A 115,343-nucleotide genomic window follows, 5' to 3' on the forward strand; every position below is an offset into this window, starting at 1 on the left:
CTTGACATGCGTTTTAGTAACTGTTATATATAAACAAAGGGCGAAAAGCTGATTTTTCAAGCCTTTCGCCCATCATTATCATAGAAGAATCTAATTTACAGACTTTTCTTCATAGTCTCGTTTTTCCTGCGTGAACAACCAGCACTATCGTCCACCGCTTTCATTATAAAAGCGTTCTTTACTTTCATACATTCTCTTATCTGCGGCTTTTGAAACCTCATACACGCTATTCCAATTTCTCTCTGTACTGAAAACCCATCCGTATGAGACACTCATTGAATCCACAAATTCACCGCTCCAATTTGCCACATGAACATCAAAACTATGTCTTATATCTTCAAACTGCTCAGTCTTCTCTGTAATGATAACAACAAACTCATCACCGCCGACTCTGTATACCTTCCCATATTCATTAAAGCTGTTCTTCATGCAATCTGCCGCTGCACATATAAGTTCATCACCTGCCGCATGTCCATAAGAATCATTCGCCCGTTTCAATCCGTTCAAATCCATGGACATATATATCCACGAATCACTAAGCTTAAGCAGATTTATATCATTCTCGTATGCTCGCCTATTAAAACATCTGGTAAGTTCGTCTGTATTTGACGTATATATCAATTTCTCTTTTTCTAATCTTTCTTTTAAAATTTTCGAAAACATATATGTTATACAACATGATGCTAATACCAGATATGCACCTACTATAAAAATTGCCATGATACTTCCTTGCAAATAAAATGCGTCCTCTACTGTTACAACAACAATATATTTATCATCCTGCTGCGCCATACATCTACAACGTTTTCCGTCCACTCTAATATGGGTTGCGCTTGCATCATCAACACAGAGATTATCCAATGACATTCCAATTTCATCCAGATTTTTTCCGATTTTATTGCTGTCTGTTGCACCGTTGATAACCTGAGTATCCTCATCCGCAACAACAATTTCCATACCTTTATATACCGGCATTCCAGCCACTACACTAGAAACTGCATTCTGCTTCATCTCTTTAAGAAGTCGCTTTGGCTCAATCCCAACCTGGATCATCTTCGTCCTATCCTCATTCCAGGTAATTGCATACATCATTTTCTTACCTTCAGAAGTATTCGGAGTAACATCCTGGCACATTGTCAACGATTTATTCTCCAACATCGGCTTAAAATATCCTATCTGTGCTCCGGAATTAAAGCTATAACCGAAATACTTTGGCAGCGAACCGCTATAAATACATCCCTGCTCATTAAACAAATGTATCTCATCAATCGCCATCAACTTTGCAATTTTCTGCAACTCATCAACATCATATTCAACTTCCGGCTTGGCATCGATAATATAAGACACCGCCTCAGCTCTTACAATATAATCATCCTTCAACGATTCGATAAGCTCTGCCTTACTTTTATCATTTTTATCAAGCACAGTAATCACACGATCAAGAAGCACCTTCGATGTTCTATACGCATTCTTATCATTAACATATTTCAAAATATTTTCTTCAAGTAATAACGCAATAACAATTATTGCTATAGATAAAATTACAACTTTTCTCTTCTTCATACTTTCTTTTTTATTGTGTTCTCCATAATGTAATTTTCCTCGCTTTTTCAATTCCATTTTGTAGATTTGATCAGGTATAAAAAAAGTTTCAAAAGGAAATGTATTATTTTTAGTATAAAATAAAAACGCAGAAGAAGTGGTTCCTTTTCGTGAAAGAAGGCTTTTTCTGCGTGAATAAATCGTATGAAATTTTATGAAAGGAAGAAGATATATAATAAGCAATAAGACAAGACCGATTTGTAATAGACTTACTTCAAGAAAAAATGTATAATAAGAGAAAAAGATTCGTTAGCAAATCAGCCGAAAGTCTGAGACACAAAGTATAAGAGTTGCAAAATAGCAGCCAGTTACAACGTTTAGGATGCATTGTCTGAAAAGGCAATGCGTTTTTTGTTTCAGAATATTGATTGGGGACAGGCAGCTAATAATTATAAATTGGGGAAAAGTGATATGAAAGAAAATAGAGATGATATAAAAAGTCAATTGTATTACATGGATGAAATCCTTCATAAGATTTCTTCTATGAGTCAGGCAGAGAATGAAAAACAACTGGACAATATGACATTATCTATGCTGAAGAGCATTGGAAAATATACAGCAGCAGACAGAGCGTATGTTTTTGAATGGAGTTCAGAAAAAAAGGAAAGTTTTAAAAATACATTTGAATGGTGTGCCGCAGGAATCGAACCACAGATACAGAATCTGCAGGAAGTTCCTGTCTGCCTGATGCAGAACTGGGTAGAAACATTTATCCAGAAGAAAAATATCATCATTTATGATCTGGAAGAAATCGCAAAAGAAACTCCACAGGAATATGAAATTTTAAAGCCTCAGAATATTCATTCCCTGATTGCTATGCCGATTTATACAAATCATAAATTTATCGGATTTATCGGATTGGATAACCCGAATCTGAATCAGGATAGGATGTCCATGAATCTGTTATCTGATGTGGGATGCCATCTGGGAAGTGTTCGTGAAAACCTGAGAATGATGAAGGAACTGATGATAAAGAACAGGATTTTGTCAGGACTGAGCCGTGATTATACGACAGCTTTTGTTTTAAATCTGGATACGGATGAGTATGAGTTTGTATTTAATCAGAAGACAAATCATGCCCAGAAACATGAAGAGCTCAGAGCATTTTCAGATTATGTGGATGCATATGCTTCTACATTTGCACTTCCGGAATTTCGTGATGTAATGCGTCGGGAACTGGACCGTAACGAGATTAAAAAGCATTTTGAAACAGAAGACGAATATCATTTCTCTTTTGAGACGTCACCAAATGCAGCAGGGCTGTCCTGTTTTCAGGCACATATTGTAAAAGAGTACGAGGAAGGCAGCCATTTTGCGTTCCTTGGTTTCCGAAGTATAGATGAGATCGTACAGAAAGAGCGTTTTTATAAAGATTCTTTGCAAAAAGTAAATCAGGCACTTAAGCATCAGCTGGACATGATCACATCTGCACTGCCGGGTGGTGTGAAAATCAGCAATGATGATCCGGAATATTCTTTTAAGTATGTTTCAGAGCATTTTGCACAGATGCTGGGATATGATACTCCGGAGGAATTGATGGAAGCTTCTGGAGGGACGATTGTTGACCTGGCGCATCCGGACGATCTGGAACAGGGAATTGCACAGGCGTTGGAGCAGTATAGTAAAGCGGATCATTATGAAATCACATATCGAATGAGATGCAAAAATGGATCTTGGAAATATATTGAGGACAGGGGACACAAAATCCGCAAACCGGATGGAGTAATCGAACACTGGAATCTGATTCTGGATAAAAATGAACTGGTGGAAAAAACCATTGCCCTGGAAAGCGAGAAAAAAGCAAACCAGAGTAAATCGGATTTTCTTTCCAGAATGTCCCATGATATGCGGACACCATTGAATGGAATTATCGGACTTATGGATATCTGCATGAAGCACCCGGAGGACAGAATATTGGTGGATTCCAGTCGTCTTAAGGCAAGAGTAGCGGCAGACCATCTGTTGTCGCTGATCAATGACACGCTGGAACTGAGTAAACTGGAAAATGAAGAGGTAAAACTGGCTAAAGAAGATTTTTATCTGCCGGAGCTGCTTCATGAGGTGGAAACCATTGCACAGATGAGGGCAGATGAAGAGTGTATTACGATTCATTTTATGGATGCTCCTTATTCGATTCCATATCCGAATCTTATCGGAAGTTCCCTGCATGTAAAACAGATATTTTTAAATTTGATCACAAACAGTATTAAATACAACCATAAAAATGGAACTGTGGATTGCTACTTGAAAGAAGAGAAGGAATCCGATGAAAGAGTGCTGGTAGATGTGACTATAAAAGATACGGGAATCGGAATGTCAGAGGATTTCCTGAAGGATATATTTCGTCCATTTGTTCAGGCTGATCAGGGAGCAAGATCGCAGTATAAAGGTACTGGACTAGGCATGGCGATTGTAAAGGAACTGCTTGATCGCATGGGTGGAACCATTCAGATTGACAGTGTGGAAAATCAGGGCACTACCATACATGTGGTCATACCTTTTGAAATAGCAGAAGAACCTGCAGCTGTACAGGAAATGTCTGAGTTACCAAAGGAAAACCTGTCCGGGTGCCGTATTCTATTGGCAGAGGATAACGAGCTCAACAGGGAAATTGCGGCATTCCTTCTGAAAGATGAGGGAATTTCCGTCACAGAGGCGGAAGATGGACAGCAGGCAGTGGAATGTTTCCTAAAAATGCCGGAAGGATATTACGATGCGGTTCTAATGGATATCATGATGCCTGTGATGGACGGATATCAGGCAGCTAGGGCGATTCGTGGCAGTGGAAAGAAAGATGCAGAAATGATTCCAATCGTTGCCATAACAGCCAATGCTTTTGCTGAAGATAAAAGAAAGACGATGGAGGCAGGGATGGATGCGCACTTGTCAAAACCTTTAAATGTACAGGAACTGATGGATACAATCCGAAAATTCTGTGCTGGTAAGCAGATATGTCAGTGACCGAGAAGAGAATAACAGAGGGATAGCAGAATGAAAAAGGACAGCGAACTATATAAAAAGATAAGAGTATATTGCTATATTGTTGGATTGATTGTTTTTCTGACAGCATTGATTGTTGGCGCTTTTCTGCTTCATAATTTGGAAAAGGATGAAAAGACAACCGGAAAATATATGGCACAGATTACTGAGAAAAGAGTCAGGGCAAGACTGGATCAGTATAGCATGCTCTCTGCTCTTTTGGGAAATTATATCAGTGCAGGAGAGAATCTGGATGAGAATACATTTTCTGAACTGGCAGAAAAGATTCCTAATGAAGATGGAGTGATAAAGGCATTTGAACTGGCACCTGAAGGGATTGTTACAGACATTTATCCGAAACAGGGAAATGAGGGGGCTTTTGGACTGGATATGCTGCAGGAACATGAACGGAAAAAGGATGCAATTCTGGCAAGGGATAGCGGGAAATCAACCTCCGACAATTATGATACCTTAATTATATCAGATATATGATTTTACGACCACTTTTTCAGTGGCGTCCTTTAGGTGGTGAGTAATAGCAAATTTGTCTCAGTGGGAGTCCAATCTCCGACTGAGATAAACGCTCCGCGAGGATGCGCAGTGATTCTGATAGGAATATGTCAGCTTCGCTGACCAGAATCACGCGCCAAGTCTCACGGACGTTCGACTTGAATTTTATATTGTGCACAGAAAGGAAAAATTGTAGATGGGAAACGAATTCACAAATAAGATTTTGAAACTTGCTCTGCCCATTACAGCACAACAATTTATGTTAGCACTTGTAAGTGCATGCGATACTTTTATGTTGGGTATTAAGATATGTATTCATAATTTCCATTCTCTTTCTGCTTGCAGCATTCTTTATTCCTGAAACGCTCATGCGACTGTTTACAAACGATACTATACTGATTGATTATGGTATTAAGTATTTGAAAGTGATTGGATTATCCTATAACTTTTCAGGAGTTCTGCAGGTTTTGCAGGGAATCTTGAAAAATTGTGGTTATGCAGGTAGATGTACCATGTGGTGCTTTGCAGTTCCACTGGGATGTATCGCAGCATTTGTATTTAAATTGCCGATAATGATGGTGTATTTTGTCTTAAATCTGGATGAACTGGTAAAACTTCCGGCAGTATTTAAACATTATAAACAATATAAATGGTTAAAAAATTTAACAGAAATGGAGAATTAAATTATGGATATGAAAAAAAGAAGAGATATGCAGCTTGCTTACATTTCAGATGAAGCGGTTATGGAAGAACAGAGGATATGTAGAAAAATTTTGCAAAAACTTAATTTTGCAGATCGGTCGGATTTTGATGGGATTGCAGAAATAGTAAAAGAACTTTTGGGAAAATCGGAAGGTGCATGGATTAACCCACCTTTTTACTGCGATTATGGTTCGCATATAGAAGTAGGTAAAAATTTCTTTGCAAAATATAACAGTTATTAAATTTCTTAAAACAAGTGAAATCTCAATCGGGATTTAAGGAGGTCACATGAGTTTTACGATGTTATTGCTTCTCGCATACATAGTAATGGGTGTGGGAAGTTTTATCGCTTTTAAGCGAAAGCACAAAGCAATTGGTATAGCATTGCTGCTTGTAATAGTGCTTAGTATCTTGATTTTGGGATACATGTGGATTCATTCGCCAATGTAACAACTTCAAGTTTTTAGAAATGATATAGCTTTGATATGAAAGGAAATCCTATGAGTGGTGCAATAAAAAAGGCTTTGGAAAATTTGGAAGAAATAGTGCCGGCTGGTGCTGATGGTTCTTATTATCAGGGACAGAAATTGGCTGAAAAAAGATGTCAGGAAGTAGCTGCATTCCCCGGGATTGATACATTACATAAGTTGTATGCAGTGTTGAGAAAAACGTGGACGGCAGAGACAGCATATCCGTCATGTCAGGCAGAATGGGTTTCGACCGATCCTTCCTATGGGCAATGTGCTATTACAGCAATGCTTGTTTATGATATGTTTGGAGGAAGTATTCATCGTATCAGAGTGAACGGAGGAGGAACACATTATTTCAATAAAATTGATGGATGTTATGTCGATCTTACCCGTGAGCAATTCGATTTATACGATATTCCGATCGTATACGAACCTAATGAGCAAATGAAAAGAGAGTATTGTGGAAAGAATCCTGACACTAAAGGGCGATACCATCAGTTGCAGAAAAATATTATTCGTTATTTAAAGATTGAATGAAATTCAAGTGAACGGAGGCAGTGAAATGGATATATCAAAAGCAGACTGGAAACTTTATCGTGAGCGTGTCTCAGACTGGCAAGAACATTATATGGAAAAACTCACAGCAGAATATGTAAATTACTAACTTCTCCCGGCAACGCATCAGATCATTTTTGGGAACTGGAAAAAAGAATTAAGCAGGATAAGAAACATCCAGGAGTTTTGATTGAACTTCGCAAATCCACAGCTATATGGGATATTGCATATTTTGTAAGAGATAAAGTGATTACAATGGATGAACTGGAAGGATTCAGTGAGGACTTGATTGATGCAGTAAAGTTGATTCTAAGCAGGTAATTATTGACCGGATAATAAAGTCGGAAAGGGATGGTATGAATATGAGCGATACTATAACAGAAAAAAAGACAGCGCACAATCAACAAATTCAGCTGATAACCAGCTAATACTTCAAAGAGAAGGTGTTTTTCTTGTAAGAGAGGACACCTTCTTTTTGTAATTTGCTTAATTCATTAGATAGAGCACTTCGATCTGCATTCAGATAATCTGCCAGCCCTTGCCTATCGTAAGGGATTGTAAATGTGTTAGAGCCGGCATGCATAGATTCGCCAGACAAGTAATTAAGTATCTTGTCACGTAAATTTTTCTTAGAAATATGATCTATTTTGTTCATCAATCTTACATTTTTTCTTGCTATTATCTCTAATAGGTTATGAATCAATCTTGTATGGAAACTGCAAGATGAAGAACAGGTTGTAATAATATGATTTATATTGAAAAGCATGACGGTGAGATTTTCATTGGCAATAACACTGATTTGAGCAGGAACACTGCTGATGCAGGCATAGCTTTCGCCATAGAGCATTCCTGATGACAGCTCTGTAATAATATTGCGATTCCCCCAGACATCATCATTTATTATGAGAGCCTGACCAAATAGAATCATGCCGATAGTTTGTACCTTATCGCCACTTCTTAGCAGGTATTCACCTTTTGAATAATTTTTAATGCTGACAGATAGACATTTAAGCATTGGAAGAATTTCTGCTTCTGAAATTCCTTGAAACAAAGGTGTATTCGTTAAGATGTTCATATATTTTTCCATGAGTTCTATAATCCTTTTTTTCATCTTTTCCATAGTATATCACAAAAATCGAAAACAAAACAAAAATGTTGTCTGGACAACGGAATAATTGTTGTGAGTTTGATATAGTACCATTAAACAACAAGAAATAATGAATAAAGCAATAGATAAGGAGAAAAACATGGAAAATAAAATGTTTTGTTATCAATGTGAACAGACCGCAGGATGTACAGGATGTACCGGAAATGCAGGAGTATGCGGAAAGTCCGCCAATACTGCAAGATTACAGGATGAGCTTACAGGAGCATTAATCGGACTTGCTCGTGCAGTCGAGGGCAATGAGCACCTTGTAAACGAAGAGATGAATCAATTAGTTCTTGAGGGATTGTTTACAACCGTTACAAACGTAAACTTTAATGATGAGACATTAAAAATTTTAATTTATAAGATAGAAAATGAAAAAAAGAAATTAGTACCAAATTGCTTTACATGTTCCGGCTCATGTGGAAGAAACGATAATTTTGATATGAATACTCTCTGGACTACTGATGAAGATGTTCGTTCCTTAAAATCCTTAATACTTTTTGGGATTCGTGGAATGGCTGCATATGCATATCATGCAAGTGTACTTGGATATACCGATGAAACAATCAGCAAATTCTTCTATAAGGCACTTTTTGCAGTCGGAATGAAGGATTGGGGAATGGATGAACTACTTCCTATTGTATTAGAGGTTGGAGAAGTGAATTTAAGATGTATGGAGCTTTTAGATCAGGCAAATACTACAACTTATGGAACTCCTGTACCAACAACAGTACCTCTTACAATTGAAAAAGGACCATTTATTATTATTACCGGTCATGATTTAAAAGATTTACAACTTTTATTAGAGCAGACAAAAGATAAAGGAGTCAATATTTATACACATGGTGAAATGCTCCCGGCGCATGCATATCCAGAATTTAAGAAGTACTCTCATTTAAAGGGGAACTTTGGTACAGCATGGCAGAATCAGCAGAAAGAGTTTGATAATATTCCTGGAGCAATTCTCTACACGACGAACTGTCTTATGCCTGTAAAACCAAGCTATGCAGACAGAGTATTTACAACAGAAGTTGTATCTTATCCGGAAATGGTACACATAGGAGAAGAAAAGGATTTTACACCGGTGATTGAAAAGGCACTCGCCTTAGGTGGATATACCAAAGACCAGCATATGACTGGAATTAATGGTGGAATACAGGTGACAACTGGTTTCTCACATGGAACTGTATTATCTGTAGCAGATCAGGTGATTGAAGCAGTAAAGAATGGAGATATTAAACATTTCTTCCTGGTTGGTGGATGTGATGGAGCCAGAGTAGGAAGAAACTACTACACAGAGTTTGTAAAACAGTCTCCTGCAGACAGCATTATTTTGACGCTTGCATGTGGAAAATATAGGTTCAACGATTTAGATTTAGGAACAATCGGAGGACTTCCGAGAATCATGGACATGGGACAGTGTAATGATGCTTATAGTGCAATCAAGGTCGCAATCGCTTTAGCAGAAGCATTTGAATGTGATGTAAATGAACTTCCGCTATCGATGGTACTTTCATGGTACGAGCAGAAGGCCGTATGTATTTTACTTACACTTTTCTATCTCGGAATCAAGAACATTCACCTCGGACCAACATTACCAGCATTTATTTCGCCAAATGTGCTGAATTTCCTAGTAGAGAATTATGGGATTTCTCCAATTAGTACACCGGAAGAGGATCTAAAAAAGTTATTAAATAAATAATCAGACGGGAACGGAAAGAGACAGATTTACAATTGTGAGATAGATTTTTCTTAAAACAAAATAGGGGAAAGGCGGTAAAATATTATGAGTAAAAAAATTGATTTAAACTGGTCGGTGTATGATATTACGAAAACTTATCCAGAAGTGATTGATATTATGGCAAATCTTGGGTTTGATGAAATTAAGAAGCCGGCTATACTAAACTCCGTTGGACGAATTATGACAATTCCTAAGGGTGCAAAGGCAAAAGGAATTTCGATTCCGGTTGTTATAGCAGAACTGATAAAAAATGGTTTTGAAATTACTGGTAATATGCCAGATATTTCTTCTATGGGGAGCAAACAATTTCAAGCCAAAGAGACTGGCAATACAGTATTACTGAAGGATTATTTAAAGAGACTTGGAAATGGAGAAGATTTAGAAAGTGTTAAAAAAGATTTTGTCCAGAATTTTTCTGATGTAGATGCTTCTGAAATTATGAAGGCAGAGCAGGAACTTATAAAAGAGGGAACGCCTATTACAGAGGTGCAGAAACTGTGTGATGTGCATAGTGCATTGTTTCATGGCTTAACCAAAGAAGAAAAAATAGCAAATGCTGAAAAGGCAGTCGAAGAATCTTTAAAAAAGGAAGAAACATCCGAAATGACAACTATGACGGATGCATATGTCAGAAAACATGAGCTTGCAAAAGCACTCAGAGAAACAAAGGGTCATCCTCTTTATTCTTTTACAGAAGCAAATGAGAAGTTTAGCAAAGAAATAGCAGATATTAGAGGTGCACTGGAAAAGGGCGAAGATGTAAGCAAAAAAATATCAGATTTTAGACAAATAGCAATACACTATGCAAAAAAGGGTGATTTGATTTATCCACTCCTTAAAGTTCGCTATGAAATATCAGGACCATCGTATGTTATGTGGTCTGTTGATGATGAAATCAGAGATGAATTAGCGGCAATAGATAAGGAATGCAATCATGACGAAGAATGGATTAAAAGAGTACAAGCTGTTTTAACAAGAGCGGATGAAATGATTTATAAAGAGACTAATATACTGTTCCCTATCTGCGCAATGAATTTTACAGCCGAAGAATGGTATGAAATCTATGAAGATGCCAAAGACTATGCATTAGTGTATGGCATTGATAATAGATGGGAAGAAGCAGAAAAATATGTGCAGGATAAAAAGAATCGTCATGAGGCGGCTATTTATGAAGGTGAAATAGTAATGGGCGGTGGACATATGAGTGCAGCACAGTTGGAAGCTATGCTTAATACGTTGCCAATAGAGATTACATTTATCGATGATAATAATATAAATCGTTTCTTTAATGAAGGAGCGAAAGTGTTCAAACGCCCTGGCATGGCAATTGACAGAGAAGTATTCTCTTGTCATCCGCCTAAGATAGAACCAATGGTTCGCTCCATTATAGAAAGTTTTAAAAATCATACTCGTGATAGCGTTCCGGTTTGGATGGAAAAGCAGGGAAAACCATTTTTAGTTACTTATTATGCAGTGAGAGACAAAAAAGATAATTATCTTGGAACTGTAGAAGTGGTACAGGATATGCAGTTTGCAAAAGAGCACTTTACAAGTTAAAACGCATAAAACCATAGATTGTAATCGAATAAAAAGGGAAATATTCTATGAGGTGTCGGATAAAACTGACACCTCAATGAGATGAATAAAAAGAATAAAGTAGAAAAAAGCGGTAGAAAGAACAGTATGTTCTGGAAGAGGTGAAAGATTTTCACCAGTATACAGATCACATTGTATTTATAGATTCGTCACCGGATGAGATGAAGTATTACAGTATTTTACCGAATTATCATATGTCGGTAAGAAATCAAAACCTTCCGGATTAGAAGGAACTGGTATCTATTCTTGGTAAAGGAGACAGCGCTGTTGGATATTCTGCACTTGCGAAAATTATTGCAGTGATTTTTGTAATTACTTCTATTATTACTGTTGTATTTGTAAAAGACCGCAGCTGTCAGGAAGCGAAGTCTGGTAAAGAAGCAGAAAGACTTACAATCAAAGACGCGCTTCATGTTATTGGCGGAAATGATCAGCTGAAAGTATTTATCGGAATCGTGCTTTGCTACAACCTTGTTGTACAACTTGCCGGTGGTATTGCAATTTATTACTTCAAATATGTAACCGGAAATGAAGGCTTATATCCGATCTTTACAACTGCAGCACAGTTTGCAGAGATTGCAGCTTTGTTCCTTTTCCCAATCCTTTCTAACTATTTTACAAAGAAACAGGTATTTGCAATTGCCAGTTTCAGCCCTGCAATTGGTCTCGCAGGAGTTGTACTTTGTGGATTCTTTGCACCACAGAACATGGTAATTGTAGCAATCAGCGGTATCTTCTATAAATTGGGTTCTGGTCTTACATTAGGAGCAACAACCGTTATGCTTGCTGACGTCATCGACTATGGGCAGGTAAAATTAGGAAGTAGAAATGAAAGTATTATCGCTTCATTCCAGACACTGCTTGTTAAGACCGCATCTGCAGTATCTGCCTGGCTGATCGGTGTAGGACTTACAATTGTCGGCTATGTAGCAAACGCAGAACAGAGCGCGTCTACAATCATGGGAATGCGAGTATTAATGGGGGTTGTACCTTCTGTAATTACAATCCTTGCATTTGTGATCTACGCAAAAGGCTACAAACTGGAAGGCACTTATCTGGAAGAGATCATGGAAAAAGTAAAAGGTAACAAAACGGAAGAAACAGAAGAATAGAAAATAGGAAAATGGAATCGCAAGTGCCTGTCGGTCATGAAAAATATAATAGAAATATCCGATCAGCACCGCATGGTGTTCATAATCTAATCCCAGATTCATTGCAGCAAAGCACAATACAAAACTATACAAGGTGTCAGGCACCAATGTGGGCATAAAGGTGGAAGCAATAGTTTCCACCTTTTTCCATTGAAAAAGTGTGGGAAATGTCTAGGAAATCAAAATTAAAAACTAATACCAAAAAATGAATAATTTTAAAAAAGTGGGAATAGAATTAAGGTCGAGGACAGACAGTATGATTACGTTAGGGATGTGTATTCAACCATTCTTATCAGAAATTTGGTTGAAAAGTATAAGATAAGAAATAAATCAGAGTTCACCAACATATCTGAATTCATGATGGATAACATCGGTAATTTACTTTCGCCTAATAATATCAGCAAAACTTTAAAAAATGACCAGAGCGAGATAATCAGAAAGACGGTGTCAAAATACATTGGGTATTTGGAAAATGCATTTCTGTTCTATGAGGCAAAACGCTATGATTTAAAAGGGAAAAAATATCTGGCAAATAATAGTAAATATTATCTTTGTGATACATCATTTCGTTATGCAGTCAATGGTACACGAAACATGGACTTTGGAAGAGTTTACGAAAATATTGTTTATCTGGAGTTGCGTAGCAGAGGATATGAGGTATATGTGGGACAACTTTATAAAAAGGGGTGAAGTGTTTGGGAATATTTGAATACTACCTTATTGGGGTTAATATAATTGGATTTTTTCTATGTCTGCTTAATATGTTTTTATATTCGCATACCGAAAATGCACAAATTGATGCTATTTTAACTATCGGGGCATTAATTGGTGGTTCTGCAGGAATATTGTTGGCAATACTGCTATTTGATCGTAAAACTGTCAAAGACAATATGATGTCAAGAGTGTTTATCGTATGTGTATTTGTGATACAAGTTATAATATTATTGATGGTAAAAGGACATCATGCAGATCACATAACACTGGCATTTTGGGAGTTTTTTGCAAAATATAAAATATTACTGATATACTTAGCTGTTATCAATTTTATAGCTTTCGTAGCTTATGCGATGGATAAAGTTAATGCAGCCAAGCATCGTTCAAGAATTAAAATTGTAACATTACTAGGTTTAGCATTTGTTGGTGGTTCGGTTGGCAGTTTATTGGCAATGTATTTATTACGTCATAAAACAAGGAAAGATTATTTCACTGTTGGTGTTCCATTAATAATGGTAATGCAAGTAGTGGTGATTTTTTACGCAATGAATGCAGGATGGTAACAAGGAGTATCTTTTGACGATAGATTAAGCTCTTGCCATGAGGGACACAAAACGTGAGTTTTCTAAACTCATCGGATTATTGGTAGTTGTCTTGATATATAAGACAAAAAGTAAAATATAATTGACATTATGAAAAAGAAGTGTTACTTTATAAATGGAGGTGAACATAAAGTGGCAAAAAATATTGCGATAAAAGTGGCAAGGGCTGAAAAGGATATGACACAAAAGGTCTTATCAGAAGCTGTTGGTGTTTCAAGGCAAACCATAAATGCTATTGAAAAGGGAGAATATAATCCTACAATAAAACTGTGTCGTAAAATTTGTCGTGTATTAGATAAACGTTTGGATGATTTGTTCTGGGAGGATGAAGAGGATGAAAATTAGGAAAATGAAAAGTAATTTAGATGAACGCCAGGAACTAAAACTTCTTAAAATTGAACATAATGGATGTTGGATTGCTTTTTGGGGCTTGCTGATTGTAATGTTAATACAAATGATAGTTGGGAATGACAGTATCAAGAATCTTGCCGGAGAATGGGTTGTATTTATGAGTCTTGCATTATATCTTTCAATTGATTGTGTGCGCAATGGAATTTGGGATAGAAAATTGAAACCGAATCTCAAGACAAATATCATAGCCAGTAGTATTGCGGCAGTGTTGACAGGGATTATATGGTTTAGTGTTTCCTATCGGAATTACCATAAACTTATTGGCTCAATTGCAACTGGAATTATTATGTTTGTGCAGGTGGAAATCTTATGTTTATTAGTATTAATGATATTTTCTAAAATATATAAAAGAAGAGTACAGAAACTTGAGGAAGATGATTGATATATGAAGTAGAAAGTTGTGGAGAAATTTATAGTATGAATGATAAATGCGTAGTATTAAACGCAAAGAAAATGAATTTTATACTGGAGGCAAGGAAGACAGAGAAATTGTATTGATTCTTGCATGTATCGGTATCAACTACCTTGGAAAATTATTTGCTTCCGTATTAAAATCGCCATTGTGGTTAGATTCAATAACATTTAGTTAAGAAAAAATCAACATTATTTTAAATTAATACTTGACAGAATCTCTAAAGTATGAGGCCGCCTTATTGATGAAATATCAATAAGGCGGCCCTTGTAGTTAGAACTATATCTATTTCAACTACAAGGAGAACATTTATGAGAATTATTCCATCAACTATCAAATCAAAATTACTTAAGTTGACCACATTGGAGTCTACCACCCGGAATATCTGTTAGATATTGCAATGTGATAGTTCCAACTTGTACCTGTTGATTTGTTAAAATAATGGGTTTTGTTTGTTTCCGGATAGGGAAAATAGCATATATATCAGGGGGATTTTGAGTGGTTAAAGGAGAATCTATTTTTAGAGGATTTTCTCCATTGGAGTATACTGTATTATATTCTTGTAGTGACAAAAAATCATTATCTGTTGGTTGTGCGGAGTATGTTTTATTATAATTTGGGATTGATAGGTTATCTTGAGAGTTTGTTTCGTGTGCATATGTTGTCATGGAAGATGATAAAAGTAATAAAAATGCGGAAAATAAACATATAACCTTTTTCATATAAATTCTCCTTTCAATAAAAAATTTGATTTGATTTTTCATGACTTCCAATGGAATCACCTATCTTTTAATAATAAAATGTTGATTTGAACAATTAAAAACTGTTTATATACATAATGATACTAGAATTTTCTGTGAATTGTCAATGGGATTTACTACATTGAATATATAGAACCACATTGGTGCCTGGCATAATCTGCGATCTGCAGTAGGAGAATTCATCTTCACACAAACGTAAGCACCGCATCTTTAATTTTCTGATAATGCGATTCATAAATTACTATTTTTCCATGCTCAGTTGCAATCAGTTCCTCTGCGTACAGAGAGTTCATGTTTCCCCGGTTATTGACCTGTCAGATGTGTAGAATAAAACTGAATATGAAACTAAAACACGAGCAGTTAGTCTATGAAAAATAGATTAGCCGCTTTTTATTTTTTAAAGGACAAACAGTATATAACAGTTGACAACAGTGTTGTACTGTTATATACTGTTTACAACAGGAGGGAACATATGAAGATTATAATCAATAATTCATCGATGGTACCAATCTATGAACAAATTATGGAGCAGATCAAAGCACAGATTATCTCCGGAGAATTAAAAGAAAATGATATATTGCCGTCTGTGAGAACGATGGCAAAGGAACTGAAGATCAGTGCACTTACCGTGAAGAAAGCATATGACAATCTGGAAGCAGAGGGCATGACTGTCACAGTTCACGGGAAAGGAACGTATGTAGCGGCATCGAATACACAGCTGATGGAAGAGGAGCGTAGGAAAGAAGTTGAGGCGGATTTGGAAGCAGCAATTCAGAAGGGAAGGCGCTGTGGAATGAAAGAAGAGGAGATTCGTTCCTTGTTTGAACTCATCATGGAGGATGAAAAATTATGTTAGAAATTAAAGGGGTAAAGAAAAGCTACGGCGAATTTCAGTTAGACTGTTCGCTAAATGTGGAAAAAGGAAGGATTACTGGTTTGGTCGGAGAGAATGGGGCCGGGAAGAGTACTTTGTTCAAGGCAATGCTCGGACTTATTTCTTATGATGGCGGCGAGATAAAGATCATGGGAAAAATACCCGAAGAGTTAAATGAAAAAGAGAAAGAAGAACTTGGAGTCGTTCTGGCAGAAGCTGGCTTTAGCGGATATTTGAAAGGGAAAGATGTCGAGGCAGTCCTTGCCAGATTATATCCAAGGTTTGAAGCAGAAAAATTCCATCAGATGTGTGAAAGATATCAGATTCCGTTGAATAAATTTATAAAAGAGTATTCAACAGGGATGAAAGCAAAATTGAATCTGATCGTTGCATTGACACATCAGGCAGAATTTTTAATGCTGGATGTAAAATGAGGTATAGATGGTAGGCGTGTATGGAGTGTATACAGTTTGCTTTTAGAGGAAAATAGGTACATGATACACAGATAATGGAAAAGAATGTGTATTCAGTTGAATATAGAAATAAGTAGTAGGTATGAAAGAATAAGATTCTTCCATGCCTTTTTTTATTATAAAGAAAGGATAGGTTGCACAGTATCCGCCCGGTCATTTTAGTAGATCTGCTGAATAGCTTTCTCCCGGAAGTGTGGTATAGTCTTGTGCTTGGAACAGGGAAACGACACAGAAAGGAGAAAACGATATGTCAGTACAGCCAGATATCATCTGGAACGAGCAATGTCTGGGGATACGGATAGGAGAACAGGTATGTATCTATCTGAAAAAGCATAATGCGGAATACCAGAGACTGCAAAAGAAAATACTGGAACTTATAGAGAAGTATCCAGTGATAGAAACATTTATGGAAGCGGCTCAGTCAATCAGTCTGACAGCAGACGAACATCAGGCACTGCACCAATATTTCCAACTGGAGAACGGAAAGGAAATGATAGAAGAAGAATATCATTTCTATATGGGACAGGCACAGATGATTTCGTATGGTGCCATGCTTGGAAAAATCAAAAAAGCAGTGTCAGGAAAGGACGAAAGTGATACAAAGAAATTACTGGAACTGCTAATGGATACCTGGATTGATGAGGTAGAAAATGAACTGAAAGAAAATGCAGTGTACCAGAAAATGCTCGAAAAAATATCAAAATATGAAGATCAGGTTCAGGCAATGGGACTTGAAAAAGAAAAACGAAAAATGATAGATGCATACGTTACGAAAGTAAATGAGAGATGGATTCTATATGCGGAATCCTTGTATCAGGCTGGTATGCAGAAAATCCTGGAATTACTGAATCTGTAAAAGAGACGGATAAAATGGGGAAGCACGAAAGACACTTCCCCATTTGTCACTTCTATTCATCTTTGCCATCAATGAGAAATATGTATGAAACCTGAAAGATTTCAGCAATGGCTTTTAATTCAAGATCAGTGACATAACGCTTGTTTGTTTCGATTCTGGTGATTACATTTTTATCCATATCGTAACCAGCTAACTGGAGTTTATAGGCAAGATCACGCTGAGACATATTGTGGGTCTTGCGAAGTTCAATCAATCGCTGGCTAATCAGATTCTTCTCACCAGACTGTGTCCTTGGCTTTGGCATCTTAAATCTCTTCCTCTCTGGTAAACAGATGGTTTGTCTCACTTTTTGCACCATCTGTATTGATTTTAACGATTGGACAAGGTAGAATCGGTTGTAAAAGTGAGACAAGGACAGAAGAGAAGGGAGAAATATATGGAGCAGGCAAAAATAGAACAGCTTGCATTTTTATATTTATGCAGCGAGCATGATAAAAGGTTATTGCTGAAAAAAGAAAAAATGCCGTTAGCTGATTTTGACAGGTTGACCTACTTGATTTACCATTTAGGTTTTAAGGAATATCATATAAAAGTATGGATGGAATTTGCTGGGGACTTCCAAAAGGAATGGGATTGCCTGGAAGCACTTCAGGAAACAGGTGGGCGTGTTGGAAACATAGATAGTACAGAATCAGAAGTTAAACTCCATGAGATGTGGATTCAGGATTTTTGCAAAAGCACACCAAAAGAGATCGGAGAGTGGATACAAGACCTAGATTATAAATAAAAAATATGATATCATTAGTGGTAGAAATCGAATTTTGTTAGGAAATGACACAATAATGAGTAGTGATAAAGAAATTGCTCATAGCATTGCGATATATATAAAGCTATAGGGGGATGTTATGACAGAACAGCAGTATAAGGATTTATTGATAGCAACAGCAAAGATGAGTGATTATGAGCATAAAGATGAGGTGGTGGAGGCGCTTAAAGTTGCTTCTGTTTCATTTCAAAAGGAATGGGCTTTTACATATCATTTGCCTGATCATCGTCAAGAGTATATTATTATTAGCGTTGTTCCAGATAAATTAATTGTCTTGAAAGAACATGAAGATTTTGTTGATGATTTGTGCAAACAGGTTTATGAACCAAACGATTATAATGAGTATAGCGGATTGGTATTAAAACCCGGAATACTTAATATTGCACCAGAAGAAGTAAGCCAAGAGATACTTTTTGATGATATACAAAATCGGATAATTGATGAAATTCGAGAAGCAAAGTTCTCAATTTGGATAGCAATGGCATGGTTCACCAATAAAAAAATATTTGATGAATTATTGAAAAAAAGAAATGAAGGGTTAGATGTAAAAATTATTATTGATAATAATCGTGTTAATAAGGAGAAACCTTCGTTCACTTTGGAAGATCACTTTGAGGTTTATCGGGTGGATGTGATGTCAGAGCGGTACAAAAATATAATGCATAGGAAGTTTTGTGTGATCGATTTAGAAGTTGCAATGCACGGTACTTTCAATTGGACAAACGCTGCAAACTATAATAAGGAACATTGGGATGTAGATCATAATAGAGAAACAGCAAAAACATTTGCAGAAGAATTTGTGAAAATGAGAAGAGATGCTGAATTGTCGATGTTGTGGCTTGATTTTTGAATGGAGTATGTTCATGGATTTAAAAGAATTTTATTTTCAAAATATAAAGGAATCCGAATACCATTATCGTTTTCTGGAATCTGTTAAAAAGGTAAATTATACATATAATATTTTTTATGGTGAAGAAGAAACTCAGAATTATCAATTTGAGATTTATGATGTTGAAGAAGCAATAACGAAATTTAAAGAACTGTGTCAGCCAGATGTTGATTTTTCAGGTGAAAATAAATGTTGGTTTTATCTAATAACATATTATCTACATATGCTCGGTTATGAGATAAAAGAGTTTCCTAGAATACTAGCAAGACCCCCTGTTGATCCAACAGACTTTACATATAGAGATATTAGAAATCGAATTATTGCTCTAGGTGGAGATGATAATGGAACTGTTCGTTATGCGACTAGAAGAACCTTTGTAGCAGATCTGACATTTGAGCAAAAGTCTTGTAATATTGAAGTGAACGATTCTATAAATCAGAAATTTATTGAAATTTCTACTAGACAGGCATCTTTCAATAGTATGCATATAGATGAAAAAATTGCTGAGATTGCAAACCTTATTGAAAACCTGTTGAAACAAGATGGAAAATTTATCACACCAGAATATGAAGATGTATGTTGTGGCTTCATTGACGATACGATAGTAAAGAATTATAGAAAGAAAATGCAGTGCTTTAGACATTGCACAGATGAAGCAATAGAGGAAAGAAAGACATACTCCGAAGAACAAAAAAAATTCCTTGTTGATTATGGACTTACAATGGTAAAAGCTATTCATGAATTGGTGAAATAAAGAATAGTAACATAGGCAGCTAGTAGGAACATTTTAAAGCAGTATTTATGTGCTACAAGAACAGAAATAGAGAATCCAAGTTATAAATTAATTAAAAGTGATAGCATACAGTTATGCATATTTGTTTGTAAATATACATAACTGTATTTTTTATTACGGGCAGGGCTCTTCGGGGTTCTGCCCTTTTTCTCTTTTTCCAGACCGAAAGACCACCTGCTGGAAAAGAACAAAGAAAACCAGAAAGGATGTGGTGACTTATCATTATAGGAATTGACCATGGATATTATGCCATCAAAACTCCCCATGTGTGCTTCCCGACAGGATTGACCGGGTATGATTACGAGCCGTACACCATGCAGAATGTCCTGCAGTACAATGGGAAATTTTATGTGTGTGGAACCGGGCGGCAGACGCTGGTGAGAAGCAAGACTTCCAATGACAATTATTATCTTTTGACAATGGCAGCTATTGCTCAGGAAATCCGCTATCGCCGGGGAGAGAGGAAAACAGATGTGGTTCTGGCAGCCGGCCTCCCACTGGCAAGTTTTGGCAGGGAGAAAAAAGGTTTCCGGGAATATCTGTTTCGGAAAGAGCAGCCTCTGCGTTTCCGGTACGAGGATGAGAGCTATGAGATCCGGATTCAGGATGTAAAACTGTTCCCACAGGGATACTCTGCCCTGGCTCTTCACCCGGAATGTGTTCGGGATGAGCCTTCTGTTCTTCTCGCAGATATCGGTGGCTGGACCGTAGACCTGATGCGGCTGGACAACAGTGTTCCAAATGCCGCTACCTGCCGCAGCCTGGAACTTGGTGTGATCCGGTGTGTGGATGAGATCACCGAGCAGGTACGCAGAAATACCGGACTGTCTGTAACGGATATTCAGATCGAACGTGTTCTGAACGGCCAGAGCTGCAGCATGGACCCGGCCGCAAAAGAAATCATTGTCCGGCAGGGAAGACTCTACACGGAGAAAATACTGTCTGCAATTATGGAAGCCGGGTTCGATCTGAAGGCAATTCCGTCCGTGATCATGGGCGGCGGAGCCAGCATTCTGAAACGGCACGTGACACCGCAGGACAGGCTGTGTCGGCAGATTTACCTGACAGACATACACGCCAATGCTTCCGGCTATGAGCGGATTGTGGGGCAGATGTGCGCGAAGTAAAGAGACCCGTTTTCTCGTTCCGCCTGAACCTTGATAACCCAGATCACAAAAAGGCATGGGAGATCCTGCAAAGTGTTCCAGATGGACAGAAGAGCAGCTATCTGGTTCAGGTGATTTTAAAAGATCAGGAAAACAACCAGCTGGAGAAAAGCATCCGGCAGGCAATCCGGGAAGAACTGGCAGGTGTTTCCATTTCTGGCTCCGGGGAGAGGGTTTCAAAAAAGGAAGAAATCCCGTCCCAGATGCTGGATTTTCTCTCCGGGCTTGAGGATGCATTCTGAAAAAGTCAAGTCTTTCCTGGTGATAAAATAGCCAAATTTCAAGCAGTCAAATTAGTATAAATCACGGATTTTTGAAAGGGGTGATGCCTATTGAATGTTATTGGATCTGCATCCTTTGGGAGCTTTTGAGAGCCTCATATTCGTTGGGTATTGTGAATAGCTTTCTGTCATGTTTTAGGGTATGTTGTATGTAGAAAAAAGAAAGGAGAACGAACACAATGGAGATGAAAAACATATGCGGAAAAATTCCGGTAGAGCTGCATGAAAAGCTAAAACTGGAAGTCGAAGAGTTAGGAATCAGCATACCAAAATACCTTGAAATGGTAATCGAAGAACACATGACAAGAAAAGGAGAAAAGACGAACATGGCAGATTTAAGAACAGTAGCAGTACAGGTAACCGAGGATTTATTTTCCAGACTGAAAGCAGTCCTCGCCAGGAATGGCATGAAACAGAAAGACTTCTTAATCGGGCTTATCGAAGATGCAATCGAAAAAGAAGAAGCCAAATGGAAAGCAGAGTCAGAGGAAGCCGAAGAAACAGAAATGGAAGATCCTGAGACTGCGAAATCAGAACCGGATGAAGAGTCAGCAGAACCTGAAGCAGAAGAGCCTGAGACAGAAGCACTGGAAGCTGAAACAGACGGAGAAATGACAGAACCGGACGAAGCTGAAGCAGATGAAGAGCCGACAGAGCCAGAAAACGAAGAGCCAGCGGAAGCAGAGCCAACAGAACTGGAAACCGAAGAAGCAGAAGAATCTGAGCCAGAGGAAGCGGAATCAGAAGAATAGACATCACAAAACAGAAACCAAGAGACGGAAACGGTGCAGAGAAATCTGCACTGTTTTTTTCACAGCGAAGGGAGGCTGATAGCCGGAACAATTCGATTTTTTGACCTGTTCAGTGGAATCGGAGGATTCCGAGAAGGGCTGCACAGGGCAGGGGGCTTCACCTGTGTCGGACACTGTGAAGCAGATGCATATGCAGACCACAACTACCGGGTGCTGTTTGATACGGAAGGAGAGTGGTTCTGCAATGACGCAAGAAATATTGAAACAGAACGAATGCCGGACTTTGATCTTTTATGTGCGGGATTTCCTTGCCAGGCATTCTCAATCGCTGGACGAAGGGAAGGATTTGCCGATGCAAGAGGAACCCTTTTCTTTGAAGTTGCCAGACTGGTTGCAGACAAACGACCTGCGTATTTTCTCCTTGAAAACGTACCCGGTCTGCTTTCGCATGACAAAGGGCGGACGTTTCACACCATCCTCAGTACGCTATCTGAACTGGGGTATCATGTCGAATGGAAAGTGCTTAACAGCAAGGATTTCGGAGTCCCCCAGTCAAGGAAGCGGGTGTATATTGTCGGATATCTTGATGGAAGATGTGCCGGAAAAATATTACCTTTCCCAAAAGCAAATGGAACAGCTCTTATACAAGTCCATGCTGGCAAACAGGGAGAAAGAGTCTACGCAGAAGAAGGACTGAGCTGCACGCTGACCAGCGGGGCTGGTGGTATGGGCGGCAAGACCGGATTATACGAAGTCGGTATCCCAATCAAGGAAAACACCCGAAAAGGATACAAGATGGCCTACGAGGGGGACAGCATCGATCTCGGATATCCGGGAATCAACAGCCGCAGGGGAAGAGTCGGGCATGAGATCGCCCATACCCTGACGACCGGAAACCAGCAGGGAACACTGCATTTTGTAGATATCTCCCCTCTGCCGCTGGTGACAGACGTTGCAAGATGTCTGAATACCAGACAGGATTCCAGCATCCATAACCACAGGGGCGAAAGTTCCGGGGTGCTGGTGGAAGAACCGCCAAGGGCAGTGCTGACACCGGCCAGGGAAAAAGTCCGCCAGAATGGAAGAAGGATGAAAGAACCGGAAGAGCCAATGTTCACCATTACGGCAACTGACCGTCATGGAGTGATTTACCACGGCAGAATCCGCAGGCTGACGCCAAGGGAGTGTCTGCGGCTGCAGGGATACCGGGATGGTCAGATTTCCAAGATGGAAAAAGAAACATCGGATAACCAGCTTTACAAGCAGGCCGGTAATGGTGTCACTGTCAATGTCATTGAAGCAATAGGCAGAAATTTGAAAGCAGTAGATGAAGAGATCCAAAGCGGCTCACCTGTTCCAGAAGCGAAGGGTGGGTGAAGCAGATCGACCTAAAAGACCAGTATTTTGGTACAGAGATTGAGATGACAGGTATCAGCCGCTATGATGCGGCTGTTGCGATTGGAAGAATGTTCGGAACAGAGCCATATCATATCCGTTCTTACGATTCCTGGTGTGTAAAAGATTCAGATGGAAAAACGTGGAAATTTTCAAGGGACAGCAGTATCGACTGTGAAAGGCTGGCAAATGGTACTGTAATAGATGCCGATGGAGATTATTCGACAGAAATGGTATCCCCGAAATTGGAATATTCGGAAATGGGGAAACTCCAGGAAGTGGTGCGGTGTGTCAAAAACGCAGGTGCTTTTGTCAATTCATCCTGTGGCATGCATGTCCATGTGGACGCATCCAATCATACACCAAGGAGTCTGAAAAATGCACTGACGATCATGTACTGCAAAGAGGATATTCTGTTCAAAGCCTTAAATGTACAGACGAGAAGGGAAGATGAGTATTGTCAGAAAGTCCGTCCTATGGTAGTGGAGAAGATCCGCCGGATGCCAAACAGCACCATCACGATGGAAAAATTCAAAAGGGCATGGTATGAGGGAAATGACGGAAGCTCCGAGCATTACAACTGGACAAGGTATTATGCCTTAAACCTACATGCTGTTTTTTCCAAGGGAACACTGGAATGGCGTTGTTTTGAAAGCACCCTCCATGCAGGAAAAGTCCGGTCAAACATTACGCTGGCACTTGCCATATCCGCACAGGCGGTCAACCAGTCCTGTACCCATGCCAAAAAGACGGAGATCGGGGATAACCCGGCATTTACATTCCGTACCTTTTTGCTCCGTCTCGGACTAATCGGGGACGAATACAAAAATGTGCGGAAGCATCTGCTTGCTAACCTCGACGGCGATAAAGCATGGCGGTATGACAAAAGCACATATGCCTGTCTGCAGAAGCCAGGACGGACAGAGGACGCAAGATAACAGAATAATGAGAACAGACAGGCCGGGTGGGAACATCCGGCTGTTCTTATGAGAAATGAAGAAAAATAAGAAAGAGGTAGAAAACATGAAGAGCAAATATCGATTCAGGCGGATCCTTTCAGGGGTGATGGCGGCAGTCACCATCTTATCCACGGTCATTTCACCGTTGACCGTTTATGCTTCGGAAGAGCCGAAAACGGCAGAACCGCCAGCTTATGAATCCGTAAAGGATCTGCTGGATGAAGAGGAAGTGGTAAAAGCCAACGATCTGGAGCTGGAAGTCGGACAGGAGTTTGATGTTTCCAGTGACCGCACGAATCTGGAAATTAAGGACGAAAGCAAAGTCAAAGTGATATTCCAGAAAGCAGAGAATGACGCCGGGGAGAACTTCAGCACCAGCCATGCAGACACTTACCATGCCGTTTATTATGTGGAGCCAGTCAACCAGAACCACCCGGTTTATCAGATTGGGAGAAATCTGATCGTAAAAGAGCCTGTGACAGCAGCTCAGAGTGAACCGCAGACAGAACAGGCAGTTACCGAAGAGGATACAGGTTCTGATGATGAGGAAGCTGCCTCGCAGGAAGAAACTGAGACAGTGCCTGTAGAGACAGAAATTGTTGAGCCGGAGACAGCTGAATCTGAAACAGAGGAAGCGGAGACAGAAGAACCGGAAGAAACAGAATCCGAATTTCAGGATGGACTTTCTGAATCCGAGTTTGATGCCGCATTAGAGGAATCCGAAACGGAAAATACAACCGATGCAGAATCCGGGCTGACACTCAGCGATGTTCTGGAGCAGGCAGGGGAACAGGATATTGACCTGATAGCAATGGAAGATGGGGAAACCGTTTCATTCACCGCAGTCAATACCAGTACAAGAGCAACCCAGGACGTGAATGTGACAAGAGGGACTGCATACTATTATGCAGACTACGGTTTGGGCTCCTATGTAACCTATAAATATACCGTTAAATTTGGAAATGTGTCTGCAACTGCCTACTGTGTGCAGCCATCCAAAGCGGGACCTGGGGATGGTGTTTACAAGATCACCAAACTGGGTGACAGCAAAGCACTGGCAAAAGTGTGCTACTACGGTACCAAAGCATCCGGTGAAAATGGATTTTTTTCTGAGAAACATCCTGATTTTTCAGCCGGAAAACAGTTTATCATTGTCCATCTGGCAGCATCCTATGCAAATAACAGCGGTGACGCTTTTTCTGGTACGAATGCAACCGGACAGGCTCTGGCAATGGAACTCTACAATTACTGCATGAGCCAGCCGGAGATCCCGGAAGTGGACATGAGTTTCTCCAATGCAGATGTTACCGCATATATCAGTGGCAACAGCCAGAGAACAGAAGAGATCACCTTCAAGGCATCCGAACTGCAGACCATCACCATGAAACTGCCGTCCGGTGTCAGACTGCATAATGTGACAACCGGAAAGACCAGCAGTGTAGGTGCATCCGTGGAAATCTGCGGCGGTACCAAATTTTATTTATCCGCACCGCTGACACAGGCTGTGGATGTCAAAGGGGAATGGTCTTCCACCATGAAAGGAAGCATCATCAAAGACTACTCCGCTTATAAGATCACCACCGGAAGCGAGACACAGGACCTTGCCCTGGTATTTGGCGAGGGCGTGACCGATGAGAAATATGTGGATTTTAAAGTTTCATGGGTAAAACAGGCAACTCTAGAAATCGTAAAAAAGGACCGCAAGAGCAACAAAGCCATCGCAGGTGCAGTCTATGGCGTTTACAGTGACAAGGACGGAAAGAACCTGATCACGAAGATGCCGGCCACAGATGACAACGGAGCTTCCAGCGTTACGATCACAAAAACACAGGATACCGTATACCTGAAAGAGATCTCCGTACCAAACGGATACCTGCTGGACACTAAGGCTTACGATGTGAACCTGGTCATCGGCGGCACTGTAAAACAGACCGTTACTGATGCTGAACAGATGGCAAGCCTGACTGTTTATAAATTAGGGGAAGTTCTGACTGGGGCAAAGGTAACTGATGATGGTGTTTCCTTTGTTTATACCGAGCAGAAACAGAAAGGTGCGGTTTATAACGTTTATGCCGCGTCGGACATTGTATCCGCAGACGGAACAGTAGTCTACAAAAAAGGCGCATTAGTCAAAGCCGGACTTACCACCGGAGATGACGGAAGTGCCACACTGGATAATCTATATCTGGGGAAATATGTAGTAAAAGAAATGCAGGCACCACAAAATCTGGTATGCACAGGCGAAAGCCAGGAGATCACCCTTTCCTATGCTGGAAGCAACGTAGAAAAGGTCATGGGAAGCGTGACATTCAAAAATGACCGCCAGAAAGCAAGCGTAAGTGTATACAAGCAGGATAAGGAAACCAGGAAATACCTTCCGGGCGGCACTTATGGTCTGTATGCCGGAAATGACATCAAAGCAGCGGACGGAACCATTGTGGTCAAGAAAGATACTCTCATTGAGAAAGCAGTGACCGGAATAGACGGAAAAGCCGTATATCAGGCAGACCTGCCGATAGCCAACAGCTACTACATGAAAGAGCTGGGTGCACCAGCTGGATATGTGAGAAACGGCGAGGATGTGTACTCCTTTACCTTCCAGTACACAACAGACAAAGAGGCAACGGTTTCTTTCAACCATACGTTCCAGAATGAGCGGATCAATGCGAAGATCAAACTGGTAAAAGAGGATTCCGAAACCGGAAAGACCGCACAGGGAGATGCAACCCTTGAGGGTGCTGTTTACGGATTGTATGCCCGTGAAGATATCGTACATCCAGATGGACAGACAGGTGTTCTTTACCCGGCAGGAACACAGATTGCAACCCTGACTACGGATACAGAGGGAAATGCAGAAGTCGCAGACCTCTATCTCGGAAAGTATTACGTTAAAGAACTGACTCCGCCTGTCGGATATCTGGCAGACCCGGGAGAACATGATCTGGAGTGTAATGACGAGGGAGATCTGGTTCAGACGGTAGAACGTACCGTAACTTCTCTGGAAGATGTGATCAAACAGCCGTTTCAGGTCATCAAAGCCGCCAACAACGGAAAGACCGATGCCGATCTGTTAAAAGGTGTGGGATTCAGTGCATATCTGGAGAGCAGCCTGAAGAAAAATAAGGACGGTTCCTATGATTTTACATCCGCTACTCCGGTCGTGCTGACTGCAGACGGACAGACAGAAATGTTCACGGATGAGCGTGGATATGCATGCTCCATTCCGCTTGCATACGGGACTTACATTGTAAGAGAAACCACCACACCGCACAACTTCAAACCAGTTGATGATTTCAAAGTTGTGATTTCAGAGAACAATCCAGAGAAACCGCAGGTATGGCGTGTGCTTCTGGACGAAGAGTTTGAAGCAAAATTAAAAATCGTCAAAAAAGATGACGAGACAAAGAAATCTGTTCTGGTTCCGAATACTGAATTTAAAGTATACGATCTGGATAACAAGAAATATGTAGAACAAGTGACTACTTATCCATCCACTACGGTACATAAATCCTATTTTACGGATGAAAACGGATACCTGATCCTGCCACAGAATCTGGCTTGTGGAAATTACCGCATCGAAGAAGTGACTGCACCAGATGGATATACCCACAGCACCAATACCGTGGAAATCAAGGTAGACAGTGATACCGCATACCAGGAAGATCCGGTCAGCGGTGACCTAATCATCGAGGTGGATTTTGAGAACCACCCAGCTAAGGGCAGACTGACCATCCGCAAAGAAGGCGAAGTAGTCAAAGGTTTTGATAAAGACTTTACTTATGAGGAAGCCAGCCTTGCAGGAGCCGTGTTTGAAGTTTACGCCTCCGAGGATATCTATACCGCAGACCATCAGACAGATGAGAACGGCAACCGTTATCTGGAATATGCCAAGGACACACTGGTGGCAACGGTAACGACCGATGAAACCGGAAGTGCCGTAATCGAGAATCTTCCGCTCGGAAAATACCGTGTAGAAGAGAAAAAAGCACCGGAAGGATACACCTGGAATGCCAAAGGAGAAAAGGTAACCTTTACCTATGCCGGACAGGATACCCCGGTTGTAGACGAAGAAGTGACATTTACCAATGAACGCCAGAAGGTAAGCATCACCGTGGAAAAACAGGATGCAGAAACCGGAAGCGTGGTAGCTGGAGCCGTCTTTGGTCTTTATAATAAGAATGAGATCAAATCCGGTGACAATGTAATCGTGAAAGCGGACACCTTATTACAGGAGATTACAAGCGATGAAAAGGGACAGGCACACTTCACCCTGGACCTGCCGCTTGGAACTTATTATGTAAAAGAAATTTCTGCACCGGACGGTTTTGTATCCTCTGATGAGGTACTGGAATTTGATGCCACCTATCAGGGACAAGACATCCAGACCATTAAACTGAAATCGATTAAGAAGAACCAGCCGACGACCATCGAGGTGACAAAATCCGATCTGACAACAGGCGTGGAGTTGAACGGAGCATCCCTTTCTGTTCTGGATGAGGATGGAAACGTGATCGACAGCTGGACTTCCGTAAAGGATGAGCCTCATGTGATCAAATATCTGACTGTTGGAAAAACCTATATCCTCCGTGAATCCCTTGCACCGCTTGGTTATTTAAAGACTACGGATGTGAAATTCACCATCGAGGATACCGCAGAAATACAGAAAGTGGAAATGCAGGACCATGTACCGAAAGCACTGCTGATCGTAAACAAGAAGGGCGAATTTCTCGATAAGATCACCCTGCTGGATAACGTCAAAGGTGTTGTGGAACATTTCTTTGAGTACATTACAGGAAGCCTGACAGACGTTACCTTCGAAATCCGTGCTGCCGAAGATATCAAAGCAGCTGATGGCGTAAGCCCGGACTATTATTCCAAGGACGAACTGGTAGCAACTGTAACTACCGATGCAAACGGTGTTGCAGAAGTATCTGACCTTCCGGTTGGAAAATATTATGTCAAAGAGGTAGGCACAGCATATGGTTATATCCTGGATGAAGAACCACGATATGTAGATCTTTCCTACCGCGATCAGGATACCCCGGTTGTCGTATACGATGAGGACTGGCAGAACAACCGCCAGAAGGTGAAAGTGAACGTCCTGAAGAAAGAAAAGGATACCGACCGTGTATTAAAAGGCGGCATCTTTGGATTGTACACTAGGAACGACATCCTGTCCGCATCTGGAAAGGTGCTGATGGAAGCAGATACCCTGATCGAGTTAAAAACAACAGATGTAGATGGAAAGATTTCCTTTATTGCAGACCTGCCGATTGACGGAACCTATTATGTGAAGGAGCTGTATGCACCGGATGGATTTGTTACCACCGGAGAAGAACAGGAATTTGTTTTTGAGTACCAGGGAGACAAAGAAGCAGAAGTGTCCTATGAGTTCGTATTTGAAGATGAGCCGACAACCGTGGAACTTTCCAAAACCGATCTGACCACAGGCGAGGAACTGCCGGGAGCCAGATTACAGCTGACGGATGAAAACGGGGCTGTTGTTGAGGAATGGACATCCACCAAGGAGCCGCACATCATCAAAGAATTGGTTGTAGGAAAATCGTACACCCTGACAGAAACCAAGCCGGCCGATGGATATGCCACTGCGGAAAGCATCACATTCACCGTGGAGAATACTGTAGAGATCCAGAAACAGGTAATGGAAGATGATGTGACCAAAGTGGAGATCAGCAAAACGGATATTACCGGAGATAATGAGATCGAAGGAGCCAAACTGACCATCACAGATGAAAATGGCAATATCGTAGAAACCTGGACTTCCGGTAAAGAGCCGCATTATATCGAAAAACTTCCAATCGGTAAATACACCCTGAAAGAAGAGCAGGCTCCAAACGGTTATGTCGTTTCGGAAGAGATCACCTTCGAGGTGGCAGACACCGCAGAGATCCAGAAGGTAGCCATGAAAGATGATACCGCAAAGGGACGTCTGATCATTGAGAAAACGGACAAGGATACCGGAGCTGCACTGAAAGGTGCGGAATTTGAATTGAGGGATGCCGATGGCAAAGTGGTAGAAACCCTGACCACTGATGAAAACGGTCATGCAACCAGCGGACTGCTTGCAATCGGAACTTATAAGGATGGCAAATTTGATAAGGTAGCCATTTATTATCTGGTTGAGACCAAAGCACCGGAAGGATATCAGATGGATGAGACCAAGCATGAAGTGACATTTACTTATGTAGATGACAAAACCCCAGTGATTGAAGTCATCCAGAAAGTGACGAACGAGAAGCTGCCGGAGGACACCCCGTCTGTAAGTAACCCGAAAACAGGCGATGACACCAACCTCTGGTTTCCGGCCCTGTGCCTAATCCTTTCCACAGGCGGTCTGATCGGCATGGGTGTGGCATCCAGAAGAAAGAAGAAAAAAGGGGGCAGATAGGCTGAAACAATTATATTTTGCGTATGGAAGCAACATGGATCTGGACCAGATGGCATATCGGTGTCCACAGGCGGAGATGGTAGAAACCGTCCGCCTGGAGGGGTATCGGCTGACCTTTGCAGCCGCAGGAAGCGGTCTTGCCACCATCTTCCCGGAAGAGGGAAGCCATGTGGACGGCGTCCTCTGGTCACTGACCGGGGACTGCGAAAAGAGCCTAGATCTTTATGAAGGCTATCCTGATTTTTACGACAAACAGGAAATCACCGTCAAGAATAAAGGCGGAAGAGAGATCAAAGCCATTGTCTATATCATGACAAAAGATTACATGCAGAACTTTAATCCGCCCGGACGGTCGTACCTGACCGGAATCTTAAAGGGCTGCAGACAGAACCAGATTCCGACAGAGCCGATCCTGAAAGCAGCCAGAAAACCGCCTGTGCCGGGACAGACGCAGAAAAGCCAGCCAAAGAAGCAGAGGAAAGCCGGACAGGAACGATGAAAATCGCGAAAAAACTTTTTCAAACGGTATGCCTTGCAGCACTTTTCTTAAGTGCCGGGTTCCTGCTTTACCATATGGTATATCTCCCAATGGAGAACAAAAAGCTGGTGGCAGAGCTGAAAGGGAATTTCCCGGAGCCGGAAGCTCCGGGAGCCTCAGGATCTGAAAAGAAAGACCAACCAGCTGGGAGAAAATGCCCGGTGGCTGCGGTAGACCTTGTTTCTCTCCAGGAACAATACCCGGATGTGCAGGGATGGCTGACCATACCGGATACCGGGATTGATTACCCGGTGCTTCAGTCCGAACAGGAGAATGGGGAGTTTTACCTGAAACGGAATTACAAAAAGGAATATGACATCAACGGAAGCCTGTTTTTACAGGCAGACTGTAAAGTGTCCGAAAGCAGGAATCTCATCATTTACGGTCACAACATGAACAGCGGGGCGATGTTCGGAAACCTGGACTTATATGCAGGGGAAGATTATTATAACGCCCATCGTTTTGCTTATCTTCAGACAGAGGACGGCATTCAGGAGTATAAGATTGTCACGGTACTGAAAGCAGACCGGAATCTGTTCCCATTCCAGCAGAAACTTCCAGATGTGGTGGCCGTGCAAGAGTACCTAAAAGTAGCCAAGCGGAGGGAAGTGTTCGAAACCGGAGATGATTACCTGAAGTGTATATACGATAAGGTTTTGACGCTCGTCACGTGTTCATATGAATGGAGCGGTGCCAGGAATATCGTCCTGGCGGTGCCGGTTTCCGGGGCAGTGTGGAGTCAGAAGTGTTCGTAAGTACCCGAAAAGTGCAGAAAATGAGACAAATAATGACCGCATGGACAGGGATGTGTTCAAAACAGGGGAGTATATAAAGGGTGTATGCCAGGTATATTCAGATGGAAAATGTGTTCAAAAGTGGAAACTTTGGTAAATACTCTACGGAATATCAGCGAATGCTCTAACAAAAAGTGTCTGAAAGCCCCCAAAAAGTGTAGAAAATGAGACAAATGATGACCGCACAGACTGGGAAGTGTTCAAAACAGGGGGATTATGTAAGGGTGTGTGTTGGTAGTATTCAGGTGGAAAAAAGTGTCTGAACGTACTAGAAAAGTGCAGAATGTGAGACAGCTCATAATCCAGATCCGGCAGGAAGTGTTCCAAAAAGGAGTGCTTTCTGCTGGATCTATTTAGTTTATAACGAGCAGCGAGTTTTGACTCGTTGGAAAGGATGGTAATAATTATGAAACGATTTTATACAGCAGAATCCGTAACGGAAGGACATCCGGATAAGCTCTGCGACTTAATTGCAGACAGTATTCTGGATGCGTGTCTGAAAGAGGACGAAAATTCCAAGGTGGCCTGCGAAGTGCTGGCTACTAAAGGGAACATCATTGTGGCAGGAGAGATCACCAGCCGATATGAGCCACAGGTGTTTGAAATCGTCAGAAAGGTGTTGGAGAGTGCAGGCTATGAAGCAGATGGAATCCATATGGATGCCCTCATCCACAAACAGAGTCCGGATATCGCCGGGGCAGTGGAACGTTCCAGAGAACGCAGGACAGGAACTGTTTCTGTTCAGAGCGGACTTGCCAATGGAGCCGGGGATCAGGGAATCATGGTGGGATACGCCTGCGATGATACGCCGCAGCTTATGCCGATGCCAGTGGTTCTGGCGAACCGCATTGTAAGAGAACTGTCTGCAAGCCGTAGAAGCGGATATATCATGGGAATCCTGCCGGACGGAAAAGCACAGGTGACCGTGGAATACGAAGATGACAGACCTGTCCGTCTGGATACGGTCGTTGTGTCCTGTCAGCATGAAAAGGAAAAATCCCTTCGGAAGCTGGAGCATGAGATCCGGGAGAAAGTGCTGCGCCCGGCACTCCGCATGCTGCCGCCGGATGAGGATACCAAGATCCTGATTAATCCATCGGGCAGATTTGTGTGCGGAGGTCTGGATGCAGACACCGGACTGACCGGAAGGAAGCTGATGGTGGATACCTACGGTGGTCTGGTACCGCATGGCGGCGGTGCATTTTCCGGGAAGGACTGTTCCAAAGTTGACCGATCCGGGGCGTATATGGCTCGTTACATCGCCAAAAACATGGTGGCTGCCGGACTTGCCAGCCGATGTCAGGTGTCCCTTGCCTATGCCATCGGGGTTGCCCAGCCAGTCATGGTGCAGGTGGATACCTTTGGAACCGGAAAGATTTGTGCGGATGACTGCCTCGCCGCTGCGATTCCTCTGGTGTTTGGGCTTACCCCAAGCCAGATTAGTGACACCCTGCACCTGAAGCGGCCGATCTACCGACAGAGTGCCGTGTTCGGGCATTTTGGAAGAAAGGAATTCCCGTGGGAGAAAACGGATAAGGCAGAGCAGCTCCGGGATACCGTGATGTAATGCCGTGGATTCCGGAAGAAGAGATCAAACGGGCAAGGGAAATCACCGCCATTGAGTACCTGAAGAAATACCAGCCGAACCGCCTGAAAAAATCTTCAGCCAGAAATGAATGGGAGCTGACAGACCACGATAGCTTTAAAATCAACGAGCTCACCAGCCAGTGGCACTGGAAATCCAGAGATATCGGGGGAACCAGTGCCTTAAATTTCCTGATCCATGTAGATGGGTGTTCCTTTCTGGAGGCAGTGCAAATGCTGAAAGATGAGTATCCCACCTACATCCCTCCGCCTGTGGAGACAAAGCCCAAAAAGCTGTTTGTCCTGCCGCCAGTCAGCCCGGACTGCCGCAGGGTGTTCCGATATCTGAAAGAGCGCGGAATCAGTGGAGAGGTCTTACAGCAGTGTGTTCATCTGGGAATCCTCTATGAGAGCCTGCCCTATCACAATGCTGTGTTCGTAGGCCGGGACGAAAATCAGGTGGCAAGATATGCTTTCCTGCGTGGGATTTACGATGCCAGCGGAAAGGCTTTTAAGATGGAACAGGCTGGAAGCGAAAAGGCATACGCTTTTTGTGTTCCGGCACAAACAGGATGCAGACGGGTTGCCGTTTATGAAGCCTGTGTGGATGTGCTGGCGCACATGACACTGGAACAGGGAAGCCGGGATAAGTACCGTCTGGAGCTTGGCGGGATCAGTGCACCAAAAGAAGGGCAGAGCCAGCGGAGTATGAAAAAGCCGCAGGCACTGGAACATTTTCTGTCCCAGCACCCGGAGATTACCGAGATTGAAGTATGTACCGACAATGACTTTGCCGGACGGTGGGCGTGTGAACATATCCGAAAAGCCTACGAGGGAAACTATCGGATCATCGAGAACCTGCCGGAGATCGAAGGGGCAGACTGGGCAGATATGGCAAAGATGGCTGCCCGAACACCGGAGAAACGGCAGAGAAAGGAAGTGAGGTGATGCCTATCAAAGAAAAAATAGAAGTGGAAATGCTGTCCCCTCTGATGGCAGAGTTTATCCCGGACTATTCAGATATTGTGGATCTGGATGATGCGGAACCATTGGAAGGACCTGACCTGGTGCAGTATCAGCCATCTATAGCAGAAAAGGTTGACGAGATCAACCGGCTCGGTATGCCTGACAACCAGCCATGCAACCTGATTGATTATTTTGACCGAAATAAGGACATTAAGGAAAAAGTGGAACGCATTACAATGGCGGTAAAAGAACAGGATGGTGTTTTATATGGCTGTGCAAACTTGACACTCCGGGAGAATCTGACACCAGAGGAATACCGTGTGGTGGGGCAGTATCTGAGAGGCCAGTACAGCGATGGCTGGGGAGAAAGTCTGGAACAACGGGAGATCAAGGTAGACGGCGGTGAATTATACTTACATTTCTATGTCGGTGCCGGCTCGGATTTCCAGATACAGGTGAAAGCACCAGAAAACGAGATGCAGGAACAGCAGCCGAAACCAAATCCGTCCCGTCCGAAGCTGAAGCTCTTAGGGCATGACGGAAATATTTTCTCAATCCTTGGGGATGCCTCAAGATTGCTCAGATGTGCCGGGATGTCCGAACAGGCCAACGAGATGGCAGACCGTGTCCACAAGAGTGGCAATTATTATGAAGCACTGGGAATCATCAGCGAATATGTGGAAACCGAACTGTCGGATCACCGTGAACAGCGCAGAACAACGAGAAAAGAAGTACCAAAAAAAGAGGATACCTGCCGATGAGCAGTTCCATAGATAGAAGCACTTCCAGAGAAATCTGGGAAATAAGCAAGAGGAAGGATGATGCCTATGGGAAATACCCTGAAACTGGAAGATCTTTTAAAACCGGACTGTCTGCCGGATGAGTCTGCCGGAGGGGAGAACTGGCGTATCTTGCATGGGGATACCTTAAAGCTGGTAAAAGGATTCCAGCCGGGGATTTTTGATGCAGTCGTGACCGATCCGCCCTATGCGTCCGGGGGAACCAAGCAGAATGAACGCAACCGCACCACCAACCAGAAGTATAGCAGCATGAAAGCAGAGAATGCCCTTCCGGACTTTGATGGGGATAACAAGGATCAGCGTTCCTGGACCCACTGGATGGCAGAATGGCTGTACGATGTGAGGAAAGCCTGCAAGAGAGGGGCTCCGATCTGCCTTTTTATTGACTGGAGACAGTACCCGTCTATCACCGATGCCCTTCAGTGGGCAGGCTGGATCTGGAGAGGAACTGCAGTCTGGGACAAAGGAAATTCCCGTCCGCAAAAAGGCAGGTTTCGCCAGCAGGCAGAATACATCGTGTGGGGAAGCAACGGTCCGATGCCAATCAACCGCCCGGTGTCCTGTCTTCCGGGTGTGTTCCGTTATGGGAATCCCCAGAACCGCATCCATGTGACAGAAAAGCCGCTCCAGCTGATGAAGGATGTCATCCAGATCTGCGAGCCGGGCGGCCTGATCTTAGACCCGTTTGCCGGAGCTGGCACGACCATCCTTGCGGCGACAGAGTCGGGCTATCAGGCAGTCGGCATCGAAGTGACGGATGCATATTATAAGCTGGGAAGCGACCGTGTCCGTATCGCACTGGAAGCCGGGGCAGAAGCAGAGAATAAAGAACCACAGTAACCGGATGTCTGCCAGACATCTGAAAAAAGGAAGAAAAGAATCCAGATGTCCACAAGACATCCACAGAGCCGGAATGCTTTGTGGGTGTTTCTTTTTGGAAAAACGCCGGGCAGAGGAAACTTGTCTGGTCAGGAAAGGAGATGGTCGTATTGGAACAGGCACTTGCTTATGTCTGCTGCTCTGCAGAAGAGGGAAAGACCAAAGTACAGCGGTACTGCCGGAAGATCTACGAACTGGGATATGTGCCGATCTGTCCGCAGTACAGCTTTTCCCCATTCCTTGATGATGGGGATGCGGAGGATATGCAGGCTATGCGGAGAATGTCCCATCAGATCTTAAGACGGTGCAGGATGGTGGTCGTCTGCGGAAAAGAGACCACCGGGACGATGAACACGGAGATCAGCATGGCTGACAGACTCCATATCATCTGTACCACGCTGGATGGGTTAAGCAAAATCAAAGAAAACGAATAATTCCGAAAAACGATAGGTTCAGAGGGGACGAAGCAAAATGCGACTGGTTTTGCAAGCATAGCGTTTGGATATCCAAACGCACTTTGGGGAGAACCCCAATCCCCCATATCGAGCCGTAAACAGACGAAAGGAGAACGAAGAAATGTTAGGATTTATACTTGGCACAATGACCGGAGGGGCAATGGGCGTGTTTGCAATGTGTTTACTGATCTCAGGAAAACGGGAGGATGAGGCACTGGAGCGGTGCCGGATGAAACCAAAGGAGATCATTGACCACGGCGTGTGCATCTGTTTTGTAAACAGTCAGGGACAGGAACTGTTCCGGCTTTCAGACGGGGAGAGCCTTGTGCAGAATGCCCCAAATGGAGAGCGGAACGTATCCACCTGCCATTATCTGGATGCAGAATCTGCCATGATCGATGGGAAGAAATGGAACCTTCTGGAATTTGCGAAAGAGATGGAGAAAAGAGGAATCATGCTTGCCCCGATGGAACTGTGCCGGGTACCGAAAAGGGGGTGAGGCCTATATGAAGAAAAAGATTATTGCTGCAGCCGTAGCCATTGGCGTGCTGACAGGATTCCTGATCTGGAAAAACCGTGAAATGTAAGGAAACGATCAATAACCCGTTGGAAAGCAGGTGAAGAGATGAGAAAAAGAAACCATGTGATACCAGTCCGCCTCAATACAAAGGAGCTGCGTTTTCTGGAAGAGCAGGTAGAAAAAAGCGGCCTGTCCCGTGAGGAATACATCCGTTCCATTGTCATGGGCGGCGAAGTCCGGGCAAGACCCTGTGAACATCATACCGAACTTTTAAGGAAAGTATCCGGTCTGTGCAACAATGCCAATCAGCTTGCCCATGTAGCCAATGGATGTGGGATGGCAGGGGAAGAGAATATTCGGGAAATGCTCCGCATGACGAAAGAGACATGGAGGCTGGTCAAAGAGGAATGGTAGCCGATGGCATACACCAGTATCATCCCGGTCAGCCGTCTGGACAATTCCATTACTTACATTCGAAACAAGGATAAGACCACAAAGAAAGGACAAAGTGCCGGCTCTCTGGAAGAAGCTATTCAATATGCAATGAACCGGGACAAGACGGAGCGTTCCATTTTTGAGAATGCCATTGGCTGTGTCTGTGAGACTGCTTATCAAGATATGGTAGATACAAAGAAACGATACAACAAGATGGACGGGGTGCAGGGCTTCCATCTGGTGCAGAGCTTTGCCAAAGGGGAAGTCACCCCGGAACTTGCCCACCAGATTGGCATGGAGCTGGCAGAAAGACTCCTTCAGGGAAAATATGAAGCTGTCATCACCACTCATTTGAACACGGAGCATTACCACAACCATATCGTGTTTAATTCCGTGAGCATGAAAGATGGGAAAAAGTACCATAGTAACAGCAGGAGCTACTACGAGGATGTGCGGAAAACTTCGGATGCCTTATGCCTGAAATACGGCTTATCAGTTATCGAACCGAAAAATGGCAAAGGGAAATCTTATGCCCAGTGGATGGCAGAACAGGACGGAAAGCCAACCTGGAGAACCTCGATCCGTCTGGATATCCGTGATGCGGTGGCAGAAAGCTTCACATGGAAACAATTTCTGGACCAGATGAAGCAGAGAGGATATCAGTGGAAGCTGAATCGGAAGTACATCGCATTGAAAGCACCGGGGATGGAACGGTATATCCGTCTGCGGAGCCTTGGGAAGAATTACTCAGAAGAGAGCATCCGGCAGTGGATCTTACAGCCCAAGAGCAGGACAACTGCTGGAAAAGAAGGAGCTTCCCAGCCCCCGAAAAAGAAGTTAAAAGGGATACAGGCCCTGTACTATTCCTATTTGTATCAGATGGGTGTTCTAAAGCAGAAGCCGAAAAGAATCTCCCCAGTGCTCCGGGCAGATATCCGAAAACTGGATGCCAGGATCGAGCAGATGGAATTTCTTCAGAAGTATCAGATTACCACCCGTGAAGAACTGATGGCATACCGAACCCCGTTGGAAGAACAGGTGCAGGCACTCACAAAAGAACGGAAGCGGCTCTACCGGAGCGAACCGGACAGTGTTAGGATCGGTCAGATCACCGAAAAACTGAGGCCGCTTCGGAAGGATATCCGTCTTTGCATCCGGATCGAACAGCAGTCTAAAGAGATGGAAGAAAAGATGCGTCTGGCAGAGCAGATCCAGAGACAGGCAGAACAGACGGAGAAAAACAGACAACCGAGAACAGAAAGCAGGTGAACAGTATGAATTATGGAGGCGATGCGGCGGATCAGATCGTCCGGTATTCCTTGGACGGCGTGGACCACGGGCTCAGACTTTCGGGTACGCTGGCAAAGCATCTGGCGGTATTTGTTGCCGCCGTATTAAAAGACCAGAAGAAAACGAGGGGCAGAACCCGGATGGTGCGGATGTTAAAGGAGAACAAGCCATTGAAGTTCTTTACTGTGCCGTCTGACCGCTTGCGTGAATTCTGCAGTGAGGGCAGGAAGCGAGGGTTGCTCTATGTGATTATCCGTGATAAAAAGAACCCGGAGATGAGCGAGGTCATGGTCTTTGCGGATGACGCAGCCAAGGTCAACCGGGTTATGGATAAGATGAATCTTGATTTTGTAAGAAGTGAAGTCGGGGAAGCTGTCCATGAGGTAACCGCTGGAATGGAAGCACCGGAAACCGAAACAGTACAGAAAATCGTACAGATGCCAGAGGGCGAGGTGCAGTTTGAGATCAGCGATCTGGACGAAGCATTCCAGGTCGGTGACATGGATTTTTCTCAAGGAGAGAAGAATCAGAATCATCCTGAAAAGGAGTCTTCCGAACCGGAAAATTTTATCCCGGTGCAGGAAGAGGGGGAAGAGAATCTGTCCGGCTTTTCCTTGCACAGCAGAAATATTTCTACCGGGCAGGAAAACGGGACTGATGGAGCAAAGCCAAGGGAACAGGAGCGTCCCAGTGTCCGCCGGGAGCTGGAGAACATCAAACGGGAGAAAGCAGAGGAATCCCAGAAGCGGAGCCGGGAAAAGAACCGTGGACCAAAGAAAACGCAGAAGAAAGCGAGAAATAAACGAAAGGTGAAAGCGAGGTAGAAGATGGACCTGACAAAATTTTTAGGGCAGGACACGCAGGAACCGTCCGCCCAGCGGCTATCGAAAGAGGAATATGCCGCACAGAAAAAGCAGGAGAGGGAAGAAATCTGGGGCATGATCGATGGAAAGGCACAGGAGATCTTCCAGAATGGGGACTCCTTAAAAGGATTCCTTGATTTTATGGGACAGTGTAAGCCACAGAGGACAGACAACCTGTTCCTGCTCTATGCACAGAACCCGGAGATCCGGCAGATTAAGACCTTTGAAAAATGGAAAGAAGAAGGCAAAGTAGTCAAGACCGGAAGCAAGGGATACAACTTCATTGTCGGACAGGAATACGAAAAGGATGGTGTCATCCAGCAGGGATACTCCATCCAGAAAGCCTATGACATCAGCCAGATTCGCACCAAACAGCCGGAAGAGGCGGAGCCAAAACCGATGGACCAGTTGATGGAAGCACTGCTGACCGACAGCGAGGTACGGATTCAGATCGCAGACAACCTGCCGGATAAGGTACAGGCACAGTATATCCCGAATCAGCGGACGATCTATGTCCGAAACGGCATGAGTGAAAATACAACATTCCATTCCATCAGCCGGGAACTGGCGTATGCATCTCTTGACCATCACGATGGAAGCTACAGCCGGGCAGGGGTAGCGGCACAGGCTTATTGTGCGGCGTATGTGACAGCACAGAAATATGGCGTGGATGTCTCCGGCTTTTCCTTTGACAAGGTATGCGAGATGCAGGCATTCGGACAGAAAGATCCGAAAGAACTCCGCTCCTTTATTCAGAATGTAAAGAGCGCAGCCTATTCCATCGGCAAGCAGGTAGACCGCAACCTCGGCAAAAGTGAGCAGGAATTTATGCCCGATGAATTTGCCGTCCCAGAGGAGAAATCAGAGAAACCAGCCAAGAACAAAAAGTCCCCGGAACGCTGATAAAAGGGGTTTTTCCGGCTCTTTTGCAGTAGCTTTCCGGGAGGAAGTGTGGTATGTTGTGGTTGAGAAAAAAGAGGAAAAAAGGAGGCTCGCCTATGACAAGAATGCGATATGTAAAGATGGACCGGATCATGAACCATATGCTGATCCATGCCCTCCGGGAAGTGTTCCGGCAGGAAAAAGAACAGGGGCTTCCGGTGGATACCACACGGGATCTGGTTCTGAAGCTGGCAGAGCAGGAAGAAGGAAAGCTCTACCTGACAGAAGCTGAACACACCAAATCTGTAGAAGCTTTAAACAAGCTCCGGGACACATACCTGAAAAACGGACGCTATTCCGATGGGATCGACAGTGTCCTGTTAAAGATCATGAAATCCAGATACCGCCGCCCATACCGTGGACGGGGAAGATAAAGAAAGGATGTGGTACGAATATACAGAAATATGACACAAGAAAGAATAGAAGCCATGAGGAGAAGATATCCGCCGGGAACAGAGGTCACGCTTAACAGCATGGAGGGGGAGAGTCACATGCCACCCGGCTTAAAAGGTAAGGTGGATATGGTAGACGATGCAGGGCAGATCCACGTAAACTGGGAGAATGGAAGCAGCCTTGCCCTCGTTCCTGGAGTGGACAGCTTCCACATCACGGATCTGCCGAGAGCAGAGAGGCCAAAACAGCAGCCATCCCGGTAACAAACAGCCGGAAGTCAGACTGGGTGATCTGGCTTGCCGGACTGCCTGTCATCTGGTGGGCAGCGATCCTGATTGCGGATGCTATTCAGCCGGGCAGGAATCTTTTTGAGCTGATGGAGGTTCTAACGGAAAAACTGAACCACCCCTTCCAGCTTCATTATACGGAATATACCATCAAGTCGGTGCTGGTCTGCACGTTACTTTACGCAGCCGGGATCGGCATTTTTTATTCCAGCCAGAAGAACTACCGCAGAGGGGAAGAACATGGTTCCGCCAGATGGGGTGATGCCCGGCAGATCTGTAAGAAATACAGCCAGAAGCCGTACTCCCAGAACATCCTGCTGACGCAGAACTTCCGCATCAGCCTGGACACCCACGAGCACCGCAGATGTCTCAACATCCTCGTGGTGGGAGGCTCCGGTGCAGGAAAATCCAGAGGCTTTGCCCTGCCGAACATCATGCAGTGCTGCTGCTCGATGGTCATTACAGACCCCAAAGCCGAGCTGCTCCGAAAGACAGGCGGTCTGCTGGAAAAGAAAGGATATGAGGTGCGTGTCTTTGACCTCATCAATCCCGACACATCTTTTTGCTACAATCCATTCGAGTACGTCCACGATGACAAAGACGTACTCCGTCTCATTTCCAATCTGATACAAAACACCACACCCAAAGGTTCCCAGTCCTCCGATCCGTTCTGGGAGAAGAGCGAGACAGCACTGCTTCAGGCACTGATGCTGTATCTGCTCCATGAAGCTCCGCCGGAAGAACAGAACTTCGCCATGATCATGGAGATGTTAGGCTCGGCACAGGTAAAAGAAGAGGATGAGGACTACGAGTCCCCTCTGGACATTTTGTTTGACCGTCTGGAGATGCGGGACCCGGACAGCATTGCCGTCAAGCAGTACCACATTTACAAGCAGGCGGCAGGAAAGACCGCCAAGTCCATCCTGATCAGTGTTGGTGTCCGTCTGGCAGCCTTCAACCTGCCGCAGATCGCCAAGCTGACCAATACCGATGAACTGGATCTTTCCAGCATGGGCGAAAGAAAAGTTGCCCTTTTCTGCTGTATTCCGGATGCGGACACCTCTTTGAATTATCTGGTAGGTATGATCTACAGCCAGCTTTTCCAGACTCTTTATTATATGGCAGACCGTGTGCATGGCGGTGCCCTCCCGGTTCCGGTCAACTGCATCATGGATGAGTTTCCAAACGTATCCCTGCCAAATGAGTTTGAGAAGATCCTGGCAACCTGCCGTTCCCGTTCCATTTACTGCAGCATCATCATCCAGAACATGAGCCAGCTAAAGGCTCTGTTCAAGGACTCCTGGGAAAGTCTGGTGGGCAACTGCGATGAGTTTTTGTACCTGGGCGGCAATGAAAAAGAGACACACAAATATGTATCAGAATTACTGGGGAAAGAAACCATAGACACCAACACCTACGGGCAGACCAAAGGAAAATCCGGCAGCTACTCCACCAACTTCCAGCAGAGCGGAAGGGAGCTGTTACAGCCGGATGAAGTCCGTATGCTGGATAACCAGAATGCACTTCTGTTTATCCGCGGGGAACGGCCCATACTGGATGCCAAGTATGACCTGATGAAGCATCCCAACATCCGGTATACCGAAGACGGCGGTGCCGGCCCGTTCAACTATGCGAAAGCACCGCTGGCACATGACGATTTTACCTTTGACGAAACAAGATATAACGACTACGAACTGCTTCTGGATGAGGACATCATCGGGGAGCTTTTTTGATTGGAGGAATGCCGATGAATTTACTGAAAAATAAGAAACACACAGAAACCAGGAAAGAGACCGCACCGCTGAAGATGAAGAGAGGGCAGAAGAAACTGTTTGCTCTGTATGCAGTCATGGTACTGTCGATCTGCATTGGGGCGACCTGCGTTTATGCCGCAGGCGATCCGCTGACCGTAGTCAATAACCTGTCCACGTTTATCTTTTCCCTAATCCGTGCCATTGGCCTGATCCTGCTGGGATTTGGTATCGTGCAGGTCGGCCTGTCCTTAAAGAGCCACGATCCGAGCCAGAGGGCAAACGGATTTCTGACACTGGCAGGCGGTATCATCATTACTTTTGCAAAAGAGATCCTGGACCTGATCATGGGATAGGAGAAGAGACCAGAAGGGGAGCCATGCGAAATGCCGGCTCCCTGTTCACTTTTGCAGGATGGGAGGTGAAACTGTTTGAGTAATAACTGGATCGTACAGAATCTAAATTCTGCCTTGCAGACCTGGAGCGATAAGCTGGCTGAGATCTGGACACTGCTGACGCAAAGCCCGGAGAATTTCAAGGGCGGGGCGATCTGGAGCGTGATGACGAACATCAATGGTGGACTGAAAGCCATCGGGTACGGCCTGCTGGTTCTGTTCTTTGCGGCGGGGCTTGTGAAAACCTGTGGGAGCTTCACGGATATGAAAAAGCCGGAACATGTAGTGAAAGCCTTTATCCGTTTTGCACTGGCACAGGGAGCCGTCATGTCCGGCATGGAGCTTCTGACGGCAATTTTTTCCATTGTGCAGGGAATCGTGGCAAATATTATGTCCCATTCCGGGATGGCAGGTGGAACGGTGACGGAACTGCCCTCAGAGATTGTGGACAAGATCGAAGCAGTCGGGATGCTGGAATCCATCCCTTTGTGGATCGTAACCCTGTTAGGCAGCTTGTTAATTACCGTGCTTTCCTTTGTGATGATCCTGACTGTATATGGAAGAATGTTCAAGCTGTATATGTACACAGCCATCGCACCGATCCCGCTGGCAACCTTTGCCGGGGAACCAACCCAGTCTGTAGGGAAGAACTTTATCCGTTCCTACGCCGGGGTATGTCTGGAAGGTGCCATCATCGCACTGGCCTGCATCATCTTTTCGGTGTTTGCGGCGAGTCCGCCGGCCGTCGGGGATACCAGTCTGTCTGCTGTGACGATTGTCTGGAACTACATCGGGGAGCTGGTCTTTAACTTACTGGTACTGGTCGGGGCAGTGAAGGCATCTGACCGGATCGTAAAAGAAATCATGGGATTATAGGAGGCAGAAAGGAATGGAAGAACCAAAGAAATTAATTTATGACAGTGGAGAGCAACCAGAGGAAGTATTCTTACGGGTCAGCGGCTACTTGGACAGAGACCGCCTGTATGTCGGGATTTACCAGACAGAGTATGGCTACCCGGAACTTTTTTCCGACCTTACGGTGAACCTGCACCATGCTCCGCTGAACGGTGTGAACGAAGCCTATATCGACCACAATTTCAGCAAAGAGCATCTGCGTTTTATTCGGAAATACAAGCTGGGCAGGGTACTTCCGGAGACCGCAGTTTCCGGTTACTGCACCTTTCAGAAGGTCGCCTTTGACCTGAAGAAACTGGCAGAATATGATCCGCAGGGAACCAGAGAATTTATGGAAAGCCACGGCATCCAGATTTCGGATGCACCAAAGCAGAAACCAAAGAACAAATCACAGAGAGAAAGGTAGAAAACAACATGGAAGTGAAAATGAATAAAGAAATCCGAGACTATCAGGAGTCAATGTTCTGGGGCTTAAGTTTCCGGCAGTGCTTATTTTCGGTACTGGCGATCCTGGCAGCCCTTGGGATCTATTTCCTCACCCGGAAATATGCCGGGGAACAGGTAACCGGATGGCTGTGTGTGCTTGGGGCGGCTCCCTTTGCAGCCTGCGGTTTTTTCCGTTACCACGGCATGACGGCAGAACAGTTCGCATGGACAGTCATCAAATCCGAACTGCTGTACCCGAAACGGCTGGTATTCAAATCGGAGAACCTGTACTTTTCCTGCATGGAAGAGAGCCTGCGGCTGGGTGAAAAAATGATGGGAAACGGAGCGGAGCTTCTGGAGAAGAAGCGGACGAAACAGAAGAAACCAAAGAAGCCAAGAGGAAGGGGTGATGCCTTTGATTAAAACCCTGAGTCAGACACTGAAACAGGACAAAGAAAAATTTAAAGTACCGAGGTCTGTCCAGCAGGCAATCCCCATCCGCAAGATCTGGCCGGATGGGATTTTTCAGGTAGAGAGTAAATTTTCCCGGACATTCCGGTTTACGGATATCAATTATTCCATTGCCAGTAAAGCGGACAAGATAGAAATGTTCCTGGATTATTCCGAACTTTTAAATGCACTGGATTCCGGCTGTACTGCGAAGATTACCCTGAACAACCGTAAGATCAACAAAGAAGAGTTTGAACAGTCCCTGCTGATCCCAATGAAAGGGGACGGGCTCGATGAATACCGGAAGGAGTACAACGACATGCTCTTGTCCAAGATCTCCGGTACTAACAACAGCATCTACCAGGAACGCTACCTGACCGTCAGTGTCCACAAAAAGAACATCGATGAAGCCAGGACCTATTTCGCCCGTGTGGGAACGGATATCATCACCCATCTGGCCAAGCTGTCCTCCATCGGGGAAGAGCTGGATGCAGAGCAGAGGCTCCAGATCTTCCGGGACTTTTTCAAGGCAGATGTTCTGCAGAGTTTTCCATTTGACATGAAAGCCTTTGCGAAAAAAGGGCACAGCTTCAAAGACTGGATCTGCCCGGACACGATGGAATTCCACAACGATCATTTTAAACTGGGTGAGCAGTACGGAAGAGTCCTTTTCATGGAAGATTACGCCAGCTATGTGAAAGATGAGATGATCTCCGAACTGTGCAGCCTTGGCAGGAACCTGATGCTGTCCATTGACATCATCCCGGTGCCGACAGATGAAGCGGTGCGTGAGATCCAGAATCGACTGCTGGGTGTGGAGACAAACGTGACGAACTGGCAGAGACGCCAGAATGCAAATAATAACTTTTCTGCCGTAGTTCCCTATGACATGGAGCTGCAGAGAAAAGAGACCAAGGAGATGCTGGACGATCTGACCACCAGGGATCAGAGAATGATGTTCGGTATCCTGACAATGGTACATATGGCAGACAGCAAGAAACAGCTGGATTCCGATACGGAAACCCTGTATTCCATTGCAAGAAAACATCTCTGCCAGATGGCAACCCTGAAATGGCAACAAGTCGATGGGCTGAACACCGTCCTGCCGTATGGCCTGCGGAAGATCGATGCGGTGCGTACCCTTACCACAGAGTCCACCGCTGTATTGATTCCATTTCATACGCAGGAGATCATGCAGCCGGGCGGCATCTACTATGGGCAGAATGCAGTCAGCAAAAATATGCTGGTGGCAGACCGCCGGAAGCTGTTAAATGGAAATTCGTTCCGATTGGGAGTCAGCGGTTCCGGAAAGAGCTTCTCGGCAAAAGAAGAGATCGTAGACCTTGCCCTTTCCACGGAAGATGACATCCTCATCCTCGATCCGGAGTCGGAGTTTGCTTCTCTAGTGGAAGCCTTAAACGGAGAGGTCATCCGGATCTCGGCAACCTCGGATACCCATCTGAATGCACTGGATATGGATTCTGCCTATGGCAATGACCGAAATCCTCTGATTGAGAAGTCAGAATTTATCCTTTCCCTGTTTGAGCAGCTCGTAGGAGCCGGAAACCTTTCGGCAAAGGAGAAATCCATCCTTGACCGCTGTACCGCAGATGTGTACCGGGATTATATGAGGGGCGGTTACAAAGGGCAGGTGCCGACCTTAAAGGACCTGTACCGACAACTCATGCTCCAGCCGGAGGAAGAAGCCAGAGGGCTGGCTCTGTCTTCGGAACTGTTTATCAATGGCAGTCTGAACACCTTTGCCCAGGAAACCAATGTCAACACGAAGAGCCGTATCATCGACTATGACATCCGGGAGCTGGGCGAACAGCTGATGCCCCTTGGCATGCTGGTCACACTGGATTCGATTTTTAACCGTGTGATCCAGAACTGGAAGAAGGGAAAAACGACATGGATCTTTGCGGATGAGTTTTATCTGCTGTTCCGCTATGAATACAGTGCGGACTTTTTCTACCGCCTGTACAAGCGTATCCGTAAGTATTCCGGATTTGTAACCGGACTTACCCAGAACGTTGAGGAACTTCTGAAATCCGATACCGCCCGCCTGATGCTGGCGAACAGTGAGTTCCTGATCCTTTTGAATCAGGCTACCACCGACCGGGATGAGCTGGCGGCACTTCTGAATATTTCAGACAACCAGTTATCCTACATCACCAATGTGGGTGCCGGCCATGGTCTGATCCGCTGTTCCGGAAATCTGGTGCCGTTTGAAAATTCGTTTCCAAGAAATACAAAACTGTATCGCCTGATGACGACCAAGCCGGGCGAAGCGTAAGAGCGGGACAAGCCGGGACTGGAGGTGTGAGATGAAGGATATCAAAACCAAAGAAGTTACAACAAAACCAAAGACCAAAAATCCTGCCTCCAGAATCCCGAAGGAGCTGATGCGGACGGCCATACTGGAGAGCAAGGAAAAGTCCCAGACCATCGCAAATGCCAGGGATAATGACATGGAGGAACAGTCCCCATCCGAGTATGCCAGTGGAAAAGTCGCATCCGCAGAGGAATGGGCTGCCAGAAAGTTTGGCAGAACTGTAACCAGCGCCGGAAAGACAGCAGCACAGACTTCCTACGAGAAGATCAAACTGAGAGTTACTGGTAAAAAAGAAGCGCAGAAAGAAGCCGCCAGAGGAACCGGGGACACACAGGCTCCCGATCCGGTCAGTCGGGAAGCACCGAAGCAAAAAAACCGGGAACAGGAGGCATCCCGTGTGAAGGTCAAGGAACGGGAAAACCAGGAAGTCCAGATTCAGAAAGCCAAGCGGCAAAAGGCGATTTCAGATGCCGTCAAAACGAAAGAACAGAAGATCCGGGCAGCTAGGGAGACACCAAGAATCCAGAATGGACAGGAAATGTCGGAAGGTGGATCGCTTTCCATCAAAAGACAAAACCAGAAAAGCAAGGCCGGAGATACCGCAAGGCAGAATGCCATCCGCCAGAAACAGCCGGAAACCATCCGGATCAAGGAAAAGCCACGGAAACAGTTGGAGCCGAAGACCATACAGCGGCGTACTATTAAGACCGCCCCTCCATCTGTGAAGATCAGCATCCAGCCAGAGCAGAAGCTCCGGGTGGCCAGTTCCAACGCCTTGACAGCCCGGATGCAGAAGCAGATGGAACGAAGGGCAGCGAAGCAGGCGGCGAAGAAAGCCGCCTTGCAGACTTCCGATGGAGTCCGCCGGATACAGAAAACGGCAAGGGCAGGGGAGAATACCTTCAAGGCAGCCAAGGCCGCCGTGGAAGCGGCAGCGAAAACCGTACAGTCCATGATAGCTGCACTGGGAGCCGCCGGAGCGGTCATGGTTCTGCTTCTGGTTATCATAGTCGGAATTATTGGCGGTGCCGCATTTTCGGGAAGCTCAGAGAGCAGCGAAGCACTCAGCCAGGAAGTCCTTTCCTACACATCAACCATCCAGAAATACGCCAATCAGTATGGAATCCCCGAATACGTCTCGGTGATACAGGCGATCATGATGCAGGAATCCGGCGGCCGGGGAACCGATCCCATGCAGAGCAGTGAGTGCCCATACAACACCCGGTACTCCAACAGCCCCAATGCCATCCAGGATGTAGACTACTCCATACAGGTGGGAATTCAATATTATGCGGACTGCCTAAGAGAAGCCGGATGCACCAGCCCACAGGATATGGACAAGCTGAAGCTGTCCCTGCAAGGGTATAACTACGGCAACGGATACATAACGTGGGCAATACGAAAATATGGGGGCTACAGTGCAGAAAACGCTTTGCAGTTTTCTAATGAACAGGCGGCTTCACATGGCTGGAGTGCCTATGGGGATCCAGAATATGTCCCTCACGTCCTGCGGTATTATTCCAGCGGCGGATTGTTTGCCGGCCTGTTTGGAGGCAACGGCCAGATTGTATCCGTGGCACTTACCCAGCTTGGAAATGAAGGTGGCCAGAAGTTCTGGTCGTGGTATGGATTTGACAGCCATGTAGCATGGTGTGCCTGCTTTGCCAGCTGGTGTGGAGATCAGGCAGGATTAATCGAAAACGGTAAGATGCCGAAGTTCTCTCTGTGTGATGACGGAATCGCATGGTTTCAGAGCAAGAGAAAATGGAAGAGCCGAGGATACTCGCCAGCGCCCGGAACCCTGATCTTTTTTGACTGGAATGGGGACGGAACCTCAGACCATGTGGGAATCGTGGAGAAAACTGAGGGAAGTACCGTATATACGGTAGAGGGAAACTCCAGCGATGCCGTGAACCAGAGAAGTTATGATATCAATAACGGAACAATCATGGGATATGGCATACTTTGAAAATTAATATGTTGACTCTTAGAGAGTAGTCAATAGTTTAGATTACCTTGACTAAAAAACAAATATAAAGTATTATGTGATTAGCTTTAACTAACTAGAAAAGGAGGGCGCACAATGACAAACCAATATATGACGAAGCTGTATCACGATCTGCTCTCCAACTCTCCGCAGACAGTGACAATAGATATTCCGGCTGATATGGGAACAGGTCAGATTTCGCAAGTTGTTACAAAGCAAGGAGCTGTTGTATCAGACTGGAAAATGAACTATTTTTCAGATATGAATGTGCAGGGTGTAAGCTGCGAAGATTATATTCAACTTTTATTCTGCTTCAATGATGGCGTATCGTGGAATATTGCAGATGCACGTCAAAGTGTCAGCATCCAGAAAGGCGAATCCTGCATTTATCGGGGACATGGTAAAATGGAATATTTGTGTTATTCTGGGAAGAAAGATTTCCTTTTTAAGAATATAAAAATTCCCATGCCATATTTTCACAAAATTTTGAATGACTACTTTGAAGATAGTGAAATAAACGCTTATGAAAAGAAATTACTGACAGGGATTTCAAAAGTGAGCGTTACCCCGTATATGGAGCACATTTTTGCGGAGGTAAAAGATTTTACGCAATACCGAGGTGGTTTAGGGTATTTATTCTTGGAAAGTAAAGTTTTTGAATTGCTGTCTGTATATTTAAGTGAAGTATTGGAACTCAGTATTCTTTCATCGAACCATATTAGCATTTCCAAAAGTGACAGGGATTCGATTACCGAAGCAAAAAGGATTATTGACAGTCAGCTTGCTTTTGCACCAAGCTGCGAGGAATTGGCGCGGCAGGTCAATATCAGCACTTCAAAATTGACGAAGGGCTTTTCCTCCCTGTTCGGAACATCGGTTCATGCGTATGTCATCGACCAGCGGTTAGAAAAGGCGGCAAGCCTGCTGTTAGAAAGTAATTTGAATGTCAGCCAGGTGGCTATACTGGTGGGATATTCAAAAGCGAGCAATTTCGCAGCGGCGTTCAAAAGGAAATACGGAGTGAATCCGAAAAACTATAAAGCAGAAGCTAAGATTGGATAAATGCAAAAATACTGATTTTGGGTAGAATAAAATTGGTTTTGGGTTGGAATCGTGGGCGCAAATTGCTATTATATGTGGTGTGGTTAGAAGAAGCTAACTGCACCACATTTTCATTTTCTCAGAGATAAGGAGGATACTGGTATGAGTTCCCAGAAAAAAAGTTCCCGGCTTGAGGGAAAAGATTTAATTACTATCGGCATCTACACCGTCATCTATGTTGTGATTGTTATGCTGGTGGCGATGCTTGGCTTTATCCCCATTTTTATTCCGCTGATGGCGGTGCTGTGCCCTTTGATTGGCGGCATCCCCTATATGCTGTATGTTACAAAGGCTAAAAAATTCGGGATGACTGCAATCATGGGTTTTCTGATTGGCCTAATCATGGTGTTCTTCGGCAACGGCTATCTTACTATGGTAACTGGTCTCGTTGGCGGCCTGTTGGCCGACGTGATCCTGAAAAAGGCGGACTACAAAAGTGCAAAGAGTACAGTTCTTTCCTGCGGCGTGTTCAGCATCTGGGTGTTTGGCAACTTTGCTCCCATTTTCCTGAACCGTGAAAGCTATATGGTAATGTTGACTGAAGGATACGGCGCTGAATATGCAGCTACCCTTAATACATATATGCCTATGTGGATTGCGCCTATTCTGCTGGTTGCCTGCTTTGTGTTTGGCCTTGTCGGAGGTGTGATTGGGAAAGCTATTTGCAAAAAGCACTTCCAGCGTGCCGGTATTGCATAATGGCGCGGGAAATTCTGCTCAGCAAAAAAACAGAACAAGGGTTACGGCTCGATCCGCGTACAAAACTGTTGCTCATCTTCATCATAAGCATTTTTGTCATGGGTGGAACAGGCGGAGAAGCTATGGGGCTGATCCGCCTTGTTCTTTGTACAGTTCCGGCTATATTGCTGCTTACCTCGAAACAATGTGCAAAAGCTGTGGGCTATATTGCTGTGTTTTCTGCTTTTTATGCTGTTCAAATTTATGTTTTGCCGCACCTTACGGGAATATTGAATTTCCTCGTTCTGTTTACAACAGGATTCTTCTGCCGAATCCTTCCCAGTGTTGCGATTGCTGCCTATGCGGTGAAAACAACAACGGTCAGTGAATTGATTTCCGGCATGGAAAGAATCCATATGCCTAAAGAAGTGACGATCCCCTTAACGGTCATGTTCCGCTTCTTTCCAACTGTCTTTCAGGAGTCAGAAGCAATCAGTGACGCTATGAAAATGCGTGGGATTAAACTTGGAGGGAAAAAATCTTCAAAAATATTGGAGTATAAGCTGATTCCGATGATTACCTGCTCCGTGAAAATCGGTGAGGAACTTTCCGCTGCGGCAATTACCCGTGGCCTCGGTGCTCCTGTCAAACGCACAAACATTTGCCAGCTTAAATTCAATTTTGCCGATGTGGTGCTGATCTTGTTTTGTTGCTTTGTAGTGTTTTGGGCGATTGCTTCCCCGATAATTTCCGCAGGAGGGATTTTGCCATGATAGATTTTCAAAATGTTTCTTTTTCTTATGGTGAAGAATCCAGCGGCGGAGGGATTAGAAATGTCAATCTCACCATAAACACAGGGGAATTTGTTTTACTCACGGGAGAATCCGGCTGTGGGAAAACAACGATTACCCGTTTGGTAAACGGGCTGGTGCCTCATTATTACGAGGGCAATTTAGAGGGTGATGTCCTTCTGGACGGAAAAAGCGTATCAGATACGCCGCTTTATGACTTGGCTGCTATGGTGGGATCTGTATTCCAGAATCCCAAAAGTCAGTTTTTCAACGTGGATACGGATAGTGAATTAGCCTTTGCATGTGAAAATTTAGGCTATCCTCAGGAGGATATCCTGAAAAGGATTGACCGGACAGTTTCCGATTATCATATTGAAGATTTGATGGGGCGAAGCGTGTTTGCTCTGTCCGGGGGCGAAAAGCAAAAAATAGCCTGTGCTTCATCAAGTGTATTGCTGCCGGGAATTATGGTCCTGGACGAACCATCTTCTAATTTGGATATGGCTGCTATTGATGACCTGCGGCAGGTCCTGAGCCTCTGGAAAAAGCAGGGCAAAACAATTCTGATCGCAGAACACCGCCTTTACTACCTTCACGATCTTGCAGATCGTGTGCTGTATGTAAAAGATGGGGAGATTGAACGGGAATACACGCCTGCTGAATTTGACAGCTTATCGGATGGCACTCGAAAAGAAATGGGGCTGCGGCCGTTTTCTCTCTCGAAGTTGAAGCCTGCGAATCAGTATCAGGCGCATACAGCTAAACAGATGGAATTTCAAAATTTCTGCTTTGCGTATAAAAAGCGGGAACCGGAAAGCCTCCATATTCCGAGTGCAGAACTGCCGGTTGGAGAAACGATTGCCATTATCGGTCTGAATGGCGCTGGAAAATCTACTCTGGCCCGCTGTATTTGCGGACTGGAAAAGAAGTGTGGCCTTTTGCAGGTTGACGGGAAAACCCTTGATTGGAAAGCCCGGCTCAAACATTGCTACATGGTAATGCAGGATACCAGCCATCAGCTATTTACCGAAAGCGTGACGGATGAAGTGCTTCTGAGCATTGACAACGAGGATGAAACTGTTGTGGATAAAATCCTTAAACAGTTTGATCTGCTGGAATATAAAGACAGGCACCCGCTTTCTCTTTCCGGCGGGCAAAAACAGCGGGTAGCGATCGCGTCTGCCATTGTGAGTGACCGGGAGATCATTGTGTTTGACGAACCAACCAGCGGGCTTGATCTCAAACATATGCGGGAAGTTGCGCGGAGTTTGAAGTCACTCGCGGATCAGGGCAAAACGCTTCTTGTTATTACGCATGATCCGGAGTTGGTGATGGCGGGATGTTCGTATGTAGTCCATATGGAAAAAGGGCAAATAAAAGAAAGCTATCCATTGGACGAATCCGGCAGTAAAAAGGTTTTGGATTTTTTCCGAATCCGCCAGTGAATTTTAGAAATTATGAATGTCAGGGCCGCCTTGACTGGACAGAAAGATAATGATAAGAGGCCGCTTTACTTTGGCGGCCTCTTGTTTTTGAAGCACAGACAGTACGGCTCAATATAAGGAGGGCTTATGTTCAAAAAAATCTTTGAGTACGCAGGGCCATATAAGAAAAATATGTATGTGGCCACGGTTGTCGTACTGGTCAGCGTTCTTATGGGCGTCCTGCCTTTTGTGCTGGCCTATCAGGTCATTTCGCCATTGGTTATGGGCGATTCTGTTGAAACAGAATTTGTTTTATTGCGTGTTATAGGGGTTTTGATCTGTCTTGTTTTGCAGGCGTTTTTTTATGGATGGGGATTATCAATTTCTCATAAAGCAGCATATAACACATTGTTCCGGCTGCGGGTATCTCTGCAAAAGAAGTTTGAGAAACTTCCCCTTGGCATTGTGGAGGAAAAAGGGACAGGGACAATCAAAAAGCTGTTTGTCGATGATGTGGACAGCTTGGAATTGCTCCTTGCTCATTCAGTCCCGGAGGGTATCGCAAATTTACTGATCCCGCTGGTGATTTATGTTGCTATGTTTTGTGCGGACTGGAAACTGGCTCTTATGTCTTTGGCCTCTATCCCGATCAGCCTGCTCTCCATGGTCATTATGTACTCTGTTGGAATGAAGCGCATGGGTCCCTACTATCAGTCTGCACAGAAAATGAACAACACGATCATTGAGTACATCAATGGTATGGAGGTTGTCAAGGTTTTCAACCGGGAGAGTGAATCTTACGAGAACTTCCGCAAGGATGTAACGGACTATCGGGATTATACCTTGGCATGGTATAAGGCCGCCTGGCCCTGGATGGCGATATACGGAAGTCTACTGCCCTGCACTGTTATTCTGACTTTGCCTCTTGGGGCATGGTTTGTTCTCTGTGGCATAAGCACTTTACCTGATTTGATTTTAGTCCTCTGCCTTTCCCTCAGCATTGGGATTCCTCTCCTGAAAGCACTGGGCTTTATGGAGACGATTCCGAATCTGAATTATAAGATCACGGCACTTGAACAGATGTTAAATACGGCACCGCTGCAAGCTGCTGAGGATGATTTCCACGGACAGGATTTTAACATTTCTTACGATCATGTTTCCTTTGCGTATCAGACGACACAGCCTGGCCCAGATGGGAAACCGATAATAGCGGAAAACGAAGTCCTCCACGATATTACCTTTGTGGCACAAGCAGGACAAAAAACTGCCCTGGTTGGTGAATCCGGTTCTGGCAAGAGCACCCTTGCAAAACTGTTGATCCACTACTATGACCCGCAGAAAGGGAGCATTTCCATTGGCGGGCAGAAACTTTGTGATATGAGCCTGGAGGCATTGAACAGCCGCATTTCCTATGTGGCTCAGGATCAGTACCTGTTTAACACCTCCCTGCTGGAAAATATCCGTCTTGGACGTTTGGATGCTACCGATGAGGAAGTAATGCAGGCGGCGAAGAAAGCCCAGTGTATGGAGTTTCTGGAAAAGCTGCCGCAAGGTATTCACTCCATGGCGGGCGATGCGGGGAAAATGCTTTCCGGGGGGCAGCGCCAGCGAATTTCCCTGGCGCGGGCAATATTGAAGGATGCCCCGATTGTAGTGCTTGACGAGGCCACGGCCTATGCTGATCCAGAAAATGAGGAAAAAATGGAGGCTGCTATTGCGGAGCTGGTGGAGGGAAAAACCTTGGTAGTTATCGCTCACAAACTTCCCGCTATAATGAACGCAGATCAAATATGCGTTATGGATCACGGAAAGATGGTGGCAACCGGAAAACATCAGGAGCTGATTCAAGCTTGCCCAGAATACCAAAAGTTGTGGAAAGCGGCTCAGGACAGCGCCGAGTGGAAAGTATCTACTGCAAAGGAGGGAAGATAAATGTTTGCATTGATTTCAAGAATCCTGAACCTCTCCGGGAGGTATAAAAGCCGTATTCAGGCTGCATTTCTATGTGCATTTGTCGAGTCCATTCTCTCCAAAATGCCGATCTTCATGGCGTTTATTGTCTTGGCCGGGTTTGCTGATAATACGCTGACTGGAAAGACCTGTCTGTTTGTCGGACTTGGATTATTAGCTGTTGTAGTGGTTCAGACAGTGGTTCACTATTTGAGCGACCGTCTGCAAAGTGCCGCTGGATTTATGATCTTTGCTGATAAACGGATGGAGTTGGGAAATCATTTAAGAAAAATGCCGATGGGTTACTTTACATCGGGGAATATTGGCAAAATCAGCTCTGTTCTCAGTACGGATATGGTATTCATTGAGGAAGTTTCTATGAGTACCATTGGCAACATGATGAGCTATATGCTGTCTACTTTTGTTTTATCTGTTTTTATGTTCGTACTGGATTGGAGACTTGGGCTGATTGCGGTAATCATTACCTTGCTGGCATCACTGGTTGCAAAATATATGAATAAGGTTTCCTTCAAGGAGGCTGTCGGGCGTCAAAACCAAAGCGAGAATTTGACGGATGCGGTCTTGTCTTTTGCTGAAGGAATTGGGGTTATCAAAAGTTACAATCTGCTCGGAGAAAAATCTGACGAATTAACGGAAAACTTCAAAAAATCAAGGGATGTCAATACGAAGTTTGAGCAGAAAATGACACCGTGGACCACTGGCTTAAACATTCTCTATGGCGTGGGTATTGCCGCTATCTTCGGTTTATCCGTTTTTTTACATCAGGAAGGCGTACTCTCCCTGGCTTATCTTTTGGGCGTGCTGCTGTTTGTCTTTGATCTCTTTGGACCTCTGAAAGCTCTTTATGGAGAAGCAACCCGACTAACCGTTATGAACGCTGCCCTTGATCGTATTGAAGCGGTATTGGATGAACCGGAACTTTCCGACAACGGCAAGCAGCATATTCCGGCTCAGGCACAGCCGGGACAGCCGGAAGTCCTGTTCAACGATGTTACATTTGCTTATCAGGATAAAGAGGTTCTGCATCATATCAGTTTTGCCATGAAGAAAAATTCTATGACAGCGCTGGTTGGACCGTCCGGTAGCGGTAAGTCCACCATTGCAAACTTGCTGGCGCGACTTTGGGATGTAAAATCCGGCAATGTGACGATAAGGGGCGTGGATATTCGCAATGTACCTCTGTCGGAATTGATGGATCAGATCAGCATGGTATTCCAGCGCGTGTATCTGTTTCAGGACACCATTTACAACAATATCATCATGGGAAAGCCGGATGCCACGGAAGAAGAAGTCTATGAGGCTGCCAGAAAAGCCCGCTGCTATGATTTCATTATGGCTTTGCCCGACGGATTCCAAACGGTGGTTGGTGAGGGCGGTGCAACACTTTCCGGCGGCGAAAAACAGCGTATTTCGATTGCCCGCTGTATTCTGAAAGACGCGCCTATTGTCATTTTGGATGAAGCTACCGCAAGTGTAGATACGGACAATGAAAGCTATATTCAGGAGGCTATTTCCGAATTGGTGAAGGGAAAGACCCTGCTTGTAATCGCTCACCGCCTAAATACCATCCAGAACGCCGATCAGATTTTAGTTATAGACAACGGCCAGATTGCACAGCAAGGAACCCATGAGGAACTTTTGAAACAGTCTGGTATCTATCAGGATTTTGTCAATATCCGAAAGAGTGCGGCTGGCTGGAGTCTTGCTTAATGACGAAAGGAGCTGCCTATGAAACTTCATACTGCCGGAGAGGATTATTTGGAGGCCGTGCTTATACTTCAAAAGAAGCTCGGTATGGTGCGTTCCGTGGATGTTGCTCGGTACATGGAGGTTTCAAAACCCAGCGTATGTTACGCAGTAGGAACTTTGCGAGAGGGCGGTTTTTTGACAATGGATGAAAAGCATTATCTGCACCTGACAGAACTTGGCCGGGATATGGCTGAAAAAATTTACGAACGCCATTGTTTTTTTACTCATCAACTTATATCCGTTGGAGTTAATCCACAAATTGCAGAAGTTGATGCTTGTCGTATGGAACATGCAGTCAGTGATGAAAGTTTTCAAAAACTGAAAGAGCATGCGATGAGAGAGATTGCTTCACAAAAAATTGACAATATATTTGATGATTTTCCTGTGAAGAAGTAGAAAATGTTGCTTTGCTAAAATAGATTAAATATGAAAGACACAAAATACAAGATATTAGCATATTTTGACAATCAATCATATCGAAAACTATTCAATGAGATAAACTCAGATTATGCAGAAAATCTACAAATTTTACTGCATAATTTGAGTTTATTTTCTTATGATGTGCTTATAATAGGAGTGATCCTTTATAAAGAGAACATAAGTAATATTATATCTGCTATTAGAAAGATAACGCAGATACCAATTATTATTTTGACGGATACTTCTTCTTTATTGTGTATGTCATGGAAAAAAGAATTAATATACGCTGGTGCAGACTGTGTAATGGATATAAATAGCACTACAGAAGAAGTAGATCTGCAGATTTTTTCATTGGCACGACGAAATAATAAACAAAAAATAACTCAAAAGCAATCCGAAACGCTGATTAATAAGGGAAAACTTGTAATGAATCATAAGAAACATAAAGTATTTTGGAATAATGTAGCGTTACATTTAACACGACAAGAATATAATTTTTTATATTTATTAGCGGTGACACCGATGAGAGTATACACATTTGAACAGATTTACCAGCTTGTCTGGAAAGATTATCCTGTTGGTGATATTAAAAATATCATCTGGTGTCTGGTAAAGCGACTGAGAAAAAAGCTGAATGTTGTTGAAGATGGTGCTGGGAATTGTATCGTCAGTGTCAGGGATATAGGTTACAAATTTGAATTGAATAAAGAAAACGAACAACAGTAAGGCGAATGATCCGTAAAAAGATTATTCGTCTTATTTTATTTATTCTGGAAAGAAGGTGATAAAAACTGACCGTCAATTGACAGTTTCCTGACCGTTAACTGACAGGTGCATCCGATACACTGTGCCTTTGTAAAGATATGATTACAAAGGAGATCCGTGTTTGCAGGGAGACAGCAGAAATGCCGGACATTCCTGTAGACAGGAAGAACGGACCAGAGCACCGCCACACTCCGATTTGATTTCGCAAAAATTCAGATCGGAGGAAAACATAAGTGGCTTACAATAAAGCAAAAGAAGAATATAGATGGAACCAGTGGAAAGCAGAGGAAGAGAAGATCCTGCGTGAACAGGGCGTGGATGAAGAGACGATCCAGAAGCTTCGGGAGTACGACTGGGACGATTTCAATGCAGAGCGGAGATTCCGGGAACACCAGACCTCGCTTCTGGACTGTATGGAACTGCTCCTGGAAGAAAAAGAAACCAAAGAGTCCCAGCCGGAGAGCGTAGAAGCCCTGCTGGATACCGAAGAATATACAGAGGCGTACTATTAAGACAGCCCCTCCGTCTGCGAAGATCAGCATTCAGCCAGAACAGAAGCTCCGTGTGGCCAGCTCCGACGCCCTGACAGCCCGGATGCAGAAGCAGATGGAACGAAGGGCAGCGAAACAGGCGGCGAAGAAAGCAGCTTTGCAGACTTCCGATGGAGTACGCAGGATACAGAAAACGGCAAGGGCAGGGGAGAATACCTTCAAGGCAGCCAAGGCCGCCGTGGAAGCGGCAGCGAAAACCGTACAGTCCATGATAGCTGCACTGGGAGCCGCCGGAGCGGTCATGGTTCTGCTTCTGGTTATCATAGTCGGAATTATTGGCGGTGCCGCATTTTCGGGAAGCTCAGAGAGCAGCGAAGCACTCAGCCAGGAAGTCCTTTCCTACACATCAACCATCCAGAAATACGCCAATCAGTATGGAATCCCCGAATACGTCTCGGTGATACAGGCGATCATGATGCAGGAATCCGGCGGTCGGGGAACCGATCCCATGCAGAGCAGTGAGTGCCCATACAACACCCGGTACTCCAACAGCCCCAATGCCATCCAGGATGCAGACTACTCCATACAAGTGGGAATCCAATATTATGCGGACTGCCTGAAGGAAGCCGGATGCACTAGTCCCCAGGACATGGACAAGCTGAAACTGTCTCTGCAAGGATATAACTACGGTAACGGATACATAACGTGGGCTCTCCGAAACTATGGGGGCTACAGTGCAGAAAACGCTTTGCAGTTTTCCAATGAACAGGCGGCTTCACATGGCTGGAGTGCCTATGGGGATCCAGAATATGTCCCTCACGTCCTGCGGTATTATTCTAGCGGCGGATTGTTTGCCGGCCTGTTTGGAGGCAACGGCCAGATTGTATCCGTGGCACTTACCCAGCTTGGAAATGAAGGTGGCCAGAAGTTCTGGTCGTGGTATGGATTTGACAGCCATGTAGCATGGTGTGCCTGCTTTGCCAGCTGGTGTGGAGATCAGGCAGGATTAATCGAAAACGGTAAGATGCCGAAGTTCTCTCTGTGTGATGACGGAATCGCATGGTTTCAGAACAAGGGAAAATGGAAGAGCCGAGGATACTCGCCAGAGCCCGGAACCCTAATCTTTTTTGACTGGAACGGAGATGGAACCTCAGACCATGTAGGAATCGTGGAGAAAACCGAGGGCAGTACCGTATACACCGTAGAGGGAAACTCCAGTGATGCCGTGAACCAGAGAAGCTACGATATCAATAACGGAACGATCATGGGATATGGTATACTTTGAAAATTAATATGTTGACTCTTAGAGAGTAGTCAATAGTTTAGATTACCTTGACTAAAAAACAAATTAGAGAATGAGTATGAATTTTACAATAAAAAGAGGTGCAAACTTAGCGCCTCTTTTTTGTGAGTGCGCCTAGCGGCGCACGTTTCTAACGGGTTAAAGTCCCGAATCCGCCCGGTAGTGGGAAGGATATAGCCGAAGGCAAGGGTGTCCATCGTGAGATGGAATCTGAAGGAAGCTGGATGTGAGGAACATACTAACTCATGGGCAAATCTCTGGTCTGACGAACAGAAATCTCATATAAGGTTATGCATGAGGATAAGGCTGCTTACCAAGTCGAAGTCCAATAACTACACGGAATCATGCATGATAAATGAGGCAGATGGATGGAGAGGAAGAAACGTGTGGTACCTAGGGAGGTCTGTGCGGTACGCCTTGAAAGAGGTAACCACTGCATAAAGCAATGCTGAACGCACAGAAGTCAGCAGAGGTCATAGTAGCCGAGAGGTGAAGGACCGAATCAGTAGGAGTCTTGAGTATGACCGAGAAAGGAGGAATGACCATCTATGCCAGAAAACATTGAAAACAATGGCTGTTCGCAAAGAGATAATGCGGAACATGAAGGGTATGTGAAAGCGTCTAGGTCATTCAATCGGATATGGAAAGAAAGAGACAGTGCACAGCCGAGACTTTTAGAAGCGATCCTGTATAAAGATAACTTTAACAGAGCGTATAAGAGAGTTAAGGCAAACAAGGGAGCACCAGGAATTGATGGCATGACCATTGAAGAGGCTCTTCCATATCTAAAGGAGCATCAACAAGAGATAACCGACCGCATTTATCGTGGAAAGTATACTCCGTCTCCAGTAAGACGAGTTGAGATTCCCAAACCAGATGGTGGTGTGCGAAAGCTTGGTATACCAACGGTGATAGACCGTACAATCCAACAGGCAATCACGCAAGAGTTAGTGCCAATCTATGAACCGCTGTTTGCAGATGGTAGCTTTGGCTATCGTCCGGGCAGAAGTGCGAAGGACGCAATACAAAAAGTGAAAGAGTATGCAGAACAAGGATACACATATGCAGTATCCTTAGATTTATCAAAATACTTCGACACACTGAACCATGAAATTCTCCTTAACTTACTCCGTAAGAATGTAAAGGACGAACGGGTGGTGCAGTTGATTAAGCGATATCTGAAAAGCGGGGTAATGGAGAACGGAGTAGTCATGGAAACAGAGGAAGGTTCGCCACAAGGAGGAAATCTATCCCCACTACTGGCGAATATCTATCTCAATGAGTTTGACCAGGAGTTTTTGAAGAGAGGAGTCCCATGCGTCAGATATGCAGATGACATCGTGCTCCTTGCGAAGAGCAAACGGGCATCGGAGAGACTTCTGGAAAGCAGTACGAAATACCTTGAAGAGAAACTGAAACTTACAGTCAACAGAAAGAAAAGCCGTACTGTCAGTGTGTTTGCAATCCGAAATTTTAAGTATCTAGGCTTTGCATTGGGAAGGAATGGAACGGGTATTTATGTTCGCGTTCATCCAAAGTCATGGAGAAAGTTTAAGTCGAGACTGAAAGCGTTGTCTTCCCGTAAACGATGTCAGTCAATCAAGCCAAGCCTTGAGAAAATCAAGATATATGCAAGAGGATGGCTGAACTATTACGGAATAGCAAGCATGAAGAACAACATCGAAGAGATCAACGGATGGCTCTACCACAGAATACGCATGTGTATATGGAAACAGTGGAAACTTCCAAAAACAAAGAAAAGAAATCTGATAAAGATGGGAGTACACGAATACTATGCGAATATGGCGGCAAACTGCCGAAGAGGACACTGGTATTGTGCGAATCTGACAACAGTTAAGAAAGCCATGACAAAAGAGAGACTGATAAACGGTGGCTTCTATGATTTAGCCACAGCCTATCAGTCCGTGCACGTCAACTATTGAAACCGCCGTGTACCGAACGGTACGCACGGTGGTGTGAGAGGACGGCGGTTAGTCACCGCCTCCTACTCGATTAATATAATTAAAAAATTTCTAAAAAAATGGCAAGTGATTCTAATCTTTACGCATATTATAATTATTTTTTCGGTAAATTTCAGGCGATTGATTAAAATAGTTTTTAAAAGCGCTAGAAAATTTACTTGCGTTTTGATACCCTAAATGTTTGGCTATAGATGAAATTGATAATTCATTCTTTTTAAGTAACAGTGAAGCATATTTCATTTTGGATTGTCGAATGTATGTCCCAATAGGAACACCATACATTTTTTTGAATGATTCTCGAAGTTTAGTTTGTCCCATTGCTGCTATTTTGCAAAGCTGCGAGAGTTCTGGTGGGTTTAAAATATTCTGTTCAATAGCCAGACGTACAGATTCCAGCGCCTTTTTCTCTTGTTTGGAAAGAGACTGGTGTTTAGATGCTATCTCCTGTCGCTGTTTATGAAAGTTGCCTGCCACAATAGAAAGCAGTTCACCCACTTTGCTTTCGTAGTAAAGACGGGAGGTTTCGCCAGCAATCAGTTTATCCCGTATCTGCAAAAACAGGGTTCCAATTTCCGGGGTATTATAATCAAAAGCTTTCCAATCATAAACCTCTGCATAGTCAAAATCGTCCGGGGTAAAACGGTCTTGCAGATTTTTCTCTATGTAATCTTCAAACAGCAAAACTGACGCATAGCTGATTGGTATATTGGGTTGATATAATACTCGCCCCTGTGACGGCTTATTTAGATAAAGGTGGATTCCCTCTGTGATGGGTTGGGCTTTCCGCCCATTCTGGATCAGGGTAACACCGCCGGATTCCAAATAATAAATTTTCACCAGCTTTTGATTGATCTCATATTTACGTTCCATTGAGGCGTATGGTATCCAGCTTCCGGTTGACAGGAATAATCCATCTGTCGGTTGAACCTGATAGATATTTCCATAGCCTTGTCTGTTTTGCGGCTGCAAGGTGCAGATTCCATTATGATTATCCTGTCGAAAATGATAATCATGCAGATAAAAAGAAGCATCCCCTAATTCGTGCGCGGCCTGTGTAGAATCGGTCTGCATCCTGCTCACCCCCGTTTCTTATGTAGTCGGAATAATCCGCAGTATCTTTTTTTATGCTCCAAAATGTCGCAAAGGCTGTCAGCAAAACCACAAAAAGCACTGATATATCCGGTTGTTTTTCCACTTTTAACTCCTGTTTTGACCTTTTTTGCCGGATTTGACACAAAAAAAATCACTGAGTAGAATGGCATTACTGGCTGGTTAGCTGACTCTAATCACAGCAATTCTATCACGATTTTGTGCGTAGGTCAATGAGGCTTCTGCCAGCAAATAATAAATAGGAGGACGTTGAAAATGTCTAATTCACAACAAATGAAAAAAGGGCTATCTGTGCGTGATTTGATTACCACCGGCATCCTTGCTGCTTTGTACATGGTATGCGCCATGATTGGCGAAGCTATCTTTGGGTTCTTCCCTGTACTGACTTTCCTTTGCCCGCTGTCTATTGCGCTGCTGTGCGGCCCGGTTTATATGCTGATACTGGCGAAGGTGCCGAAGCATGGCCCAATCATTGTCACCGGTATTTTGGTAGGAGGTGTACTGTTCGTACTCGGTATGTACTGGTCTATGTGTTTGGCATATTGTATTCTCGGCGTTGTGGCCGATCTGCTGGCCGGTTCCGGGAACTTTAGAAACAAAGGGCGTAACCTGTTGTCCTACATGATTTTTGTTCTCAGCCCAGTTTTCTCCTACGGTATGCTTTGGTTTGACCGCGACGCCTATGTGCAATATTTGGTAGAAAAGGGAACAGAACAGACCTATATGGACACAATGGTTTCAACCGCGCAAAACTGGATGCTCCCGGCAATGATTATCGGCGTGTTGATCTGTGCTGCTATCAGCGGTCTTGTAGGCCAGAAACTATTGAAAAAGCATTTTGAAAAGGCCGGAGTAGTGTAATGGAGATGCAACTGCAAACAAAAGACACACTTGCCACATTACATTTAGACCCTCGCACAAAACTATATCTGTTGATCGTCGGAAATGTTGCGTTGTTCCTTGCGCCCTCTTTACTCTATGAGATTGCGCTGGTTGTATGCGTTGTGATTCTCGGCGTCCTTGTAGGAGCAAAGCGGTTTACGGTAAGAATGGCTGCTATCTATGCGGGAATGGTTGTTCTGCATATCATTGGAACAAATTATTTGACAGGGACTTTGCAGATTGCGATTGTAACATTTACCGTATTTATCCGTAAAATCTTTCCTTGTGCCATGCTCGGAGGTATTTTAGTCAGCACGACAAGGGTAAATGAATTTATGGCGACCATGAACCGTATTCATATGCCAAAAGCAATGGTTATTCCTCTGACGGTCATGCTCCGTTATTTTCCTATGGTGCATGAGGACTGGGGCTATATCAGCGATGCCATGCGGATGCGCGATGTAGCTCCAACCGTAAAAAGTCTGCTAACCCATCCGGCCCGAACAGCGGAATGTATCTATGTTCCGATGATGATGTCAGCACTGAAAGTGGCGGATGAATTATCGGCGGCGGCTGTTACAAGGGGGCTGGAAAATCCGAAGCCCCGAACCTGCTTGCAGGAAATCCACTTTAATGTTGCGGATGCTGTATGCTTTATCCTGTTCACTTTGTTTATGTCAGTGTCAATCTGGCTGAAATTGAAAGGGGGTGCAGGCTAATGATCCGTTTTGACAAGGTTTCTTTTACCTATCAGGAATCATTACAAAATGGCGGACTGCGCGATGTTGATTTGACAATCAACAAAGGCGAGTGTGTGCTGTTGTGTGGGCGAAGCGGCTGTGGGAAAACCACATTGACCCGTCTTGTGAATGGACTGATTCCATACTTTTATCCGGGAGAAGTTACCGGCACAACCTATGTTGACGGTAAAGATATACAGGATTATCCCATATACGAAGTGTCCGAGTATGTGGGGTCTGTATTCCAAAATCCACGCTCTCAATTTTTTAATGTAGATACAGACAGTGAAATCTCCTTTGGAATGGAAAATCTGACTTATCCAAGAGAAAAAATGAAAGAACGCATTTCAAAGACAGTTGCGGATTTGGATATAGCCCATCTGACCGGGAGAAGCATATTTGAATTGTCTGGCGGTGAAAAACAAAAGGTGGCGTTTGCGTCCATCTATGCTATGTCTCCGAGTATTTACTTGTTAGATGAACCATCGTCCAATCTGGATATGGATGCTATTGAGGATTTGCGGCGTACACTTGAACTCCTAAAGAAACAAGGCAAGACCATTCTAATTGCAGAACATAGGATTTATTATCTGAGGGAATTAGTTGACCGCATTGCGTATATGGAAAACGGGGCTATATCTGCTGTGTTTTCTCCAAGCCAGTTTCTTTCTATTCCTGAAGAACAGCGGCATAGTATGGGACTTCGCGCTTTAGATTTGTCAAAGGTACAGCCAAGAGCCTTTGCTGAAAATTCTCAAAAGCCGATTTTGGAAGTCAGGAACTTATCCTTGTTCTATAAGAAAAAGCCGGTTCTAGACGATTTGAATTTGAGTGCGGCACCGGGAGAAATCATAGGAATTATCGGCCATAACGGAGCCGGGAAATCTACATTTTCCAGAACACTATGCGGCCTGCACACAAACTGTACGGGACAAATTCTTTGGGATGGTAAAGAACTGAACGCAAAGAGCCGGTTAAAACGCTCCTATATGGTGATGCAGGACGTAAGCTATCAGTTATTTGCCGATACATTGGAAAAGGAATGTGTATTTGGAATTAAGCATCCTGATCTGGATGCAGCAAAACAGGCAATGGAACGGCTGGGTATTTATGAGTACCGTACTCATCATCCCAATACACTTTCCGGGGGGCAGAAGCAGCGTGCAGCCGTGGCGGTCAGTATGGTATGCTGTAAGGATGTTTTAATTTTTGATGAACCAACTAGCGGACTTGATTATGACAGCATGATTCAGGTTGCGGGGTTATTTCAAACGCTTTCCAAAATGGGAAAGGTAATTTTTGTTGTAACCCATGATTACGAATTTTTAGCGGCAGCCTGTACAAGAGTGATTCATTTAGATAACGGAAAACAGCAGGAAGATTACCCACTTTCCCCCGACAATCTGCATCGACTACATGATTTTTTCTTGCGGTCAGAAAGGAGGCAGAACCTTGAGGAGAATGGAAAATGACCTCCTGTTCTTCCATGAGCTGATTGGTAACTGTTCCGTTGAAAAGGATTCAAAGATATATACAATTTCTCCCAAATTTGGGAAAGGCACCATGCAGAGCTTTGAAGTGATGCCTGGTGCTGAAATTGTTTATAGCAATGTTCATATCACAACTCCAATTCAAAAAAATATCCAATGTATAGATCGTTTTATTGAAGTCACCTATTGCTTTCAGGGGCGAGTGAATATGCTGTTCAGCGACCAGCTGGAGATGATTATGAGCGACCATTATATTTCTGTTTTCAATGGTGCAAGCCACCTGAAAAGCTGTGATTTTGGAGAAGAACCTTTTGTTGGTGTTTCAGTGGTGGCTTATCTGCCGCAGATCATAAACAGCCTGAATATCATGCTGGGAACAATCGCGTTTGACGAGGACATGGATTTTCAAGGACTTTTTACAGCGGGCGGATGCTTTATAGCACCCGCAACAAAAAGTGTGGAGCATATTTTTACCGAACTGCTCTTGCTGCCGGAACAGTACCGCAATTACCTTATGCGTATTAAAGTCATGGAACTATTGCTATACCTGGTTGGCAAAATGGAGTATCGGACAGATTTTGGAATTTCACTATTCCGCAAGGAGGAGATGAATTGTAATGAGTGATGTAAAAGCCCTGTTTGGACTAATTGATAAGAAAAATAAGCGCCGCCTGATTGGTGCGGTGATCTGTTGCGTCCTGTCTGTTTTGTGCGGCATCCTGCCCTATTTAGGCGTTTGGGGTATTGTGACCTGTTTCCTGGATGAACGGACAGAGAACCTTTTTCAATATGTGTGCCTGATTGCTGTAGCAATCATTTTGAAACATCTGCTGTTTGGAACCGGCACAAAAATCTCTCACAAGGTAGCCTACCAGACATTGGGGGAAACCCGTAAAAAGCTGTTCCGTAAAATTGCCCGTTTACCAATGGGCTATGTGAAAACAACGGCATCCGGGCAGGTCAAAACGATCATTATGGACAATATGGAACAGTTGGAGACATTTTACGCCCATAACATTCCAGAGATTATTTCTGGTCTCGCTGTACCGCTATGTATGGAAATCCTGCTGGCGATATTGGACATTAGGGTAGCCGGTATCATGCTGATTCCGGTCGTTCTGTTTATTCTTGTCGGTATTCTTATGATTATCGTTCAGATGAAAAAAATGGACGAATTTAATCAGGCGTTTGCCGACGTCAGCGTTAAGACGGTGGAATATGTCAACGGTATGAAAGAACTGAAGATATTTGCCGCCGACGAATCCACTTATGGCCGCCTGTCAGAAAGCATCCGCACTTACAGCACCGTTGTAACAGAGTGGTTTCAAAGCTGCTTGAAATATGTTGCTTTCAATCATGCCGACTTAAACAGCAACCTTGTGTTCTTGTTTCCACTTGCTGGTTTGATGTACCTCTCCGGCAGCGTGACAGCGGCCAGCTATATTATGTATCTGTTTATGGGGCTTGCCATGCTGATTCCGTTGGAAACTGTTTCTAATAACTTTGATTATATCGGCATGAACGCTTCTGTTGCAAAAAAGATAGACGAAATTCTGAAGCTGGATGAAATGGCGGATATGACCTCGAAGGCAGAACTTTCCGACCACACGATTGTGTTTGAACACGTTACATTTTCCTATGGGGAAGGACAGCCGGTATTAAAAGATGTCTCATTTACTGTTCCTGATGGAAAAGTAACTGCGCTCGTCGGTGTTTCCGGCAGCGGTAAAAGTACGGCGGCCAGCCTGATCTGCCGGTTTTGGGATATAACCGAGGGACAGATTTGCCTGGGAGGCGTACCGCTGAACCAGATTCCGCTATCCGATCTGATGTCCCAGATCTCCTTTGTGACCCAGAATACGTTCCTGTTCAAAAAGAGTATCCGGGAAAACATTATGATGGGAAACCAAGAGGCCACGGAGGAAGAAATGATGCAGGCAGCAAAGGATGCCGTATGTCACGACTTTATTATGCGGCTTCCAAAGGACTATGACACAGTGATAGACAAGGAAACCAAGTTGAGCGGTGGCGAAAAACAGAGAATCACATTGGCAAGGGCAATTCTGAAAAATGCGCCGATTGTGATTCTTGACGAGGCAACGGCTTACATTGACGCCGACAATGAAGATTTACTGCAAAAGGCGCTGGCTAAATTATCAGAGGGAAAAACCGTACTCGTAATAGCGCACCGTCTTTCCAGTATCAAGGAAGCTGATTCGATTGTGGTTCTGGAACAAGGCAAAGTGATTGATTGCGGCACACATGATGAATTGATAAGATGTTGCTCCCCGTATCAGGATATGTGGGCGGCCTTTGAGCAATCCGATCAATGGAAAATGGGAGGTGTAAACGCATGATTGCTATGATACGGAAATTCTTAGAACTTGCAGGCGAGCGTAAAAAGCAGCTTTATCTTGCGTGGCTGTTTCAGGCGTTGACCTCAATTTGTGAGGGCGCGATATATTTCATGCTGTTCCTTGCGATAAAAGATATTTTGGGCGGTTCGTTTACAAGGGAAAAACTGATACAGTATAGCCTTATGTTTCTGGTTTATACTGTCCTGCATTTTGTTTTTTATTACTTTACGATTGCAAAACAGCGCCCGGTATCTTATGCCATGATGCGGGATGAACGCCTTTCGATTGCGGCAAAAATCAAACAGTTTCCGCTATACTACTTTACAAAAGACAAGATCAGCCAGCTTACATCTTTGTTTACAACTGATTTAAGTTTTGTGGAAATGAATATCATGGAGATTATTGCCGGTTTCGTTTCCAGCATGATCATGACGGTTGTATTTGCTCTGATGCTGCTTAGTGTGGACTGGCGTATGGCGCTTCTTCTGTTTGTGGGAATCATCCCCGGTTATATCCTCTACCAGCAGTTTCAAAAGAGCATGGTTCAACTGGGAGAGCAGAAGAAAAATGCACAGGTGGCAATGATTGATTCCACGCTGGAATATGTACAGGGTATGGAAACGATCAAGGCATACCGGCTGGAACAAACCGGTAAGCTCGTAGAGAATCAGGTGGACGGATATTGCACAGCTTCTGGCCGTTATGAATCGACGCTGACGAATTGGAGTATGGGTTATAAGATCTGCCTGAATCTGGGGCTGTTTTTGAGTTTGGGTGTTGGCATTACAATGGTTCGTTCTGGTTCATTAGCCTCGGCAACCTATTTGTTTTTTGCAATCATGGGTATTATTTTTTACCGTCCGCTGGAAGCTCTGATGGGTTCCTTTGCAATGATGAATCTTGCAAACGCATCGTTGGATAATATAGCGGAAATTAACAACCTGCCGACTGAAAATGAAAAACAGGGAATTACACAGTTTGCCGATACACAAGCCGATGTACGGTTTGAAAATGTATCGTTTAGCTATGATGGAAAGCGTGAAGCAGTTAGTCATGTAAGTTTTTCAGCTAACCCCGGAACGATCACTGCATTGGTTGGTCCTTCTGGAAGCGGCAAATCTACTCTCCTTAATTTGATTCTGGGATTCGTGACGCCGAAAAACGGGCGGATTCTGTTGAATGGGAAAGATGCGGCAACATTAAAGCATAGTGATCTGGTGCGTCATGTGAGTATCGTTTTTCAGGAAGTATATCTTTTTCAGGATACCATGATGAATAATATTCGGATGGGAAACCAGAGCGCAACGGACGAGCAGGTAATAGAGGCGGCAAAAAAGGCTCACTGTCACGAATTTATAGAAAAACTCCCACAGGGTTATCAAACGGTTATCAGCGAGGGCGGTGCAAGCCTTTCCGGTGGTGAGCGTCAGCGTGTCGCTATTGCGAGGGCAATTTTGAAAGATTCCCCGATCATTCTTTTGGATGAGGCGCTTTCCAGTCTGGATGCTGAAAATGCCGTAGCAATACAAAAGGGCATAGAAGAAATGATTAAGGGGAAAACGGTGTTCCTTGTATCACACACTTTGTCCTATATCCAAAATGCAGATCAAATACTTGTTTTATCTGACGGTGTTTTGCAGGGCTGCGGAAAACATGATGAATTATTGCAATCAGTGCCTCTTTATAAAACTATGTGGGAAAAAGAAAAATCCATTAAAAGTTGGAAATTATAGGGCAATATGAATGCCCCACATTTGTACCTGATCACATGCGAATATCAGAGCATGCGGCAAGAAAGTGTGCTTTGCAAAAAATGACAATGCATTTGATGATTTTCCTGTGAAGAAATAGAAAGTGTTGCTTTTTTAAAATAGAAATATGAAAGACACAAAATACAAAATATTAGCATATTTTGACAATCAATCATATCAAAAACTATTCAATGAGGTAAACTCAGATTATGCAGAAAATCTACAAATTTTATTGCATAATTTGAGTTTATTTTCTTATGATGTGCTTATAATAGGAGTGATCATTTATAAAGAGAACATAAGTAATATTATATCTGCTATTAGAAAGATAACGCAGATACCAATTATTATTTTGACGGATACTTCTTCTTTATTGTGTATGTCATGGAAAAAAGAATTAATATACGCTGGTGCAGACTGTGTAATGGATATAAATAGCACTACAGAAGAAGTAGATCTGCAGATTTTTTCATTGGCACGACGAAATAATAAACAAAAAATAACTCAAAAGCAATCCGAAACGATGATTGATAAAGGAAAACTTGTAATGGATCATAAGAAACATAAAGTATTTTGGAATGATGTAGCGTTACATTTAACACGACAAGAATATAATTTTTTATACTTATTAGCAGCGACACCGATGAGAGTATACACGTTTGAACAGATTTACCAGCTTGTCTGGAAAGATTATCCTGTTGGTGATATTAAAAATATCATATGGTGTCTGGTAAAGCGATTGAGAAAAAAGCTGAATGTCGTTGAAGATGGTGCCGGGAATTGCATCATCAGTGTCAGGGATATAGGTTACAAATTTGAATTGAATAAAGAAAGCGAAAAGAAGTAAGGCGAATGATCCGTAAAAAGATTGTCCGTCTTATTTTTATTTATTCTGGAAAGAAGGTGATAAAAACTGACCGTCAATTGACAGGTTTCTGACCGTTAGCTGACAGGTGCATCCGATACACTGTGCCTTTGTAAAGATATGATGACAAAGGAGATCCGTGTTTGCAGGGAGACAGCAGAGATGCCGGACATTCCTGTAGACAGGAAGAACGAGCCAGGTCACCGCCACACTCCGATTTGATTTCGCAAAAATTCAGATCGGAGGAAAACATAAGTGGCTTACAATAAAGCAAAAGAAGAATATAGATGGAACCAGTGGAAAGCAGAGGAAGAGAAGATTCTGCGTGAACAGGGCGTGGAAGAAGAGACGATCCAGAAGCTCCGGGAGTATGACTGGGAGGATTTCAAGGCAGAGCGGAGATTCCGGGAACACCAGACCTCACTTCTGGACTGCATGGAACTGCTCTTGGAAGAAAAAGAAACGAAAGAGTCCCAGCCAGAGAGCGTGGAAGCCCTGCTGGATACCGTAGAGAATGAAGAACTGCTTCAGATTCTGTTATCAACTGATAAGAAAACCCTTCAGATGATTGTCCTGAAGATGATGGGATATGCACCAAAAGAGATCAGCCATCACATGGAACTGCCGGAGCAGACGGTTTATACAAGACTGCGGAGATTACGGGAAAAAATCAGAAAATCCATGCGGTGTGAATAAAATCCTCCCTTTTGCCCGGCTGATGATTAGAACGAACAGACAGGAGGATTGATACGATGGATGAAAAAGAAGTGTCCGAAATGCAGGAAGAAATGATGACGGTACTGATAGTTGAGCCGATGAAAGCACCTTATGTCAAAAGCATCCCGAATGAGCTGGAGAATCTGCAGCAGGCAGTAGGCGGTGACATTGAAATGACCTATCCGTTTGAAGATGAAGTTGGAATCCTTTTAAACGGTAATGGAAAATTTGAGGGATTGCCACTGAATCGGGCGTTATATGATGACCACGGACAGATTTATGATGCCATAGCCGGAACTTTCCTTGTGGTAGGGCTGACAGAAGATGATTTTACTTCGCTGACACCGGAGCAGATTGAAAAGTTTAAAGAAAAATATCAGTCACCGGAAATTTTTACTCTGTTTAACGGAGAACTCCATGTGATGAAGATGCCGCCGCAGGAACAAAAAGAACAGAAGAAAAGCCAGAAGAACGATGCACAGCAGAAGCATCCGGCAAAGAAGAAAAAAAGATCCGGGGATGCAAGATAAAAAATTTTTCTGTAGGATGAATAAAAATATACACTGCTATCGGCTAGTAAGCAGAGGGACATCCCTCGGCTGTTCTTTGGCAAGTGAATATCGGCACTACAGGTACGTTCCCAACCGTAGAAGCGTGACAGCATGAGCGCCATGATTAAGTATAGGGTAAAGATTCTTAGACTTGGAGCGAGGAAGCATAGCTGTGAATAAGGCGGTGGCAGCCTTTCGCCAGGATCACGGACGGGGGATAATGATACACGTTACCAGCCAAAGAGCGGAAGATGGACTCCGGGTTGTAATCAGAAAGACCCTCAGGACATCTGTGAGCGGCGGCAGGCCAGCCGCCCGCCTGTAGTGTCCCCTTTCCCAGAAGAAATACAGGGATAGTTCCGGGGGTGCGAGGTCAAATGCGGAACAGCAAGATAAAAAAGAAATCAATGAAGAAGTGTGTCGTTGATATCAGATACCATGCGGCTGTGGGAGACTACAGCCGTATTCTTGTGGTATTAACGTCACATCAAGGGGAGAGAACAGATGGAAGAAACAAAAAGAAGTGGAATGAGCAAGGATCAATTCTGGAATCTGATTGAAAAAGCAAAGGAAGTGTGCGGCACCGATCTGGATGCTTCGGCAGTGTGGATCAAGCAGCAGCTCTTCTATATGACACCGGAGGATGTCCTCCAATTCCACAATCTTGTTTACAGTTACCGGGATGCGGCTTATAAGTACGGCTTATGGACAGCGGCAGGTATTATGATGGAAGCAGGGTGCAGTGATGACAGTTTTTCCGATTTTCGGATGTGGCTGATCGCCCAGGGAAAAGAAGTTTATCTGAATGCCTTAAAAGATCCGGATTCCCTTTCCGGCGTGACTCCGTATGGGTACTGTAGTTTTGAAGCGTTGGGATACATCTCATCGCAGGTCTACAGTGCCATGAAAGGGAAAAATATCTATCAGGACAGTACGGCAAGAATGCAGATGGAATGTTATGAGCAGGTGATCCGGGATATTGTGTACCATCCCATGATCGAGTATCCGCTGGAATTACCGGAAGCAATGGTGGTATATCCGAAACTCTGTGAATGCCATTTGTCCGAGCAGGTAAGGAAAGCTCCTCAGAAAGTAAGGACATGGAATGTTTCCCGGACGGATATCCGAAGGATGATGGCAAGAGGGAATGCTGCCATAAAGAAAATGCAGGAACAGGGACAGAATACACCGGAAGCGACCAGACCCGTCCGTAAGGGTACGGTAAGATAAGCTTTCTGGCAAGGAGAAGTAATGTGTTATAAAAATGAATATCAGAAAAGGGCACATGGCGAAGTGGAACAGATCTTTCGGGAGCTTCTCCCGGAAGCCGGGCTTCATGTAAGGGAAGAACAGATCCGTCTCTGCCATGAAATGCTGGATGCCCTTATGAAAAATGAAATCACGCTCTGTGATGCAGGAGTCGGCATCGGAAAGACCTATGCCTATCTGACAGCCTGCATCCTGATGCGGAAATATAGTGTACTGCATTCCGGTTATTCGGGATGTGACAGGCGGTCTGTAGTGGTATCCACTTCCAGTATCGCCTTACAGAAAGCCATCATAGAGGAATATGTTCCTTTCTTATCGGATGTACTGTTAAAAGCAGATCTGCTTCAGGGAGAATTAAAAGCAGTCGTCCGCAAGGGAAAGGAACATTTTGTATGCGATTACAGGCTGGCCCAGAGATTAGAGGCAGTCCGGGACAAGAATAAAAATCAGGCACAGATGGAGGCATTGAAGTCCCTCCGGCATAACTTTGATTTAGATTCCGTACATAACCTGAGCGGTTTTGACCGCAGGCTGGTGTGCGTACCAAAATTCTGCCCTAGGGAGTGTCCGGGAAAAGTAGAATGCCGTTATCAGAAGCATCTGGATAGTTCCAGGAAAGAGGACATTTTTTTACAGATTTGCAATCACAATTATCTTCTGGCAGATGCCATGCACCGGGCAAATGGGTACCGGCCGCTTCTGGCAGATTACAGGGCTCTGGTTGTGGATGAGGCCCATAAACTCCCGGAAGCCGCCAGCCAGATGTATGGAAGAAGCATTGGAAGGGAAGATGTGCAGGAGATTGCTTACTTTTTAGGCAGAGAGCATAAAGGCACGGATGGAAAACGGCTGATGGAAGGGTTTTCTGCACTTCAGGCGGAGATCCGAAAGCATCGGAAAGATGGCACAGAGGACATGGCTGGAAAAGAAAGTTTTTATTTTCCGCCGGGAGCTGGCACAGCCTTAGCCCAGATGCAGGAAAGGCTTCAGCTTATGATCAAAAGGCTTGCCGGGAATATTCCTTACTGGATCTTTCGGCGGATGGAAGAGATGGAAGAGCTGTTCGGATGGTTTTTAAAGAACGACAAGCGATATATTTTGTTTTTACAGCAGGACAGCCGGGGACATTTAACCTTTATGGCAGTCAACCGGGAGATCCCGAAGTATCTGGATGCGACTTTATGGAGCCGGGGATTTCCGGCGATCTTAACCAGCGGCACCTTAAAAGCCGGGAACGGGTTTGCAAGAACCAGACAGATGACCGGGCTGGAAAAAGAAACGGGCGTCCGGGAGTGTGTGGCAGAATCCCCATTCTGTTACAAAGAGAACTGTCTGCTTTACATCCCGGAGCATTTAAGACCTATGAAAAAGGGAAGCAGGGAAGAGGCCGAGCAGCTTGCCGGGCAGATCCGTGATCTGGTGTGTTCCACTTACGGGCATACGCTGGTACTGTTCACATCTTATACCCTGATGGGAAATGTGCATCAGCTTTTGCGGGATCAGATCCCGTTCCCGATGGTGCAGGTATGGAGAAACTCCCAGGAAGAGATTGCACGGTTTAAGAAGATGGAGAATGCAGTGCTGTTCGCAGCCGGCTCCTGCTGGGAAGGTGTGGACTTTCCGGGGGACATGGTATCGTCTCTCATCATCGTAAAACTGCCATTTTCTGTTCCGGACCCCATCCATGAAGCACAAAAGGAGCAGTACCGATCCCTGGAATCCTACATCCAGACCATCGTAGTCCCGGATATGCAGAAGAAGCTGCGGCAGGGATTCGGCCGGGCAATCCGCACGGAGCAGGACACCTGCGTTGTGTCCATTTTGGATCACCGGACAGCAAAGAAAGGCAGGTATCGGAGTGATGTTCTGGAAGCACTGCCAAAGTGCCAAATGGCAGAACGGATCGAAGAAGTAGAAAATTTTATCCGAAGCCGGAAAGTGGAGCGGTACTATAGCTGAGAACATCCGTGGCGTTATTGGTTCTGCCCAGATCCGGGTAGCAGACAGGACAAAAAGTTTAGTGGTATTTCAGGGGCGGTTTGGAGCGAATTGGTGGTATTGGTGATAGCTTTATTGGCATGAGTTGGGTATACTGTGTATAGCGTTAGAGGAAAGGAGGCAGACAACATGAAGCGATATAAAGTGGAAATGCAGCGAGAAGGTTCCGTAAAATATTTCTTTATACGGGATATGGAAACACTGGAAATTGTGTTGCTGCCAAGCAAGTATCTAATGCATCAGGTGCGGGCAAACCGTTCCCCGAATACTATACGGAGAAATGCATTTGCCCTTGCCTACTACTGGGAATATCTGCTGGAAGAAGAACATGAAGCAGAAGATGTCTATGGAATGGATTACGAAACGCAATATGATTTTTTCGCAGAATATCTGAAATGGCTGAAAGCTGGGAAACATACCGACAATTTGGATAAAGAACCGCAGAATAAAACCTGTAACGCTTACTTAAAAGAAGTGTTCAGGTTTTATTCTTTTTTAGAAGTAGTCAGAAATAACGGTTCCTGCCTGTCGGTATTATCCTATAATCAGCCGATCACAAAGGCAAATGCCATCGGGGTCAGAAGAACCATCCGCTCCCGGTCATTTAAAGGATACTTAAAAGAAGAGGAACGAAACGTCCGGGCAGCCGAACGGAACGAAATCGTAACGATTTTAGAAGCCTGTACAAACTGCAGGGATCAGGTGTTGATCTTACTGACATCGGAACTGGGATTCCGCATCGGTGAAATTTTGGGAATTGATTATACCAAAGACATCGATTACGAAAACCATGAGATCCGGGTAGACTTCCGGGATGATAATGAAAACGATGCAAGAGCAAAAAATGCCGAAGAGCGAAGAGGACGGGTGAGCGATGATACCTTTGAATTCCTGCTTTATTATATCGGGGAATACTGGGACATCCTGCAAAAACAGGAATACCTGTTTATTAACATCAAAGGGGATACCATAGGGAAGCCGTTAAGAGTAGACAGCGTCTACGATATGTTTGAACGCATGGAGAAAAAGACTGGGATCAAGATCACACCGCACATGCTTCGAAGATATTATGCAAATACGAGGTGGGAAGCAGACTGGCCGCTGGAAATGATCAGCCAGGCACTGGGACACAAGCATCTCGATACAACCATACGATATCTGAATGTTTTAGATGACAAGCTGAAAACAGCAAGTCAGGAATTTTACCGCCGATATTCCAAACTTTACGGAGTAGAACAGTTTTTGGAAAGCAGGAGGTGAAGATAGATGCCGGCAAGAAGGGTGTTTGCTTGGGAGCCGGAAGAACAATGGACATCAAGTGAAGAACGGGAAAAGAAGATAGAAGAACTGAGCCGGGAATTAGATGAAAGCATGGACAGCAACTCTGGAAAAGGCTGTCTGAAAGCATACTTGGTAAAAAATGAAGTGTGGCATATAGCAGACATCGATTATGAGCTTAGAGTGGATTATCGGAAATATCTGAAAAGCACTTATTCTGATTCAGCAGTACGCAGTTATTTACGTGGAATGGATAAGGCAAAATTATATGCAATCAGAAAGCATGCCAATACGTTAAAAGGAAAGCAGGAGATAGCAAAGAATACAGATTTAATCCGCGAACTGCTCTTTTTACCATATCACCCAAATCCGGCAATCGCAGAAAGATATGACTGCAAAGTTGCCATTGATAAATTAGTTTGGGATTTTCGTGTAAACGGCTCAGAGCTATGCAAGCGTCAGCTTTTAGAAATTATCGAAGATGTCGTACTGCGTGACATAATGCTGAGAGAATGCACAATGCGGTTAAACGGTTTGAAGGTGGTATATCAATTTTGTATGCAGGAACATATTGAGGATTTAAGATATATTACACAGGTACAGGCCGATAAACTTGAAAAATATGCAGATACGGCATATGCAAAAGAGCTTGCAGAAAGAGAACTCCGAGAATGTCAGAAATATCTTTTCTGCCATGCCAAGAATATTTTATGGGATTCAACAGTCTGGTATTTGGAAAGACTGCATCTGGAACAATATAGAGTCAACCCATCCAATCCTGTGAAAAAATTTTCCTTTATGGGCATAGAAAAAAGAGAGAACCGGGAAATTTTGCAGGAATACATGAAATACTGTCTGGGTGTTACACATTTGGCAATGAGTGGCATACAAGCCGAATTCTACAGGATTCTGGCATTTGTCATGTGGATGGAAAAAGAAACCGCGATGGAGCTGAAACTTGCATCAGAAACCGAAATAAAAAAATATTTCCAGATAATTGAGTTAAAAGAAGCTTCTTATTTTAATGATATTGTTATAGCAATCTATCAGCTATATGAATATCTGCAGACGAAAGAAATCATAGACAGGATACCATTTCGTTATGAGTATTATTTGAAAAAAGAAATACATTGTCATAATAACCGAAGCGTAGAGATGGAAATATATGAGAGGATTCTGAGAGAATTAAAAAATTTCCCTGAAATTCCAAGATTGATCCTTTTACATTCTATGCTGATTGGACTAAGGATCAGTGAAGTATGCACCCTGAAAGGGGATGCTTATTCCTGGCAGGGAAGAGATGCGTGGATACAGGTTTATCAGATGAAAATGCGAACATACAAAAGAGTACCGATTCCAGATGTTCTTTATAAGATTATGAAAAGATATTTGGAAAAATATCATATTGGAAGTGAGGATTATGTTTTTCAAAACAAACGGGGAGGGGCATATCAGTATGGTTCGTTTAAGTGGCAAATGAAAGAACTGTTTAATAAGAGGCAGGATATTTTCAAAGGGTATGATTTTAAATCACATGATTTCCGCCATACGATAGCGACTCTGTTATATGATGACGAAGTCCCTCTTCAGAGTATCCGGGACTATCTGGGACATGATTATGAAGAGATGACACAGCAGTATGTGGATTTTATGCCAAAGAAAATTTCAGCAGCGAATCAGGAGTTTTTCAGGAAAGGAGAAAACAGCCTGGCATCAGGAATCAAGAAGTGCAAACGTGGAAAATAAATTTTACATAAAAAAATTGGACTCCTATGAGAAAGCAAGTGAAATTTCAAAAATACGAATGGGAACAGAACCTTCGTATGACCTTGATTTACTGCCGTCTGTACAGATGCAGAAAGAAATGAGGAAGTTCCTGAAATACAGAGGACAACAGCTTGGGGCGGAAAAATTTTATACTGAGAGAAGATTTTACCATCATTTATGTAAAATGCTGCAAACCAGAAGAGACAGACCGGAAAGTTTTTTGGACTGGGACAAAGAAAAATGGAAGCAGCAGATGAAAATATGGCTTTTACAGCAGGGATTGCCCCTGACAGAAATTTCAAAATCCCATTGTGGGAATGAAACGGTATCACAGGCAAAGACATTACACTATATTGACCGATTAATAGATTATTTCCTTGATTTAAGAGATGCTGATGTAGATGAGATGACAAAGGATGTCTGGCAACTTGAAAAACTTGATATGCAAGTGAAACAGGATCTGACGCGCACGACCAGAATTATAAATTTTAAGGAAATCTCCCAACAGGATCTCAGAGAGGAAGTAAAAAAGGCAATTTATTTTCAACTGAAAACAGAAAGCATCGGTACTGTAAAAAAGAAATGACTGCCATTCGAAGGTTTTCAAGATATCTGAAGGAAAACAATAAAGAAGTAGATTCCTGCTCAAAGCTGGACAGGAAAATCATGGAAGAGTATTTGATATACATGAAAACAGAAGATACCGGGACAAAAAGATATCGGGCGGAGCTGACGAGACTGCGGGCATTGCTGAATATGGTAGCTGACGTCTATCAATATCCGCAGGTAAAGGATTTAATTTTGAATCGGGATATTCCACCAGATATAAGGGGAGAAATCAAAATTTATTCCGATCAGGAATTAAAGCGATTTAATGCTTTCCTTACGAAAGTGGATGTGCAGACGGCGAGACTTATGCTTATTCATCAAATGCTTGGAACAAGAATGTCAGATACACTGACACTCAGGACAGACTGCCTGATTGAAAAAGACGGTGAAACCATAATACAGATCCACCAAATGAAAACACATTTTTATGAAAAACCGATTAGTCAGGAACTGGCTGCCTTAATAAAGGAAGCGATTCGATACAGAGAAAAGGAGCACGGAAAAGGTAAATACATTTTTACAAGTTTAAGTGATCCTTCAAAACCAATGAAATATGCTACAGTCCAGCAAAAAATTACAGATAAAATATATCAGGAAAATCTCCGAGATGATAAGGGAGAATATTTTGGATTCGGTTCTCACATGTATCGGCATATTTATGGCATGAAGCTTGCCGAGATGCATGTGGATGACTGGACAATCGCAAGACTACTGGGGCATAGAAGCCTGAGAAATGTAAAGTATTACAGAAAGATGAGCAACAAAATACTGGCAGATGATACACGAAAAACAAGAAACCGATTATCTAAGATGGTACTGGAATGTCTGGAAGGATGGGAGGAAGAATATGAAAAAATACGATTCGATGATAGCCTGCAATAAAAAAGCCAGTGAAGAAAAAGTAAACAGGGCAGTGACAGAAATCAGGCAGATGCTGACAGAACGGGAAAAAGTGACGGTCCCAAAACTGACAAAGAGGACAGGATTGTCCAGAGGATTCTTTTATAAGAATGAAACGGTCAGAAAAGAAATGGATCGTGCTCTGGAGCAGCAGGCAGGAATGATAGACCCCAAAAGATACATAGGTGACATTGTACTGAAGAATCGGATCAATGTATTAGAAGAACAGATCCGGGAGCTGAAACGTGAAAAAGAGCAAATGGAAAAAGAAAATGTAAGATTGAGAAAAGCCTTAAACAAGAAAGACCTGAACGTATTAAAAACTTTATAATCTGAATTAGAAAATAATCTGCAACGACCGGGAAGAATTTCCCGGTTGTTGTGGTTGGAATATAAAAGTGTAGATAACAAAAGGTGTGCATAAATTGTATTTATGATATACTTATCGATAAGTTAAATTCGAAGAAAGAGGATGATAGAAGATGGAAAATCCGTTTGAATTTCATGAAGAAGATACAATTATTGCATGCGTAGGTGACAATGGGGGAACTACCGATGAGGATATAAGAAATGGGTTCAAGCGTACCGTTGAACTTCTGACGGAATCATTGAAAACAGGTTCCGAAGTTGAAGATCTGTTAGTATATCCTATCGTTTATAACGCCAGACACAGTATTGAGCTATCTTTGAAGATTGTCATAAAAATGTTATGGCGAATAGAGGAAAAGAAAGGGATATGTTATTCTGAGGAAGTCTTAAAGGAAAGAAAAAAAGAATTACACACGCATAGTATTGAATGCCTATATAAATTAGCATGTGATAAGAAGAATATTGACAGAAGAATTCCTGCATATTTTGAGAATATAGAAGATATGATTTACTTTTATTATTTCGATGAAGAGGGGGATGCCTTCAAATATGAACTAAATAAAGAAGATGAACCACATATGATAAAAAACAAAATTTCTCATGTAAGTATTGAATTGTTAGAAACAGAATTTAAGGAAGTAATGAAAAAATTTGATGATTTGATATATTTTCTGGATAATTGTATCTTTGAATATTCGCTAGGAACATTTACCAAGAGCTTGTCGAGAGCAGATATATGGGATATTTCGAAGCGGCTTCCTGTATATGAAGAATGGAGAACAGAGAAATTCAAAGAAGTCAAAGATGAGATTAAGCAAGAATATCATCTCGGAAGTAAAGAATTTTCAGATGCTGTAAATCTAATTAAGGAAAATAGAGAGTTTTCGGTAAATATTGGATGCGAGAAAGTATTCGGGTCAATTACAGAAAATGAATTAAAAGAATACGCTTCATTGGTTAGATACTATTCTGAGAAAAGTAAATCTGACAACAAGGGTAAAGAGATAGGGTTCGATTTACGCAAAATACAAAAGAATGGGGAGATTTTGAAAAAATATTTATCCAGCATTTCTATGAATACATTAAATACACTATTATGTTTTAGTGAGATGAGTAATAGTTTCTTAGCGGTTGAACATTTGGAAGAGGTTCATGATGACATAGTCTCTAAGGCGTTTGACGGAACATATCTCATAAGAAAACTAAAACAAAGAAATATATGTTTAAGAATCTTATATGGAATGAAAAAGTGTGGACAGGTGACTTATGCAAAACAGTTGAGTGCTGCACTGGAACAAGAAGGAGTAGAGCTAACGCTTTGAGAACAATAGTGAACACGATACACTCGTGTCTCTGACGTTAAAGCCAGTGTTTTAGAGGGCTGGGAGAGGGATGCCTAATTTTATAGATGAGCCGACAGCAGGACTTGATGTCGGAGCAAGGGAAACGATGCTGGATATTTTAAGAGAATATATGGAAGAAGAGCCGGAGAGAAGCATCCTGATTAGTTCACACATTTCTTCAGATTTAGAACATCTGTGTGATGACATTTATGTGATCCATAAAGGAAAGATTATACTTCATGAAGAGATGGATACGATTCTTGAAAAATATGCGGTGTTGAAAGTCAGTGAGGCGCAATATCAGGAAGTGGATAAAAGATACATTTTGAAAGAGAAAAAAGAGAGCTTTGGAATTTCCTGCCTGACGAACGAGAAGCAGTATTATGTGGAAAATTATCCAGAAATCGTAGTGGAGAGTGGCTCACTTGATCAGGTGATTCTTATGTTGACAGGAGGCGAGAGATAATGAAAGGAATCAGAGGGCTTTTGGAAAAGGACTTTCGGTTGTTTTTCCGGCAAGGCAGCAATCTTTTTCTGGTGTTGGCGCTTGTTACATTATTTTTTATATTAACGGGAAAAACGGGAGTTTCCTTCATTGCAATGTATATTCCATCCGTTATGGCGGTATATTCAGGGAATACGATTAGTTATGATGAAAATGAGCATGGCTACACATATTTATTTTCTTTACCTATAAATAGAAAAATATATGTTAGAGAAAAATATATTTTTTCTTTTATTATGACAGTGTGCGGATGGGGGATGGGAGTAATCTGTGCAGGAATTATGGTACTCATAAAACCGGGAGAATTTTTTGATGTGGAAATGTTGATAATGGAATTAATCACAATCTTTGTGTTTCAGGCGATTGCGGGAATCGTGATTGCAATTCGGTTAAGGTTTGAAGGAGAGAAAGGACGAATGGTGTTGCCAATTGCAATTTTAATCATTTTTGCAGTTTGTTATACAATTGGACATTTTCTTGAGACTAAATTGGGATTAAAAGAAAGCATTTCGTATATGATAGGAGAAATAGGAGATTTTGAAATCGCGATTTCGCTTATTGTTTTAAGCCTATTGGTATGGTTTGCTTCGTATAAGTACAGTATGAGAGTTATGAAAAAGAAAGAATTTTAATAATTATAAGGACTCAGAAGGGAACAATCCCTGCTGGGTCCTTACTGTTCACAGATTTATAGTAAGTATAAAGTAATTGCTTCTTGACACATAATGTACCTCGAATTATAATACATTTAACAATTAAGTTAAATGTTAAATGAAAAGGTGGGATGAATTTTTGGGTATACAAGATACATTAAAAGCATTGGCTGATCCAATACGACGAGAGATTTTGAATTTGTTGAAAAATGGTCGGCTTTCAGCCGGAGAGATATGCGAACATTTTTCAGTAACGGGAGCATCTATATCAAGACATCTGGCAGTATTAAAGGAGGCTGATTTGATTCGAAACCAAAGAGAAGGAAAGTTTATTTATTATGAATTAAACACTTCCGTGTTGGAAGATGTCATGTTATGGATAACAGACTTGAAAGGAGCATCGGACGATGAAGGAAATGATAAAAAATTATAGAGGGACATTAATTAGCTCTGCACTGGTAATTCTTGCAGGGATTCTGGTAGGATTTACGAGTATACAGGGTAAGTGGTTAAATCTATTTTTTATAGTGATGCAATGTGCGCTTGTGACAATCATATTTTATGATAACAGGAACAGACAACAAAGTCGCAAGGTTATAGGGATGACCATATGGATCATACCTGTTATTACATTGATTTATAACGGTATTGCCAGATTGGTCAACATGGGAGCAGATACAGAGAATTTATTTATGGCATTGATTTATTATGGAACAGGTTTAATGTTTATGGTTATAGGAAATTATCTGCCAAAGGTAAAACAGAACAATACGATAGGAATCAGGGTCGTATGGACATTGCAGGATGAAGAAAACTGGAATGCAACGCATAGATTCAGTGGAAAGATATGGGTGGCATCAAGTATTCTGTGCATGCTTTGCGGTCTTTTTGCAGAAAGCATAGCAGCACTCGTTTTGTATATTGTAAGTATTATGGCAGCCGCAATCATCAGTGTTCTTTATTCCTATCTCTTTTATAAGAAAAAGATAGGAACCGGAGAAAAATTAAAAATTCAGTATAACAAAAAAGTAATGGTGGTGTACGGAATCGTAACAATTTTAATGATTATATTTATTATAGTGACTTTGTTTTGGGGAAGCATTGACATTCAGTTCCAAGATAACAATTTTACTATCGAGGCGCAGGGATGGAGCGATTATACAGTAGACTATACGCAGATTGACAGTATCTCATACGAAGAGAATTCATTACAGAACTCGAATGATTATAGAACCAATGGTTTGGGAAATTTTAAATATGCTATGGGAAATTTTAGAAATGATGTTTATGGAAATTATATCCGTTATACACATTCGTCCTGTCATTCATATGTAGTTATGAGTGTAGATGGAAAAACATTAGTTGTAAATGGTGAAAATGATTCGGCGACAGAAGAAATATATCATACTATCAGTGAGAAGATGTCAAAAATTCAAGCTGATTGAAGCCACCTTTTCACCTAAGGAGACAAACCCATGTATCTTATTTCAATTTATTTTGACAAGCAAACAAATAAAACCCTGCAGTGGTATATAGACAAAATTGCTGAGAAAACAAATAATCATTTTATGATTGAGAATCGTGTGCCGCCACATATGACAATAGCTGCGATTGAGGCAAGAAATGTCAATGTTCTAAAACCAGCATTTGAAACTTTGAATGGAAAATTATACTCAGGCAGCATGAAGGTTGTCTCGGTAGGCCAGCTGTTTCCATATGTAATGTATGCAACTCCTGTGTTGAATCAGGAGTTGTTTGAATTGTCTGAGGAAGTATATAGTACATTTTTTGATATTCCAGAGATAAAAATGAGTGAATATTATAAGCCGTTTTCATGGCTGCCACATATAACTTTAGGAAAAACACTGGATAAAGTACAGATGCAGAAGGCGTTTCAGGCAATGCAGGAAAGCTTCGTACCATTCACAGCACAATTTGATGAGATAGGTATGGCGAAAGTAAATCCACATGAAGATGTAGCAAGGTTTAAATTGGTTTAATGGATAGCTATACGTTTCTTACAAAAAATTGATATAAGAATTCTTACTCAGATTCCGTGAGCGGGTGACACATAAGAGCGTAAATTTTTGCTAAAAGCAAATGAATTTGAACTCAAACTTGCTGCTACGCAGCTTCAAACACGTTCGTTCAAATTCATTAACGCAAAAATTTACGCTCTAAGTGTCACCCGCTCACTCCATATTCGCTCGAATTTCTTATATCAATTTTTTGTAAGTAATGTATTGGCACAAGTTCTGAGAGGTGCATCCTCAAGTTATAGAAAGGGCAAGTTGAAGATGCAAAATTTTGATGAGGAGTATCCTCACGTTATCGAAAACGTGGGATGTAGATGCAAAATTTGTAAAGGAAGCATCCTCAGGTTTTAGAAAAGGCAAGATGTAGATGCAATTGTACATGACAGGTAGGCTGAAAAGCATCTGCAAGTTTAAAGAAAAGTAAGTTGCGGATTACATCGGTCTAAAAAAGAGCATCTGCAACAATGAATATCAAGGCAGTGCAGATACATCAGTTGTCAAAAAAGCATCTGCGACAGCAAATAAACCCAGAATATAGATACATCAGACACCAGAAAAGTAAATCCATCATCGCTCCACCTATTTCAATCACGGTACACCACAAAGCAAGAAAAAGACTATGCAATCCAGCGAATTGGAGTCGGGCTTGCCCGACGAAGCTCCCGCAGGAGTGCATAGTCTTTTTCTTGCTTAGAGGTCGTCGTGAACTAAATAGCAAATCAAAAGGAGCTAGAAAAGGGATGAAGAGTTGGAATGATCACCTATTCAACACTTTATTGATTTGTTCTACAGGTAAATTCAATAGTTCAGCCAGTTTGTCAGCATCGGTAATATGCTTAAATAAAGTTCGGATAAATTCTTCGGTCACTTGCTCAGTTACTTGTTTCGTTACTTGCGCGGTTACTTCTTCCGTTACTCGTTTGGTCACAAGTTCTTCCTGTTCTTGAAATTCTTCTGCCATTAATTCTTTTAATGCTTCACACATATTCGTTTTAACCTCCTTTACTGCAACCCAGTTCGCACGGGTGATTACATCCATTGCAGCTTGATATAGTTTTGATGATTTTTTAATTTCATATTCTCTGAGAAGTGTTTCAATTTCTTGGGGATTTGTCATATTCTTACGTAAACTCTGCAACCAAAGATTTTCTTTTGGATCCAACTCTTTTGTTACGAGAAGTTGTATTGGAAAAGCATCCCCGGTTATATAATAAATTCCGGCATCCATAGGAATAGTGTCCAAACCTCGAAAGTCCTTTAGATGTTGAATCATCTTTCTAGGGAAATGGTTGCATATGAAAGTAATAGTTAATTCTTGTGGCGGAATCTCGCAGACTTTGTCTGTGTCGGACTGATAAAAACAGCAATATCCATACACTTTGTAAAAATCGTTAATTGTTAAATTGTCATCCGGACTTTTGTATTCAAGGATATTGTATCTTTTGAAAATCCTGCCGATATTCTTGTGAATCACTTCATTTTCAGCTACTTTGATAATCAACTCATCCATCTGCATGGGCTTTTTCGATAATAAATGCTCTGGCTCAAAGGTGAGTTTTTCGGCTTCTGCTTCAAATTCAATCTGGATTGATGCCTGAAAAGCCGGATGCCATTGAATCGTATCTTTTGTACCTTTCGTCAATTAAAGTCTCCTTTCATTATAAAGTTTTCAGTTACTTAATGCAATGACAAAGAGACAACAAAAAATACACCACTGAAGTGAAAATAATATAGAAATCTCCAATTATCAACTTGTCAAAAGCATTTCTTTTCATATCGGATTATGTTTCGGAATTCGAAACCCGAGATGAGAGCCTTGCGGCTTAGAAAATTCAGAGAAAAGAAGGTCTCTGAAGATGTAGGAATACAATAGCATGAATTTTGTGTTGTGTAAAGGGGGAAGTTGACAGGTGTTGGATGTTGCTTTTTTGAACAGTGCTTATCATGAATACTGTATTCTGGGGATAAAGCCAAGGAATAAATAAGAAAAAAAGTAATTTATTTTGACATTTTTTTTGATAGATGTTAGCATGACTTGAAGATATTACAATATTACAAATTGTCAGGATTAAGGAAGAACGATTTACATGTTAAATAAAAAGGATTTCTTAAAATATGCATCAAAATTAGCATTTCCGATTATGCTTCAAAATCTGATAGGAACATTGGTAAATATTGCTGATACAGTAATGCTTGGATATGTAAGCCAGACTGCTATGTCAGCTTCATCACTTGCTAACCAGTATACTTTTATTCTGTTCTGTTTATATTATGGTATGGCTACAGGTACTTCTGTTTTGTGTGCTCAGTACTGGGGAAAAGGGGATAAAAAAACAGTAGAAAAGATTCTCGGTCTGGCGGAACGGATCTCGCTGATTGTTTCGCTGATATTTTTCGTTGTTTCATTTACCATGCCAACAATGGTTATGAAGTTTTTTACAAATAGTCCCGGTACGATTGCAGCCGGAAGTGAGTATTTGAAGGTAATTTCATTTTCATTTATATTTATGGGATTTTCACAAGTTTTTATGAGTGCTCTTCGAAGTATTGGAAAAATAATGCTGCCTTCTATTACGTACATTGTTTCTTTATGTGTCAATGTGCTTTGTAATGCGACCTTTATCTTTGGCCTGTTTGGATTCCCAAAGCTTGGCGTTACCGGTGTTGCCCTTGGTACTGTTATTGCCCGAATCACAGAAGTAGTGATTTGCCTTATCTACTCATTAAAGAGTTCTGATGTCAGATTCCGGATAAAATACTTCTTTGCAAAATCAGGAATTTTGTTTCAGGACTTTATGAAAATTGCTGCTCCGGCCGTAATAAATGATGTTATTTGGAGTTTTGCTGCTTCAACATTTGCAGCAATTTTTGGTCATATTGGCGATGATATGGTCGCTGCAAATGCCGTTGCTGTTATGGTGGTAAATATTGGTGCTATTGCCTGTCGCGGGTTTGCCAACGCAACTACTATTATTATCAGCCAGGAGTTGGGTAAAGACCGCATTGATACAGCCAGAGAATATGGGAAACGCATGCTCAGAATAACAATTATTGTAAGTCTGATAGGTTGTGTCATTATTCTGGCAATTCGTCCGTTGATATTAGATTTCTATCGGGATAAATTAACAGAGGCTGCCATTTATTATCTGGGCGTTTTTATAATGATGACAACCTGGCGTCTAGTAGGAGAAGGCATTAATACTTGTCTTATATGTGGATGTTTCAGAGGAGGCGGCGATTCTAAATTTGGAATGATTATAGATTTCATATTTATGTGGCTTGTTGCAGTTCCTACTACATTTATTGCAGCGTATGTTTTAAAATTACCGCCCATCTGGGTTTACTTTGTTATGACGTTGGATGAGTTTGAAAAAATGCCTGTGGTGTTTATTCACTATTTCAGAAAGAAATGGCTTACAAATATTACCAGAAATTTTGAGTGAGTATTGTAAATCTATGACATCTGTATTTTAGAAAGAGGAGGAAGATTGTGGAATTAAGCAAAATAACTATTAAAAAAATTCGGGAACTGATTGTATTTACAGCATTTCTTGTGGTTGCCTTGTGGAAGTTTGACGTGGTGCTCGATGTGCTAAAAGCAATGTGGAAGATTATATTTCCATTTGTGCTTGGTGGAGCAATTGCATTTGTGACCAATGTGCCAATGAGTTTTTTAGAAAAGAAAATTTTTAAAAAGCAAAATAAGGCAACTGAAAAACTGGCAAGACCGGTAAGTCTGCTTCTTACAATCGTATTGGTGGTTGGTGTGATTGCAGTGGTGATGTTTGGTGTAATTCCACAGCTTACACGGACAATGGGAACTTTAATGATGAGTATCGCTGATTTTGTCCCGCAGATGCAAAGATGGATTCGGGAATTTTCCCATAATAACCAGGAGATTATGAAGCTGGTAAATCAATTACAGTTTAATTCAGATCAGGCAATCAAGTGGGGAATAAGCGTTCTTGGAAATGGTGCAGGGAATATGATGAATACGACAATGTCGGCAGTGGGTTCTATAGTCAGTGGACTGGCAACTTTTTTCATTGCATTTTCTTTTGCCTGTTATGTTTTGTTTCAGAAAGAAAAGCTGCATGTTCAAGTGAGAAAAGTATTTTTTGCCTTTCTTCCAAAACAAAAAGCAGATAGTATTCTTAACGTTTGTTCTTTAACTTATCGGACATTTGCAAACTTTCTTACAGGGCAGTGCTTAGAAGCCGTGATTCTTGGAAGTATGTTTTGTGTTATATTGAGTATTTTGAGGATGCCATATGCACTTCTGATTGGAGTTTTAATTGCGTTTACAGCGTTGGTGCCCATTTTCGGAGCTTTCATCGGGTGTGCAGTTGGAACATTTTTAATCTTTATGGTAAGTCCGAAACAAGCAGTTTTATTCATTATAGTATTTTTGGTGCTGCAACAGATTGAGGGAAATCTGATCTATCCACATGTTGTAGGTGAATCGGTAGGGCTTCCGTCGATTTGGGTGCTGGCAGCAGTTACAATTGGTGGAAATCTTATGGGAATTGTAGGCATGCTTATTTTTATTCCGCTGTTGTCAGTGTTCTATACTATTTTTCGCGAATTTGTATATTTGCGTTTGAAAAAACAACATATCAAGCAGGTGACAGAGACAGAAATATTCTTTGATTAAGTTTGAAAAAGGTGTTAAATATCAATTATGATTCAACGCTTTAAGAAAGGATAACCTATTATGAATACAGTAACAGTAAGAAATATTACGATTGGTGAAGGACGCCCGAAAATTTGTGTTCCTATCGTTGGCAAGACTCGTGAAGAAATTCTGAATGAAGCAGCTACCTTCATTACTCTTCCGGTAGACATTGCAGAATGGCGTGTAGACTGGTACGAAGATGTGTTCTCTATTCAGGAAGTTCTGGATACAGCCCGTCAGTTAAAAGAGGCTCTTGGACAGATTCCGGTACTCTTTACATTCCGAACATCTAAGGAAGGCGGAGAAAAAGAAATTTCTCCGGAACAATATGCACAGTTGAACAAAGCTGTATCAGAAAGCGGTTTTGTGGATTTGATTGATGTGGAGGTATTTATCGGGGATGAAATAGTATCCTCTATCATTGCTCATGCTCATGCACATGGTGTAAAAGTGATTGCGTCGAATCATGACTTCGCAAAAACTCCTGAGAAAGACGAAATTGTACGTCGTCTCAGAAAAATGCAATCTCTTGATGCGGATATTCCAAAGATTGCTCTTATGCCAATTTGTAAAAAAGATGTTCTGACATTATTAGAAGCTACTTTGGAAATGTCTGAACAGTATGCAGATCGCCCGATTATTACTATGTCCATGGCAGGAACAGGGGGTGTAAGCCGTCTTACAGGTGAGACCTTTGGATCCGCACTGACTTTTGGTGCTGCTTCCAAAGCTTCTGCTCCGGGACAGATAGGTGTCCATGAATTGAAACAGGTTCTGGACATCATACATAAAAGTTTAACGATTTAAAGTGGAAAATCGTTAAAATGTATTGTGATATAGAAAAACACCTGCTATAATAACAAAAAATAATAATCAGATAAGAAGGGGATAAGAAGAATGGGAGAACAATTTAACTATAATATTGTCCTGATCGGATTCATGGGAGTAGGAAAGAGTACTATCTCAGAGTTTTTGAAAACATCCTTTGCCATGGAGGTTATTGAGATGGATCAGATTATCGCAGAAAGAGAAGGTATGACTATTTCTGATATTTTTAAAATACACGGAGAAGAATATTTTCGCAATCTGGAGACCAATCTTCTTATCGAGATGCAGTCAAAAACTAATGTAGTGATTTCCTGCGGTGGCGGAACTCCAATGAGAGAATGTAATGTCGCTGAAATGAAGAAAAACGGACGGGTAGTTCTTCTGACTGCAAAACCGGAAACCATTTTAGAGCGTGTCAAAGACAGTCATGACCGCCCGCTGATTGAAAATAATAAGACAGTTTCATTTATTGCAGAGTTGATGGAGAAACGAAGAGAGAAATATGAGGCGGCAGCGGATATTATCATCGAAACAGACGGAAAAGATAAATCGCAGATTTGCGAAGAGCTGATTCTTAAGCTGCGTCAGATGGATGATAAATAAAATTTACATAATAGTTTAGTGATTTAACTGATGCAAAAATGCAGGAGTTAATAGGAGGATAAAAGATGGAACAGAGAATTAAAGGAACAACAGGTTTATTGGCATTAATCGGAAGTCCGGTAGGACATTCAGGCTCTCCGGATATGTACAATTTCTGTTTCCGTTATCATAACCTGGATTACAGCTATATGGCTTTTGATATCAAAGAAGATCAGGTGCCGGCAGCATTGGATGCGATGCGTTTATTTAAGATGAGAGGATGCAATGTAACTATGCCATGCAAAACAGCAGCAGCCCAGAACATGGATGAATTATCACCTGCAGCAAGAATCATTGGCGCTGTAAATACAATCGTTAATGAAAATGGAAAACTAGTTGGACACATGACGGATGGTATCGGTTTCGTAGGAAATCTGAAAGATCATGGCGTAGATATAAAAGGAAAGAAAATGGTAGTTTTAGGTGCGGGAGGAGCTGCAACAGCTATCCAGGTGCAGTGTGCATTGGACAAAGCAGCATCTATTTCTATTTTCAATCCAAATGATCCTTTTCTTGATCGTGCAAAAAATACAGCAGCAAAGCTGAAAGCTGAAGTGCCTGATTGCGATGTTCAGGTATTTTGTCTGGATGATCAGGATAAATTAAAAGAAGAAATTGCAAAAGCTGATATTCTGGTAAATGGAACATCGGCAGGAATGAAACCTCATGAAGATTTTTCTCTAATCACAGATAAATCTGTATTTCGTCCGGATTTGATTGTATGTGATGTTGTATACAATCCAGAAGAAACAAAACTCCTTCGTGAAGCAAGAGAAGCTGGTTGCACAAAAACTATTGGCGGAAAAGGTATGCTTCTGTGGCAGGGTGTTGCAGCTTATAAACTATATACCGGCATGGATATGCCTGTAGAAGAATATAAGAAATATCAGGCAGAAAACGAGAAATAAAACTTGAAGATACAGGTGCAACAATGTCATTCCATCTATTTCAACCACGATACACCTTAAAGCAAGAAAAAGACTATGCAATCCAGCGAATTGGAGTCGGGCTTGCCCGACGAAGCTGAGCAGGAGTGCATAGTCTTTTTCTTGTTTGTAGGTTGTCGCGAACTAAATCATAATAAAAATTGCGGAAAAAATTAGCAGTTTTTGTCGAAAAAATCTCATTGCGTATTTATAGAGAAGTTGTTTATAATAAGCATATAAGAAAAGATAGAATAATTAATATGCAGTAGATGTATGAATAAGACTTATAATATATGCTAGTTGAACGAGAATTATAATATTTGTAAACGGAATACCGTGTAAAGGAGAGAACTATGCCAAAAAGACTTATAGATACTACAGCAAGTGAATTGTCACGATATAGTAAGTCGGAACTTTTGACTGCTATTGCTGAGAGTGAAGGTAGAGTGCTGGCAGCGGAGACGATTGGAACAGTAACCCCGATGTTAGTTAATATTACCAACGCGGAATTTGTAGCATCTCTTGGAACCGATTTGATTATGCTAAATATTTTTGATGTGAATAATCCAATGATTCAGGGATTGCCACAGGTGGCACCGGAAGATACAATCCGCGAGGTGAAACGTCTGACAGGAAGAATGGTTGCAATTAATTTGGAACCGGCGGTGATAAAAGAAGGAGAAGAAGAATCTGTCTGGAATCTTACAACAGGACGTCAGGCTACAGTGGAAAATGCAATAAAGGCTGCAGATATGGGAGTAGACATGATTGTCCTGACGGGAAATCCGGGAGTAGGAGTAGATAACGAAGCAATCATACAGGCACTTTCAAAATTGAAAGAAGCAGTTGGTGACAGAGTGATTCTTACGGCAGGTAAGATGCATGCATCCGGAATTATTTCAGAGGCTGGCGAAAAGATTTTAACAAAAAAAGATGTAGAGGCATTTGTCGATGCGGGAGCAGATGTGATATTGCTTCCGGCACCGGGAACAGTTCCTGGAATTACAATGGAATATGCACGAAAGCTTATCAAGAAAGCACATGAAAAAGGTGCTTTGGCGATGACAACCATTGGAACATCTCAGGAAGGTGCGGATGAAGCTACAATCCGTCAGATTGCACTTATGTGCAAGATGGCAGGTGCAGATATTCATCATATTGGAGACAGTGGATATATGGGGATGGCATTGCCGGAAAATATTACAGCGTACAGTGTGGCTATACGAGGAAAACGCCATACATATCGCAGAATGGCAATGTCGCTTGAGCGATAAACGCTCCGCGAGGATGCGCAGTGATTCTGTAAAGAATGTGTCAGCTTATGCTGACCAGAATCACGCGCCAAGTCTCGCGGCTGCTCGACTTGAATAGTTTCGAGGGATAAAATCAGCAGATAGACGGTCTTCGGTTATCTGCGTAAAATTTGAAAATGAGGGGTGTTTTTATGGGTGGAGAGAGTAAAACGAGAATGACGGAGGGAAGTATCTCCAAAAAAATCATTTTATTTGCAATCCCATTGTTTTTTGGAAATTTATTTCAACAGTTATATAATACAGCGGATTCCCTGATTGTGGGGAATTTTCTTGGCAGTAACGCACTGGCGGCAGTCAGCTCTTCGGGAAATTTGATTTTTCTTATGGTGGGATTTATTAATGGAATAGCCATGGGAGCAGGAGTTGTTATTGCCAGGTATTATGGGGCGAAGAAGAAAGACTCTCTGCAGAAATCAATTCATACAACAGTGGCTTTGGGGTTGGTGTCTGGTTTAATATTGATGGTTGCAGGGATGGTATTGGCACCGAAGATATTGGTGCTGATGGGAACGCCTGCAGATGTACTGCCGGAATCGATAGTGTATTTCCGGACATATTTTGCCGGATCTGTCGGTGTTGTTATGTATAATATTTTTGTAGGAATTCTGCAATCAGTAGGGGATGGACGTCATCCGTTGATTTATTTGATCATTTCATCCTGCATTAATGTCGTGCTGGATATATTTTTTATTTCAGGTCTTGGTATGGGAGTTGGTTCGGCGGCATTGGCTACGGTGATATCCCAGTTTGCCAGTGCAATTTTCTGTATGGTCCACCTGATGCGTGTGAAGGCAGAATATCGTTTGGAATTGCGGCAGGTTCGTTTTGATAAACGTATGTTACAGCAGATTATTCAGAATGGTGTACCTTCTGGTTTTCAGAATTCAGTCATTGCGATTGCAAATGTTTTTGTACAATCTAATATCAATGCATTTGGAAAAATGGCGATGGCAGGATGTGGTTCTTATTCCAAAGTAGAGGGATTTGCATTTTTGCCGGTAACCTGTTTTACTATGGCGTTGACAACTTTTGTCAGCCAGAATCTTGGTGCAAAGCAATATGAACGTGCAAAAAAAGGTGCAAGATTTGGGATTCTCTGTTCGATTTCCATTGCAGAGTTGATAGGAGTCATCATTTACACAGCAGCGCCGATATTGATCGCAGCATTTAACAGAGATCCGAATGTGGTACATTATGGAGTAATGCAATCTAGAACTATTGCATTATTTTATTTTCTATTAGCATTTTCCCACTGCATTGCGGCAGTGCTTCGAGGTTCAGGAAATGCAGCAGTACCGATGACCGTTATGTTCTGTGTCTGGTGTTTGTTCCGCGTAAGTTACATTGCTGTAACGGTTCGTATTATTCCGGATATCAGAGTAATATTTTGGGCTTACCCATTGACATGGAGTATTAGTTCCGCTATTTTCCTGTTTTTATTTTTACGTGGAAAATGGGTCTATGGATTTGAGAAAAAATGAAAGGATTATTTATGAAAAAAGAAAAACGAAACAGAATAATTTCTGCGCTTATGGTACTTGTAATGGGTGCACTTCTTATGACAGGATGTGGCGGAAAAAGTACAGAAAAAGAAGACGCAGAGACGCTCACGGTATATTTATGGAGTACGAATTTATATGATAAATATGCACCATATATTCAAGAGCAGCTTCCGGATATCAACATCGAATTTGTAGTCGGAAATAACGATTTGGATTTTTATAAGTTTCTTGATGAAAATGGTGGCCTGCCGGATATTATTACCTGTTGTAGATTCTCACTTCATGATGCAAGTCCGTTAAAAGACAGTTTGATGGATCTTTCAACAACGAATGAGGCAGGAGCTGTCTATAATACATATCTTAACAATTTTAAGAATGAAGATGGTAGTGTGAACTGGTTGCCGGTATGTGCAGATGCTCATGGATTTGTAGTGAATAAAGACCTGTTTGAAAAGTATGGTATTCCACTGCCTACAGATTACGACAGCTTTGTTTTTGCATGTCAGGCATTTGAGGAAAAAGGAATCCGCGGATTTACGGCAGATTATTTTTATGATTATACCTGTATGGAGACTTTGCAGGGTCTTTCAGCAGCAGATCTTACTTCTACAGAAGGACGTAAGTGGCGTACAGCCTATAGTGATCCTGCCAATACAGAAAAAGTGGGATTGGACGATGTTGTCTGGCCAAAGGCATTTGAACGCATGAATCAGTTTATTCAGGATACCAACTTGGGACCGGATGATTTAAATATGACTTATGATGATGTGGTCGATATGTATCAAAATGGTGAAGTTGCTATGTACTTTGGCACTTCTGCCGCTGTGAAAATGTTTCAGGATCAGGGGATTGATACTGCATTCTTACCATTCTTTGAGGAGAATGGAGAAAAGTGGCTGATGACTACACCATATTTCCAGGTTGCATTGAATCGTGATCTTGAACAGGATGAAGCACGCAAGGAAAAAGCAATGAAAGTGTTAAATGTAATGCTTTCTGATGAAGGGCAGAATAAAATCATTTCTGAAGGGCAGGATTTGTTGAACTATAGTCAGAATGTGAGTCTTAAACTTACTGAATATTTACAGGATGTTAAGCCTGTGATTGAAGAAAATCATATGTATATCCGTATTGCGTCGAACGATTTTTTTGCGATTTCCAAAGACGTGGTTTCGAAGATGATTTCTGGGGATTATGATGCAGAGCAGGCGTATCAGGCATTTGATGCTCAGCTTTTAGATGATGAAAATGTTTCGGATGATGTTGTATTAAGTTCGTCGAAGTCATACAGTAATTATTTCCATTCAGAAGGTGGAAATGAATCCTATTCTGTTATGGCAAATACATTACGGGATATTTATGGGACAGATGTGTTGCTCGCAACAGGAAACAGTTTTACCGGCAGTGTATTGAAGGCTGATTATACAGAAAAAATGACAGGCGACATGATCATGCCGAATGGTCTTGCTGCTTACAAGAAGGAAATGAGCGGAGCCGAACTGAAAGAAATGTTGAAAGCTTTTGTGGAGGGTTACGAAGGTGGTTTAGTTCCATTTAATCAGGGTTCGCTTCCTGTAGTTAGCGGTATTTCTATGGAAATCAAAGAAAATGAGGATGGATACACACTGTCTGAAGTAAAAAAGGACGGGAAAAAGATTCAGGATGATGATAGCTTTACAGTAACTTGCCTGGCAATACCACGACATATGGAGTCTCTTCTTGCAGATAAAGACAGTACATTTGAGGCTGAAGATACAACAGTGAAAGATACATGGATGAATTACGTTTTAGAAGGTGATGTGGTTTTAGCAGAACCGGAAGACTATATTACGTTGAGGTAAGAAAATGAATGCTAAAAATCATAACACGAGAAAGAGAAAAAAATTTATAAGGAAACGTCCAGAAATCGTAGCTATTATTGTTTTACTTATCTGTATCATTTTGGCAGCTATTCAATATTCTAGATTTGTTTCAAAGGTTGTTTATCAAGAAAGCGTTTCTCATTTGACAGAGATTTTACATCAGTCAAATAATGCATTAACGGAGATGTCAAATAAGAATTTGACCTATCTTCATATGTTGAGTGAATACTTACAAAATATTTCAAGTGAAAATGAAATTGTGGATTATATAAATAGAGCACAGGACGAAACAGAGTTTTCAGATTTCTATTTTCTGTCTACCGATGGTAATTACAAGACAGTAACAGGAGAGACAGGCTATCTCGGTTTGCAAGGGACAATTGCAGATGAGATTATTCAAGAAAATGATATCATAATGAATGCGGTACTTCCGGGAAAATCACAATTGCTGGTTTTTGTCAGCCCTGTACCTCGCGGATACTATGAGGGATTCGAATATGATGCGATAGCGATTGCCTACGAAAATTCAGATATTGTAAAAATACTGGACATTTCTTCGTTTCATGGACAGGCGAGCAATTATGTTATCCATTCCGATGGCCGTGTCGTGATCGATCATTCTTCGGAGGAACTGGAATCAGTCTATAATTTCTTTGGTGTTTTGGGAGAACGTTCGAATTTGTCTGAAAAAGAGATTCTCGCACTTTCAAAGAAATTAGAACAGGGACAAAGTGGTTCTATGCTTATAAAACTGGACGGAACAAAATATTATCTGATCTATGAAAAATCAGAGATCCAGGATTGGTCAGTGCTTGGGATGGTACCGGTTAATGTAGTTAACGCAAGTATGAATATATTACAGTTTACTACGATGATACTTGTCGGTATTGTAGTACTTAGTATTGCAGGATATATTATTGTAGTTATTCTTCGAAAAAATAAAGTAAGTCTGAAGAAAAAGAATACTGAAATTTTATATCGAGACGAATTATTCCAGAAGCTGTCAATGAATGTGGATGATGTCTTTCTAATGTTGGATGCAAAGACATCAAAAGTGGATTATGTCAGTCCAAATGTTGAGAAACTACTAGGTATCACGGTAGAACAGATCAGGCAGGATATTCATGTTCTTGGAAACCTACATCCAAAGAACTCTGCAAATCGTAACAAAAATTTTCTGGAAGGATTGATGGTCAGAGAACAGCGCGAGTGTGAATTTGAGTATGTCCATCAGAAAACAAAAGAACATCGCTGGTTTCATATTGTTGCCATGGGCAGTGAGGTAGAGAAAAAGAAAAAATACATTTTAGTTATGTCAGACAGAACTGCTGATAAACAAATGAATCATGCACTTTCTGAAGCTGTACATGCTGCTGAAACAGCTAATAAGGCAAAGAGTATGTTCCTTTCCAATATGTCTCATGATATTCGAACACCAATGAATGCGATTATAGGTTTTGCAACATTGGCTGTAAGTAATATTAATAATCAGGAGAAAGTCAGAGATTATTTGAGTAAAATTCTTTCTTCAAGTAAACATTTACTTTCACTTATCAACGATGTATTAGATATGAGTCGTATTGAAAGTGGTAAGATCCATTTAGAAGAGACGGAGGTTAGTCTTCCGGAGGTTCTGCATGATCTGAAGACTATTGTAAGCGGACAGATTCATGCAAAGCAATTGGAACTTTATATGGATGTCATGGACATTACCGATGAGGATGTTTATTGTGATAAGACACGACTTAGTCAGGTGCTGCTAAATCTTTTGTCGAATGCAATTAAATTTACTCCGGCAGGTGGAACGGTTTCTGTCCGACTTAGACAGCTTCCGTGTACAAAAAAAGGAAGTGGATGCTATGAAATCCGGGTAAAGGATACAGGAATCGGTATGAGTCAGGAGTTTGCACAGAAAATTTTTGACCCATTTGAACGTGAACGGACGTCTACAGTCAGCAAGACGCAGGGCACGGGGCTTGGCATGGCTATTACAAAAAATATTGTGAATATGATGGGTGGTACGATCGAAGTTAGGACAGAGCAAGGAAAAGGTACAGAATTTATTGTCCGAATAGAGCTTGGTATTCAGTCTGAGCAGCATCATGTAGAAAAGATTGCAGAACTGGAAGGTCTCAAAGCGTTGGTTGTAGATGATGATTTTAATACTTGTGACAGTGTGACTAAGATGCTGGTGAAAGTAGGAATGCGTTCAGAATGGACACTTTCCGGTAAAGAGGCTGTTCTTCGTGCACAACAATCAATAGAACTTGGGGATGCTTTCCATGCATATATCATCGACTGGCGTTTGCCGGATATGAATGGTATAGAAGTGACTCGTCAGATTCGCAGTCTTGGTGATGACACACCGATCATTATTCTAACTGCTTATGATTGGTCTGATATTGAAGTAGAAGCAAAGGCAGCAGGAGTAACAGCGTTTTGTTCGAAGCCTATGTTTATGTCAGATTTACGTAATACTTTAATGACTGCGATTGGACAGAAACAGGCCGAGGAGAATGAAATTTTCCCTGTTGCAGATAAGGCTTTCAAAGGCAAGAGAGTATTACTTGTGGAAGATAATGAATTAAATAGTGAAATTGCGATGACAATTCTTAATGAGTATGGAATTCAAGTGGATACAGCAGGAAATGGAGTTGAAGCCGTAGAGAAAATCAAAATCTCAACACCGGGAGATTATGATTTGGTATTGATGGATGTGCAGATGCCGATAATGAACGGATATGAGGCAACGAAACGTATCCGAAAACTTAACGAACCAAAGCTGGCAGGCATACCAATTCTTGCTATGACAGCAAATGCATTTGATGAAGATCGGAAAAATGCATTGGAATCAGGAATGGATGGTTTTTTATCAAAACCAATTGTTGTGGATGAGCTGCTCCATACATTGCAGGAATATTTTGGAAAAAATAAAATGAATTGACAGGTAGTTTTAGGGTTTTCTTAAGAAAATTGATATGATAAAATAAGAAATGGAATTTCTAAATTTAAGGAGGATGAGAGATGATTAAAGTATGGATAGTAGGATCGAACGGACAGATCGGGCATGCGTTGAATGAGGTCCTCGACCCATTAGAGATTGAAGTATTGAATACAGATAAAGACGAACTGGACATTACAGATACAGAAGAAGTGCTCAATTTTGGTATTGTAAACCGTCCGGATGTAATTATCAACTGTACCGGTGTTACAGATACAAAGTTGTGTGAAGAAGAACCGGAGCTTGCTTATCGGGTGAATGCACTTGGAGCGAGAAATTTAAGTATTGTTGCAAGAAAAAATGGTGCGAAGATTGTTCAGCTTTCGACAGATGATGTATTTGACGGAAAGAGTAAGAAGCCATATACAGAATTTGATGATACAAATCCGTTGACTGTTTATGGATCCTCTAAAAGAGCAGGAGAAAACTATGTAAAGGAATTTACACACAAACATTTTGTTATCCGTAGCAACTGGGTTTACGGAAAAGTAGGACAGAATTTCGTGAATCAGGTATTGGAAGCGGCAGAAAAGGGAAATGCCCTTTCTGTAGCAGCAGACCAGTTTGGTTCGCCGACAAGTGCAAAAGATCTTGCAAGAATGATACTGTATTTAATTAATACAAATGAATATGGTACTTACCATGTAACTTGTAGCGGAGTCTGCAACCGATATGAATTTGCACAGGAAATCCTTAGGTTGTCAGGAAAGGAAATTGAATTAAAGGCGGTTCCGACAGAACAGTCGGATCTTTCAGCGGTAAGACCACCATATGCGGTATTGGATAATTTTATTCTCCGTATTATCGATATGTATGATATGCCAGATTGGAAAGAGTCATTAGAAGAATATATGAATGAAAGAACGGAGAAATAAGATGAAAAACAAGAATGTGAAAGAAAAAAAGAAAGAGAAAAAGATCGGACTGACGACGAAGATCTTCATAGCTTTGCTTTTAGGTGCTATTTTTGGAATTGTACTTTGTTATCTGATTCCTGACAGCAAGATTAAACATGATATTATTGTAGAAGGTGTGCTTTATGTAGTCGGGCAGGGATTTATCCGTCTGATGAAAATGCTTGTTGTACCACTTGTATTTTGTTCTCTTGTGTGTGGAAGTATGGCCATCGGAGACACAAAGAAGCTTGGAACAGTCGGTGTCAGAACTTTGATTTTTTATCTTGCCACAACAGCACTTGCTGTAACAGTAGCATTGTCAGTTGGTAATTTGATTAATCCTGGTATCGGGCTTGACATGAGTGCGATCCAGACAAGTGCTTCTACTGTCGAGACAATGGAAGCAACTTCACTGACGGATACAATTTTAAATATTATTCCGGATAATCCAATCAATTCACTGGCAAGCGGAACAATGCTTCAGGTTATCGTTTTTGCACTGATCATTGGTGTTATTCTTGCAAAAATGGGAGAACGTGCAGAGACAGTTGCAAACTTCTTCAGTCAGTTTAATGATATCATGATGGAAATGACAATGATGATCATGAGTCTGGCACCAATCGGTGTATTCTGTCTGATTAGCAGAACATTTGCAAATATCGGATTTAGTGCATTTATTCCACTTGCAAAATATATGATCGCAGTACTTTTAGCACTTGCAATTCAGTGCCTTGGAATATATCAGATCCTTTTGAAGATTTTTACAGGATTGAACCCAATCCGTTTTATCAAGAAATTCTTCCCGGTTATGGCATTTGCATTCTCTACAGCGACATCAAATGCAACCATTCCACTTTCTATCGATACACTTTCTAAGAAGGTCGGAGTTTCTAAGAAGATTTCTTCATTTACGATTCCGCTTGGAGCAACCATCAATATGGATGGTACATCCATCATGCAGGGAGTTGCAGTTGTGTTTGCAGCACAGGCATTTGGAATCCATTTGAGCATGGCAGATTATATTACAGTAATCGGAACAGCAACACTTGCATCTGTCGGAACAGCCGGAGTACCAAGCGTTGGTCTGGTTACACTGACAATGGTATTTAATTCTGTCGGACTTCCGGTAGAGGCAATTGGTCTGATCATGGGTATCGACCGTATTCTGGATATGACAAGAACAGCTGTTAATATCACTGGTGATGCAGTATGTACAACAATTGTTGCACATCAGAATAAAGCGTTAGATAAAAAAGTATTTTATGAGACAGAATAAATAACAGGGAGATGATTCGGGGTACTCGAATCATCTCCCTGTTTAAATTTGTAAAATATTTTGTTTATACTCAGAAACTGTCATTTTATAATAATTTTTAAAAGCGGTATGAAAATGGTTCGGATAAGAATAGCCCAACCGGTCGGATATTTCAGAAATTGAAAGCTTACCTTCCTTTAAAAATGTAACAGCTGCAGCCATTCTGGCTTCTGTCCTTTTTTGGAGAAAGTTTTGTCCATATCGATTAAAGAGAATCCGACTGGTCTGTCTGGTGCTTAATCCTAAACGACGTGATAATTCATTTAATGTAATTGTATCGTATTCCAGTAAAAAGCTATCTTCAATGAGGATATAAGCTTTCACCAAAGGAATCGGAATATATGTGATAGCAGCATTTGAAGCCGGTTCGTAGTTTCGCAGTATTTTAACCAGGAACTGCATAAAAAGAGCACGCAACATGATAGTGGCGGCGGAGCCGGGAGCAGAAAACTCCTGATAAATTGCTTCGAGGGTAGCTTGCAACTTAGCACAGTCCTTTCCGTACCAGAACGGATAATGTAAAAATGGTTCTATAATAGCGTTTTCGGAAGAGCTCTTTTTTGTGTCGTGTGCTTTTTCAATTCTTAAATAAATACAATACTCATATGTCGGATCATCTGAGTCGGAATATTGTTGATGTTCGATATGAGGACCGGTTGTATAGAGTATATTTGGATATAATTCATAGGAGCATTGATTGCTGATCAATGTTCCCTTACCTTTTGGAATATAATGAATCTCATAGCTGTTCGAGCTATGTGCATGTGAAGGTGTATTCCATGTCTGGCATTCATATGTAAATTTCAATATATTGATCTGATAATCACCTATCGAAAATGTAATATATAAGTTATCATTTTTCATACTGTAGACTCCTTTTTGAAAGTACGCTAATCGGACATGAATATATCTATTTTGTCTGCTGTTCCAATATTATTATCGTACTATAGATTTTATAATGAAATCAAGAACAAGATAGAAAAAACAAAAAGGAGGATGACGATGATTATTGATGCACATTTACATCTCTGGAAAAAACAATCGGGATGTGTAAATGGAAAACCAGTCTTTGCATTAAGCGGAGGAAAAAGTGATTTTGGCGGTGCGATACGTCAAATGATGCCACCCTATATGCTGGACGGAAGCAATACAGTAGAAATGCTGATTGCAAATATGGATTATGCGAGAGTCAGTGGATGCGTGGTGACGCAAGAGTATATCGATGGTAATCAGGATGCATATTTATTAGAATGTAGAAAGAAATATCCGGAAAGAATAAAAATTTGTTGTCTGTATGAAGAAAAAGAAATAGACGATAAATGGATAGAACAGTTTGATGGGATTAAAATTTGTGCGGGCAGATTAAAAGATCAAAACTTGTTACATCATAAAGATATTTTTGAAAAAGCAGACAAGCTGAATAAATTTATTTCAATCGATATGGCGGATGGAGAGCTTCAAGTAGGTGATATGGAAAAATTGATTGAGATGCATCCGAATCTGCGGATTGCTATCGGACATTTTGGAATGGTCACGGTAGAAGGCTGGGAGAAGCAGATTGCATTGGCAAAGCATAAAAATGTTTATATTGAAAGTGGCGGAATTACATGGTTATTTCACAAAGAATTTTATCCATATCCATCTGCTGTCAAGGCGATACGCAAGGCGATAGAAATTTGCGGAGTTGAAAAATTGATGTGGGGAAGTGATTACCCGCGTACAATGACCGCCATAACTTATGGGATGAGTAAAGATTTTATAGAAAAATCGACTGCTTTATCGGATGAAGAAAAGAAAAAAATCTTAGGAGAAAATGCAAAAGGATTTTATGATTTTCCAGAATTAGAAGTTCCGGAAAAAATAATTAACATGGTTGAGTAGGAGAAATAAGATGATTGTAAAAGGAACATATTTTCAGAATAGCGAAGAGAATCCATTGGTATATGGAGATGTTGAAATTAATAATATCCCAAGAAGACGATTAAGAGGAGAGGAAGAAAAAGAAGGTGTGATTGCAGAGAGTGTTCTGGTTGGATTTTGCGGAACAGATTACACATTGATGAATATGGGGCGAGAAGGAAAATTAAAACCTAAATTTCCGGAAGGCTGTAACAGATTGATCAATGGTCATGAGGGCGTTGTATGGGTACCGTCACAAGAGCGTTTTGCAATCGTGTTAATCCGTGGCGGAAATAGCTATGATCCAACCAGATATACAGAAGAAGAAACGTATTTTGAATATGGATGTGATCAGGCTGATGGTTTGTTTTCAGATAAAAATTATTACAATCCCGACATGCTATTGAAAATCCCGGATGGTTATGTGAAGGATGGAAAAATCTCTCTTAATCTATGTAAGAAGCTGGTATTCAGTGACCCATATGCTTGTATGATTTTTCAGAGAGAACGAATGGAAGATATAGGAGAGGCTCAGAATTTCAGAGTGAAAATGGCTCAATATAAATGCAGCGAAGAAGAGGCAAGAAAAATTGCGAAGAAGGAAACCTTTGACAGAGTATGTATTTTCGGGCTTGGAACAACAGGTATGTTTATCGGAGATTTGATTCGTCAGAAATATCCGGAGGCGAAGATTGTTTTCGTGGCAAGAAGCGAAGAAAACAGTCCAAAAGTCGCATTTGCGCTAAAACAGGCAGGGGCATCTTATGTCAGAAGTGCATTTGATACAAAAGAAGAACTTGCAGATGCAATTAAAGAAAAATTGGGTGGTACCGCAACTGTATTTATCGGTTCCAGCGGAGCAGCGATTGAACATGAAATTGCATTCCAATATGGTGTACTAGGCTGTAATGGTATTTATAATTCTTTCTCATTGGGACCGGAAATTACAGTCGATACAATGCCATTCGGATTTAAAAATCAGGTGATATTCGGCTCCATAAATTTCCGTCAGGATCATATGGAGGAGGCTATTCAGATACTTCAAAACAGCTGCTATGATGAGATCGTTGAATTGATAGACAAAGATGAATTTACAGAGGATCCGATTGATGCATATGAAAATAAAATTTATGCAAAAGGTGCACCAATGAAAACCGCAGTTATATGGAATGAAAAATATGTTGATAGAGAACGTTAAATAAAAGAATGTAGTGAGAGGAAAAAAACATGAGAACAATTATAATTTCTGAACCGGGAAAGGTTGCAGTTACAGAAAATGAAATGCCAAAAGTAAAAGAGGGAGAGGCATTATTAAAATTATTATATGGTGGAATTTGTGGAAGTGATTTGGGTACATATCGCGGAACTTTCGCATATGCAAGCTATCCGAGAATACCGGGACACGAGTTTTCTGCACAGATTGTAGAAATCGGTGAGAATGACAGAGGATTAAAGCCGGGAATGATCGTAACCTGCAATCCATATTTCAATTGCCAGAAATGTTACTCTTGTGAAAGAGGACTGGTAAATTGCTGTGAATCCAATGAAACAATGGGGGCACAGAGAGACGGAGCATTTTCCGAGTATATCACAATGCCGATTGAGCGGATTTATGATGGAAAAGGATTGAATCCAAAACAGCTTGCACTGATTGAACCATTTTGCATCAGTTATCATGGGGTATCAAGAGCAGATGTAAAAAAAGGCGATAAAGTGCTTGTCATCGGTGCAGGAACAATCGGTGTTCTTGCTGCAATTGCCGCAAAAGCAAAAGGTGGAGAAGTATACATTGTAGATGTTGCCGAAGAGAAACTTCAATATGCATATGAAACATTTGGACTTGCCGGTATGATAAAGAATGACAGCGAGGAAGAGTTTATGAACCGTGTAAATGAAATTACAGGGGAGCATCATGGATTTGATGTTTGTATTGAAGCTGTCGGACTTCCGTCTACATTCCAGAATTGTATTGATGCGGCAGCCTATGGCGGACGTATAGTTCTGATTGGAGTAGGCAAGAAAAATCTGGATTTCAATTTTACATTAATCCAGAAAAAGGAGTTAAATATATTCGGATCAAGAAATGCGTTGAAAGCAGATTTTACAGAACTGATTGATTTAGTAAAAAGTGGAGAAATTGATTTGGAAAAGATTGTAATGAATCCGGATTCGACAGATGTGAAGAAGAAATCAGAATATGAATTGGATGAAGCAGACAGGGCGTTTGAAGAGTTTAGTAAATATGGCGGCAGTAAACTGAAAGTATTAATTCATTTTTCTGATCCTTCATAAGAGTCAAAAAAATTGAAATAAAATAGTAGGTTTACTTATGAAATAGATGCTATAATAGAGGAAATCGGCAGGGGTCGTTTTCCTCTTTCTTTTTGCATTACAGTAGCAACGTAAGAATAATAAAATTCGCAGTTGACAATACTATGAAAGTGAGTTATATTAAAGATAGTAATAATAGTAATTATTACTAAAATAAACAAAGGAGGTATGTCGCATGGAGAAAAAAGCACTTTATAATCTGTCGTATGGAGTATTTATGTTGTCTACTCGTTCTGGTGAGAAAGTGAATGGTTGTATTACAAACACTTGTATGCAGGTAGCGAACAATCCAATTCGAATTGCAATATCCGTTTTGAATAGTAATTATACCTGTGATTTAATTAAAGAGAGTGGTATATTTGCATTGAGTCTGCTGGATGTGAATTGTTCTTTTGAGACAATTAAGCATTTTGGTTTTCAGTCAGGAAGAGATGTGGATAAGATGAAAGATCTTTCGTTGCCGGTTGATCATAACGATATACCATATTTGGGATATCAGACATGTGCTGTTATTAGCGGGAAAGTTTTAGAACAGCAGGATCTTGGCACACACACATTGTTTATTGCAGAAGTGACAGATGCAAAGTTGTTGAATGAGAACGAACCACTTACTTACGCTGATTATCAGAATCGCGTAAAACCAAAGAAGAAAGAGATACCTCAGGATAAGAAGATTGTTGGCTGGAGATGTAAGATTTGTAATTATGTCTATGAAGGAAGTGAGCTTCCACCGGATTATACATGTCCTCTTTGTGGACACGATATCAGTGATTTCGAGCCAATATATGAAAGGAGTTAATGAATTATGAAGTATGTATGTGATTTATGTGGATGGGAATATGATGAGGAGCAGGGATATCCAGAAGGCGGTATTGAACCAGGAACAAAATGGGAAGATGTGCCGGAAGATTTTGAATGTCCGTTATGCATGGCCGGAAAGGATCAATTCTCAGAAGAATAAGAATTTTTAGTAGAATGGAAAAACAAATTGATTATAAAAACCTTGTAAGGGAGATAGTTACGTTGACTGTAGCAGTATTTATTATTGCTGCGGCGGTATATTTCTTTTTGGTTCCCAGCCACACTTCGGTTAGTAGTATTTCAGGTCTGGGAATCATCCTTACAAATTTTATACCATTGCCACTCTCTGTGATTACAATGGTTATGAATGTAGTACTTCTGTTGATTGGATTTATTACATGTGGTAAAGAATTTGGGACAAAGACGGTTTATACCAGTGTTGCATTGCCGTTTTTTTTATGGATATTTGAACGTATTCTTCCGGATATCGGCTCATTGACAGATAGTCAGGAATTGGATGTGCTTTGTTATGTTTTAGTAGTCAGCATAGGTCTGAGTATTCTTTTTAATATGAATGCATCTTCCGGAGGTCTTGATATTGTAGCGAAGATCATGAATAAATATTTGCATATAGAGATGGGAAAAGCTATGTCATTAGCCGGGATGTGTGTGGCATTGTCAGCGGCACTTGTGTATGATAAGAAGACAGTTGTCCTAAGTGTTCTGGGTACATATTTCAATGGTATGGTAGTGGACCATTTTATCTTTGGTCAAAATCTGAAGAGGCGAGTTTGCATTATTACTCAGTATGAAGAAGAACTTCGCCAGTTTATTATCCATGATCTGCATAGCGGAGCAACAATATATGAAGCATTTGGTGCTTATAATATGGATAAGAGACATGAGATTATCACTATTGTAGATAAAAATGAGTATCAGAAGTTGATGAGTTATATTAATAAACTCGATCCTAAGGCATTTATTACAGTGTATACGGTGGCAGATATGCGTTATCAGCCTAAAACAATATAAAAAAGAAATGGACTTTTTCATACAGAGACTGTATAATTATAAAAAAATAATTGAGTCAGTTGAAAGTCTAAGACGAAACGTTACATGTCTATAGAATAGTAGCTAATTGTAACGTGTAAGATGCATTGTCTGGAAGGACAATGCATCTTTTGAGTTTAAGATATTCAATTTGAGTACAACTGAAGGAATAAAAAACAGCAGGATGGGAACAACATGAAGGGAAGAAGAATTATTGCAGGGATGCTGCTTGTGGGTATACTAATTACATCTCTTATAGGATGCAGTGAATCAGTGCATCAAAAAAAAGAAAAAAATAAGCCTACAATTACACTGGGAAGCGATAGCTATCCCCCATATAATTATCTGAATGAAGATGGAATTCCAACGGGAATAGATGTGGATCTGGCAACGGAAGCATTTGAAAGAATGGGCTATCAGGTAGAGGTTGTACAGATTAACTGGGAGAAGAAAAAGGAACTGGTGGAAAGTGGCGAAATTGACTGTATTATGGGATGTTTTTCCATGGAAGGAAGACTGGATGAGTACCGCTGGGCAGGACCATATATATCAAGTCGCCAGGTAGTTGCGGTAAATGAAAACAGTGACATTTATGAACTGAAAGATTTGGAAGGAAAAAATGTTGCAGTTCAGTCAACGACTAAGCCGGAAGGTATCTTTTTGAAACGAACGGATGAGAGAATTCCAAAGCTCTCTAATTTGATCAGTCTTGGCCATAGAGAACTAATCTACACTTTTCTTGGAAAAGGTTATGTAGATGCAGTAGCAGCACATGAAGAGTCTATTGTACAGTACATGAAAGATTATGATACAAACTTTCGTATTTTAGAAGAACCGTTGATGACAGTTGGAATAGGCGTTGCATTTGCTAAAAATGATGACAGAGGCATTTGTGAAGAGCTGGATCAGATATTAGAAGAAATGCGGCAGGATGGGACATCGTTGAAAATAATCGGAAAATATCTGGATGACCCGGAAAAATATCTGGAGGTGGATGGTTTTGAGTATTAAAAGAAACCCAAAAGAAATGAAAAAGCGCTTCTGGATGTTTGGGGCTTTGATAGGTGTCTGCGTAGTGGCAGCCTCTGTATTGTATTTTTTTCATAAAGAAAAGACAGAAGCGGAGCAAAGACTGGTTGAGATTGTAAATTACGTCAAGGTTCAGTGTTCTACTTATACACATTATAATGAGGCTACAGAATCCAAAAGTCTTCTTAGATCGATTGAGAGTGCTCGTCAGATGAGCACGAACATCGATATTGAGACAGAAAATGGCGGGCAGTTAAGCCAGGAATTATTAAAAGAAAATTTGCAGACACTTTGGGTGGATGGAATTCTTGTACTTAATGCAGATGGAAGTGTAGTTTGTGAATATAGTGCAAACAAAAAATTTACGGAAAAAGCAGTTCGTTATTTACAAAAAGATGTCATTATGGATTTTGTAGAATATGAAGAACGTTCGTATTCTGAGAGAATCAATCTTGATGACGGCAGTTGTATTGACCTTGCAGCCTGTGCCAGAAAAGATGCTCCGGGAGTGGTTGCCATATATTATTATACTCCGCCCGAATATATGCGAAATTATACGTTGACGATACAGAGTCTTTTAAATGGTTATAGTACAGAAAAGGACGGAACAATTGCTGTTGCAGATAGTGGAATGATTGTTGCCAGCAATGATGAAAATTTATTGGGACAGTCTACAGCTGAAAATGAGGTTGTCCAGACAATGAAACAGCATACGGATAGTCATCATATTTTTCATTTGAAAAATGAAGGAACAGGATGTTATGGAATTATGCTAAAACAAAGGGATTATTACATTTATGCATATATTCCAGATAAAAAAATATTTCAGAATCTTCCGTTAAATGTAATTTTTGTGACGTTTTTATATTTGTTTTTGCTTATTGTTTCGTGGGTGAGAATACAGAAAACAAGTGCGGAGCGAGAAAAACAGGAAAGAGAAAAAGAAGAGAAGTATAAAGAAGAGATTCTTAAGGCAGCAAAAAGAGCGGAGGCTGCGAATAGAGCAAAAACGGAGTTCCTCCAGCGAATGAGCCATGACATCCGTACTCCGATTAATGGAATCTGCGGCATGCTTGATGTGGCAGAACATTATGCAGAGGATTTGGATAAACAGACAGAATGTCGTGAAAAAATCAAAGAAGCTTCGAATTTATTATTGGGATTGGTAAATGAAGTTCTGGATATGAGTAAGCTGGAATCCGGTGAAGTTATTTTGGAAGAGAGTCCGTTTGATTTGCATAATATTTCAGAAGAGGTACTGACAGTAATTGAGTTGTTGGCAGAGGAGAGAAATATTAAGCTGATTCGGGAAAAACAGGAAATAACTCATTGGAATCTGATTGGCAGTCCGGCACATGTGAAAAGGGTATGGATGAATATTCTGAGTAATGCGGTGAAATACAATAAGGATAATGGAAGTATTTGTATTCAATGCAGAGAAGTTCCTTATAATCAGACAGGCATGACGATGATTGAATTCATCTGTCAAGATACCGGAATCGGTATGAGCAGAGAATTTCAGAAAGTGATTTTTGAACCATTTGCACAGGAAAATGCAGGAAGCCGTTCTAAATATGGTGGAACAGGACTTGGAATGCCAATTACAAAAAGTCTTGTAGAAAAAATGGGTGGAACGATTCAGTTTGAAAGTGAAGAAGGAGTCGGAACTACATTTGTAATTCAGATTCCGTTTAAGATTGATACCGAGACTGACAGGATGGAAAAAGAAGAAAAAACTGCGGCATCTCTTCATGGATTGCATATTTTGCTTGTAGAAGATAATGAGCTGAATATGGAAATTGCGGAGTTTATTGTGACAGATGAAGGTGCTGTGGTGACAAAGGCGAAAAATGGAAAAGAAGCGGTGGATTACTTTGAAAAATCTTCCGTTGGGACATATGATGCAATTCTTATGGATGTAATGATGCCGATTATGGACGGATTAACTGCTTCAGAAACGATTCGAAAAATGGACAGAGCAGATGCAAAGACAATACCGATTATAGCAATGACAGCCAATGCATTTACAGATGATAAAATGAAAGCAAAAGAAGCGGGAATGGATGCGCATATAGCAAAACCATTGAACCGGGAAGTGCTGGTTGAGACTGTTTTCAAGGTTATCACTAAGAAAAATAGAGGAAATAAAGCAGAAAATGAAATACACGTTAGAAGTGATGAGAATGAAATATAAATAGTCTTAGACAAGGAAGTTGTGGCAAAGATGGACAAAAATAAGAAAAGGATTAATTTAAATAATCAATTTTTAGAGCAGGCGGTTTTTGCAATTGCGGATGGATATTGTAGAATAAATCTTACGAAGGACCGGGTGCCGGGGGTTATGTATCAGGTACTGGACGGAGTAGAATATGATTTAAACGAACAATTGGGAATGCCGGAAAATTCCAGTTTTTCAGAACTGGTCAAGATGTGGGCTTTAACAATTCCGGAAGAGGGAAGAGAAGAATTTTTGGAAACTGTGAACCGAGAGAAACTTTTAGAACGTTTTTACAAGGGAGAGCAGCACATTACATTTTATTACTGGACAAGAACAGCAACATATGAACCGATGCTTGCGGAAAATCATATGGCACTCTTTGAGGATGAAGAAACAGGAGAGGTTCTGGCAATTAATTACGTGCTTGACCGGACAGAGCAATATCATCTGGAGCAATATAAAAAAGAGTTGGAACAGAAAAACAAAGAACTGGAAAGACTGTTAAAAAGAGAAAAAAATTACAATAATAAAATATATCGCGATGCACTGACCGGAGTATTTAATCGGCGATACTATGAAGAAGTTGTAAAAAACTCTGTTGAGGATGCCGGAATTGCCTTAATGGATCTGGACGATTTTAAGGTCAGTAATGATACATATGGACATCATGTTGGTGATGTTGCACTCAAGACTGCCACAGAGGTGGTTTTATCTTGTATCGGGGCGGATGATATATTGATACGATATGGCGGGGATGAATTTTTACTGATTCTTTCAGATGTTCAGGAAGAAGCTTTGAAAAATAAATTGGATCAGATTCGGGATAAAGTAAGGAATGTAGTAATTCCGGGCTATTCCTATTTACATCTGTCTCTGAGTATAGGCGGAACGATAAAAAATAAGGAAGATGCGATAGAAGATGTCGTGTGCTATGTCGACCAGTTGATGTATCAGGCAAAGAATAAAAAGGACGAAGTTGTTGTATATCAAGAGGGAGAAAAACAATATTTACATACTTCTGTGCAGGAAAATATCAAACAACAAATCTTAATCGTAGATGATTCTATGATGAATCGAGAACTGCTGTCTGTAATATTGGAAGATGATTATCGGATATTGGAGGCAAAAGATGGACAGGAGTGTTTGAACATACTTTATAAAAATAAAAAGGATATCGCGTTAGTACTGCTGGACATAAATATGCCGGTGTTGGATGGATTTGAAGTTTTACGTGCGATGAATGAAAATCAAATGATAGAGGATGTTCCTGTTATTATGATTTCCAGTGAGGATTCAGAAGAGGCCATTCGAAGAGCGTATGACCTGGGAGCGTCAGACTATGTTAATCGACCATTTGATGCAAGGGTTGTTTATCGACGCGTAATGAACACGATAAAACTTTATTCGAAACAACGAAGACTGGTAAAAATGGTTTCGGAACAGATACAGAAACGTGAACACAATACGTCTACATTAGTAGGTGTTTTAAGTCAGATTGTTGAATTCCGTAACGGAGAAAGCGGAGATCATGTTCGTCATATCCGTATGATTACGGAAATGATGCTGGAGCATTTACTTAAGGTTACGAATAAATATGATATCAGTCCGGAAGAGAAAGAAAATATTCCTCTTGCATCGGCGCTTCATGATATAGGGAAAATCGCAATCGATGAAAGAATTCTCAATAAGCCTGGAAAACTGACAGATGAAGAATTTGCGATTATGAAGACACATAGTATGTACGGAGCAGAGATATTGACTAAGCTGGATAACTTTCAATTTGAGCCTTTGCTGCATACAGCATATGAAATCACAAGGTGGCATCATGAACGATGGAATGGTCGGGGGTATCCGGATGGATTGAAGGGAGATGAGATTCCAATCAGTGCCCAGATCGTTTCGATGGCAGATGTATATGATGCCTTGACCAGCGAGCGATGTTATAAGAAAGCATTTTCACATGAAACAGCGATTCAGATGATTCAGAATGGTGAATGTGGAGCATTTAACCCATTGCTTATTAAATGTCTGGTTGAGATTCAAGATGAATTAAAAAATTATACGCAGCATCTGGCAGATAAATAATAAAATAGAAATGCACTTGTAAGTTTTGAATGTCTTACAAGTGCGTTTCTTTTTTTATAAAATATCACTTCCGTCAGGAATCGTTGAAATAATAGTACGATAAATTCGGAAAAGAAAGAATAATGAAACCGTAAGGGATACAATTTCTGCAATAGGGAAAGACCACCATACTGCGTGAAGTCCTCCAAGCTTAGATAAAATATAGGCTGCAGGAACCAAAATAATAAGCTGACGCATAATGGATACGATCATGCTGAATACTGCTTTTCCAAGAGCCTGGAATACGGTACCGCAGATGATGCAGAACCATGCGATCAGATAATGGATACCGATGATCCGAAGTGCAGGGACGCCGATTTTGAGCATATCTGCGGATGCACTAAACATTCCAAGCAATGCCTGAGGAATAAATTCAAAACAAAGGAATCCGATAAATGTCAGGCAGAATGCAGTAATCATACTTAATTTAATTGTTTTAACCATACGTTTTCTGTTTTGTGCACCATAGTTGAATGCAATGATTGGAGTAATACCATTGTTTAAACCAAATACAGGCATAAAGAAGAAGCTTTGTAGTTTGAAGTACACACCAAAAACAGCAGTGGCAGTTGAAGAAAATTCAATCAAAATACGGTTCATGGAGTATGTCATAACAGAACCAATGGACTGCATGATGATAGAAGGAATGCCAATCGCATAAATTGTTCTGATAATTCTTCCATTTGGACGAAAACCGTGGAAGATAAGTTTTACTTCATGGTTGTATTTGTGATTGCACGTAAAGGCAACGACTGCAGCAACGCATTGTCCGATTACGGTTGCGACAGCAGCACCGGTCACACCCATCTTAGGGAGTCCGCATAATCCGAAAATTAAGATCGGATCAAGAATGATATTTGTAATCGCTCCACATAACTGTGAAGTCATGCTGAAGATCGTCTTTCCGGTTGAAGTCAGAAGACGCTCAAAATAAATCTGTGAAAGTAAACCGAAAGAAAAAATCATAACAGTACTTAAGTAGTCGATTCCCATCTCCATAATCTCAACATCGGCATGTCCCATCTGACTCAT

General features: G+C 42.1%; 106 protein-coding genes and 3 pseudogenes (1 of these 109 running past the window's edge). 101 read left to right on the forward strand and 8 right to left on the reverse strand.

All coding sequences use genetic code 11. The annotated features are described in order from the left end of the window. Positions 1–144 precede the first annotated feature (144 nt). Positions 145–1,563, reverse strand: coding sequence for a GGDEF domain-containing protein (locus LQE94_RS07380; RefSeq protein ID WP_240577331.1), 1,419 nt, complete (start codon positions 1,561–1,563; stop codon positions 145–147). A 450-nt stretch (positions 1,564–2,013) separates the two neighbouring features. On the opposite strand from LQE94_RS07380, the gene LQE94_RS07385 reads away from it, so the two are divergent. The 7 genes from LQE94_RS07385 to LQE94_RS16325 all read left to right on the forward strand — a co-directional run bounded on the left by LQE94_RS07385 (position 2,014) and on the right by LQE94_RS16325 (position 7,139). After that, the gene (locus LQE94_RS07385) at positions 2,014–4,563 is read left to right on the forward strand and encodes a PAS domain-containing hybrid sensor histidine kinase/response regulator (RefSeq protein ID WP_240577332.1); all 2,550 of its coding nucleotides are present in this window, start codon (positions 2,014–2,016) and stop codon (positions 4,561–4,563) included. A gap of 30 nt (positions 4,564–4,593) precedes the next feature. Further along, a complete protein-coding gene (locus tag LQE94_RS07390) occupies positions 4,594–5,073 on the forward strand; it encodes a CHASE domain-containing protein (protein WP_240577333.1) in 480 nt (159 codons plus the stop codon). 293 nt (positions 5,074–5,366) lie between these two features. Then, on the forward strand, positions 5,367–5,774 hold the full coding sequence (locus LQE94_RS16530) for an MATE family efflux transporter (protein ID WP_330638906.1): 408 nt from the start codon (positions 5,367–5,369) through the stop codon (positions 5,772–5,774). A 3-nt stretch (positions 5,775–5,777) separates the two neighbouring features. Then, the gene (locus LQE94_RS07405) at positions 5,778–6,035 is read left to right on the forward strand and encodes a maltose acetyltransferase domain-containing protein (protein WP_240577334.1); all 258 of its coding nucleotides are present in this window, start codon (positions 5,778–5,780) and stop codon (positions 6,033–6,035) included. A 46-nt stretch (positions 6,036–6,081) separates the two neighbouring features. Then, positions 6,082–6,243: a hypothetical protein gene (locus LQE94_RS07410; protein WP_186864415.1), complete on the forward strand. Its 162-nt coding sequence runs from the start codon at positions 6,082–6,084 to the stop codon at positions 6,241–6,243. A 50-nt stretch (positions 6,244–6,293) separates the two neighbouring features. Further along, entirely contained in the window at positions 6,294–6,800 is a 507-nt protein-coding gene (locus LQE94_RS07415; RefSeq protein WP_240577335.1) for a YunG family protein, read from the forward strand. 204 nt (positions 6,801–7,004) lie between these two features. Continuing rightward, positions 7,005–7,139, forward strand: a complete 135-nt coding sequence (locus LQE94_RS16325) for a hypothetical protein (protein ID WP_330638907.1) — start codon at positions 7,005–7,007, stop codon at positions 7,137–7,139. A gap of 103 nt (positions 7,140–7,242) precedes the next feature. Here LQE94_RS16325 and LQE94_RS07425 read toward each other — a convergent pair whose 3' ends face one another. After that, a complete protein-coding gene (locus tag LQE94_RS07425; RefSeq protein ID WP_118225547.1) occupies positions 7,243–7,905 on the reverse strand; it encodes a Crp/Fnr family transcriptional regulator in 663 nt (220 codons plus the stop codon). Positions 7,906–8,065: 160 nt separating this feature from the next. On the opposite strand from LQE94_RS07425, the gene hcp reads away from it, so the two are divergent. From hcp to LQE94_RS07465, 8 genes are all read left to right on the forward strand, one after another. Then, entirely contained in the window at positions 8,066–9,670 is a 1,605-nt protein-coding gene (gene hcp / locus LQE94_RS07430; protein WP_240577336.1) for a hydroxylamine reductase, read from the forward strand. 84 nt (positions 9,671–9,754) lie between these two features. Further along, on the forward strand, positions 9,755–11,266 hold the full coding sequence (locus LQE94_RS07435) for a DUF438 domain-containing protein (protein WP_186864419.1): 1,512 nt from the start codon (positions 9,755–9,757) through the stop codon (positions 11,264–11,266). 281 nt (positions 11,267–11,547) lie between these two features. Then, entirely contained in the window at positions 11,548–12,417 is an 870-nt protein-coding gene (locus tag LQE94_RS07440) for an MFS transporter (protein ID WP_330638914.1), read from the forward strand. Between the two features lie 312 nt (positions 12,418–12,729). Continuing rightward, positions 12,730–13,146: a DUF4143 domain-containing protein gene (locus LQE94_RS07445; protein ID WP_330638908.1), complete on the forward strand. Its 417-nt coding sequence runs from the start codon at positions 12,730–12,732 to the stop codon at positions 13,144–13,146. Between the two features lie 5 nt (positions 13,147–13,151). Next, positions 13,152–13,733: a DUF1294 domain-containing protein gene (locus LQE94_RS07450; protein WP_276312714.1), complete on the forward strand. Its 582-nt coding sequence runs from the start codon at positions 13,152–13,154 to the stop codon at positions 13,731–13,733. 129 nt (positions 13,734–13,862) lie between these two features. Beyond that, on the forward strand, positions 13,863–14,117 hold the full coding sequence (locus LQE94_RS07455; protein ID WP_276312715.1) for a helix-turn-helix transcriptional regulator: 255 nt from the start codon (positions 13,863–13,865) through the stop codon (positions 14,115–14,117). Then, on the forward strand, positions 14,107–14,565 hold the full coding sequence (locus tag LQE94_RS07460) for a DUF6773 family protein (RefSeq protein ID WP_330420173.1): 459 nt from the start codon (positions 14,107–14,109) through the stop codon (positions 14,563–14,565). Before LQE94_RS07455 ends, LQE94_RS07460 begins: the two co-directional genes overlap by 11 nt. Before the next feature lie 46 nt (positions 14,566–14,611). Next, on the forward strand, positions 14,612–14,773 hold the full coding sequence (locus LQE94_RS07465; RefSeq protein WP_240577439.1) for a hypothetical protein: 162 nt from the start codon (positions 14,612–14,614) through the stop codon (positions 14,771–14,773). A gap of 166 nt (positions 14,774–14,939) precedes the next feature. Here LQE94_RS07465 and LQE94_RS07470 read toward each other — a convergent pair whose 3' ends face one another. After that, positions 14,940–15,317, reverse strand: a complete 378-nt coding sequence (locus LQE94_RS07470) for a hypothetical protein (RefSeq protein ID WP_240577340.1) — start codon at positions 15,315–15,317, stop codon at positions 14,940–14,942. Positions 15,318–15,828: 511 nt separating this feature from the next. Here LQE94_RS07470 and LQE94_RS07475 point away from each other — a divergent pair. From LQE94_RS07475 to LQE94_RS07485, 3 genes are all read left to right on the forward strand, one after another. Further along, positions 15,829–16,212, forward strand: a complete 384-nt coding sequence (locus LQE94_RS07475) for a GntR family transcriptional regulator (protein ID WP_118688658.1) — start codon at positions 15,829–15,831, stop codon at positions 16,210–16,212. Beyond that, a complete protein-coding gene (locus LQE94_RS07480) occupies positions 16,206–16,664 on the forward strand; it encodes an ATP-binding cassette domain-containing protein (protein ID WP_240577341.1) in 459 nt (152 codons plus the stop codon). The genes LQE94_RS07475 and LQE94_RS07480 overlap by 7 nt, the downstream gene beginning before the upstream one ends. Before the next feature lie 286 nt (positions 16,665–16,950). Further along, complete coding sequence (locus LQE94_RS07485; protein ID WP_117802443.1) at positions 16,951–17,559, forward strand: DUF6664 family protein; 609 nt, start codon at positions 16,951–16,953, stop codon at positions 17,557–17,559. Positions 17,560–17,611: 52 nt separating this feature from the next. Here the strand turns inward: LQE94_RS07485 and LQE94_RS07490 are convergent, their stop codons facing one another. Continuing rightward, entirely contained in the window at positions 17,612–17,863 is a 252-nt protein-coding gene (locus tag LQE94_RS07490) for a helix-turn-helix domain-containing protein (protein ID WP_015513363.1), read from the reverse strand. A gap of 132 nt (positions 17,864–17,995) precedes the next feature. Between LQE94_RS07490 and LQE94_RS07495 the strand changes: the two genes are divergently transcribed. From LQE94_RS07495 to ltrA, 41 genes and pseudogenes are all read left to right on the forward strand, one after another. Further along, a complete protein-coding gene (locus LQE94_RS07495) occupies positions 17,996–18,346 on the forward strand; it encodes a hypothetical protein (protein ID WP_117802442.1) in 351 nt (116 codons plus the stop codon). Positions 18,347–18,464: 118 nt separating this feature from the next. Continuing rightward, positions 18,465–19,235: a phospholipase D-like domain-containing protein gene (locus tag LQE94_RS07500; RefSeq protein WP_015513364.1), complete on the forward strand. Its 771-nt coding sequence runs from the start codon at positions 18,465–18,467 to the stop codon at positions 19,233–19,235. A 13-nt stretch (positions 19,236–19,248) separates the two neighbouring features. Then, positions 19,249–20,028: a hypothetical protein gene (locus LQE94_RS07505; protein WP_117802441.1), complete on the forward strand. Its 780-nt coding sequence runs from the start codon at positions 19,249–19,251 to the stop codon at positions 20,026–20,028. A gap of 257 nt (positions 20,029–20,285) precedes the next feature. Continuing rightward, positions 20,286–21,194, forward strand: a complete 909-nt coding sequence (locus LQE94_RS07510; protein ID WP_158293346.1) for a ParM/StbA family protein — start codon at positions 20,286–20,288, stop codon at positions 21,192–21,194. Then, entirely contained in the window at positions 21,182–21,475 is a 294-nt protein-coding gene (locus LQE94_RS07515; protein ID WP_055155764.1) for a hypothetical protein, read from the forward strand. Before LQE94_RS07510 ends, LQE94_RS07515 begins: the two co-directional genes overlap by 13 nt. Positions 21,476–21,693: 218 nt before the next feature. Further along, the gene (locus tag LQE94_RS07520; protein ID WP_055155765.1) at positions 21,694–22,266 is read left to right on the forward strand and encodes a hypothetical protein; all 573 of its coding nucleotides are present in this window, start codon (positions 21,694–21,696) and stop codon (positions 22,264–22,266) included. Positions 22,267–22,341: 75 nt separating this feature from the next. After that, entirely contained in the window at positions 22,342–23,643 is a 1,302-nt protein-coding gene (gene dcm / locus LQE94_RS07525) for a DNA (cytosine-5-)-methyltransferase (RefSeq protein WP_255786097.1), read from the forward strand. A gap of 5 nt (positions 23,644–23,648) precedes the next feature. Then, positions 23,649–24,599 (forward strand): amidoligase family protein, encoded by a 951-nt coding sequence (locus tag LQE94_RS07530; protein WP_081019500.1) that lies wholly within the window; start codon positions 23,649–23,651, stop codon positions 24,597–24,599. A gap of 85 nt (positions 24,600–24,684) precedes the next feature. Beyond that, the gene (locus tag LQE94_RS07535; RefSeq protein ID WP_240577343.1) at positions 24,685–31,029 is read left to right on the forward strand and encodes an LPXTG cell wall anchor domain-containing protein; all 6,345 of its coding nucleotides are present in this window, start codon (positions 24,685–24,687) and stop codon (positions 31,027–31,029) included. Position 31,030: 1 nt separating this feature from the next. Then, the gene (locus LQE94_RS07540) at positions 31,031–31,528 is read left to right on the forward strand and encodes a gamma-glutamylcyclotransferase family protein (protein WP_255786099.1); all 498 of its coding nucleotides are present in this window, start codon (positions 31,031–31,033) and stop codon (positions 31,526–31,528) included. Further along, positions 31,525–32,322, forward strand: a complete 798-nt coding sequence (locus LQE94_RS07545) for a class B sortase (RefSeq protein ID WP_055155767.1) — start codon at positions 31,525–31,527, stop codon at positions 32,320–32,322. Before LQE94_RS07540 ends, LQE94_RS07545 begins: the two co-directional genes overlap by 4 nt. Before the next feature lie 445 nt (positions 32,323–32,767). After that, positions 32,768–33,928, forward strand: coding sequence for a methionine adenosyltransferase (gene metK, locus LQE94_RS07550; protein WP_055267995.1), 1,161 nt, complete (start codon positions 32,768–32,770; stop codon positions 33,926–33,928). Further along, entirely contained in the window at positions 33,928–34,893 is a 966-nt protein-coding gene (locus LQE94_RS07555) for a DUF3991 domain-containing protein (protein ID WP_240577344.1), read from the forward strand. Before metK ends, LQE94_RS07555 begins: the two co-directional genes overlap by 1 nt. Then, a complete protein-coding gene (locus LQE94_RS07560) occupies positions 34,893–35,672 on the forward strand; it encodes a hypothetical protein (RefSeq protein WP_240577345.1) in 780 nt (259 codons plus the stop codon). Before LQE94_RS07555 ends, LQE94_RS07560 begins: the two co-directional genes overlap by 1 nt. A 66-nt stretch (positions 35,673–35,738) precedes the next feature. Next, on the forward strand, positions 35,739–36,551 hold the full coding sequence (locus tag LQE94_RS07565; RefSeq protein WP_227211274.1) for a DNA-methyltransferase: 813 nt from the start codon (positions 35,739–35,741) through the stop codon (positions 36,549–36,551). Positions 36,552–36,700: 149 nt separating this feature from the next. Further along, positions 36,701–37,024 carry a DUF7768 domain-containing protein gene (locus LQE94_RS07570; RefSeq protein WP_019162195.1) on the forward strand — a complete coding sequence of 108 codons (324 nt, stop codon included), beginning with the start codon at positions 36,701–36,703 and terminating at the stop codon, positions 37,022–37,024. 142 nt (positions 37,025–37,166) lie between these two features. Further along, positions 37,167–37,544: a DUF3789 domain-containing protein gene (locus LQE94_RS07575; protein WP_240577346.1), complete on the forward strand. Its 378-nt coding sequence runs from the start codon at positions 37,167–37,169 to the stop codon at positions 37,542–37,544. A 126-nt stretch (positions 37,545–37,670) separates the two neighbouring features. After that, positions 37,671–37,979: a plasmid mobilization protein gene (locus LQE94_RS07580; protein ID WP_015533354.1), complete on the forward strand. Its 309-nt coding sequence runs from the start codon at positions 37,671–37,673 to the stop codon at positions 37,977–37,979. A 3-nt stretch (positions 37,980–37,982) separates the two neighbouring features. Continuing rightward, positions 37,983–39,269, forward strand: coding sequence for a relaxase/mobilization nuclease domain-containing protein (locus LQE94_RS07585; protein WP_055155774.1), 1,287 nt, complete (start codon positions 37,983–37,985; stop codon positions 39,267–39,269). Positions 39,270–39,274: 5 nt separating this feature from the next. Continuing rightward, complete coding sequence (locus LQE94_RS07590) at positions 39,275–40,114, forward strand: PcfB family protein (RefSeq protein WP_117802434.1); 840 nt, start codon at positions 39,275–39,277, stop codon at positions 40,112–40,114. 3 nt (positions 40,115–40,117) lie between these two features. Continuing rightward, the gene (locus tag LQE94_RS07595) at positions 40,118–41,056 is read left to right on the forward strand and encodes an ArdC-like ssDNA-binding domain-containing protein (protein ID WP_055155776.1); all 939 of its coding nucleotides are present in this window, start codon (positions 40,118–40,120) and stop codon (positions 41,054–41,056) included. Between the two features lie 95 nt (positions 41,057–41,151). Next, on the forward strand, positions 41,152–41,469 hold the full coding sequence (locus tag LQE94_RS07600) for a hypothetical protein (RefSeq protein WP_055149034.1): 318 nt from the start codon (positions 41,152–41,154) through the stop codon (positions 41,467–41,469). Positions 41,470–41,499: 30 nt separating this feature from the next. After that, positions 41,500–41,751, forward strand: a complete 252-nt coding sequence (locus LQE94_RS07605) for a DUF4314 domain-containing protein (RefSeq protein ID WP_015513377.1) — start codon at positions 41,500–41,502, stop codon at positions 41,749–41,751. A 23-nt stretch (positions 41,752–41,774) separates the two neighbouring features. After that, positions 41,775–43,508, forward strand: a complete 1,734-nt coding sequence (locus tag LQE94_RS07610; RefSeq protein ID WP_055155777.1) for a VirD4-like conjugal transfer protein, CD1115 family — start codon at positions 41,775–41,777, stop codon at positions 43,506–43,508. A 14-nt stretch (positions 43,509–43,522) separates the two neighbouring features. Further along, entirely contained in the window at positions 43,523–43,882 is a 360-nt protein-coding gene (locus tag LQE94_RS07615) for a glutamyl-tRNA amidotransferase (protein ID WP_240577347.1), read from the forward strand. Between the two features lie 75 nt (positions 43,883–43,957). Then, on the forward strand, positions 43,958–44,797 hold the full coding sequence (locus LQE94_RS07620; protein ID WP_240577348.1) for a hypothetical protein: 840 nt from the start codon (positions 43,958–43,960) through the stop codon (positions 44,795–44,797). A gap of 13 nt (positions 44,798–44,810) precedes the next feature. Beyond that, the gene (locus LQE94_RS07625) at positions 44,811–45,242 is read left to right on the forward strand and encodes a DUF4313 domain-containing protein (RefSeq protein ID WP_240577349.1); all 432 of its coding nucleotides are present in this window, start codon (positions 44,811–44,813) and stop codon (positions 45,240–45,242) included. A gap of 8 nt (positions 45,243–45,250) precedes the next feature. Continuing rightward, positions 45,251–45,685, forward strand: coding sequence for a PrgI family protein (locus LQE94_RS07630; RefSeq protein WP_173900529.1), 435 nt, complete (start codon positions 45,251–45,253; stop codon positions 45,683–45,685). Further along, on the forward strand, positions 45,678–48,008 hold the full coding sequence (locus LQE94_RS07635; RefSeq protein WP_330638915.1) for a VirB4-like conjugal transfer ATPase, CD1110 family: 2,331 nt from the start codon (positions 45,678–45,680) through the stop codon (positions 48,006–48,008). Before LQE94_RS07630 ends, LQE94_RS07635 begins: the two co-directional genes overlap by 8 nt. A 31-nt stretch (positions 48,009–48,039) precedes the next feature. After that, a complete protein-coding gene (locus tag LQE94_RS07640) occupies positions 48,040–50,016 on the forward strand; it encodes a lysozyme family protein (RefSeq protein WP_240577351.1) in 1,977 nt (658 codons plus the stop codon). A gap of 114 nt (positions 50,017–50,130) precedes the next feature. Continuing rightward, a complete protein-coding gene (locus LQE94_RS07645) occupies positions 50,131–51,096 on the forward strand; it encodes a helix-turn-helix domain-containing protein (protein ID WP_117802428.1) in 966 nt (321 codons plus the stop codon). A 141-nt stretch (positions 51,097–51,237) separates the two neighbouring features. Then, a complete protein-coding gene (locus LQE94_RS07650; protein WP_005601664.1) occupies positions 51,238–51,834 on the forward strand; it encodes an MptD family putative ECF transporter S component in 597 nt (198 codons plus the stop codon). Beyond that, complete coding sequence (locus tag LQE94_RS07655) at positions 51,834–52,586, forward strand: energy-coupling factor transporter transmembrane component T (RefSeq protein ID WP_006428309.1); 753 nt, start codon at positions 51,834–51,836, stop codon at positions 52,584–52,586. The genes LQE94_RS07650 and LQE94_RS07655 overlap by 1 nt, the downstream gene beginning before the upstream one ends. Continuing rightward, complete coding sequence (locus LQE94_RS07660; protein WP_117889139.1) at positions 52,583–54,049, forward strand: ABC transporter ATP-binding protein; 1,467 nt, start codon at positions 52,583–52,585, stop codon at positions 54,047–54,049. Before LQE94_RS07655 ends, LQE94_RS07660 begins: the two co-directional genes overlap by 4 nt. A gap of 126 nt (positions 54,050–54,175) precedes the next feature. After that, complete coding sequence (locus tag LQE94_RS07665) at positions 54,176–55,960, forward strand: ABC transporter ATP-binding protein (protein ID WP_117889140.1); 1,785 nt, start codon at positions 54,176–54,178, stop codon at positions 55,958–55,960. Further along, positions 55,961–57,709: an ABC transporter ATP-binding protein gene (locus tag LQE94_RS07670; protein ID WP_015563842.1), complete on the forward strand. Its 1,749-nt coding sequence runs from the start codon at positions 55,961–55,963 to the stop codon at positions 57,707–57,709. 18 nt (positions 57,710–57,727) lie between these two features. Continuing rightward, the gene (locus tag LQE94_RS07675) at positions 57,728–58,144 is read left to right on the forward strand and encodes a metal-dependent transcriptional regulator (protein ID WP_240577352.1); all 417 of its coding nucleotides are present in this window, start codon (positions 57,728–57,730) and stop codon (positions 58,142–58,144) included. A gap of 30 nt (positions 58,145–58,174) precedes the next feature. Next, the gene (locus tag LQE94_RS07680) at positions 58,175–58,894 is read left to right on the forward strand and encodes a winged helix-turn-helix transcriptional regulator (protein ID WP_240577353.1); all 720 of its coding nucleotides are present in this window, start codon (positions 58,175–58,177) and stop codon (positions 58,892–58,894) included. Between the two features lie 272 nt (positions 58,895–59,166). Further along, on the forward strand, positions 59,167–59,445 hold the full coding sequence (locus LQE94_RS16535; RefSeq protein ID WP_306800648.1) for a hypothetical protein: 279 nt from the start codon (positions 59,167–59,169) through the stop codon (positions 59,443–59,445). Beyond that, positions 59,420–60,709, forward strand: a pseudogene (locus LQE94_RS07690) (lysozyme family protein); the annotation flags it as partial. The gene LQE94_RS16535 and the pseudogene LQE94_RS07690, both read left to right, overlap by 26 nt. 566 nt (positions 60,710–61,275) lie before the next feature. After that, on the forward strand, positions 61,276–62,670 hold the full coding sequence (gene ltrA, locus LQE94_RS07695) for a group II intron reverse transcriptase/maturase (protein WP_240577354.1): 1,395 nt from the start codon (positions 61,276–61,278) through the stop codon (positions 62,668–62,670). Between the two features lie 111 nt (positions 62,671–62,781). On the opposite strand, the gene LQE94_RS07700 is transcribed toward ltrA, so the two are convergent. Continuing rightward, positions 62,782–63,780, reverse strand: a complete 999-nt coding sequence (locus LQE94_RS07700) for a helix-turn-helix transcriptional regulator (protein WP_117638850.1) — start codon at positions 63,778–63,780, stop codon at positions 62,782–62,784. Positions 63,781–64,074: 294 nt separating this feature from the next. Between LQE94_RS07700 and LQE94_RS07705 the strand changes: the two genes are divergently transcribed. From LQE94_RS07705 to LQE94_RS07810, 22 genes and pseudogenes are all read left to right on the forward strand, one after another. Beyond that, the gene (locus LQE94_RS07705) at positions 64,075–64,680 is read left to right on the forward strand and encodes an MptD family putative ECF transporter S component (protein WP_015533385.1); all 606 of its coding nucleotides are present in this window, start codon (positions 64,075–64,077) and stop codon (positions 64,678–64,680) included. Continuing rightward, on the forward strand, positions 64,680–65,420 hold the full coding sequence (locus tag LQE94_RS07710) for an energy-coupling factor transporter transmembrane component T (RefSeq protein ID WP_240577355.1): 741 nt from the start codon (positions 64,680–64,682) through the stop codon (positions 65,418–65,420). The genes LQE94_RS07705 and LQE94_RS07710 overlap by 1 nt, the downstream gene beginning before the upstream one ends. Continuing rightward, positions 65,420–66,913 carry an ABC transporter ATP-binding protein gene (locus LQE94_RS07715; protein WP_240577356.1) on the forward strand — a complete coding sequence of 498 codons (1,494 nt, stop codon included), beginning with the start codon at positions 65,420–65,422 and terminating at the stop codon, positions 66,911–66,913. The genes LQE94_RS07710 and LQE94_RS07715 overlap by 1 nt, the downstream gene beginning before the upstream one ends. Beyond that, positions 66,894–67,556: a hypothetical protein gene (locus LQE94_RS07720; protein WP_240577357.1), complete on the forward strand. Its 663-nt coding sequence runs from the start codon at positions 66,894–66,896 to the stop codon at positions 67,554–67,556. The genes LQE94_RS07715 and LQE94_RS07720 overlap by 20 nt, the downstream gene beginning before the upstream one ends. After that, positions 67,549–69,288, forward strand: a complete 1,740-nt coding sequence (locus LQE94_RS07725) for an ABC transporter ATP-binding protein (RefSeq protein WP_240577358.1) — start codon at positions 67,549–67,551, stop codon at positions 69,286–69,288. Before LQE94_RS07720 ends, LQE94_RS07725 begins: the two co-directional genes overlap by 8 nt. After that, positions 69,285–71,021: an ABC transporter ATP-binding protein gene (locus LQE94_RS07730; protein ID WP_158293307.1), complete on the forward strand. Its 1,737-nt coding sequence runs from the start codon at positions 69,285–69,287 to the stop codon at positions 71,019–71,021. Before LQE94_RS07725 ends, LQE94_RS07730 begins: the two co-directional genes overlap by 4 nt. A 145-nt stretch (positions 71,022–71,166) precedes the next feature. Further along, positions 71,167–71,886, forward strand: a complete 720-nt coding sequence (locus LQE94_RS07735) for a winged helix-turn-helix transcriptional regulator (RefSeq protein ID WP_240577359.1) — start codon at positions 71,167–71,169, stop codon at positions 71,884–71,886. Positions 71,887–72,159: 273 nt separating this feature from the next. Further along, positions 72,160–72,600, forward strand: coding sequence for an ECF-type sigma factor (locus LQE94_RS07740; protein ID WP_173907336.1), 441 nt, complete (start codon positions 72,160–72,162; stop codon positions 72,598–72,600). A gap of 56 nt (positions 72,601–72,656) precedes the next feature. Beyond that, positions 72,657–73,151 (forward strand): DUF3846 domain-containing protein, encoded by a 495-nt coding sequence (locus LQE94_RS07745; RefSeq protein WP_173907335.1) that lies wholly within the window; start codon positions 72,657–72,659, stop codon positions 73,149–73,151. 525 nt (positions 73,152–73,676) lie between these two features. Further along, positions 73,677–74,402 (forward strand): DUF4240 domain-containing protein, encoded by a 726-nt coding sequence (locus tag LQE94_RS07750; protein WP_117802418.1) that lies wholly within the window; start codon positions 73,677–73,679, stop codon positions 74,400–74,402. Positions 74,403–74,423: 21 nt separating this feature from the next. Next, on the forward strand, positions 74,424–76,400 hold the full coding sequence (locus tag LQE94_RS07755; protein WP_055155790.1) for an ATP-dependent DNA helicase: 1,977 nt from the start codon (positions 74,424–74,426) through the stop codon (positions 76,398–76,400). A gap of 168 nt (positions 76,401–76,568) precedes the next feature. Beyond that, on the forward strand, positions 76,569–77,699 hold the full coding sequence (locus LQE94_RS07760) for a tyrosine-type recombinase/integrase (protein ID WP_055155791.1): 1,131 nt from the start codon (positions 76,569–76,571) through the stop codon (positions 77,697–77,699). 6 nt (positions 77,700–77,705) lie between these two features. After that, positions 77,706–79,463: a tyrosine-type recombinase/integrase gene (locus LQE94_RS07765; protein ID WP_240577360.1), complete on the forward strand. Its 1,758-nt coding sequence runs from the start codon at positions 77,706–77,708 to the stop codon at positions 79,461–79,463. Beyond that, positions 79,453–80,070, forward strand: a complete 618-nt coding sequence (locus tag LQE94_RS07770) for a hypothetical protein (RefSeq protein ID WP_240577361.1) — start codon at positions 79,453–79,455, stop codon at positions 80,068–80,070. The genes LQE94_RS07765 and LQE94_RS07770 overlap by 11 nt, the downstream gene beginning before the upstream one ends. Positions 80,071–80,171: 101 nt before the next feature. Next, positions 80,172–80,975, forward strand: coding sequence for a tyrosine-type recombinase/integrase (locus LQE94_RS07775; RefSeq protein ID WP_240577362.1), 804 nt, complete (start codon positions 80,172–80,174; stop codon positions 80,973–80,975). Further along, on the forward strand, positions 80,941–81,324 hold the full coding sequence (locus tag LQE94_RS07780) for a DUF6262 family protein (RefSeq protein ID WP_173691398.1): 384 nt from the start codon (positions 80,941–80,943) through the stop codon (positions 81,322–81,324). Before LQE94_RS07775 ends, LQE94_RS07780 begins: the two co-directional genes overlap by 35 nt. Before the next feature lie 151 nt (positions 81,325–81,475). Then, positions 81,476–82,684, forward strand: coding sequence for a hypothetical protein (locus tag LQE94_RS07785; protein ID WP_055155795.1), 1,209 nt, complete (start codon positions 81,476–81,478; stop codon positions 82,682–82,684). A gap of 82 nt (positions 82,685–82,766) precedes the next feature. Continuing rightward, a pseudogene (locus LQE94_RS07790) lies at positions 82,767–83,171 on the forward strand (ABC transporter ATP-binding protein); the annotation flags it as partial. Further along, positions 83,171–83,842, forward strand: coding sequence for an ABC-2 transporter permease (locus LQE94_RS07795; RefSeq protein WP_240577363.1), 672 nt, complete (start codon positions 83,171–83,173; stop codon positions 83,840–83,842). The pseudogene LQE94_RS07790 and the gene LQE94_RS07795, both read left to right, overlap by 1 nt. Positions 83,843–84,002: 160 nt before the next feature. Continuing rightward, positions 84,003–84,296, forward strand: coding sequence for an autorepressor SdpR family transcription factor (locus LQE94_RS07800; RefSeq protein WP_022074984.1), 294 nt, complete (start codon positions 84,003–84,005; stop codon positions 84,294–84,296). Then, on the forward strand, positions 84,271–85,308 hold the full coding sequence (locus LQE94_RS07805; protein WP_240577364.1) for an SdpI family protein: 1,038 nt from the start codon (positions 84,271–84,273) through the stop codon (positions 85,306–85,308). The genes LQE94_RS07800 and LQE94_RS07805 overlap by 26 nt, the downstream gene beginning before the upstream one ends. Positions 85,309–85,338: 30 nt before the next feature. After that, positions 85,339–85,863, forward strand: coding sequence for a 2'-5' RNA ligase family protein (locus LQE94_RS07810; RefSeq protein ID WP_240577365.1), 525 nt, complete (start codon positions 85,339–85,341; stop codon positions 85,861–85,863). Between the two features lie 793 nt (positions 85,864–86,656). Here LQE94_RS07810 and LQE94_RS07815 read toward each other — a convergent pair. Continuing rightward, on the reverse strand, positions 86,657–87,541 hold the full coding sequence (locus LQE94_RS07815; RefSeq protein ID WP_240577366.1) for a 3-isopropylmalate dehydrogenase: 885 nt from the start codon (positions 87,539–87,541) through the stop codon (positions 86,657–86,659). A 445-nt stretch (positions 87,542–87,986) separates the two neighbouring features. Here LQE94_RS07815 and LQE94_RS07820 point away from each other — a divergent pair, with 445 nt between their 5' ends. The 11 genes and pseudogenes from LQE94_RS07820 (at position 87,987) to LQE94_RS07870 (ending at position 102,820) form a co-directional block, all read left to right on the forward strand. Beyond that, positions 87,987–89,342 (forward strand): MATE family efflux transporter, encoded by a 1,356-nt coding sequence (locus LQE94_RS07820; protein WP_240577367.1) that lies wholly within the window; start codon positions 87,987–87,989, stop codon positions 89,340–89,342. A gap of 47 nt (positions 89,343–89,389) precedes the next feature. Then, complete coding sequence (locus LQE94_RS07825; RefSeq protein WP_240577368.1) at positions 89,390–90,553, forward strand: AI-2E family transporter; 1,164 nt, start codon at positions 89,390–89,392, stop codon at positions 90,551–90,553. A 60-nt stretch (positions 90,554–90,613) separates the two neighbouring features. After that, positions 90,614–91,381, forward strand: a complete 768-nt coding sequence (gene aroD / locus LQE94_RS07830; protein ID WP_240577369.1) for a type I 3-dehydroquinate dehydratase — start codon at positions 90,614–90,616, stop codon at positions 91,379–91,381. A 102-nt stretch (positions 91,382–91,483) separates the two neighbouring features. Beyond that, positions 91,484–92,005: pseudogene (locus tag LQE94_RS07835) on the forward strand (shikimate kinase); the annotation flags it as partial. A gap of 65 nt (positions 92,006–92,070) precedes the next feature. Next, entirely contained in the window at positions 92,071–92,952 is an 882-nt protein-coding gene (gene aroE / locus LQE94_RS07840; RefSeq protein WP_240577370.1) for a shikimate dehydrogenase, read from the forward strand. Positions 92,953–93,323: 371 nt separating this feature from the next. Beyond that, complete coding sequence (locus tag LQE94_RS07845) at positions 93,324–94,244, forward strand: DUF7916 family protein (protein WP_118725060.1); 921 nt, start codon at positions 93,324–93,326, stop codon at positions 94,242–94,244. Positions 94,245–94,414: 170 nt separating this feature from the next. Next, on the forward strand, positions 94,415–95,764 hold the full coding sequence (locus LQE94_RS07850) for an MATE family efflux transporter (RefSeq protein WP_240577371.1): 1,350 nt from the start codon (positions 94,415–94,417) through the stop codon (positions 95,762–95,764). Positions 95,765–95,775: 11 nt separating this feature from the next. Then, entirely contained in the window at positions 95,776–97,626 is a 1,851-nt protein-coding gene (locus LQE94_RS07855) for an ABC transporter substrate-binding protein (RefSeq protein ID WP_240577372.1), read from the forward strand. 4 nt (positions 97,627–97,630) lie between these two features. Continuing rightward, positions 97,631–100,591 (forward strand): response regulator, encoded by a 2,961-nt coding sequence (locus tag LQE94_RS07860; protein WP_240577373.1) that lies wholly within the window; start codon positions 97,631–97,633, stop codon positions 100,589–100,591. 80 nt (positions 100,592–100,671) lie between these two features. Further along, positions 100,672–101,523, forward strand: coding sequence for a dTDP-4-dehydrorhamnose reductase (gene rfbD, locus LQE94_RS07865; RefSeq protein ID WP_022074966.1), 852 nt, complete (start codon positions 100,672–100,674; stop codon positions 101,521–101,523). Position 101,524: 1 nt separating this feature from the next. Next, entirely contained in the window at positions 101,525–102,820 is a 1,296-nt protein-coding gene (locus LQE94_RS07870) for a dicarboxylate/amino acid:cation symporter (protein ID WP_240577374.1), read from the forward strand. Between the two features lie 42 nt (positions 102,821–102,862). Here LQE94_RS07870 and LQE94_RS07875 read toward each other — a convergent pair whose 3' ends face one another. Beyond that, on the reverse strand, positions 102,863–103,723 hold the full coding sequence (locus LQE94_RS07875) for an AraC family transcriptional regulator (RefSeq protein WP_240577375.1): 861 nt from the start codon (positions 103,721–103,723) through the stop codon (positions 102,863–102,865). Between the two features lie 138 nt (positions 103,724–103,861). Here LQE94_RS07875 and LQE94_RS07880 point away from each other — a divergent pair, with 138 nt between their 5' ends. From LQE94_RS07880 to LQE94_RS07920, 9 genes are all read left to right on the forward strand, one after another. Then, positions 103,862–104,740 (forward strand): amidohydrolase family protein, encoded by an 879-nt coding sequence (locus tag LQE94_RS07880; protein WP_240577376.1) that lies wholly within the window; start codon positions 103,862–103,864, stop codon positions 104,738–104,740. A 10-nt stretch (positions 104,741–104,750) separates the two neighbouring features. Continuing rightward, the gene (locus LQE94_RS07885; RefSeq protein ID WP_117990170.1) at positions 104,751–105,956 is read left to right on the forward strand and encodes a hypothetical protein; all 1,206 of its coding nucleotides are present in this window, start codon (positions 104,751–104,753) and stop codon (positions 105,954–105,956) included. 29 nt (positions 105,957–105,985) lie between these two features. Then, positions 105,986–107,050, forward strand: a complete 1,065-nt coding sequence (locus LQE94_RS07890; RefSeq protein ID WP_240577377.1) for a zinc-binding alcohol dehydrogenase family protein — start codon at positions 105,986–105,988, stop codon at positions 107,048–107,050. Between the two features lie 214 nt (positions 107,051–107,264). Continuing rightward, on the forward strand, positions 107,265–107,888 hold the full coding sequence (locus LQE94_RS07895) for a flavin reductase (protein WP_240577378.1): 624 nt from the start codon (positions 107,265–107,267) through the stop codon (positions 107,886–107,888). A gap of 6 nt (positions 107,889–107,894) precedes the next feature. Then, entirely contained in the window at positions 107,895–108,050 is a 156-nt protein-coding gene (locus LQE94_RS07900; protein WP_022075017.1) for a rubredoxin, read from the forward strand. Between the two features lie 14 nt (positions 108,051–108,064). Continuing rightward, positions 108,065–108,922 (forward strand): YitT family protein, encoded by an 858-nt coding sequence (locus LQE94_RS07905; protein ID WP_240577379.1) that lies wholly within the window; start codon positions 108,065–108,067, stop codon positions 108,920–108,922. 213 nt (positions 108,923–109,135) lie between these two features. Next, a complete protein-coding gene (locus LQE94_RS07910; protein ID WP_022075013.1) occupies positions 109,136–109,951 on the forward strand; it encodes a substrate-binding periplasmic protein in 816 nt (271 codons plus the stop codon). Next, the gene (locus LQE94_RS07915) at positions 109,935–112,163 is read left to right on the forward strand and encodes an ATP-binding protein (RefSeq protein ID WP_240577380.1); all 2,229 of its coding nucleotides are present in this window, start codon (positions 109,935–109,937) and stop codon (positions 112,161–112,163) included. The genes LQE94_RS07910 and LQE94_RS07915 overlap by 17 nt, the downstream gene beginning before the upstream one ends. Positions 112,164–112,193: 30 nt before the next feature. Continuing rightward, positions 112,194–114,272, forward strand: a complete 2,079-nt coding sequence (locus tag LQE94_RS07920) for a diguanylate cyclase (protein WP_240577381.1) — start codon at positions 112,194–112,196, stop codon at positions 114,270–114,272. Positions 114,273–114,326: 54 nt separating this feature from the next. Here the strand turns inward: LQE94_RS07920 and LQE94_RS07925 are convergent, their stop codons facing one another. Further along, positions 114,327–115,343 carry the 3' portion of an MATE family efflux transporter gene (locus LQE94_RS07925; RefSeq protein ID WP_240577382.1) on the reverse strand. 381 nt of this gene lie beyond the right edge of the window, so 1,017 of the gene's 1,398 nt are visible here — the last part of the coding sequence; its start codon lies off the right edge, out of view; it ends in the stop codon at positions 114,327–114,329.

The sequence above is a fragment of the Mediterraneibacter sp. NSJ-151 genome, from assembly GCF_022487435.1.
GTDB lineage: Bacteria > Bacillota > Clostridia > Lachnospirales > Lachnospiraceae > Schaedlerella > Schaedlerella hominis.

Coding starts and splice junctions, on each gene's coding strand:
- LQE94_RS07380 (WP_240577331.1), bottom strand. CDS start 1,563: ATGAAGAAGAGAAAAGTTGTAATTTTATCTATAGCAATAATTGTTATT.
- LQE94_RS07385 (WP_240577332.1), top strand. CDS start 2,014: ATGAAAGAAAATAGAGATGATATAAAAAGTCAATTGTATTACATGGAT.
- LQE94_RS07390 (WP_240577333.1), top strand. CDS start 4,594: ATGAAAAAGGACAGCGAACTATATAAAAAGATAAGAGTATATTGCTAT.
- LQE94_RS07405 (WP_240577334.1), top strand. CDS start 5,778: ATGGATATGAAAAAAAGAAGAGATATGCAGCTTGCTTACATTTCAGAT.
- LQE94_RS07410 (WP_186864415.1), top strand. CDS start 6,082: ATGAGTTTTACGATGTTATTGCTTCTCGCATACATAGTAATGGGTGTG.
- LQE94_RS07415 (WP_240577335.1), top strand. CDS start 6,294: ATGAGTGGTGCAATAAAAAAGGCTTTGGAAAATTTGGAAGAAATAGTG.
- LQE94_RS07425 (WP_118225547.1), bottom strand. CDS start 7,905: ATGGAAAAATATATGAACATCTTAACGAATACACCTTTGTTTCAAGGA.
- hcp (WP_240577336.1), top strand. CDS start 8,066: ATGGAAAATAAAATGTTTTGTTATCAATGTGAACAGACCGCAGGATGT.
- LQE94_RS07435 (WP_186864419.1), top strand. CDS start 9,755: ATGAGTAAAAAAATTGATTTAAACTGGTCGGTGTATGATATTACGAAA.
- LQE94_RS07455 (WP_276312715.1), top strand. CDS start 13,863: ATGAAAAAGAAGTGTTACTTTATAAATGGAGGTGAACATAAAGTGGCA.
- LQE94_RS07460 (WP_330420173.1), top strand. CDS start 14,107: ATGAAAATTAGGAAAATGAAAAGTAATTTAGATGAACGCCAGGAACTA.
- LQE94_RS07465 (WP_240577439.1), top strand. CDS start 14,612: ATGCGTAGTATTAAACGCAAAGAAAATGAATTTTATACTGGAGGCAAG.
- LQE94_RS07470 (WP_240577340.1), bottom strand. CDS start 15,317: ATGAAAAAGGTTATATGTTTATTTTCCGCATTTTTATTACTTTTATCA.
- LQE94_RS07475 (WP_118688658.1), top strand. CDS start 15,829: ATGAAGATTATAATCAATAATTCATCGATGGTACCAATCTATGAACAA.
- LQE94_RS07480 (WP_240577341.1), top strand. CDS start 16,206: ATGTTAGAAATTAAAGGGGTAAAGAAAAGCTACGGCGAATTTCAGTTA.
- LQE94_RS07485 (WP_117802443.1), top strand. CDS start 16,951: ATGTCAGTACAGCCAGATATCATCTGGAACGAGCAATGTCTGGGGATA.
- LQE94_RS07490 (WP_015513363.1), bottom strand. CDS start 17,863: ATGCCAAAGCCAAGGACACAGTCTGGTGAGAAGAATCTGATTAGCCAG.
- LQE94_RS07495 (WP_117802442.1), top strand. CDS start 17,996: ATGGAGCAGGCAAAAATAGAACAGCTTGCATTTTTATATTTATGCAGC.
- LQE94_RS07500 (WP_015513364.1), top strand. CDS start 18,465: ATGACAGAACAGCAGTATAAGGATTTATTGATAGCAACAGCAAAGATG.
- LQE94_RS07505 (WP_117802441.1), top strand. CDS start 19,249: ATGGATTTAAAAGAATTTTATTTTCAAAATATAAAGGAATCCGAATAC.
- LQE94_RS07520 (WP_055155765.1), top strand. CDS start 21,694: ATGGAGATGAAAAACATATGCGGAAAAATTCCGGTAGAGCTGCATGAA.
- LQE94_RS07535 (WP_240577343.1), top strand. CDS start 24,685: ATGAAGAGCAAATATCGATTCAGGCGGATCCTTTCAGGGGTGATGGCG.
- LQE94_RS07545 (WP_055155767.1), top strand. CDS start 31,525: ATGAAAATCGCGAAAAAACTTTTTCAAACGGTATGCCTTGCAGCACTT.
- metK (WP_055267995.1), top strand. CDS start 32,768: ATGAAACGATTTTATACAGCAGAATCCGTAACGGAAGGACATCCGGAT.
- LQE94_RS07555 (WP_240577344.1), top strand. CDS start 33,928: ATGCCGTGGATTCCGGAAGAAGAGATCAAACGGGCAAGGGAAATCACC.
- LQE94_RS07560 (WP_240577345.1), top strand. CDS start 34,893: ATGCCTATCAAAGAAAAAATAGAAGTGGAAATGCTGTCCCCTCTGATG.
- LQE94_RS07565 (WP_227211274.1), top strand. CDS start 35,739: ATGGGAAATACCCTGAAACTGGAAGATCTTTTAAAACCGGACTGTCTG.
- LQE94_RS07575 (WP_240577346.1), top strand. CDS start 37,167: ATGTTAGGATTTATACTTGGCACAATGACCGGAGGGGCAATGGGCGTG.
- LQE94_RS07580 (WP_015533354.1), top strand. CDS start 37,671: ATGAGAAAAAGAAACCATGTGATACCAGTCCGCCTCAATACAAAGGAG.
- LQE94_RS07585 (WP_055155774.1), top strand. CDS start 37,983: ATGGCATACACCAGTATCATCCCGGTCAGCCGTCTGGACAATTCCATT.
- LQE94_RS07590 (WP_117802434.1), top strand. CDS start 39,275: ATGAATTATGGAGGCGATGCGGCGGATCAGATCGTCCGGTATTCCTTG.
- LQE94_RS07595 (WP_055155776.1), top strand. CDS start 40,118: ATGGACCTGACAAAATTTTTAGGGCAGGACACGCAGGAACCGTCCGCC.
- LQE94_RS07600 (WP_055149034.1), top strand. CDS start 41,152: ATGACAAGAATGCGATATGTAAAGATGGACCGGATCATGAACCATATG.
- LQE94_RS07605 (WP_015513377.1), top strand. CDS start 41,500: ATGACACAAGAAAGAATAGAAGCCATGAGGAGAAGATATCCGCCGGGA.
- LQE94_RS07615 (WP_240577347.1), top strand. CDS start 43,523: ATGAATTTACTGAAAAATAAGAAACACACAGAAACCAGGAAAGAGACC.
- LQE94_RS07625 (WP_240577349.1), top strand. CDS start 44,811: ATGGAAGAACCAAAGAAATTAATTTATGACAGTGGAGAGCAACCAGAG.
- LQE94_RS07630 (WP_173900529.1), top strand. CDS start 45,251: ATGGAAGTGAAAATGAATAAAGAAATCCGAGACTATCAGGAGTCAATG.
- LQE94_RS07640 (WP_240577351.1), top strand. CDS start 48,040: ATGAAGGATATCAAAACCAAAGAAGTTACAACAAAACCAAAGACCAAA.
- LQE94_RS07645 (WP_117802428.1), top strand. CDS start 50,131: ATGACAAACCAATATATGACGAAGCTGTATCACGATCTGCTCTCCAAC.
- LQE94_RS07650 (WP_005601664.1), top strand. CDS start 51,238: ATGAGTTCCCAGAAAAAAAGTTCCCGGCTTGAGGGAAAAGATTTAATT.
- LQE94_RS07655 (WP_006428309.1), top strand. CDS start 51,834: ATGGCGCGGGAAATTCTGCTCAGCAAAAAAACAGAACAAGGGTTACGG.
- LQE94_RS07660 (WP_117889139.1), top strand. CDS start 52,583: ATGATAGATTTTCAAAATGTTTCTTTTTCTTATGGTGAAGAATCCAGC.
- LQE94_RS07665 (WP_117889140.1), top strand. CDS start 54,176: ATGTTCAAAAAAATCTTTGAGTACGCAGGGCCATATAAGAAAAATATG.
- LQE94_RS07670 (WP_015563842.1), top strand. CDS start 55,961: ATGTTTGCATTGATTTCAAGAATCCTGAACCTCTCCGGGAGGTATAAA.
- LQE94_RS07675 (WP_240577352.1), top strand. CDS start 57,728: ATGAAACTTCATACTGCCGGAGAGGATTATTTGGAGGCCGTGCTTATA.
- LQE94_RS07680 (WP_240577353.1), top strand. CDS start 58,175: ATGAAAGACACAAAATACAAGATATTAGCATATTTTGACAATCAATCA.
- ltrA (WP_240577354.1), top strand. CDS start 61,276: ATGCCAGAAAACATTGAAAACAATGGCTGTTCGCAAAGAGATAATGCG.
- LQE94_RS07700 (WP_117638850.1), bottom strand. CDS start 63,780: ATGCAGACCGATTCTACACAGGCCGCGCACGAATTAGGGGATGCTTCT.
- LQE94_RS07705 (WP_015533385.1), top strand. CDS start 64,075: ATGTCTAATTCACAACAAATGAAAAAAGGGCTATCTGTGCGTGATTTG.
- LQE94_RS07710 (WP_240577355.1), top strand. CDS start 64,680: ATGGAGATGCAACTGCAAACAAAAGACACACTTGCCACATTACATTTA.
- LQE94_RS07715 (WP_240577356.1), top strand. CDS start 65,420: ATGATCCGTTTTGACAAGGTTTCTTTTACCTATCAGGAATCATTACAA.
- LQE94_RS07725 (WP_240577358.1), top strand. CDS start 67,549: ATGAGTGATGTAAAAGCCCTGTTTGGACTAATTGATAAGAAAAATAAG.
- LQE94_RS07730 (WP_158293307.1), top strand. CDS start 69,285: ATGATTGCTATGATACGGAAATTCTTAGAACTTGCAGGCGAGCGTAAA.
- LQE94_RS07735 (WP_240577359.1), top strand. CDS start 71,167: ATGAAAGACACAAAATACAAAATATTAGCATATTTTGACAATCAATCA.
- LQE94_RS07745 (WP_173907335.1), top strand. CDS start 72,657: ATGGATGAAAAAGAAGTGTCCGAAATGCAGGAAGAAATGATGACGGTA.
- LQE94_RS07750 (WP_117802418.1), top strand. CDS start 73,677: ATGGAAGAAACAAAAAGAAGTGGAATGAGCAAGGATCAATTCTGGAAT.
- LQE94_RS07755 (WP_055155790.1), top strand. CDS start 74,424: ATGTGTTATAAAAATGAATATCAGAAAAGGGCACATGGCGAAGTGGAA.
- LQE94_RS07760 (WP_055155791.1), top strand. CDS start 76,569: ATGAAGCGATATAAAGTGGAAATGCAGCGAGAAGGTTCCGTAAAATAT.
- LQE94_RS07765 (WP_240577360.1), top strand. CDS start 77,706: ATGCCGGCAAGAAGGGTGTTTGCTTGGGAGCCGGAAGAACAATGGACA.
- LQE94_RS07775 (WP_240577362.1), top strand. CDS start 80,172: ATGAAAACAGAAGATACCGGGACAAAAAGATATCGGGCGGAGCTGACG.
- LQE94_RS07780 (WP_173691398.1), top strand. CDS start 80,941: ATGAAAAAATACGATTCGATGATAGCCTGCAATAAAAAAGCCAGTGAA.
- LQE94_RS07785 (WP_055155795.1), top strand. CDS start 81,476: ATGGAAAATCCGTTTGAATTTCATGAAGAAGATACAATTATTGCATGC.
- LQE94_RS07795 (WP_240577363.1), top strand. CDS start 83,171: ATGAAAGGAATCAGAGGGCTTTTGGAAAAGGACTTTCGGTTGTTTTTC.
- LQE94_RS07805 (WP_240577364.1), top strand. CDS start 84,271: ATGAAGGAAATGATAAAAAATTATAGAGGGACATTAATTAGCTCTGCA.
- LQE94_RS07810 (WP_240577365.1), top strand. CDS start 85,339: ATGTATCTTATTTCAATTTATTTTGACAAGCAAACAAATAAAACCCTG.
- LQE94_RS07820 (WP_240577367.1), top strand. CDS start 87,987: ATGTTAAATAAAAAGGATTTCTTAAAATATGCATCAAAATTAGCATTT.
- aroD (WP_240577369.1), top strand. CDS start 90,614: ATGAATACAGTAACAGTAAGAAATATTACGATTGGTGAAGGACGCCCG.
- aroE (WP_240577370.1), top strand. CDS start 92,071: ATGGAACAGAGAATTAAAGGAACAACAGGTTTATTGGCATTAATCGGA.
- LQE94_RS07845 (WP_118725060.1), top strand. CDS start 93,324: ATGCCAAAAAGACTTATAGATACTACAGCAAGTGAATTGTCACGATAT.
- LQE94_RS07850 (WP_240577371.1), top strand. CDS start 94,415: ATGGGTGGAGAGAGTAAAACGAGAATGACGGAGGGAAGTATCTCCAAA.
- LQE94_RS07855 (WP_240577372.1), top strand. CDS start 95,776: ATGAAAAAAGAAAAACGAAACAGAATAATTTCTGCGCTTATGGTACTT.
- LQE94_RS07860 (WP_240577373.1), top strand. CDS start 97,631: ATGAATGCTAAAAATCATAACACGAGAAAGAGAAAAAAATTTATAAGG.
- rfbD (WP_022074966.1), top strand. CDS start 100,672: ATGATTAAAGTATGGATAGTAGGATCGAACGGACAGATCGGGCATGCG.
- LQE94_RS07870 (WP_240577374.1), top strand. CDS start 101,525: ATGAAAAACAAGAATGTGAAAGAAAAAAAGAAAGAGAAAAAGATCGGA.
- LQE94_RS07875 (WP_240577375.1), bottom strand. CDS start 103,723: ATGAAAAATGATAACTTATATATTACATTTTCGATAGGTGATTATCAG.
- LQE94_RS07880 (WP_240577376.1), top strand. CDS start 103,862: ATGATTATTGATGCACATTTACATCTCTGGAAAAAACAATCGGGATGT.
- LQE94_RS07885 (WP_117990170.1), top strand. CDS start 104,751: ATGATTGTAAAAGGAACATATTTTCAGAATAGCGAAGAGAATCCATTG.
- LQE94_RS07890 (WP_240577377.1), top strand. CDS start 105,986: ATGAGAACAATTATAATTTCTGAACCGGGAAAGGTTGCAGTTACAGAA.
- LQE94_RS07895 (WP_240577378.1), top strand. CDS start 107,265: ATGGAGAAAAAAGCACTTTATAATCTGTCGTATGGAGTATTTATGTTG.
- LQE94_RS07900 (WP_022075017.1), top strand. CDS start 107,895: ATGAAGTATGTATGTGATTTATGTGGATGGGAATATGATGAGGAGCAG.
- LQE94_RS07905 (WP_240577379.1), top strand. CDS start 108,065: ATGGAAAAACAAATTGATTATAAAAACCTTGTAAGGGAGATAGTTACG.
- LQE94_RS07910 (WP_022075013.1), top strand. CDS start 109,136: ATGAAGGGAAGAAGAATTATTGCAGGGATGCTGCTTGTGGGTATACTA.
- LQE94_RS07915 (WP_240577380.1), top strand. CDS start 109,935: ATGGTTTTGAGTATTAAAAGAAACCCAAAAGAAATGAAAAAGCGCTTC.
- LQE94_RS07920 (WP_240577381.1), top strand. CDS start 112,194: ATGGACAAAAATAAGAAAAGGATTAATTTAAATAATCAATTTTTAGAG.